The 115,343-nt window shown below is 44.8% G+C and carries 93 protein-coding genes, 6 tRNA genes, 2 other RNA genes, 1 riboswitch and 1 other annotated feature (2 of these 103 running past the window's edge); of the genes, 42 read left to right on the forward strand and 59 right to left on the reverse strand.

Features of this window, described 5'->3' with window-relative positions:
- Window positions 1-15, reverse strand: a sequence feature (23S ribosomal RNA rRNA prediction is too short) (it extends 254 nt beyond the left edge of the window).
- A 702-nt stretch (window positions 16-717) separates the two neighbouring features.
- From SALPA_RS00630 to SALPA_RS00640, 3 genes are all read right to left on the reverse strand, one after another.
- Window positions 718-1,116, reverse strand: a complete 399-nt coding sequence (locus tag SALPA_RS00630; protein WP_145088502.1) for a CBS domain-containing protein — start codon at window positions 1,114-1,116, stop codon at window positions 718-720.
- A gap of 403 nt (window positions 1,117-1,519) precedes the next feature.
- Window positions 1,520-3,700 (reverse strand): molybdate ABC transporter substrate-binding protein, encoded by a 2,181-nt coding sequence (gene modA / locus SALPA_RS00635; protein WP_222427790.1) that lies wholly within the window; start codon window positions 3,698-3,700, stop codon window positions 1,520-1,522.
- Between the two features lie 380 nt (window positions 3,701-4,080).
- Window positions 4,081-4,422 (reverse strand): MarR family winged helix-turn-helix transcriptional regulator, encoded by a 342-nt coding sequence (locus SALPA_RS00640; protein WP_222427791.1) that lies wholly within the window; start codon window positions 4,420-4,422, stop codon window positions 4,081-4,083.
- A 642-nt stretch (window positions 4,423-5,064) separates the two neighbouring features.
- Here SALPA_RS00640 and SALPA_RS30670 point away from each other — a divergent pair.
- From SALPA_RS30670 to SALPA_RS00650, 3 genes are all read left to right on the forward strand, one after another.
- Window positions 5,065-5,928 (forward strand): aldehyde ferredoxin oxidoreductase N-terminal domain-containing protein, encoded by an 864-nt coding sequence (locus tag SALPA_RS30670; protein WP_255450697.1) that lies wholly within the window; start codon window positions 5,065-5,067, stop codon window positions 5,926-5,928.
- Between the two features lie 31 nt (window positions 5,929-5,959).
- Window positions 5,960-6,790, forward strand: coding sequence for an aldehyde ferredoxin oxidoreductase C-terminal domain-containing protein (locus SALPA_RS30675; protein WP_255450698.1), 831 nt, complete (start codon window positions 5,960-5,962; stop codon window positions 6,788-6,790).
- A gap of 364 nt (window positions 6,791-7,154) precedes the next feature.
- A complete protein-coding gene (locus SALPA_RS00650) occupies window positions 7,155-7,823 on the forward strand; it encodes a GNAT family N-acetyltransferase (protein ID WP_145088506.1) in 669 nt (222 codons plus the stop codon).
- Between the two features lie 122 nt (window positions 7,824-7,945).
- Here the strand turns inward: SALPA_RS00650 and SALPA_RS00655 are convergent, their stop codons facing one another.
- The 10 genes from SALPA_RS00655 to SALPA_RS28100 form a co-directional block, all read right to left on the reverse strand.
- Window positions 7,946-22,690 (reverse strand): non-ribosomal peptide synthetase, encoded by a 14,745-nt coding sequence (locus SALPA_RS00655; RefSeq protein WP_186450836.1) that lies wholly within the window; start codon window positions 22,688-22,690, stop codon window positions 7,946-7,948.
- A 41-nt stretch (window positions 22,691-22,731) separates the two neighbouring features.
- The gene (locus SALPA_RS00660) at window positions 22,732-23,976 is read right to left on the reverse strand and encodes an MFS transporter (protein ID WP_145088510.1); all 1,245 of its coding nucleotides are present in this window, start codon (window positions 23,974-23,976) and stop codon (window positions 22,732-22,734) included.
- A gap of 538 nt (window positions 23,977-24,514) precedes the next feature.
- The gene (gene tsaA, locus SALPA_RS00665) at window positions 24,515-24,997 is read right to left on the reverse strand and encodes a tRNA (N6-threonylcarbamoyladenosine(37)-N6)-methyltransferase TrmO (protein ID WP_255450699.1); all 483 of its coding nucleotides are present in this window, start codon (window positions 24,995-24,997) and stop codon (window positions 24,515-24,517) included.
- 40 nt (window positions 24,998-25,037) lie between these two features.
- On the reverse strand, window positions 25,038-26,036 hold the full coding sequence (locus tag SALPA_RS00670; protein WP_255450700.1) for an ATP-binding cassette domain-containing protein: 999 nt from the start codon (window positions 26,034-26,036) through the stop codon (window positions 25,038-25,040).
- Window positions 26,037-26,075: 39 nt separating this feature from the next.
- Window positions 26,076-26,762: a GTP-binding protein gene (locus SALPA_RS00675; protein WP_145088514.1), complete on the reverse strand. Its 687-nt coding sequence runs from the start codon at window positions 26,760-26,762 to the stop codon at window positions 26,076-26,078.
- 146 nt (window positions 26,763-26,908) lie between these two features.
- On the reverse strand, window positions 26,909-27,853 hold the full coding sequence (locus SALPA_RS00680; protein ID WP_145088516.1) for an ABC transporter permease: 945 nt from the start codon (window positions 27,851-27,853) through the stop codon (window positions 26,909-26,911).
- A gap of 1 nt (window position 27,854) precedes the next feature.
- Window positions 27,855-28,919 carry an ABC transporter permease gene (locus SALPA_RS00685; protein WP_255450701.1) on the reverse strand — a complete coding sequence of 355 codons (1,065 nt, stop codon included), beginning with the start codon at window positions 28,917-28,919 and terminating at the stop codon, window positions 27,855-27,857.
- Window positions 28,916-30,439 (reverse strand): ABC transporter ATP-binding protein, encoded by a 1,524-nt coding sequence (locus SALPA_RS00690; protein WP_145088518.1) that lies wholly within the window; start codon window positions 30,437-30,439, stop codon window positions 28,916-28,918. Before SALPA_RS00690 ends, SALPA_RS00685 begins: the two co-directional genes overlap by 4 nt.
- A 202-nt stretch (window positions 30,440-30,641) precedes the next feature.
- Entirely contained in the window at window positions 30,642-31,742 is a 1,101-nt protein-coding gene (locus SALPA_RS00695; RefSeq protein WP_145088520.1) for a BMP family protein, read from the reverse strand.
- A gap of 264 nt (window positions 31,743-32,006) precedes the next feature.
- The gene (locus tag SALPA_RS28100) at window positions 32,007-32,168 is read right to left on the reverse strand and encodes a hypothetical protein (protein ID WP_186450837.1); all 162 of its coding nucleotides are present in this window, start codon (window positions 32,166-32,168) and stop codon (window positions 32,007-32,009) included.
- A 427-nt stretch (window positions 32,169-32,595) separates the two neighbouring features.
- Here SALPA_RS28100 and SALPA_RS00700 point away from each other — a divergent pair, with 427 nt between their 5' ends.
- A complete protein-coding gene (locus SALPA_RS00700; protein WP_145088522.1) occupies window positions 32,596-34,272 on the forward strand; it encodes an AarF/ABC1/UbiB kinase family protein in 1,677 nt (558 codons plus the stop codon).
- Between the two features lie 169 nt (window positions 34,273-34,441).
- On the opposite strand, the gene SALPA_RS00705 is transcribed toward SALPA_RS00700, so the two are convergent.
- Window positions 34,442-34,960, reverse strand: a complete 519-nt coding sequence (locus tag SALPA_RS00705; RefSeq protein WP_145088524.1) for a hypothetical protein — start codon at window positions 34,958-34,960, stop codon at window positions 34,442-34,444.
- A gap of 209 nt (window positions 34,961-35,169) precedes the next feature.
- Between SALPA_RS00705 and SALPA_RS00710 the strand changes: the two genes are divergently transcribed.
- The 3 genes from SALPA_RS00710 (at window position 35,170) to SALPA_RS00715 (ending at window position 37,282) form a co-directional block, all read left to right on the forward strand.
- The gene (locus tag SALPA_RS00710; protein ID WP_222427792.1) at window positions 35,170-35,568 is read left to right on the forward strand and encodes a hypothetical protein; all 399 of its coding nucleotides are present in this window, start codon (window positions 35,170-35,172) and stop codon (window positions 35,566-35,568) included.
- A 214-nt stretch (window positions 35,569-35,782) separates the two neighbouring features.
- Window positions 35,783-35,923 carry a hypothetical protein gene (locus SALPA_RS28105; protein ID WP_186450838.1) on the forward strand — a complete coding sequence of 47 codons (141 nt, stop codon included), beginning with the start codon at window positions 35,783-35,785 and terminating at the stop codon, window positions 35,921-35,923.
- Between the two features lie 288 nt (window positions 35,924-36,211).
- The gene (locus SALPA_RS00715) at window positions 36,212-37,282 is read left to right on the forward strand and encodes a cell wall-binding repeat-containing protein (RefSeq protein ID WP_222427793.1); all 1,071 of its coding nucleotides are present in this window, start codon (window positions 36,212-36,214) and stop codon (window positions 37,280-37,282) included.
- A 123-nt stretch (window positions 37,283-37,405) separates the two neighbouring features.
- On the opposite strand, the gene SALPA_RS00720 is transcribed toward SALPA_RS00715, so the two are convergent.
- Complete coding sequence (locus SALPA_RS00720; RefSeq protein ID WP_186450839.1) at window positions 37,406-37,924, reverse strand: NUDIX domain-containing protein; 519 nt, start codon at window positions 37,922-37,924, stop codon at window positions 37,406-37,408.
- Between the two features lie 413 nt (window positions 37,925-38,337).
- Here SALPA_RS00720 and cooS point away from each other — a divergent pair, with 413 nt between their 5' ends.
- Entirely contained in the window at window positions 38,338-40,464 is a 2,127-nt protein-coding gene (cooS, locus tag SALPA_RS00725; protein ID WP_145088529.1) for an anaerobic carbon-monoxide dehydrogenase catalytic subunit, read from the forward strand.
- 168 nt (window positions 40,465-40,632) lie between these two features.
- Here the strand turns inward: cooS and SALPA_RS00730 are convergent, their stop codons facing one another.
- The 3 genes from SALPA_RS00730 to SALPA_RS00740 form a co-directional block, all read right to left on the reverse strand.
- Complete coding sequence (locus SALPA_RS00730) at window positions 40,633-41,958, reverse strand: MFS transporter (protein ID WP_255450702.1); 1,326 nt, start codon at window positions 41,956-41,958, stop codon at window positions 40,633-40,635.
- 485 nt (window positions 41,959-42,443) lie between these two features.
- Window positions 42,444-45,587 carry an efflux RND transporter permease subunit gene (locus tag SALPA_RS00735; protein ID WP_145088531.1) on the reverse strand — a complete coding sequence of 1,048 codons (3,144 nt, stop codon included), beginning with the start codon at window positions 45,585-45,587 and terminating at the stop codon, window positions 42,444-42,446.
- Window positions 45,588-45,602: 15 nt separating this feature from the next.
- Entirely contained in the window at window positions 45,603-46,763 is a 1,161-nt protein-coding gene (locus SALPA_RS00740) for an efflux RND transporter periplasmic adaptor subunit (protein ID WP_145088533.1), read from the reverse strand.
- Between the two features lie 165 nt (window positions 46,764-46,928).
- On the opposite strand from SALPA_RS00740, the gene SALPA_RS00745 reads away from it, so the two are divergent.
- The 4 genes from SALPA_RS00745 (at window position 46,929) to SALPA_RS00760 (ending at window position 50,522) form a co-directional block, all read left to right on the forward strand.
- Window positions 46,929-47,759 carry a MerR family transcriptional regulator gene (locus SALPA_RS00745; protein ID WP_145088535.1) on the forward strand — a complete coding sequence of 277 codons (831 nt, stop codon included), beginning with the start codon at window positions 46,929-46,931 and terminating at the stop codon, window positions 47,757-47,759.
- Between the two features lie 72 nt (window positions 47,760-47,831).
- Window positions 47,832-48,452 carry a TetR/AcrR family transcriptional regulator gene (locus tag SALPA_RS00750; RefSeq protein ID WP_145088537.1) on the forward strand — a complete coding sequence of 207 codons (621 nt, stop codon included), beginning with the start codon at window positions 47,832-47,834 and terminating at the stop codon, window positions 48,450-48,452.
- 166 nt (window positions 48,453-48,618) lie between these two features.
- Window positions 48,619-49,101: an LptA/OstA family protein gene (locus SALPA_RS00755; protein WP_145088539.1), complete on the forward strand. Its 483-nt coding sequence runs from the start codon at window positions 48,619-48,621 to the stop codon at window positions 49,099-49,101.
- A gap of 53 nt (window positions 49,102-49,154) precedes the next feature.
- Window positions 49,155-50,522, forward strand: a complete 1,368-nt coding sequence (locus tag SALPA_RS00760; RefSeq protein WP_145088541.1) for a lipase family protein — start codon at window positions 49,155-49,157, stop codon at window positions 50,520-50,522.
- A 709-nt stretch (window positions 50,523-51,231) separates the two neighbouring features.
- Here the strand turns inward: SALPA_RS00760 and SALPA_RS00770 are convergent.
- Window positions 51,232-51,840, reverse strand: coding sequence for a TetR/AcrR family transcriptional regulator (locus SALPA_RS00770; RefSeq protein ID WP_145088543.1), 609 nt, complete (start codon window positions 51,838-51,840; stop codon window positions 51,232-51,234).
- Window positions 51,841-51,994: 154 nt separating this feature from the next.
- On the opposite strand from SALPA_RS00770, the gene SALPA_RS00775 reads away from it, so the two are divergent.
- The 3 genes from SALPA_RS00775 (at window position 51,995) to SALPA_RS00785 (ending at window position 55,595) form a co-directional block, all read left to right on the forward strand.
- Complete coding sequence (locus SALPA_RS00775; RefSeq protein WP_145088545.1) at window positions 51,995-53,383, forward strand: amidase; 1,389 nt, start codon at window positions 51,995-51,997, stop codon at window positions 53,381-53,383.
- Window positions 53,384-53,517: 134 nt separating this feature from the next.
- Window positions 53,518-54,276: an N-acyl homoserine lactonase AiiA gene (aiiA, locus tag SALPA_RS00780; protein WP_145088547.1), complete on the forward strand. Its 759-nt coding sequence runs from the start codon at window positions 53,518-53,520 to the stop codon at window positions 54,274-54,276.
- 14 nt (window positions 54,277-54,290) lie between these two features.
- Window positions 54,291-55,595, forward strand: a complete 1,305-nt coding sequence (locus SALPA_RS00785) for an MFS transporter (RefSeq protein ID WP_145088549.1) — start codon at window positions 54,291-54,293, stop codon at window positions 55,593-55,595.
- 188 nt (window positions 55,596-55,783) lie between these two features.
- Here the strand turns inward: SALPA_RS00785 and SALPA_RS00790 are convergent, their stop codons facing one another.
- On the reverse strand, window positions 55,784-55,990 hold the full coding sequence (locus tag SALPA_RS00790; protein WP_145088551.1) for a hypothetical protein: 207 nt from the start codon (window positions 55,988-55,990) through the stop codon (window positions 55,784-55,786).
- Between the two features lie 526 nt (window positions 55,991-56,516).
- Here SALPA_RS00790 and SALPA_RS00795 point away from each other — a divergent pair.
- From SALPA_RS00795 to SALPA_RS00835, 9 genes are all read left to right on the forward strand, one after another.
- Window positions 56,517-56,786 carry a helix-turn-helix domain-containing protein gene (locus SALPA_RS00795; RefSeq protein WP_145088553.1) on the forward strand — a complete coding sequence of 90 codons (270 nt, stop codon included), beginning with the start codon at window positions 56,517-56,519 and terminating at the stop codon, window positions 56,784-56,786.
- Between the two features lie 38 nt (window positions 56,787-56,824).
- A complete protein-coding gene (locus SALPA_RS32465; RefSeq protein ID WP_370516693.1) occupies window positions 56,825-57,133 on the forward strand; it encodes a DUF2867 domain-containing protein in 309 nt (102 codons plus the stop codon).
- A 237-nt stretch (window positions 57,134-57,370) separates the two neighbouring features.
- A complete protein-coding gene (locus SALPA_RS00805; RefSeq protein WP_145088555.1) occupies window positions 57,371-57,826 on the forward strand; it encodes a MarR family transcriptional regulator in 456 nt (151 codons plus the stop codon).
- Between the two features lie 193 nt (window positions 57,827-58,019).
- Complete coding sequence (locus SALPA_RS00810; RefSeq protein WP_145088557.1) at window positions 58,020-59,087, forward strand: HlyD family secretion protein; 1,068 nt, start codon at window positions 58,020-58,022, stop codon at window positions 59,085-59,087.
- A 25-nt stretch (window positions 59,088-59,112) separates the two neighbouring features.
- The gene (locus tag SALPA_RS00815; RefSeq protein WP_145088559.1) at window positions 59,113-60,663 is read left to right on the forward strand and encodes a DHA2 family efflux MFS transporter permease subunit; all 1,551 of its coding nucleotides are present in this window, start codon (window positions 59,113-59,115) and stop codon (window positions 60,661-60,663) included.
- Window positions 60,664-60,681: 18 nt separating this feature from the next.
- Window positions 60,682-61,008, forward strand: coding sequence for a hypothetical protein (locus tag SALPA_RS00820; RefSeq protein WP_145088561.1), 327 nt, complete (start codon window positions 60,682-60,684; stop codon window positions 61,006-61,008).
- A gap of 490 nt (window positions 61,009-61,498) precedes the next feature.
- Window positions 61,499-62,470 (forward strand): ATP-binding cassette domain-containing protein, encoded by a 972-nt coding sequence (locus SALPA_RS00825; protein ID WP_145088563.1) that lies wholly within the window; start codon window positions 61,499-61,501, stop codon window positions 62,468-62,470.
- Window positions 62,467-63,252: an ABC-2 family transporter protein gene (locus SALPA_RS00830; RefSeq protein WP_145088565.1), complete on the forward strand. Its 786-nt coding sequence runs from the start codon at window positions 62,467-62,469 to the stop codon at window positions 63,250-63,252. Before SALPA_RS00825 ends, SALPA_RS00830 begins: the two co-directional genes overlap by 4 nt.
- Window positions 63,249-64,046 (forward strand): ABC transporter permease, encoded by a 798-nt coding sequence (locus tag SALPA_RS00835; RefSeq protein WP_145088567.1) that lies wholly within the window; start codon window positions 63,249-63,251, stop codon window positions 64,044-64,046. The genes SALPA_RS00830 and SALPA_RS00835 overlap by 4 nt, the downstream gene beginning before the upstream one ends.
- Window positions 64,047-64,128: 82 nt before the next feature.
- Here the strand turns inward: SALPA_RS00835 and SALPA_RS00840 are convergent, their stop codons facing one another.
- Window positions 64,129-64,344, reverse strand: a complete 216-nt coding sequence (locus tag SALPA_RS00840; RefSeq protein ID WP_145088569.1) for a hypothetical protein — start codon at window positions 64,342-64,344, stop codon at window positions 64,129-64,131.
- Here SALPA_RS00840 and SALPA_RS32470 point away from each other — a divergent pair.
- On the forward strand, window positions 64,243-64,458 hold the full coding sequence (locus SALPA_RS32470) for a tyrosine-type recombinase/integrase (protein ID WP_145089751.1): 216 nt from the start codon (window positions 64,243-64,245) through the stop codon (window positions 64,456-64,458). The genes SALPA_RS00840 and SALPA_RS32470 overlap by 102 nt on opposite strands.
- Before the next feature lie 110 nt (window positions 64,459-64,568).
- On the opposite strand, the gene SALPA_RS00850 is transcribed toward SALPA_RS32470, so the two are convergent.
- From SALPA_RS00850 to SALPA_RS00880, 7 genes are all read right to left on the reverse strand, one after another.
- Window positions 64,569-64,645, reverse strand: a tRNA-Arg gene (locus tag SALPA_RS00850).
- 28 nt (window positions 64,646-64,673) lie between these two features.
- Window positions 64,674-65,003, reverse strand: an RNA gene (gene rnpB, locus SALPA_RS00855) — RNase P RNA component class B.
- A 42-nt stretch (window positions 65,004-65,045) separates the two neighbouring features.
- A non-coding RNA gene (ssrS, locus tag SALPA_RS00860) (6S RNA) lies at window positions 65,046-65,219 on the reverse strand.
- 2 nt (window positions 65,220-65,221) lie between these two features.
- A tRNA-Cys gene (locus tag SALPA_RS00865) sits at window positions 65,222-65,296 on the reverse strand.
- A 62-nt stretch (window positions 65,297-65,358) separates the two neighbouring features.
- Window positions 65,359-65,435, reverse strand: a tRNA-Pro gene (locus SALPA_RS00870).
- Window positions 65,436-65,445: 10 nt separating this feature from the next.
- Window positions 65,446-65,521, reverse strand: a tRNA-Trp gene (locus SALPA_RS00875).
- Between the two features lie 101 nt (window positions 65,522-65,622).
- Window positions 65,623-65,707: transfer RNA gene (locus SALPA_RS00880), tRNA-Leu, on the reverse strand.
- Window positions 65,708-65,856: 149 nt separating this feature from the next.
- Between SALPA_RS00880 and SALPA_RS00885 the strand changes: the two genes are divergently transcribed.
- Entirely contained in the window at window positions 65,857-66,525 is a 669-nt protein-coding gene (locus SALPA_RS00885; RefSeq protein WP_145088571.1) for a flavodoxin family protein, read from the forward strand.
- A gap of 15 nt (window positions 66,526-66,540) precedes the next feature.
- On the opposite strand, the gene SALPA_RS00890 is transcribed toward SALPA_RS00885, so the two are convergent.
- Both SALPA_RS00890 and SALPA_RS29395 read right to left on the reverse strand, forming a co-directional pair.
- Entirely contained in the window at window positions 66,541-67,176 is a 636-nt protein-coding gene (locus SALPA_RS00890; RefSeq protein ID WP_145088573.1) for a LysE family translocator, read from the reverse strand.
- A gap of 197 nt (window positions 67,177-67,373) precedes the next feature.
- On the reverse strand, window positions 67,374-67,601 hold the full coding sequence (locus SALPA_RS29395) for a hypothetical protein (protein WP_222427795.1): 228 nt from the start codon (window positions 67,599-67,601) through the stop codon (window positions 67,374-67,376).
- A gap of 81 nt (window positions 67,602-67,682) precedes the next feature.
- Between SALPA_RS29395 and SALPA_RS28110 the strand changes: the two genes are divergently transcribed.
- Window positions 67,683-67,829, forward strand: a complete 147-nt coding sequence (locus SALPA_RS28110; RefSeq protein WP_186450840.1) for a hypothetical protein — start codon at window positions 67,683-67,685, stop codon at window positions 67,827-67,829.
- A gap of 242 nt (window positions 67,830-68,071) precedes the next feature.
- On the opposite strand, the gene budA is transcribed toward SALPA_RS28110, so the two are convergent.
- The 3 genes from budA to SALPA_RS00905 all read right to left on the reverse strand — a co-directional run bounded on the left by budA (window position 68,072) and on the right by SALPA_RS00905 (window position 69,911).
- Window positions 68,072-68,827 carry an acetolactate decarboxylase gene (gene budA / locus SALPA_RS00895; protein WP_145088575.1) on the reverse strand — a complete coding sequence of 252 codons (756 nt, stop codon included), beginning with the start codon at window positions 68,825-68,827 and terminating at the stop codon, window positions 68,072-68,074.
- 179 nt (window positions 68,828-69,006) lie between these two features.
- Window positions 69,007-69,510: a peptide-methionine (S)-S-oxide reductase MsrA gene (gene msrA / locus SALPA_RS00900; RefSeq protein WP_145088577.1), complete on the reverse strand. Its 504-nt coding sequence runs from the start codon at window positions 69,508-69,510 to the stop codon at window positions 69,007-69,009.
- Window positions 69,511-69,635: 125 nt separating this feature from the next.
- Window positions 69,636-69,911, reverse strand: coding sequence for a hypothetical protein (locus tag SALPA_RS00905; RefSeq protein WP_145088579.1), 276 nt, complete (start codon window positions 69,909-69,911; stop codon window positions 69,636-69,638).
- A 279-nt stretch (window positions 69,912-70,190) separates the two neighbouring features.
- Here SALPA_RS00905 and SALPA_RS00910 point away from each other — a divergent pair, with 279 nt between their 5' ends.
- From SALPA_RS00910 to SALPA_RS00970, 13 genes are all read left to right on the forward strand, one after another.
- Complete coding sequence (locus SALPA_RS00910) at window positions 70,191-70,442, forward strand: hypothetical protein (RefSeq protein WP_145088581.1); 252 nt, start codon at window positions 70,191-70,193, stop codon at window positions 70,440-70,442.
- Window positions 70,443-70,466: 24 nt separating this feature from the next.
- Complete coding sequence (locus tag SALPA_RS00915; RefSeq protein WP_145088583.1) at window positions 70,467-71,402, forward strand: tripartite tricarboxylate transporter substrate binding protein; 936 nt, start codon at window positions 70,467-70,469, stop codon at window positions 71,400-71,402.
- Window positions 71,403-71,828: 426 nt separating this feature from the next.
- Window positions 71,829-73,652 carry a GGDEF domain-containing protein gene (locus SALPA_RS00920; RefSeq protein ID WP_222427796.1) on the forward strand — a complete coding sequence of 608 codons (1,824 nt, stop codon included), beginning with the start codon at window positions 71,829-71,831 and terminating at the stop codon, window positions 73,650-73,652.
- Between the two features lie 110 nt (window positions 73,653-73,762).
- Window positions 73,763-75,247, forward strand: a complete 1,485-nt coding sequence (locus tag SALPA_RS00925) for an alkaline phosphatase (protein WP_145088585.1) — start codon at window positions 73,763-73,765, stop codon at window positions 75,245-75,247.
- 83 nt (window positions 75,248-75,330) lie between these two features.
- A complete protein-coding gene (locus SALPA_RS00930) occupies window positions 75,331-76,443 on the forward strand; it encodes a YibE/F family protein (RefSeq protein ID WP_145088587.1) in 1,113 nt (370 codons plus the stop codon).
- Window positions 76,444-76,542: 99 nt separating this feature from the next.
- Complete coding sequence (locus tag SALPA_RS00935; RefSeq protein ID WP_145088589.1) at window positions 76,543-77,670, forward strand: glycosyltransferase; 1,128 nt, start codon at window positions 76,543-76,545, stop codon at window positions 77,668-77,670.
- Window positions 77,671-77,706: 36 nt separating this feature from the next.
- A complete protein-coding gene (locus tag SALPA_RS00940) occupies window positions 77,707-78,411 on the forward strand; it encodes a zinc dependent phospholipase C family protein (protein ID WP_145088591.1) in 705 nt (234 codons plus the stop codon).
- 195 nt (window positions 78,412-78,606) lie between these two features.
- Entirely contained in the window at window positions 78,607-78,813 is a 207-nt protein-coding gene (locus tag SALPA_RS00945; RefSeq protein WP_145088593.1) for a DUF1657 domain-containing protein, read from the forward strand.
- Between the two features lie 15 nt (window positions 78,814-78,828).
- Complete coding sequence (locus SALPA_RS00950) at window positions 78,829-79,689, forward strand: DUF421 domain-containing protein (protein WP_145088595.1); 861 nt, start codon at window positions 78,829-78,831, stop codon at window positions 79,687-79,689.
- Between the two features lie 13 nt (window positions 79,690-79,702).
- Window positions 79,703-80,182, forward strand: a complete 480-nt coding sequence (spoVAC, locus tag SALPA_RS00955; RefSeq protein ID WP_145088597.1) for a stage V sporulation protein AC — start codon at window positions 79,703-79,705, stop codon at window positions 80,180-80,182.
- Entirely contained in the window at window positions 80,183-81,184 is a 1,002-nt protein-coding gene (gene spoVAD, locus SALPA_RS00960) for a stage V sporulation protein AD (RefSeq protein WP_145088599.1), read from the forward strand. It begins immediately after the preceding gene.
- A gap of 14 nt (window positions 81,185-81,198) precedes the next feature.
- The gene (gene spoVAE / locus SALPA_RS00965; protein WP_021170884.1) at window positions 81,199-81,552 is read left to right on the forward strand and encodes a stage V sporulation protein AE; all 354 of its coding nucleotides are present in this window, start codon (window positions 81,199-81,201) and stop codon (window positions 81,550-81,552) included.
- Between the two features lie 14 nt (window positions 81,553-81,566).
- Window positions 81,567-81,773 (forward strand): DUF1657 domain-containing protein, encoded by a 207-nt coding sequence (locus SALPA_RS00970; protein WP_145088601.1) that lies wholly within the window; start codon window positions 81,567-81,569, stop codon window positions 81,771-81,773.
- A 170-nt stretch (window positions 81,774-81,943) separates the two neighbouring features.
- Here the strand turns inward: SALPA_RS00970 and SALPA_RS28115 are convergent, their stop codons facing one another.
- From SALPA_RS28115 to lexA, 17 genes are all read right to left on the reverse strand, one after another.
- The gene (locus SALPA_RS28115) at window positions 81,944-82,114 is read right to left on the reverse strand and encodes a hypothetical protein (protein WP_186450841.1); all 171 of its coding nucleotides are present in this window, start codon (window positions 82,112-82,114) and stop codon (window positions 81,944-81,946) included.
- Window positions 82,115-82,314: 200 nt separating this feature from the next.
- A complete protein-coding gene (locus SALPA_RS00975) occupies window positions 82,315-85,047 on the reverse strand; it encodes a molybdopterin-dependent aldehyde oxidoreductase (protein ID WP_145088603.1) in 2,733 nt (910 codons plus the stop codon).
- 188 nt (window positions 85,048-85,235) lie between these two features.
- Window positions 85,236-86,261, reverse strand: a complete 1,026-nt coding sequence (locus SALPA_RS00980; RefSeq protein ID WP_145088605.1) for a molybdopterin-binding protein — start codon at window positions 86,259-86,261, stop codon at window positions 85,236-85,238.
- A 166-nt stretch (window positions 86,262-86,427) separates the two neighbouring features.
- A complete protein-coding gene (locus tag SALPA_RS00985) occupies window positions 86,428-86,844 on the reverse strand; it encodes a hypothetical protein (RefSeq protein ID WP_145088608.1) in 417 nt (138 codons plus the stop codon).
- Window positions 86,845-86,882: 38 nt separating this feature from the next.
- Window positions 86,883-87,083, reverse strand: a complete 201-nt coding sequence (locus SALPA_RS00990; RefSeq protein WP_145088610.1) for a hypothetical protein — start codon at window positions 87,081-87,083, stop codon at window positions 86,883-86,885.
- Window positions 87,084-87,206: 123 nt separating this feature from the next.
- Window positions 87,207-88,427 (reverse strand): autotransporter strand-loop-strand O-heptosyltransferase, encoded by a 1,221-nt coding sequence (locus SALPA_RS00995; protein WP_145088612.1) that lies wholly within the window; start codon window positions 88,425-88,427, stop codon window positions 87,207-87,209.
- Between the two features lie 327 nt (window positions 88,428-88,754).
- Window positions 88,755-93,695 carry an AIDA repeat-containing protein gene (locus SALPA_RS01000; RefSeq protein WP_145088614.1) on the reverse strand — a complete coding sequence of 1,647 codons (4,941 nt, stop codon included), beginning with the start codon at window positions 93,693-93,695 and terminating at the stop codon, window positions 88,755-88,757.
- A 61-nt stretch (window positions 93,696-93,756) separates the two neighbouring features.
- Complete coding sequence (locus tag SALPA_RS01005) at window positions 93,757-94,431, reverse strand: energy transducer TonB (RefSeq protein ID WP_145088616.1); 675 nt, start codon at window positions 94,429-94,431, stop codon at window positions 93,757-93,759.
- A 95-nt stretch (window positions 94,432-94,526) separates the two neighbouring features.
- Complete coding sequence (locus tag SALPA_RS01010) at window positions 94,527-94,907, reverse strand: biopolymer transporter ExbD (protein ID WP_145088618.1); 381 nt, start codon at window positions 94,905-94,907, stop codon at window positions 94,527-94,529.
- The gene (exbB, locus tag SALPA_RS01015) at window positions 94,888-95,328 is read right to left on the reverse strand and encodes a TonB-system energizer ExbB (protein WP_145088620.1); all 441 of its coding nucleotides are present in this window, start codon (window positions 95,326-95,328) and stop codon (window positions 94,888-94,890) included. The genes SALPA_RS01010 and exbB overlap by 20 nt, the downstream gene beginning before the upstream one ends.
- Before the next feature lie 209 nt (window positions 95,329-95,537).
- Window positions 95,538-99,008, reverse strand: a complete 3,471-nt coding sequence (locus SALPA_RS01020) for a filamentous hemagglutinin N-terminal domain-containing protein (RefSeq protein WP_145088622.1) — start codon at window positions 99,006-99,008, stop codon at window positions 95,538-95,540.
- A gap of 104 nt (window positions 99,009-99,112) precedes the next feature.
- Window positions 99,113-100,843 (reverse strand): ShlB/FhaC/HecB family hemolysin secretion/activation protein, encoded by a 1,731-nt coding sequence (locus SALPA_RS01025; RefSeq protein ID WP_145088624.1) that lies wholly within the window; start codon window positions 100,841-100,843, stop codon window positions 99,113-99,115.
- A 426-nt stretch (window positions 100,844-101,269) separates the two neighbouring features.
- On the reverse strand, window positions 101,270-101,878 hold the full coding sequence (locus SALPA_RS01030) for a histidine phosphatase family protein (protein WP_145088626.1): 609 nt from the start codon (window positions 101,876-101,878) through the stop codon (window positions 101,270-101,272).
- Window positions 101,879-102,468: 590 nt separating this feature from the next.
- Window positions 102,469-103,380 carry an arginase gene (gene rocF / locus SALPA_RS01035; protein ID WP_145088628.1) on the reverse strand — a complete coding sequence of 304 codons (912 nt, stop codon included), beginning with the start codon at window positions 103,378-103,380 and terminating at the stop codon, window positions 102,469-102,471.
- Window positions 103,381-103,572: 192 nt separating this feature from the next.
- Entirely contained in the window at window positions 103,573-103,782 is a 210-nt protein-coding gene (locus tag SALPA_RS01040) for a hypothetical protein (protein ID WP_094606826.1), read from the reverse strand.
- Window positions 103,783-103,927: 145 nt separating this feature from the next.
- A complete protein-coding gene (locus tag SALPA_RS01045) occupies window positions 103,928-104,479 on the reverse strand; it encodes a flavoprotein (protein WP_145088629.1) in 552 nt (183 codons plus the stop codon).
- Between the two features lie 55 nt (window positions 104,480-104,534).
- Window positions 104,535-105,152, reverse strand: a complete 618-nt coding sequence (lexA, locus tag SALPA_RS01050) for a transcriptional repressor LexA (RefSeq protein ID WP_255450747.1) — start codon at window positions 105,150-105,152, stop codon at window positions 104,535-104,537.
- A 150-nt stretch (window positions 105,153-105,302) separates the two neighbouring features.
- On the opposite strand from lexA, the gene SALPA_RS01055 reads away from it, so the two are divergent.
- Entirely contained in the window at window positions 105,303-105,569 is a 267-nt protein-coding gene (locus SALPA_RS01055) for a LysM domain-containing protein (protein ID WP_145088633.1), read from the forward strand.
- A 68-nt stretch (window positions 105,570-105,637) separates the two neighbouring features.
- Here SALPA_RS01055 and SALPA_RS01060 read toward each other — a convergent pair whose 3' ends face one another.
- Window positions 105,638-106,189: a TetR/AcrR family transcriptional regulator gene (locus SALPA_RS01060; protein WP_255450707.1), complete on the reverse strand. Its 552-nt coding sequence runs from the start codon at window positions 106,187-106,189 to the stop codon at window positions 105,638-105,640.
- Between the two features lie 70 nt (window positions 106,190-106,259).
- Window positions 106,260-107,480, reverse strand: a complete 1,221-nt coding sequence (locus tag SALPA_RS01065; RefSeq protein ID WP_255450708.1) for an ABC transporter substrate-binding protein — start codon at window positions 107,478-107,480, stop codon at window positions 106,260-106,262.
- A 464-nt stretch (window positions 107,481-107,944) separates the two neighbouring features.
- Here SALPA_RS01065 and SALPA_RS01070 point away from each other — a divergent pair, with 464 nt between their 5' ends.
- Window positions 107,945-108,928, forward strand: coding sequence for a hypothetical protein (locus tag SALPA_RS01070; protein WP_145088639.1), 984 nt, complete (start codon window positions 107,945-107,947; stop codon window positions 108,926-108,928).
- Here SALPA_RS01070 and SALPA_RS01075 read toward each other — a convergent pair whose 3' ends face one another.
- The 7 genes from SALPA_RS01075 to SALPA_RS01105 form a co-directional block, all read right to left on the reverse strand.
- On the reverse strand, window positions 108,929-109,465 hold the full coding sequence (locus tag SALPA_RS01075; RefSeq protein ID WP_222427797.1) for a nucleoside-triphosphatase: 537 nt from the start codon (window positions 109,463-109,465) through the stop codon (window positions 108,929-108,931).
- Between the two features lie 122 nt (window positions 109,466-109,587).
- Window positions 109,588-110,046, reverse strand: coding sequence for a hypothetical protein (locus SALPA_RS01080; protein ID WP_222427798.1), 459 nt, complete (start codon window positions 110,044-110,046; stop codon window positions 109,588-109,590).
- Window positions 110,047-110,287: 241 nt separating this feature from the next.
- Window positions 110,288-110,362, reverse strand: a tRNA-Glu gene (locus tag SALPA_RS01085).
- Window positions 110,363-110,430: 68 nt separating this feature from the next.
- Window positions 110,431-111,903 carry a glutamate--tRNA ligase gene (gltX, locus tag SALPA_RS01090; RefSeq protein WP_145088641.1) on the reverse strand — a complete coding sequence of 491 codons (1,473 nt, stop codon included), beginning with the start codon at window positions 111,901-111,903 and terminating at the stop codon, window positions 110,431-110,433.
- Between the two features lie 118 nt (window positions 111,904-112,021).
- Window positions 112,022-113,296, reverse strand: coding sequence for an Nramp family divalent metal transporter (locus SALPA_RS01095; RefSeq protein WP_145088643.1), 1,275 nt, complete (start codon window positions 113,294-113,296; stop codon window positions 112,022-112,024).
- 2 nt (window positions 113,297-113,298) lie between these two features.
- Entirely contained in the window at window positions 113,299-114,585 is a 1,287-nt protein-coding gene (locus SALPA_RS01100; protein ID WP_186450842.1) for a magnesium transporter MgtE N-terminal domain-containing protein, read from the reverse strand.
- Window positions 114,586-114,759: 174 nt separating this feature from the next.
- Window positions 114,760-114,930: riboswitch (M-box (ykoK) riboswitch) on the reverse strand.
- 235 nt (window positions 114,931-115,165) lie between these two features.
- On the reverse strand, window positions 115,166-115,343 hold the final stretch of the coding sequence (locus SALPA_RS01105; protein WP_145088645.1) for a sensor domain-containing diguanylate cyclase. The gene runs 713 nt beyond the window's last position; 178 of the gene's 891 nt are visible here — the last part of the coding sequence; the start codon falls outside the window, past its right edge; it ends in the stop codon at window positions 115,166-115,168.

The raw sequence follows: 115,343 nt of genomic DNA on the forward strand, positions 1-115,343 counted from the left end.
CCCGTTCGACTTGCATGTGTTAGGCACGCCGCCAGCGTTCGTCCTGAGCCAGGATCAAACTCTCCATAAAAATTTTATGAAAAGCCAATTGGCTCTTTAAAGCTATTAAGAAATTGTTTTTGGTTTTGTATGTCGCAAGCGACATACAACCGCACATCTGGCTTTTTTGATGCATTACTTACATTGTTCAGTTTTCAGGGAACGTTTTGTCACAGACGTACCATGGACGGTACGCGTTGTCCGTAACCGATGTGCCATGTTTAACGGCAGAATATTATAATAGCATCTTCATTAGTTTATGTCAACACTATTTTTCTTTTACCAATTATTGCCGCCGCTCATAGCGACTTTTTATAGATTATCATGTCCTTCCGCTTATGTCAACTATAACTTTTTGGCTTTTTATAATTGTATCAAAAAGTACGGGTTTTTTAACGGAATACCGCTCGGCTTTTCTCCGGCGGAACGCTTTTTCCGGCAAAGGCCGGGGGTTACGGGAGAATACTTAAATGGCTTCCTATTATCGACTTTCCTATCTTGCCTAAAAGACGAACGAAAACACGGCCTATCAGTACTCTAGTGCCGTGTCTTCGCAAAATCAAAGATATTAAAGATATTTATGTATCACAGTCCCTATTTTTAGTTGATTATGACGAAAAAAGAACTTCTTAATTCGTATTCAATGTTTTTTGCCGTTGTTCAAACTTTTTTACAGCCCTACCGTAGTTTCGCATAGTACTCTATAATTTCCCTACGGCGAACAATTCCAATAAATACTCTACTGTCATCAACAACTGGAACGAAGTTTTGAGCAATAGCCAATGAGAGCAGATCTTGCATTTGAGCATCAATGTGTATCGGGTTATTGATCATTCTCATGGGGATCTCTTTAATAAGGATCCGATCAGTATCGGAAAATGTTAACCCTGGTGTATTCTTCATCTTCCACAGAAAATCACCTTCAGTAATGGTCCCAGCATATTTACCAAATTCATCAATAAGCGGAATAGCGGTATAACGATGATATTCCATTCTTTCGAGTGCTTGGCGCATAGTAGAATTTATGGACATATACACTACTTCGTTTTTGGGGATTAGAAAAAATGCACTATTCATACGCTCCTCCAATAGCGAAAAGTTACCTAAATTCGACTGAAGTGTAGGAAAACTTTCATGAACACTCATTCTTACGTCCAGTATACTTCCGTTAAAAGTTCATGTAAACAGGTAAGTTCTGAAAGCAATCCTTTTTAGTTATTTCATCAAAGAAATAATAATGGGCATTTTGCAGCAAAGCTCTTGTTATTCCCAATAATTTTATCTGGCCTATTGATATATTATTGCCATCAAGGGTAAGAGAGTCATTTTCAGAATAGTTAAACTTGGATATCACGCTGTCCAAGCCGGTTCCTTTTACTATAGAATCAAATTTACTTGTTTCGATTTCAGATTCAAATAACCAGAGCGTTTACTCTGATTCGATAGTTGATATGCCATTAGTCCCATGTAAATTGCCACTTTATGATCCACCGCAAATCGTAAAGCCATATTTCTTAAATATTTCTCGGGCCTGATATTCAGTAAGGAATTTAATAAACTCCTTACTTGCTTCAATATTATTACTGTCCTTCATTACTGCCACAGGATATACCACTGGCGAACATGACTCCAAGGGTGCCCGGTCAAGAATTTTCACCGCTTTGGATATTTGGGCATCAGTCTGATATACAATACCCACATCAATATTTTCTGTTTCAACGAAGGCCAAAACTTGCCGGACATCTTTAGCAATAATCAATTTTGCTTTTACGATTTCGAAAATCCCCAGTGACATTAGCAATTCCTGGGCGTATTTACCTGCCGGTACGCTTTCGGGATTACCAACAGCTATTTTTTTTACTTGGTCTTCGGTTAGCGTTTGAAAATTGCAGGAAATATCAGAATTTTTCGATGCAATCAGGACAATTCTGTTTTGCAGAAGTTCTATTCTCGTCTCATCAAGTAACATCTTTTTCTCCTGCAATTGGTTCATTTGGCTATGCGCTGCCGAAATAAAAACATCCGCCAGTGCTCCGTCTTCTATTTGTTGCTTCAGTTCACCCGAACCACCGAATCGAAGCAACAAACGTCGCTCCGGGTTGTTAGCAATATATGCTCGTTTTACTTTCAAGAGTGCATCCTTGACACTGGCTGCAGCATATACTTTCAGCGCTCCGAGCATGCGTGTAAATTCCACTACCACAACTGGATCAAACTGAATGCCAGCCCCCTTTTTCAATTCCGCCAATGCTGCTTCGGGTGCCATAGCCTTGCGATAGGGCCGGTCATTTGTCATGGCGTCGTATGCATCGGCAACAGCTAAGATGCGACACTCAATGGGTATGATTTCTCCCTTTATGCCTTGTGGATAGCCTGTACCATTCCACCATTCATGATGTTTTAGTATTCCGTTGGCTATATGAGCAAGATCCGGCGCTGCCATGGCAATCTGTTGCCCTATCTCGCAATGCCGCTGCATCTCATTTCTTTCCTCGTCAGTGAGTGTACCTGGTTTTAATAGTATTCGGTCAGCTATGCCAACTTTGCCGATATCATGAAACTCAGCTAATAGCTTTAGTTCATTTATACTCTCTTCAGATAGACCCAAGGACAAGGCCACTGGTTCCATCAGGTTTTTTACGCGTTCACAATGCCCTTGGGTAATGAAATCTTTTGTTCCAATCATCCGCATGATGGTATTGACGACAGATCGCTTAATACTTCTGCTTTGCTGCTGTTTCTCTTTATACATGTTTCGGTCTGCTTGTTCAATTAATTTACTGATATCTGTCGATAAATTATTACCGACAGCATAGCCAAGAGAAACGCTAAGCGGTAGTCCGGCATTCATCTCATTGTACTCCGCGATATTTTTGCGAATTCGCCGGCATGCGTTACTTACCGCGGAGTTCGAGCTTTTGAAAAGCAAAATAGCAAACTCATCTCCGCCGATTCTGGCCACTATATCTTCCTCATGAAAACTCTTCTTCAGTATCATCGCTACGACACTGAGCAGATTATCACCAGCATTATGACCCAGTGTATCGTTTACAATTTTCAGCCCGTCAATGTCACACATAATCAAACCAACTGGAACAGATTGCTTTCCCTTCACTCGCGTAGTTTCCCATGTAAAATAAGAACGATTATAGAGACCTGTCAGATTATCCCGCATGCCACTGTCTTTGAATACTCTTTCGCGCCGCCGCTGCTCGGTCATATCGAAAAAAGCAATCACATACCCGACGAGATTCTTAGCATCATTCATTATATGAGAAACCGAACCATAAACAGCGACTTCTTTACCATGCTTTGTGAAAAGAGATGTATTTTTACCAAATCTAATAACTGTATTTTTTTTGGTTCTGTCGCCTGTTGGAAACTCAACCTTGCCGGTGGTTGTATCAATTATTTCAAATAGTTCCATAACCGTTGTACCCAAAACTTCTGCTTCTAAATAACCCGTGAGGTTTTCTGCCGTACTGTTCATAAACAGTATCTTAGCGTTCAGGTCAGTGACCAATAATGCCTCACCAATACTTGACGGCACAAAACGAAGTACCTTATCCAGCTCATCAGGTTTTTTCTTGTATTGACAGCTTACTACATTAGACATATAGTTGCTCATAATATCTCCGTTTAAGTGAACTTGTTTCAGCACAACTGAAACATCGGTGGGTTTAGGTAGGGGAGTCTACCCCACCTGAACAAACGCCGCCTGCAGAGGCGGGAGTCTTAACTCGCCGCAAAAAATAAATAGTTAAATTCAAAAAGAGCCATCACGCAAAAAATTCTGCAGTATTGGCTAAAACGATCTTATCCGCGGGATTATTTCCCATTTTAGATAAAATTATATATTGTTATGTTAATACTGTCAATATTATCAATAATCATAAACAAACTAAAACGATAATAAATATTAACTATCTATGTTTTAGTTTGTTTATGTTGTTTTTGAATCTAAATCACTTCCAATCTTCCTGCCACTTACCGCTAAAGTAATCATTGTAAAAATGCTATTGTTTATAGCTATCGTCCTGACTAACATTGATCCAATCCTTTTTTAAGCTTATCTAACAAGGTAATAAGCAATTCTTTTTCATCAGTATCAAGCACAGACATGATCTTATGCACATACTGGTTATGGATAGGAACAAAGGTGTTCATGAGCATACTAGCCCGGTCTGTAAGGTAAAGTTGGAGAACCCTTTTATCAGCTGGATCACCTTTGCGAATCACCAGGCCTTCTTTTTCTAATCGATCAATGAGTCTGGTAACATTGGCTCGGGAAACCAGCAACTTTTTGCCTAATTCTGACTGTGTCAGCCCTTGCCCACCTGTCATGAATAGCTGAATTAGAGCATTAAACTTAGCCTTGGACAAACTATACCGGGCAAAGTGCATCTCCAATACATCATCTAAGCTATCCTGGAATTCGGTCAGTTCAATCAGCGTACGTATTGAAAAATAACGGTCCGAAATATCATTGTTAGTAATTTATGTCACCCCCCAAGGCTTAATTGTTAACATGCTAGCAATATTGTAAATGCATTAACAGTTTGAGTCAATAGCTATCAGAAAGCAGGGAGAATTATAGAAAAGTTGTCCAAATTTAGACGGACCGATAAAAAAATATACTAATTTTCTTAAAATTCTTTTTTTCTTGCAGGAATTTTAAGGATGGAAGCGAATATATTGTTTTAAGAGTTCCGAGTTGCTATCGCCAGCCAGGAGATAGTAAACAGGGCGCAAAAAGGAATTTTTGCACCTGCCATTATGCAAAGGAAGTCCGTATTACGGGCTTCCTTTTTTTGCTGTTTACATACTTTATCTTTTGCGGCGAGTTAAGACTCCCGCCGATGTTTCAGCTATGCTGAAACAAGTTCACTTCTTATTCTGGTGATGCCTTAGGGAGAAAATTTAAAGAAGAAGAGGTTCTAAAATGATTTATTAAAATATTTACTAAAATATTTTTAGCACCTCTTTTTTAATAATTAACATGGCAATTATGGAGGAGGTTTTTTTATGAGTAAATTTATCCGTGTAGACATGGCAACAAAGAATGTTGCTACCAGCGAGGTTCCTGAGAAGTACGACGGCATAGCAGGCCGTGCGCTTACTTCCAACTTCGTCGCCGACGAAGTGAAGCCAACCTGTCATCCACTGGGGAAAAACAACAAACTAATTTTTGCACCCGGCTATCTTACCGGTACCAACGCTGCCAATTCCGGCCGGCTTTCCTGTGGCGCTAAGAGCCCGTTAACCGGGGGTATCAAAGAAAGTAACACTGGCGGCACGTTTGGTCAAAAGATGGCCAAAATGGGCATTAAAGCAATTGTGTTTGAAGGAATTCCGGCAGAAGATAAGTATTACGTCGTCAAAATTACAATGAATGATGTGACCATTGAAGATGCCCCCGCTGAAACCATCGGCATGGGTAACTACGAAGCCATTAAAGTCCTGCAGGCAAAATACGGTGCTAAAGCCGGTGTGGCCATCATTGGTCCGGCCGGTGAAATGAAGCTTTTGGCAGCCAACATTTCCTTTGCCGATCCTGAAAGCAATATCCGCAGTGCCGGTCGCGGCGGCCTGGGCGCTGTCATGGGTTCCAAAAAGATAAAAGCGGTTGTTATTGATGATACTGGCGCTCCCGGTGTTCCCATTGCTAATCGCGAGGATTTCAAAAGTGCTGCCAAGCGATTTGCCAAAGCCCTTACAACTCATCCGGTCACCAGTCAGGGTATAACCAAATACGGTACCAACATTCTGGTCAACATTCTGAACGAAGCCGGCGGTCTGCCTACTGAAAATTTCCGCCGTGGCCGGAACGAATGGGCCAATGACATCGGCGGCGAAACTATGACTGCGACCATGAAGCCCGCGTGGTAAACCTAGCCACGGCTGCCATGCCGGTTGCATCATGCGTTGCTCCCAGCACTATGTTGACAAGCAAGGCAAATATATTACCAGCGGTTTTGAGTATGAGACTATTTGGGCTCTTGGCGCCAACGCCAAGATTAATGACCTTGACCTTATTGCCTATGCTGACCGTGAATGCGATGATGTTGGTGTAGATTCCATTGATATCACTGTTGCCATTGGTGTTTATATGGAAGGCGGTGTCATTCCCTGGGGCGATGGCAAGGCTGCCCTGGAANTGATTAAAGAAATTCGCAAGGGCACTCCCCAAGGCCGGATTCTCGGCTGTGGTGCAGCAACCGTAGGACGCGTCTATGGCGTTTCCAGGGTTCCTGTCGTCAAGGGCCAGGCAATTCCAGCGTACGACCCGCGTGCGGTTAAGGGTGTAGGTTTGACCTACGCTACCACTCCGATGGGCGCTGACCATACGTCCGGTTATGCGGTTGCTACCAATATCCTCAAGATCGGCGGCGATGTCGACCCGCTGAAAAAAGAGGGTAATATCGAACTGTCCCGCAACCTGCAAATTGCCACTGCCGCTGTTGACAGCACCGGTATGTGCCTGTTTGTTGCGTTCGCTATCCTGGACATTCCCGATGGTTTCCAGGCGTTGATTGATATGATTAATGCCCAGTATGGTCTGTCTCTTACCGCCGACGATGTTACTGAGCTCGGAAAATCTGTTCTCAAGGCTGAGCGCGGCTTCAACCATCGGGCCGGCTTTACCAATGCCGATGACCGTTTGCCGGAGTTCTTCGAGGAAGAATGTGCACCACATAACACTACCTGGGACTTTACAGACGAAGAAATCGACGAAGTATTCAATTTCTAGTCAGCTAAGAAAGACCGTAGTCACTGACTGTATTGCTAAAGGTTAAGTGACATGGAATGATATAGCTGTGGACAGTTTAACCAAACAAAGACGGGGCCGTGTTGAAACGTAAGAGTTTTAGCACGGCCCCTCCCACTTATTAAAAAACATATAGTTTTAGTACAAATAGTAACTGTATATAAACATAGCCTACAAAAACCTTTTTAAATTTCATATATTGTTTATTTTTGTCTAAATTGCACTACCTTCCTAATCAAAACCTATCCTATTTTGGTAAACTTTGCTATACTGAAAACAAGTTGAAATTTTCTTAACCAATACTATACGATCACCGTCGTGAACTGATTTTGAGGAGGTAAGTATCATGAGTAAAAGTACTCTAGACACTAATGAGCTTATAGAATATAAGTTGCTGACTTTTGCTGACACTGAGCAAACTGCTGCCTGTTTTAGCAAAATATTTATTTTTGAAGAGCCAATGACAAAAAGCCTGGGGTTGAGCCACCAGCAATTTCATTCTTTAGCCGAAGATTATTGCCAACTTGCAGCCGAGGATGGCTTGAGTTATATTTCGATTGAAAAAGCAACAGGTAACGTGATTGGTTTCGCAATTTGTGTTGATCTAAAATTTGATCCCGCACGTGCGAAAGCTGTTGATCCCGTAATTATGCAGCAAGTAATACCTTCGAGTGTGTTGCTTCAGGAATTGGGGAATCGCTTTATCCAAAAAATGGACTTCATTGCTGGAGATTGTCTGCATATGTTTTATACCGGAGTAGATTCCCAATTTAAGGCGCTGGGGATAGCAACTTGCTTAGCAGAAAAAGCTTTGGCAAATGCAGTTTCTAAAGGATATAAATATGCCCTCGCCGAGTGTACCAGCTTAAAATCAAAAAAAGTCCTGGAGAAATTAGGATTTCGGGAAGAAAATCGTATAGTCTATGGTGATCTAAACTGTGATGGCCCTAACCCTTTTGAAAATCTGGAGGGATATTGTGCGCTAATGGTGAAAGAACTAACAAAAGGCTGTTAAAGGCCTATGTAATCCTCATCTTGTATGGTTCAAGGTGGGGATTATTTTATGTTTACAAAGCAGGAGCCACAGTAGCGAGTTAGGAAAGAAAAGAGGAGGTAATACCTCCTCTTTTTCTTTCCTTAATACTCGGTATCAAAGAACCCTAATCCGTCTAATGCTTCAATTGCTTTCTTAATGTATACTTCTGAAGTCAGTGGCCATTTAAAGTTTAGTCTGTATAGAACCTCTGTTGTAAATTCGTTTGTTCTACCTAATCCATAGACTGGTTTTTCTGTGCTATTTTCTTGATATGCCAAAATTCCTGTAAGTGCGGGCATAAGTTTAGCCTCCTGCATCTTTTCCTTTAAGCATTCTGCAAACTCACGGTCACTTACAATATCGATCGCAAAGCCATACTCTTTCATTGCGTAGATAATATCCGACATATAGATAGCATGATTGTTACAGGGATGGAATACCGTATATTCCTTATTGGTTTGCGCCAGCTTTACAATGGCTTTTGCCGTACTATCAATTGGCGAAAACTCTTCCGCACCACCCATAAATGCTACCGGGAATTTCCCTAGCAGTTTAAAAGATTTTAAACTATTCATAAAGGAATTGCCCTGGAAGTTGATTTGGAATTCTCCGTCTGTATTTCTCGACATCAAATTGCCTACACGCATGATTTTGGCTTTCAATCCCTTATCTACTATTGCCTCTAACACACACCGTTCTGCCAAAAATTTACTATAGATATATTTATTGTCTAAGGTTTGTCCCAGATATAGCTGGGATTCTTTAATCTTACAATCCTTCATGGCCGCATCGCCTGTTCCGGAAACGCTGGTAGTGGAAACCTGGATTAACTGTGCCTTATTGTCCAGGCAATACTGGATTAGCTTTTGTACGCCGCCGACATTGACTTTTTCCAGTTCATCACCGGCCGCAAAATGTTTAACATTCGCCGCGCAGTTTATTACTGTATCGACTGTTACTTGGCTTGCTGCCAATTCGGTAATATCGCCTTCTACGGTAAAGATCCGTTTTCCAAACAGTTCAGCATACTCATTGTCAAAGTAGTATACTAGCCGGACTTTCAGCCTGGTATCAGAGGCAATATTATCTTTGGAACGAATGAGACAATACACTTTGCCGGGATAGTTTTCCAGGAATTCTTTCAGGATATGAATTCCTAAAAATCCGGTAGCGCCGGCTAAGAGGATATCACCGATTGGCGTCTCGGTTATTTCGCTTAAGGTATTTTTGGCGAGAAGTTTATCAATAGCACTATAGTCATAGGCACTCACGTCGGTAGTTACCGCTTCTTCTACGTTGTTGGTTAAAAACTCGGCAAGTTTTTGCGGCGTTTGATGTTTAAAGACATTGGCATAGGTTATTCCAATATCGAGTGCCATTGCTTTAACTACTACATTCATGGCTTGCAGGGAAGTGCCCCCAAGGTCAAAGAAGCTGTCTGTAATGCCTACTTTGTCAAGTGTTAGCGTTTCCGCAAAAATATGGCAAAGCTGCTCTTCCACTTCGTTCGTAGGCGCAACATATTCATTGTAGTTCTTGATTTCCGGCGTTGGCAGGGCTTTTACATCCATTTTTCCATTGGGTGTAACTGGCATCTTGTCTAGCTGGGTAAAGGTGGTAGGCACCATGTAGGCGGTAAGCTGCCGCTTTAAGTACTCGCGTAAATCACTTATGTCTATTTTGTCTTTCGCGGTGAAATAGGCGCAAAGATAATCTGCATTTTGCAGCTGTTTGATCGTAACTACACTTGCCGTTATGCCTGCATATTCATTCATGCGGGATTCAATTTCGCCTAGCTCGATCCGAAGCCCTCTCAGCTTAATCTGATCATCCATTCTGCCCATAATATCAATTTCGCCAGCAGCCGTCCATTTGGCATAGTCACCAGATTTATAGACTCGTTCGCCCTTAAACTGGATAAACTTTTCGTCAGTCAGGTCTTGGCGGTTTAAATATCCTCTGCCTACCCCTTTTCCACCAATGAGTAATTCGCCAACTACGCCGATTGGCAGTACATTCAACTCTTTATCGACAACATACAGCGCAACATTAGACAGTGCTTTGCCGATTGTTATTTCTTCATTTTCAAGTTCTTTCGCATTTGTCGCTATCGTGGTTTCGGTCGGTCCATAGGTATTATAGATTAGCGCCGCCGTATATTTTCTCAGCGCAGTAAAGAAGTTTACCGGAAATTTTTCGCCGCCGCAGATAATTAATTTAATTTTACCAAGCGCCTTAGCAAAAGCCCCTGCTTCAATATACTGCATTATCCGTGAGGGAGTTGTCGACATCACATCAACACCGTTTTCCGTAATAAACTCAGCTAACAGCATGGGGTTATTGGCTCGATCTTCGTCGGCAAAAACCAGGGTTAAGCCATTGGCGAGTGTTACTAAGGCTTCTTCCAGGAATACATCAAAGGCGACGGTAGTGACTGATAGCATTGTCGAACAAGTGGTTACTATCTTGTTAATATAGAAGTTAGATTTTAGCGGCAATACATAATTTACAATATTGCGATGTTCGATCATTACGCCTTTGGGTTTGCCGGTTGAGCCTGAGGTATAGATGATATAGCACAGATTCTTTGCAGTTGCTTCGGTTTGGGGATTAGCTTCATTCTTATTTTGCAATAATTCATCAACAACTAAGCCATTGCTAAACTGATGTGTTGCCTGCTTACTTTCCGTTGTGATTATATATTGGGCTTCACTGTCTTCCAGCACATGTTTGATTCGGTCTGCCGGGTATTCGGGATCAACCGGAATAAAGGCACCGCCTGATTTGATTATGCCGAATATCGTGCAAATAAGCCTGCTGTCGCGTGGCAATAAAAAGGCGACTTTGTCTTCTGGTTTGATTCCTTTGGCGATTAATGCATTTGCTATTTTGTTTGCCGCCGTATTCAACGCGGCATAGGATAAGGTTTTGTCAATTGCGATAAGTGCTGGTTTCTCGTCATTTGCGGCTGCCGCTTTCTCAAATAGTTCTTGCAGGGTTTGGTCGGCATAGTCCTCGCTTGCAGGAATAAAGCTTGCCAGCAATTGTCGCTGCTTTTCATTTACAAGGGAAATATCTTTGCATAACAGCTGGGGATTTTTGGCGATTTGTTGGGCAAATTCAGCCAAGGCACTGCTTAGGGTCGCAATATACGCCTTAGTATACAGACTTTCATCATACTCAATAACAAGCTGATACTCCTCATTTTTCAGGCTTACATCAATTGCTAAGGGGAATTTCACTTTGTTCAGCGCCAGGATCTCTGTTTCCAAGGCTTGTCCTTCGAGGATAGCAGTATCAAACAGACCGCCCTGATAAGCATAGTTAATCTGTGGTACGATTTTATGTTTTTCGACCATTTTGGTAAAGGGATAGATTTCATTTGCCAGGGTTGCATACATGTTTTCTTGCACGGCCTTAACGCAAGCTGCCACTGTTTCCCCAGGATTAATCTGAACAACTACCGGCAGGGTTTTTACGAACATCCCCATAATGCCATTTAGCTTATTTTCGCTTCTGCCGCTGGAAATCGTGGTTATCGCTATTCTTTCTTCTCTGGTATAACGGGTTAGGGTATTGCAGAGTGCTGCCAGGAATACGCTGCTTGGCGTTACAGCATTTTCTTTGCAGAAGTTTGTTATGCCCTGTCCGGGAATATTGGTGACAACAAGTTCAGCTTGACCTTCCCCCTCTCCCTTTGCTACTTTGGGAAGTTCAGTCATGCTGTCACTTAGCATATGATCGAAGAATTTTTCTGCAGCAAGATATGTTTCGCTTTCTGCCAGTTGTTCTTCTTCAAGAGCATATTCAAAGGCAGTATAGCTTTCCTGCTGAAGTTCTGCACCGTTATAGGCTGTTACTAAATCGGCGGTAAACACCCCTAAGGCACTGCCGTCAAAGATGATATGGTGAATATCTACAAATAAATAAGTGTAGTTTTCTGTATAGTAAATGGCGATGCGGTAGAGCGGCCCGGCAAAGAGGTCAAAGGGCTGAACAAAGGCTGCCTTGATGCTCTCTATTTCTGCTTGGCTTACTTTTGCTACGCGAATGGCTACTGGTTTGTCATCTTGTCTTAGTTGTACAACTTGCCCGTCTTTGGTTCCCAGGCAGGTTTTCAGGTAAGGGTGGGCTTCTATCACTTTTTCAGCAGCGGCTTGCAGCTTATTGGGATCTACTTTATTGGAGAATTTGATTACTTCGGGAATGTTGTATTGCAGTGCTGCCCGGTCTTTTTCCCATTCGTAGTAAAGGCCGCGTTGGTTCTCTGTGAGTGGATAGCATTCTCTTTTGGCAAAAGCTGCTATTGTTTCTGCTTGGGCGGTAGTTTGGAGGATTGCTGCCAGCTTTTCGATGGTTTTGTTTTGGAGGATATCATTTGTCTTGATGTTGAGGTTGAATTGCTGATAGATGGCAACTGACATCTTTATTGCCAACATGGAGGTCATGCCTACATGGAATAGATCATCGGTAATGCCAAAGTCTTCTGTTCCTAACAGGTTGGCTACCAGGTCAAATAGCTGCTGCTGACTTTCCGTTTGTGGCAGTACCCGCTCTTGACGTTCAATCACCGGATCAGGCAAAGCTCTGCGATTTACTTTACCGTTTGAAGTAAGCGGCAGTTGAGCTAGCTCAGTAAAGGCAGTCGGAATCATGAAGGTTGTAAGTTTCGCGGCCAGTTGTTCTTTTAGTTTTTCTACATCAATGTTGCTTTCCGCTGTATAGTAGCCGCAAAGGTGCTGTGTGCCGCCAATTTCTTTAACGACAACAGCGCAGCTTGTTATGCCCTCATAAGTTAGGATTTGACTTTCAATTTCGCCTAATTCAATTCTCAAACCGCGTAGTTTTACTTGTCCGTCCATTCTCCCCAGGTATTCAATTTCACCATCCTTGGTCCATCGTACCAGATCGCCTGTTCGATAAATACGTTTCCCCTGCCACATAATAAACTTTTCCCGGGTTATGTCTTCACGGTTTAAATAGCCTCTACCAACACCAGCCCCACCAATGCACAGTTCACCGGCAGTTCCGATGGGAAGCAGTTGCAGATTGGTATCCAGCACATAGAGCTGATAGTTAGCCAGTGGCTTGCCAATAATTGCACTATTGTAATCATTCTTGATTTCATAGCTTGTTGTAAAAAGCGTACATTCTGTCGGCCCATAGACATTATAAAAATCATAGGCTGGTTTTTTGATCGGCAATAACTTTTCCCCACCCACAAGGAGTGCCCGTAATGACGTATTATCAAATTCTTCAACAAACTGTCTGCCAAGCTGGGTAGTCATAAAGGCTATGGAAAGTTGATTTTCTTCAAAGTATTGATTAAGTTTGATAAAATCCAGTCGCATTGCTGTTGGGATGATATAGGTCGCTGCTCCACAGGTGATATAGGGATAGATATCCAGCATATGGGCATCAAAGCCAAAGTTTGCATAGCCTGCTGCTCGATCATTTTCAGTTACGCGGTAATACGCTTGAAACCAATTGCAATAATTGGCCAGGTTATGATTTTCAAGTATGCAACCCTTGGGAGTTCCTGTAGACCCTGATGTGTAGAGTATGACAAACATATCCTTAGGCACGGGAAGCGTCAGGGTTATACTTTCGTCAACCTCGATTGTGGCAATATCTGCAGTTGTTATTACCGTTCCGCTAAATTGAGGAAGATGTTCTGCTACTCTATTTTGCTCAGATAGTATCAGTTGAACACCGGCATCTTGGATCATGAACTCCAGTCTGTCGGTTGGAAAGGAATAGTCTAGCGGCATATAGGCTCCGCCGGCTTTTATGATGGCCAGTGGATAAATAACCATATATTCACTGCGATCAATAAGTACACCTACAATTTGTTCCGCGCCGACACCTACTGTTTTGAGTTTTTTGGCGAGCTTATCGGTTATTTCATCAAGTTCTTGGTAGGTATATTGCTTTTGCTCATAGACTACGGCGATATTATTGGGCACTCGTCGTACTTGCTGCTTAAACATTTCAACGATACTGCCACATGGACTGCGGTATTCGGTATCGGTCTGGTTAAAGCATTCCAATGTTTTTAGTTGTTCGTCACTTATAATAGCAATGTCTTTGCATAATATGGTTGGATTTTCTGTTAATACAGCAGCCATTCCCGCCAGAATTTGTTCAATTTCCGCATTACCATATGTATTGGTATGATAGGTAATCCCGATTGTCAGGCTTTCCTGAAGATAGGCTATAACCGAAATACCATAGTTGGTTTGTTCGCGGACCGCCTCAGGTATAAAATCAATAGCAGCTTGCTGTATTTTGGGTTCGGCGATGTGGTAATTCTCAAATGCCATGATTGTCCTGATCAAACTACTGCCAGCATCACTTAATTGCTGGACTTCAGAGAGCGCACAGGTGTCATAGCGGGTGCTTTCGATGGCCTGCTGCTGCAGTTTTTGCAGCAGACTGCCAAGGGTTTCCTCCTTGTCTGTTTGCACACGTACCGGAATGGTATTGATAAAGAGACCGACCATTTCCTCTGCCCCGGCAATGCCTGTATTTCTGCCAGATACTACTTTCCCGAATACGACATCCCCGGTATTGGTATATTTTTGCAGCACCAAGCCCCAGGCTGCCTCGACTGCGGTGTTGATAGTCACATCATAGTGACTGCAAACAGTTTGTATTTGTTCGGTAATTTCTTTGCTGAACTGGTAGGTTACTGTACTTTCCTGTTCCTCGCCGCCAGTAGGAATACCCAATGGGTGAATCGCTGCGTCAGTAGAGTAGCCGCAAAGGAGATTTTTCCAATAGGTATGGGCCGCTTCCTTATTCTGAGCGAGAAGGCTTCTTACATGGTCCTCATAGCGTGTTCTTGTTGGTTGCCCAACTGCAATATATTCCTGACCGGCATAGAGAGTGTTACAGATATTCATAAAATCGTTCATGACAAGGGAAAGACACCAGCCATCAATAATGATATGATGTGTGCTCCAGATCAGACAATAATTGTCTGCGGATATTTTTACTATGGTTACTCGCAGTAGTGGATCTTCCTGCAGATCAAAGCCGCGCTGAATATCCTGTTGTTTAAGCATTTCCAGCTGTTCTGACGTATCACTAGCACCACTTATGTCCACCTGACTTACTTCAAAAGCTCTTCCCTTGAGAATAGCCTGGCGAGATTCACTCAGACCTTTGTAAAGAATAGCGGTCCGGAGTACTTCATGTATTTGTCCCAAGTGGTAGAGTGCTTTTTGTAATAAAGCTACAGATAATGGCTTAGTCAAACGAAAAATGTTTTGCAAAAAGTAGCTGGTAGACTCTGGTTCAGCCAGGCGGTGAAACAGCATTCCCTCTTGCATAGGGGTTAGTGGATAGATGCACTCTATTTCCCAGCCTTTGGCTTTCGTCTGCTGCAATAAGGCTTCGAATTCGGTATCATTCCAGACTATTTCGCCTAAATCGGCAGCCGTTATCTCAATATTTTCATGGGAAACACAATGGGCTATCAGCAGCTTTAGTTCTTGGGCGAAAGCGTCCCCTAGCTGCGTTATCATGGCATCCTTGTATTTTGTTCGGTCATAGCCGATATCCATCAATAGCTGCTTATCTTTCACTAAACCATTTAAGGCAATGGGCGAACCAAAGGTGTTGCCTTCATAGACAGCCTGCCCCTGCGGTGCTTGGTTATTTACAGCAAACAAGGCCCCTGTATGTTCTTCAGATAATTCCCCTAAGTAGTTAAAGGAGATATCTGGCTGAAGCTGTTGGTCTAATGCGGTCTCACCGATATATTGGAGAATACCGTAACCGATACCGTGGTTTGGCACACGTCGCAGTGTTTCTTTTACGCGACGTATATCACTCCTTATATCGAAACCGATATCAGTAAGAACGATAGGATATACGCTGGTGAACCAGCCTACTGTCCGGTCAATTGGCAGATGTTCACCAATAGGTTCTCTGCCGTGACCTTCCAGATTAATGCTTACCGTTGTTTGCCCTGTAACCTTATGCACTGCTCTCCCGAGAGCGCAGAGCAGTAAGTCGTTGACTTCGGTATGATAGGCTATGGAGGCGGTGGAAACTAAGGCACGAGTTTGCTCTTCGTCTATCGCCACACTTACATTTCCCAAACCTGTCTCCCCGGAGCAAGCAGCAGGAATACGCCCGGCAGAAAAACTATCCTGTACCTTCTTCCAGTAGGGAATTTCCTGTTTGATCGCATAGCTTGTGCGATAACGTCCGATGGCCTCACTCCACATTTTGAAGGATACGGTTTTAGGAGGAAGCGCAATTTGCTCGCTTCGCATGACTTGTCTGTACGCGGTATTTATATCTTCGATGAGGATACGCCAGGATACTCCGTCCACTACCAGATGATGGATGACAATAAATAGCATATCGATAGACGGTGTACGGAAGAGTCCGGCCTGCAGCATGGGACCACTGGTCAAATCAAACCCAGCTTGCATGTTATTGCAGGCTACTTCCATAGCACTTTGCCACCGGTTATCTTCTTGATACTCATAGGTAGTCAGACTGTAGAGTTGTTCGCTTTCGACCGGACGAATCTCTTGTCGACCAGCCGAACGATAAACAGCCCGCAGCATGTCATGGTGTGCTGTCAAGGCATGTAACGATTGACCTAGTACGGTTTCGTCTACGCGCTGGGCTGATTCCAGCATTATAGATTGGTTGAAATGGTGGGGACGAGGCAAGTTTTGCGCAAAGAAATAGGCTTGAATGAAGGTTAACGGAGCTTCGCCTGCGACGGCTTGCTGATCAATAGTTGGCGTCGTACCTTGACAGGCGGCTGTTTCACTAATAGCACGAATGGTTTTTCCCTGCATCACTATTGGCACTGTTACAAAAACGCCTTGCTCACGAAGTTTGGACACCATCCGTATGGCCTTGATAGAATCTCCACCTAAAGCAAAGAAGCTGTCATCAATCCCAATCTTCTCTATGCCTAGTATCATTTCAAATACGCTGGCAAGAATGGCTTCTGTTTCATTGTGAGGAGCTACATACGTGGCGCTGCCGTGTATCTCAGGTAAAGGCAGCGCCTTCCTATCCACTTTACCGTTAGGTGTCAGCGGCAAACTATCTAATTGCATTAGGAAAGACGGCACCATATACCCAGTCAAGCTTGCGGCCAGATGTTCTTTTAGTTCTTCCGTATTAACCGTTTTGTTCGTTGTGAAGTAGCCGCACAAATGCTGGACTTTGCCAATTTCTTTAATTTCAGCTACGCTCGCTGTGATTCCGGCAAATTTAGCCATTGCATTTTCTACTTCTCCTAGCTCAATACGGAAACCTCTCAGTTTTACTTGATTATCAATTCTCCCTACATATTCAAGCTCACCATTTTCATTCCAACAAACCAAGTCGCCGGTACGGTACAGCTTGGCATTTTCTTCGCAGGTCTTAAACGGATTGTCGATGAACTTTTCTTTCGTTAGCTCTTCTCTGTTCCAATAACCGAGTGCTAATTGACTACCTGACATGCATAATTCTCCGGCTACTCCTATCGGCATTAGGTTATTGTTTTTATCAACCACATACGCCCAGGAGTTTGCGACAGGCTTGCCGATTGGTATGTTGCCACTATCTTTCTCTTGGTCTACCACATGATAGCTGGAGCAAATAGTAAACTCTGTTGGTCCATAGCCATTTACCATTTTTATATTTGTTTTTTTCACTTGTTTGAGCTTTTCGCCGCCCATGATTATATATCGCAGCGACAAATCAAATTGATTGAGTAATTCCATGCCAAACTGTGTACTAAAGGTACCGCCGGTAATGTGATTGGCATGAAAGTATTGATGTAAGCCATGCATATTTTGCCGCAGTTCTTCGCTGATGATATGCAATTGGCCGCCAACGCTAAGTGCTGTAAATAAATCTTCCACTGAAGCATCAAAGCTAAAGCTGCTGTGACAACAGAGGTTATCTTTTGCTGTTAATTGGTAATCTCTTGTCCGCCATGCTAAAAATGCCGCTAACGATTTATGCCTGATCATAACTCCCTTGGGCTTCCCGGTTGAGCCTGATGTATAAATCATGTAGGCTAGATTTTCTGTAGTTGGCACTGTAAGCTGGATGTCTTGGTTGCTTGCTGTGGCAAAATCAAATTCATCAATAAAGATGACATTGTCTACCTGCATACCTTTTTGCTGATAGATGCTCCTTTCAGTAATTAACACTTTGGCTTTGCTGTCCTCAAGCATATACTCGATTCTTTCTTGCGGATACTCATTGTCTAGTGGTACATAGGCCCCGCCTGCTTTCATGGTTCCGATAACACTTACCATGAACTCTTTACGCCTTGGCAGCATGATGCCTACAAAGGTATTTGCCGTTACGCCTAAGCGTACAAGTTCTTTGGCAAGACAGTCAGTATAACCATCTGTTTGTCCGTAGGTAAAACTGCTCTGTTCATCAACCAACGCAATATTGCTTGCATTTTTTTCAACCTGCTTTTTAAATAAGTCAAGGAAGGTAGCCTGCCTGTCATAAGCTACACTTCGACCTCGAAAATCGTTTAACAGTTTCTGCTCAGTTTCTTTAGAGATGATTGCCAGTTTGCCGCAGCTCTGTTCGGGATTTTCTGCGATTTGATTGACGCATTCAGCTATCGCACTGCTTAGTCCCTCAATATATGCCTTTGTATATAGGCTGCCGTCATAGTCAATAGACAGTTCATACTCATCATTTTTCAGGCCTACAACTATAGATACTGGGAATTTAGCTTTATTAAGTGCTAAGCCTTCTGGTTCCAAGGGTTGACCGGCAAGTTCAACGGTGTCGAGCACACCGCCCTGATATACATAGTTAATCTGTGGTACAATTTTATGTTTTTCGACCATTTTAGTAAAAGGATACAGTTCATTGGCCAGGGTTGTAAACGTATTCTCTTGTATTGCCTTAACACAAGCTACCGCTGTTTCCCCAGGATTAATCTGAACAACTACCGGCAGGGTTCTTACGAACATTCCCATAATGCCAATTAGTTTACTTTCGTTTCTGCCACTGGAAATTGTGGTTATGGCTATTCGTTCTTCTCTTGTATAACGGGTTAGGGTATTGCAGAGTGCTGCCAGAAATAAATTACTTGGCGTTACGGCATGTTCTTTACAAAATTCCATTAGCTTTTGGCCTGGAACATTGACGACAACGACTTCAGCTTGCCCGGTGCCTTCTCCTTTGCTTGTTTGGGGAAGTTCGGTCATGTTCCCGCTTAGCTTGTTATCAAAAAATTTTTCGGCTACAAGATATTTTTCACTTCCTGCCAGCTGTTCTTCTTCGAGGGCATATTCAAAGGCAGTGTAGCTTTCCTGTTGAAGTTCTGCGCCGTTATAGGCTGTTACTAAGTCAGTGGTGAACACCCCTATTGCACTGCCGTCAACGATGATATGGTGGATATCCATAAATAAATAAGTGTAGTTTTCTGTATAGTAAATGGCAATGCGGTAGAGCGGCCCGGCAAAGAGGTCAAAGGGCTGAACAAAGGCTGCTTTGATGCTCTCTATTTCTGCTTCGCTTGCTTTTGCTACGCGAATGGCTACTGGCTGGCCATCTTGTCTTAGTTGTACAACTTGCCCTTCTTGGGTTCCCAGGCAGGTTTTCAGGTAGGGGTGGGCTTCTATCACTTTTTCAACAGCGGTTTGCAGCTTATGGGGATCTACTTTATTGGAGAATTTGATTACCTCGGGAATATTGTATTGCAATGCTGCCCGTTCTTTTTCCCATTCGTAGTAAAGGCCGCGCTGATTTTCCGTGAGTGGATAGAATTCTCTTTTGGCAAAAACTGCTGCTTCTGCTTGGACAGTAGTTTGGAGGATTGCTGCCAGCTTTTCGATGGTTTTGTTGTTAATAATGTCGATTGTTTTTATATTGCTATTGAATTGCTGGTAGATTGCGGTTGACATCTTTATTGCCAACATAGAAGTCATTCCTACATGGAATAGATCATCGGTAATGCCGAAGTCGTCGGTCCCTAACAGATTGGCTACTAGGTTAAATAGTTGCTGCTGACTTTCCGTTTGCGGCAGTACTCGCTCTTGACGTTCGATGACTGGAGTTGGCAGGGCTTTTTTATCTACCTTGCCGTTTGGTGTCAGGGGAATTTTATCAAGCTGCATAAAGGCAGTTGGCACCATATATTCAGCAAGGCTTTGACTCAGATGCTCTCGTAATTGATTTATGTCAATTTCCATATTGGCAGTGAAATAACCGCACAAATGCTGGACTTTGCCAATTTCTTTAACCTCAGCAACACCTTCGGTAATTCCGTCAAAGGTTGTCATGGCACTTTCTATTTCCCCAAGCTCAATCCGGAAGCCTCTAAGCTTAACTTGATTGTCCATTCTGCCTAGGTATATAAGCTCACCCTGTTCATTCCAACAGGCTAGGTCGCCGGTACGGTACAGCTTGGCATTTTTTCCACAGGTCTGAAATGGATTATCGATAAACTTTTCGTTTGTTAGGTCTGGCCGGCCTAAATAGCCTCTGGCAATTTGCGGTCCTGCCAAGCAAAGTTCCCCTGGTACGCCCAGCGGCTGTAAGGCATCTGCTTGATCCAGAATATAAGCCCACGAATTGGCAACCGGTTTCCCAATCGGAATATTATCCAGCTGTTGTTGCACCAGATAATAAGTCGCGCAGACCGTAAACTCGGTAGGGCCGTATTCATTGATTAATTGATAGCCGCGTGGCTTATAACTACGCAGCTTTTCCCCACCGACAATCATATATTTCAAAATACTATTGTCACAGCTGGCCATAAAGGTTTCGGCAAACTGAGTTGGCAGACCAATAAAGGTTACCTTTTTTTCGACAATATACTTATTCAGACCTGTAATATCTTGCAGCAGCTCTTCCGGGATAATGAGAACAGCTCCCCCTTCAATCAGAAACGGGAAAATCTGTTTTACAGAGGCATCAAAGCTGGTGTTAAAGTACAAGGCTGAAATATCATCTGGCGTTGTTTGATACTGGCTGTTATGCCAAATACACAGATGAATCAGATTAGCATGACTAATCATTACCCCTTTGGGGTTGCCTGTTGAACCTGAGGTATAAATGATATAGGCCAGGTCTGAAGGTCTATTAACTTTTGCCAGATTCTGAACCGGATAATCAAATAACCCGGGCATCCCCATATCAATAAAGGTACCCTGAAACCCAACCGTTTTTGCCTTAAACTGCTCTACTCCCAGCAAAACAGGAATCTTGCTGTCGGCAATCATGTATTGAATTCTTCCATCAGGATAGTCGGCTGAAATCGGCAGATAAGCCCCCCCTGCTTTCATGATTGCCAAGGTGCCAATAACAAAATCGGCAGTCCGGGGGACCATAATCCCAACTACGGTATCAGGTACAACACCAAGATTTTGCAAACGGGCAGCTAAACTATCAGTTACCTTGTCCAGCTCAGCATAGGTCAAGCTTTGCTGGAAATCCAGTACCGCAATATTTTCAGGAGTTTTGTCCACTTGTTCCTGAAATAACTCAATAAAGGTTTTGTCCGGAACAGGTAGCTGCGCCTTGTTAAATTCCACTAAGAGCTGCTGTTTTTCTGCTTCAGGCATAATTTCCAGCTGGAATAGTTGTTTCTGCGGGTTATCCAATAGATCTTGGATTAACGCCAGCAAACCAGCAAATAATCGCTCGATAGCAGCCGCATTAAATAAATCATTGCGATAATCAAGAGCTATCTCTAACGGCGAACCTTTCGGAAGTTGATTAGGATTAATCACCATATTTAGTAGGGCTGGGTCAGCTCCCTGATACCATTCCTTGGTAACAAATTTATCAGCTTTGGCATTGGGTATTTGCACCACATTGATATTGAGCAGGCCATCAGGTGTTTGTCCCCTCGCGCGCAAGTCCTGTGCAAGCAAGTTGTAGGGATACTGCTGATGAGCCATATCTTCCATTAACTGACAATGAACAAGACTCAGTAAATCGGCAAATGTACTCTCACCATCAACCGCTATGCGCAGAGGTATTGTGCTTACATACATACCAATGGTATTAAGTTCTTTTCTATTCACCCGATTAAAATAAGCTGTACCGATAATAATATCATTGCTGCGGTAGACCCGGGCCAAGTACATATAGAGTACAGACATCATAAACCGAAATAAGGTAGTCTCCTGTTCGCGGCAAAATTGATCGATTTTATTTTGCAGCTCTTCCGCTACACCAAAAATCCGGCGTGTGGCAGCAATACCAGTTTTTGTTGAAGAAAATTGCATAGTAAGCGGCTCCGGAAGATTGTCAAGTCGTTGCAGCCAATATTCACGGTCTTGCGTGCATTGCTGGGAAACCAAATACTCTTCTTCCCGTGCAAAATAATCGGTAAATGAAGGCTTAGCTATCGCTTCTATATCCCTTCCGCTTTCCAGTTTTTCATAATATTCTACAATTTGCTTATTCAAGATGGAAAACGAGAACCCATCACTAATTACATGGTGCAGTTTAATATAAAATCCATAGCTTTCTTCCGAATATTTTACCAAGGCAAAATAAGCTAAAGGTGCATCCAGTAAGGCCAAGGGGGTCTGTGACTGTTTTTTAAACCACTCAGACAAACCAGGGCCTTGGATTACATCCAGGTCAATTTCCTGGTATTCTGCTACATACTGCTGCACACCACTGTCGCTCTGAATAAGCCGGATACGCAAGGCTTCATTATGCTGAATGGCCAGATTGATGGCTTTCGTAAGCAATTCCAGGTTAATATTACTTTTTTTCAGTAGCATGCTCGCGCAAATATTAGCGAAACTTGTTTCAGGCAACATCATTTCCGTAGACCAAATCCGCTGTTGCGGATGGCTAAGCGGATAACAAACAGGCTTCTTCATAAAATTCCTCCCCCAAATATTTCGTTTTATATCTTTTACAGTCATTCGTGAGTGTCTTCTGCTACCTGCGGTATGAATAAAAAAGCTACCGACGTGATCATTAGGGTTATACCATTAACCGCAATAACCCACGGAAGCAAAAAATACTGTAAAAGCAAACCATTACATACATAAGCCAGCGGCACAAGCGCGAAACTAGCCGCACCGGCAAGAGCAAAAAACCTTCCTTTTATTGTATTAGGAATAATTTGCTGGAATGTTGCCTGCAGCGTAGTATTAACCAAGCCCATCGCAATGCCGGAAATAAAAAGAGCACCGGTAATTGCCAACCCGTTGGGGACCCAAGCCATTACTAAAGCCATAGCCCCCATGGTTAGCACGCTCAAGAAAATTTTCGGATAAATACTCCCCTGATTCAGCCTGGGGAAACAACTTAGTATAAGTGTGGCGATTACTGTTCCTAAGGCCATGGCTCCTTCCATGGCGGCCACCCAGCCAACAGAGTACTGTAGCAGAAATTTAACGATCATAGGAATAAACAATAGTAACGGAGCCGCAAAAAAATTAATGATACAAAGGATCAGTGCCAAAATGCCGATGGCAGGCTTCTTCACTAAGTAAGCAATAATTTCACCCATCTTTCCCTGCTGACTTTCCGCCCGCGAACTGGTAGAGGATTCTAAATTGGTACGAATAGCCCAGATAAAGCAAAAAGAAAGCAGGAAAGTCAATCCATTTCCCACAAAAGCTCCCAACATTCCAATAGCCGCTAAAACAATTCCGCCGACTGCAGCTCCTAAAACATTAGATAATCCTAAAATAGAAGAGTCAATTGCCACAGCCTCCGGTAGCCTTTTGGTATCAGTCAGCAGTCCCAGGGAACTGCCGGCAGCGGCTTCAAACAGAGGAACAAAAGCGGCAATCGCAAAGCAGCAAAAATATAAAAAGGGCAAGCTAAATTCTTCTCGATAAAAAAAATAAGAAAGCAGTGCTAAAATGCTAAACCGAACGGCATCCGCGGCCATCATACAATGTTTTTTATTCAATTTATCAGCCAAGGTTCCCATCCACGGGGCAAACACCACCACTCCTACTACATTGCTGGCCATCAGTAAAGCCAGGTGGAGCTTACTGTTTTCCCCGCCATACGAAACCACCCACCAGGCAAGTGCAATAGTAAAAAATTTATCCCCGATAGCGGAAATAATTCGGCCCAGAAAAAGCATACGAAAGTCCCTGAATAAAACCAGAGGGTGTTGAGAAATAATTCCGTTTTTTTCTACCATTGATTACTCCTTCCCATGCTGCACACAGTTAATGAATCGTATTGCCTTTTGCTGACATATGGACTGGCAATGGCTGGTACAACAAACCCGAGGTGTCCCGCGGATTTATATTAAACTGAAACTGCCGGTCATTTGCCTCCCACCATAATACATCTCATACAAAATCTACAAGGTATTTTACCTTTAAATTCCATACTTTTGCAAAAAAACCTTTAATTTTCGTACTTTTCTCTCATTTCAAGTCTTACATCGAGCATTTTATGATCGGGATTGTTTGTTCTAGACTTATTTTACCATAATGCTTTTCAGAGAAATTTAAAGATTTTTTAAAGAAATTGCGATACTAAGTCCACATTTTCAATAATCCCATCCACGATACTGATTAAGAAATCTTAATAATATTGGTATTTCTTTAGTATAAATAGACATAAAAAAAAAAGCATCTGCGTGAATAGATGCTAGAGTTGCCTGCTTCGGACGGCTTTAGGCTTCGCTTAGTTGCGCAAGATCATCAGGCGAATGCAGGCCTTATATATACTTATTTTGCAAATCTCCCATCATCTCTTGTTGTCGCAAGCTTATGCATATTCTGTTCAAACCAGCCGGCTTTTACATCTTGCCGGGCATCAAATTCTGCTACATAAGGCTTTATATCCAAAAGAGGAGTTCCATCTACAATATCTACATCTCTGATACAAAGTTTATTGCCTTCAACCTTGGTAAGACGCACTACTGAAAAACCAATGGAGTTTGGCCTTCCCGGTGATCGCGTAGCAAAGATGCCATGCAGTTCATCGCCCAGAAATGGCTTAACTAATAAACCAGACTCCTTTACCAGATGCAGGTGATAAAGAAGGATCAGATGTGAAAATTCTTCAATATCTTTCAAGCCCTCCCAATAACCGGGATATACTTCAATGATACCTTCCACATCCCGCGCTGCCGTTGGTTGAATAGGCGTTCCTCTTGGCTCTTTAAACGGCGACTGAATGACGCCAATTGGTTTATAATAAATCATCATTCACCTCTACATCCTCTTGAACTTGGCGGCACAGACGGAGTTAACAAATTGTCACTCCCGGTTCCGCCGGTATTAGATCAATGCACCCCCCGTTACGCAATATATCCCGGATTGCGGATAGTTGACGATCCAATTTCTCCAGCAAGACCAAATTATGGCGTTCTTGCTCTGAAGTCACAATGACTTTCTTAATTCCACCGTTTTTAATCACCAGCCGCTTATCGCCCATTAAGGCCAAAATCGGATCGTGAGTAGCCATCAATACAATTTTTTGTCTGTCAACCAACAGCCGAATCGCGTTTTGGCGGTCAATTCCGGCATTCTCAATTTCATCAATCAGGATAATCGGTGATTTGCTCAAATAGGCCGCATCCGCAATCATCAGGGAACGGGATTGACCGCCGCTTAATGAGGTAACCGGCGTACCTGGCAAGAACTTCTCGCCAGCTAATTCGTTGGCTTTCGCAATAATGTTAGCGCAAATTTCCGCCGCATTTTCCACCATTCGGCTTTCGGCATGCATCTGAACAAATTCCTCAACCGTCAAATCCATAATGAAGTTCATATTCTGCGAAAGTTGAGCAACCAGCTTATGTTCGATGGAAAAGCGGCGTTTGCCATCCGGAATCTGATTATTGATCAGTATCTTTCGTTTTGTCGGCGTATCCCGTTGAGCAATCCATTCAATATCTGCCAGCAAACAACTCTTCCCCGAACCGGTTGGTCCCACGATGCAAATAACTTCACCGGCATTAATTGTTACTGCTATATTTTCACTCTGACCGTCTTTGTCTTGTCCGCCAACAATAGTAACAGACTGGACTGCCTCCTCCGCAACCTGCAGTTGCTGCATTTGAGTCATAAAAGCGACAAATTGTTCGATAAGAACCTGCTGATCCATCCCTAAATCCTGGGAAGTTTCTTCGTCCATACTTGAAAAATAATTACAAACCCGGTCAAACGGTTTAACCGGCAATGGTAAGGCTTGAAAAAAATCAGCCGCATACGGATAGGCAGTAAACAATTCTTGCATCGTCATAGAAGACAGCTTTTCCCACACTTAAACCCCAGTCCCTTCTCAGTCTAACTCCATTTTTTTTACATTACCCATTTGGAAGTCCTCGCCAATACGAACCTGCCCCAAACAGTACGAACAAGTGGCTGCCGGCATGGAAAACCGCAGTTGACTGCCAATAAGACTTTCAAACTCCGCGGCGTTACAAAATAATTCTTTGGCTTCCTGAGCTCCTTGCCCGGTAATGCCATTGAGATGAACAATTACTGCCCGGGGATTGGCCTGTTTGACGCGAAAAGCAAAGACCTCCCGTTCCCCCTGCGAGACGATGTCCCCTTTGGTAATCACAACAATATCAGCCAGTTTTAGCATTGGCCCAATTTTCCGCGGGGTCTCAACACCACTCAAATTATCAATCACACATACCGCCAGCGCCCCGCGGATATGCGGTGAACAACGGTTGCATAGTCCGGCGCTCTCACTGATTAACATCGCAAAGCCTTTCCGGTTTGCCCACGCTACACAATCTTCAATATTGCTGACGAAAAAATGGTCTGGGCAAATATTGCCTGACAGTCCAGTCTTGGCAACTATACCCTTTTTTTGATAAAATTCCTGATCTTTAGTCGATAAGCAATCAAATTTGACAACCGCCACTTTCATTTTGTCATGCTGCAAGACTTCAGCAATCTTGGCAATCACTGCCGTTTTCCCTGCAGAAGGCGGACCGGATACTGTAATTAACTGCATAATTTCACCGCCGTTACATATTCTGTATTTTTAAATACAATATCACAAAATAAAACATAAAACAACATAATTGTCTGCTTACACTATATCAGGCTATTTATGTTTGTTTTAATTCGTTTACGTTTTTATTTTTGGAACCACAATCACTAACGTTTTCCCTGCTCAAAGGGCTCCCCGGATGCACGCGGCGGTTGTGTTGTTTTCGAAAATAAAACAAGTACAAGCAACGTAACAATATACGGGAATGTTTTAAGTACTAAGCCCGGTATATGCGCCAAAGCCGGAATAGCCTGTGCAGATGTCGCTATCGTGCTGGCAAAACCAAAAAAAAAGGTTGCCCCTAAAATACCAAGCGGTTTCCATTGTCCGAAAATCAGTGCCGCCAAAGCTAAAAAACCTAAACCGAATACCGTGCCACTAAACTCACCTGAATAGGTTGTCAGGACAATGGCACCACCCAGCCCGGCACATGCGCCTGATATGATGACCGCTATATAACGTACCAACTGAACATTAACCCCTGCCGAATCAACGGCCTGCGGATGTTCCCCACAAGCTCTAAGACGCAGTCCGAAAACAGTCTTATATAAGACAAAATAAGCAGCTGTCAATATAAGCAGCGTGAGCCAGGTTGTCGCATAAGTATTGACAAATAACAAATTTCCGACCAGCGGCACATCACTAAGTACCGGTATATCAAACCGGGTAAACGGGCTAATCTGGATGTTGCCGCTGCCTGTCATATTGCGGGCGATAAACACGGTAAGCGCACCGGCAATCATATTGATAGCCGTTCCACTGATTACCTGATTAGCATGTAAACTAATACTGGCAAACGCATGCAACAGGGAAAATAGCGCACCTGCCAGCACCGCCGCTAACAGCCCCAGCCAGAGAGCCTGACTATGCATAACCGGCTGCAAAACTGAGATTGTGATCGCTGCGGCAAAAGAGCCGATAACCATTAAGCCCTCCAGCCCAATATTAACCACCCCACTGCGCTCAGAATACAGACCACCAATCGCAGTAATAAGCAAAGGAATGGCAAACGCAATTGCATAAGGTGAAATCTGCTGCAAAACCTGCCACACATTAAGCCCCTCCTTTTTGCCTGTTTAGAAGCTTGTCAATACCTTTTTCAATAAGTACACTTGTGGCCGCAAAATAGATAATTGTGGCAATAATAGTGTCGGCAATTTCCGGCGGTATGCTGGTCATAGCATTCATAAAGCCTTTACCGGAATATAACAAGCCGAAAAATAACGCAGCTCCCAGGACTCCCCACGGCGAATTAGCCCCCAATAAAGCTACTGCAATACCGTCAATTCCTTGTGACGGCAATATCCCAATTTGAAGGTTGGTAGCATAACCACAGTATAGTGTCATACCGCCCAATCCGGCCAGAGCCCCGGCAATCACCATCGAAAGAATAATACTGCGGCCAGCATTAATACCTGCGTATTCCGCTGCATAGCGATTAAATCCCACAGCCTTTAATTCAAACCCGAGTGTTGTTCGTTGCAATATGAATACACTAAGCAGCACGGCGGCAATGGCCAAAAAGATCCCCAGGTTAATATACGACCCGTCAAATAACTGTGAAAGCCAATCAGTACGTAGTGAAGCGGCTACCGGGATATTCCGGGATTCTGTTTCAAACGAGCCCTTGAAGTAGGCTGGCACAAGATAGTATACCAGCCAGTAGGCTATCCAGTTAAGCATTATCGTAGAAACCACTTCATGAACATTAAACCTGGCTTTAAACCAGCCTGGTATTGCCCCCCATAAACCGCCGCATACCATTGCCGTCAATACCATGGCAGTTAGCAGCAGCGGCTTGGGTATATCCACTGTCAACCCCACAGCAATAGCACAAAAGCCACCGATTAACATCTGACCGGCCGCCCCAATATTAAAAAGACCGGTTTTAAACCCGAAAGCTACTGATAACCCGGTAAAAATCAAGGGCACAGCTGTTGCTATTGTGTTCCCGACCCGTTCCAAACTCATTAACCCGCCACGAAATAAAAACTCATAGCCAGTTACCGGATCATGGCCGGCTAAAAACATAAAAACGGCTCCGGCCAGCAGGCCTAATAGAATGGTCATCAATAAAATGAGAGCCTCTTTTTGACTTTGACAATTTATTTTTGTCAATAGTCTGCCTCCTTTCGAATACCGGCCATCATCATACCGAGGTCATTTTCATTTGTGGCATCAGCCTGGACCAACCCAATCAATTCGCCCTGACTAAGAACCGCAATACGATCGGAAAGATTCAAAATCTCCTCCAGTTCCAAGGATACCAACAGCACCGCATAGCCGGCATCCCGCTGTGCAATTAACCGTTTATGAATATACTCAATCGAGCCAACATCAAGACCTCTTGTCGGCTGTACGGCAATCAGTACCTTAGGATTTAGACTTAATTCCCTGCCAATGATGGCTTTCTGCTGATTACCGCCTGACAATAGCCTGGCGATCGTAACAGAACCTTGTGCGGCACGAACATCAAAATACTGCATAATCTCTTTAGCGTAATGCCGCACAGCAGGGCGGTTTAGCACATAGTTTTGGGAAAACGGCGGCCGGTCATATACCTCAAGCACCAGATTATCTTCCAGGCTATAGTCAAGCACCAGGCCCCGTTTCTGGCGGTCTTCCGGCACATGTGCCAATCCGGCATCAATCCGCTCTTTAATTGGTAAGGAAGAAATATCATTGCCTTGTAATAGAATCTGGCCTGTCTGAATCTTTCTAAGACCGGTTATAGCATCGACTAGTTCTGCCTGCCCGTTGCCGTCTATACCGGCAATACCGAGAATTTCGCCGGCATGTACACAAAAAGATATTTTTTTAACGGCCGGCCTCTTGCTCTGGTTAAGTACTGTCAATTCCTTGATTTCCAGTAGAATTTCCCCTGGAGAGTACCCCGCTTTTTCCACTTTTAAAAAAACCGGCCGCCCGACCATCATCTCCGCCATCTCTTCTTTACTGCATGCAGCTACATCTACAGTACCAATGCATCGTCCCCGTCTTATCACTGTACAACGGTCAGCTACCGCTTTAATTTCTTTTAGCTTGTGAGTAATGAGAATAATAGCCTTTCCCTCTGCGGCAAGGTTTTTCATAATCTCAATAAGGTCGGCAATTTCTTGTGGCGTAAGAACAGCTGTCGGTTCATCAAAAATCAGGATTTCTGCAGCACGATACAACATTTTTAAAATTTCTACCCGTTGCTGCATGCCTACGGAAATATCCTCAATTTTTGCATCCGGATCAACATTCAGCCCATAACGCTCCGATAACTCTTTTATCCGCCGGCTTGCAGACCGGGTGTTGACAATGCCAAACCGGCTAGGCTCAATCCCCAAAATAATGTTTTCCGTAACGGTAAAGTTGTGAACTAATTGAAAATGCTGATGAACCATGCCAATTCCCAAATCAATGGCAACGTTCGGATTACTAATCCGGACTTCCTGCCCCCGCAGCCGTATTCTGCCACTATCTGGCTGATACAGTCCGAACAGAATATTCATTAACGTGGATTTACCTGCGCCATTTTCCCCCAATAATGCATGGATTTCACCTTGCCGAACAGTTAATGTAATAGTATCATTGGCGACAATCCCTGCAAACTCTTTGCGGATGCCCAGCATTTCTACAACATACTCCACACCCTGACAACCTCCAATCCCGCGAAATAGCTGTTCCTTCTTGCTGATATTTAATCCCCCAAAAATGATTATTTCTTAAGATAAAAAGTAGGTCCGGATAAGAGAGCTGCTCGTACAGCTGAGCTCTCTCCCCAATCCGGACCTATTCTTGCCCAGTACATTCAGGTGAATTTGGGTTATCAGCAGCTATTACGGCATAACTTTAACGCAATAACCCGTCACCTTTATCAGCAACCGTTACTTTACCTGCTTTCATACTATCAACAATTTCTTTAATCTTACTTGTAACCTCTTCCTTGAGATTTGGGTTCTTAGCAGGAAGGCCAATACCATCATTTTTTACATTAAAAGTAAGTATCTTGCCGCCGGGGAAATCGCCCTCCTTTACACTTTTAACCATATCATAAGCTGCCTGATTAACGCACTTCATCGCCGAAGTCAAAATAACTGATTTTGTCTTGTTTTCATCATAATAACCTTGTGCATATTGATCTACATCGACGCCAATAACCCAAACTGGTTGTCCGCCTTTTGTCCGTGCTACCGCTTCATTAATTACTCCAATACCGACACTGCCGGCTGCGGCAAAGATGACATTGACGCCTCGGTCATACATTTGCGCAGCCAGTTGCTGACCTGCCGCAACATCATGAAAAGTGCCCTGATAAATGAAGTTTTCGGTTTTCAGGCTAATTTGAGTCCCCAAATTGGCATTAGCGTATTTTATACCTTGTTGAAAACCCCAATTGAAACGCTGCACAGATGGAAACTCCATGCCGCCAATAAAACCAAATTCACTGGTCTTACTCTGTAAAGCAGCCGCAACACCTGCCAGGAAACCGGATTCATGTTCGGCGAAGTTAATAGCTACTGTATTCGGCCCAACCTTAACTTTACTGTAATCGTTGCCTGGATGGGGAACTCCATCCAAAATTACGAATTTGGTATCCTGATACTTTTCTTGCGCTGCATAAATCGAATTTTCAAACTTAAATCCGGGGGTAAAGATTAGCCTGTAGCCCGCATCATGGAAATTGGCAATCTCTTTATCATAATCGGCTGTTGTCGTACCGGATGGTCGCAAATATTTGGGCTTAAAATTGAAATCCGTTCCTGCCTTGACAAGGCCTTCCCATGTTGCCTGATTAAATGACCTATCATCAATTGTGCCGGCATCTGTACTCATCCCCACCAGGAGACTCCCTGCAGTCGAAGCTTTAGTCTCTTGTGTACCGGAACAACCAACAAACAAAATTGACAAACCAAAAATCAATAAAAATAACAACAGCCTTCTACTGTACATGTCTTATTTCCCCCTTATATCTGCCAGTTATAAATATTTTCTCCATCCGCACAATGTATCCTGCTAGGCTGGCTACATTTCCCATAAAAGTTTCACCATCACTTTCGCCGTCACAGGTATTAATCTACCCAAACGTCCAACACTGCCGCTTGATGTGAATTTTTAAAGTGAACTTATTTCAGCATAGCTGAAACAAGTTCACTCAACAATATTAAATATATCTCATTTTCATTTCTACCTTCCTTCAACTTTATTGAAGAAAAATTATCTTTCTATGCTCTGATCTACAAGTTCCTGAGCCATCCGGGCATATTCATCATCAGACACATTACTGTTGACAATACAGTTCAGCCATAAAACCGAGCTGAATATACCAACTATCATCACAGCGACAATACCACCGAACAGCTTTTTCATAACAATCACCCTTTCCTTCTTGCAAAATTACATTCATCTTTATCCATAGAGCTTATCACCTGGAGTCGACTCAAAGTCAATAGCTTTTTTGTCAGGTTTTAGTTTTTATACGCTAAAAGCGATTTAAAAAACCGCGAAAGTACTAGCTTCAGTACCTTCACGGCTTATTATTCCCTTGTAAATCCAATCGCAACTATTTGTTAGTATAAAAACCATTCCCTCAAATTTTTAAATCTATTTTCTCGTATTTTAAAGTAGAGTATACGATATATAATATGTTTTTTTGGAAAATGATAATTTCTTAAATCGAAAATTCGCACTAGAACCGGCCTTGCTAAATAAGGATTTTTCTAATAGAATCTATCTCATAAGAAACAATAATTATTACTCTCTAACTACTTTACTCCCTGAAATATAATTTGAATAGGAGAATTTTATGTTTAGTAAACAGCTGCGTCATATAAATCGATACCGTCAAATTGCTACTGTTTTAGCAAACCAAGGGTTTGGCTATCTTATCGAAGAAATGGACTTCATCAAAAAAATTCCCTATCATGAACGGTTACGGATAAAACCATTTGCAGTAAACTCAATTGACCTTGGTGAAAGAATTCGGATAGTCTTGCAGGAACTAGGTCCTACCTACATAAAATTAGGCCAAATCGCCAGTACTAGACCAGATATTTTACCGAGTGAAATTATTGTTCACTTAGAAAAATTGCAAGATGAAGTGTCTGCTATTCCCTTTGAACAAGTTCAAAATTTAATTAAAGAAGAACTGCGTGCTGACATTGAGGAGATATTTCTCGAATTTGATTCTCAACCGTTAGCAGCAGCTTCTATCGGACAAGTTCATGTAGCAACTTTAGAATCAGGACAAAAAGTAGCAGTAAAAGTTCAACGTCCCGGCATTGCTGCCGATATTGAGACAGACCTGGAAATTCTATTTGAAATTGCTGTTGCAGCTCAAAATCGCTTTCAATGGGCAAAGCAATACCAGATTGCCGATATGGTTGATGAATTTGCTAAATCTCTTCGTAGAGAACTTGACTACACCATAGAAGCACGTAATACTGACAAAATTTCTATTCAATTAAAAGATCAGACAGACTTTTATATTCCTACTATCTATTGGGATTATTCTACTAAAAGAATTCTTACCACAGAATTTATCCAAGGCATAAAAGTAAACCAAAGTGATCTACTTTTACAGCAAGGATATAATCTTTCATTGATAGCTAATCGTTTTGCTAAAGGAATTTTCCATCAGATATTTATCGAAGGATTTTTCCATGGAGACCCGCATCCCGGAAATATAATCGTACTGCCAAAAGAAGTGATTGGTTTTTTAGATTTTGGTATGGTAGGAAGATTGGGCTCCGAGATGAAAAATAGTTTATCTTCATTACTGCTAGGACTTAAACGTAATAACACAGACGATTTGATGAAAGCTATTCTTAGAATAGGAATTGTTTCACCTGAGGTAAACCTGCGGCAATTACGAGATGATGTTGAACTTTTTAAAGATACATATTATGGACTGCCTTTGAGTAAAATCAGTATTGGTAAGGCAATTACCAACTTTTTCAGAATTGCTCAAAAACATAGCATACGAGTCCCGTCCGATCTGGTATTAGTCGGCAAGGCATTACTCACTGTAGAAGGTGTTGTAAAAAAACTTGACCCAGCTTTAAGTCTTATTGATATTGTGGAACCTTTTGGTGAAAAATTGTTGCTGGAAAGAATGCATCCTAGAACGATTGCCGAGTCAGTATGGAAAACAGCAACTGACTTTGGCGATTTCTTTAATGATATTCCTAGAAATGCAAAGGAATTAAGCAGAGTTATAAATCACGGACGTTTACATTTGGACGTATCCTTTTCTGAAACAGAGCTCTTTTTAAAACACCTTGCTCAAATTAGTAATCGAATATCGGTAAGCATAATGCTATTAGCTTTTAGCATTTTAATGGGTAGCATTATAATTAGTTTTTCCCTAATGGGACAAGCCTCTCTTTTATGGAACTTTCCTATTGTTGAAATTGGTTTTTTTATTGCCATACTTATGTTTGTATGGGTACTATATGGGATAATACGTTCGGGCAAACTTTAGAAAATATACCAATATCATTCTACTTCTCACGTAATATTCAGAGAAAAATCCAGTGATAGAAAAAATGAGCCGGCTGAAGTGTCAGTAACTTAGCTGGCTCATTTTTTTTTGCAGTTAGTGATTTAGTTGGAAATAACCTTGCCTCATTAAATTACTTTTTTAATGAACGTTAAGAACCATGAATTGTCTGAAGGACCTGAGCGACCTCATTACCAACCATGTCTGATAGCGTATCCACTACTGATGCAGCTTCAGTTCCATCCGGACGAGTAACTGATTTATCCACAATATAAGCGTTATCGGCTGTAGAATAAGCCTTTAAATCGAGAGCTACATCCAGTGGCCGAACAGATACCAAAACAATATAATTCACATGGCGATCATTCCCGTATTTAGCCAATTCTTCGAGGGTAGCATCGGCTGCGCTATTGACGTTACAGCGGTTAAGATCCCGTAACACCTCATTTCCAGACTGTACTTCACTTCCTAAAAGCAAGACGTTTATCTTAAATCGAATTACTTCGTTCAGCGCCTTATTTAGGATATCAACTCCCGGAATATAGTGACCGGACGTGTCGATAAATAGAGCGACAGCTGCAGTCGCATTACTATCGGCAGCAGCAGCAGGACTGGTAGTTGAACTTATGATAACCAGTGCCAATAGAAAAGCCATCAAAACTTTTTTCATTAGATTATCACCTCATTTGGTTAAATATTGTATTATCTTTCGGACTATTACATCATAGCGCAAAGTTGACAAATATACAAAATAATTTAGAGCAATTCCCCCATTTGACATTTTTAAAAAACATTGACAATAAAACGTTAATATATTAACATTTTATTGTTAGTATGTTAACATTCAAGAGATTATACGTACTGAAAGGAAGGATAATCATGATTTGTACTAAATGTAACAGTGAAATCCCCGAGGGAGAACAATGTCTGCATCACGGTAAAATGCTCTGTGAGGATTGTTATCTTGAAATGTTGGAACCCCCACGTACGTGTGATGTTGCCGCCGTATATGGTGCTAAATTGGCCCGTAAAATGGCGGGACAAGAAGGAAGCGACGGATTAACTGAACTGCAAAAAAACATCTACAATTACATTAAAGAAGCGGGTTCGGTTACTGCCGAGCAAATTATGAACAAATTTAATTTATCTAAGTTACAGCTGGAAAGAAACTTTGCCGTATTAAGACATTGTGAACTTGTCCATGGTTTTATTGAAAATGGTAAAAAAATGATTAAAGTTTGGGGAGAAGATACTCTGGGTAAAATGAATATTGATTGAAGAAGAAAAGGCAATGGCACTAATCGGCTTGTAGTCAATATCATGGTACTGCGTCATCTGGAGGTGATTTTTCGCCTTTGTACTGGCCGTCCCGGAATGCGGTCCCAGGTTATTAGATCAGTTTATTTCCAGGAAATAAATTCCAGATGTACATTCTTTTTTTCCAGCTATTTAAGAGCCGTATATGGACACAATAATTATCGGAGGTGATACTATGAAAAACAAAAGCCAAAATAACGAACAGTGCCGTAACGAAAGGGATCAAAAGAGCCTTGAATTCGCACGTGAGTTAGCTAACGTAGAACAATGCCGTAATGAAAAAGATTGTGGTGGCGGCTGCGGTGGCAAACGGTAATATTTTTGATAGATCACTCCAACCTAGCAACTCTTCCTCTGAACAGCGGCTACGGTCGCTGTTCTATATTGCATTTATATCCTGAAATGATTACATGAAATGTTAATCAAACTTACATGAATGTAATGACACATCATAGACTTCCCCTTTTTCAAAATCTCTTTACTTATTTATAAGCAATTATAAATCAATCACTTCACCTCTAGCATAAAATATATACTAAAATAACATACCCAATATCAACTATGTCAGAAAGAGGTGAAATTCAGGATGGTACCCCTAAATACAGTGGACACAACACGTATTCCTTATGATACGGCAATTGAGTTGTCGGTTGCTGTATCCCGCATGCAGTGGCCTAAGCCTGCTATGAACTCAGCCCCCAAGGTAATAATACTAGTACCTGCTAAGCAGTTTCCTTATGCCTTTGCTGCTGCTAGTTTGGTGCATGACCCCATTATGGGAAATATATTGTTTACGCCTCTAGACGAACTTGCAGCCCTTACCCGTGAAGAAATTGAACGTCTGGACCCTCCAGGCACTGACTCTGCTCCCCCAATCATTGCAATTGGCCCGTTTGAGGTACAAGTCATTCGCGAAATTGAGAGTATGGGTTATGATGTGTTGCACATTATGGGAAAAAGCATCTTTACTAGCGCTGTCAAAGTAGCTAAATTGCGGGAACAAATACCACCCGAATCACCAGATGGCCCTATAAGCTTGTTTGTCGTGTCTGCCGATAACCCTTACGAAAGTGTATTAGCTACCTACTATTCAACACATTCCGGGGTGCCCATTCTGTTTACACATAAAGACCGTCTCCCTCGCTCAACAGCTACAGCCTTACAGGATATGGCTGAGAAAAACGTTTACATTATTGGCGGCAGGCAGGCAGTGTCAGATAGTGTTTTCCGGGAAATCAGCACTATCGTAGAACCGCCAGTGCAGCGCATAGCAGGCGTTGATCCCTTTGAAACGTCGGTTGCATTCTCTCAATACCATGACCCTGTTACAAACCTTGGTTGGAACAGGAATCACAAGGGCTTAGGCGATGCCTTCACGTTCGCTAACTTGAATTGCTGGGATCTGATTGTAGCTGCGTCAAGCTTTGCTCATCAGGGAAAACATACTCCGCTTCTGCTTATCAAAGATGATTTAACTCCCCCGGCAATATTAAATTACTTACACAACCTTAAACCACCTTTACGTATGCCGCCTATGCCGCCGTTTATGCACGGGTTTATTCTTGGTACTCGAAGGATTATTAATCATACTACCCAAGCAACTATTGAGGAAGCACTTAAAATTGATGAACAATCAGATAGTAGCCACGAGGAAATAGGTTCATCCGCAGAATAAAGATAGGTATCTAATAGGAAAAAACCTTTGCGCTTGCAAAGGTTTTTTCCTATTAATGATAACGTTTTGGTGAACTGGACAAAACGTTAAGCTAGTTTGGCGATAGATTTAATATCCTTTAGCTTAACCATGCGCAATTTTCGGTAATAAATCAAGTTGACTTTGATAATTACTGCCTAATAGCCTTTTTTCAAGACGGTTTATAAATATTAATTGTTCTCGCTCTATTTTCCTATTTGCTTCTGCTATCGAAAAGAAGTCGATCTTATCAATTTCGGGAAATAGACAAACCTGACCCGATTGGGGAGGCCATTCTAACTGGAACGCATTACTTTGCACTGGCTTAGATACATCCCAATCTCCCTCAAATGCCCAAATATGTAGAATTCTTTTATACTTTCCCGGAGCGCTACCAAGATAGATTGAATAAGTTAAATCCGGATCGATACCAGTTTCTTCAACAAACTCCCGCACTGCACCTTCAACAATTGTTTCACCAATCTCAAGATTCCCCTTGGGAATCCCCCAATACCGGTCATCTTTATTTTCAAAATATGGTCCACCCGGATGCGCTAACAGCAACTCTAATCGTCCAGTATTTAGCCGGTACAACAGTAAGCCAGCGCTTACGTTATGGTGCACTAAATTCACTCCCCTCTAACCTGTATCGCACTAAGATAAGACTGGGCTTGTGCCAAGTCTTTTAGGACGCCGGCACAAGTCTTAGTCGTTCTATCCAGAGAAAGTTATTCTTCCCATCTGAATAACAAAAGTCTATTAATATAGTACCATGTGGGTATGAGAGTCGCGTTAATTCAATATTAATTTTTGATTAATTTGAATGAAAGATATCTATCTGTATTATCACAGGCCTTCCTACGTTACGCTATTCTTGGCAGTGAACTTGCTATACAATTACCTCCACCAGCAATGCTAAAATGTACATACTCGGAATATTGTGCTGGAAAAAGCCCCTTACTCTTCCATACTTATAAATAAATTTTCCTCTAAGGTAACAAACTAACGTTAGAAACCTAAAGGAGGGTATATACCAGATGTCTAATGAAACCTTAATTAAAAGCCAAGATACTACCAACCGCGGAGACGTTGAATCAGTTCTCAATAAAGGTGACGCCAGTGGTACAAATAATCCGGACCAACATTTTGATATTCACAAAAACGCGAAAAAATACTACGACATTGAAAAAGCACCTTCCTCTATGCCTGAAGTGCATAAATGGCAGCGCGAACATATTAAGGTTCACGACCAGAGCAAAGATGGGTTTCCACTCAATATTATCATTGACCCAGCTATGCGCGAAATGTATCAGCACGTACACGCCCAAGGTTTAACCAATGTATTTGACCGTTTTGAGCAGCAAGAAAAAATCCGCTGCAGCTTCTGTTCTTCTGGTTTATCCTGCCAACTATGCGCCAACGGCCCCTGCCGCATTAGTCCCAAAGCGCCTCGTGGCAACTGTGGTGTTGATGCTGACGTTATGGTATCCAGAAACTTTGTCTATCGTCATGTCACCATCGGTACATCCGCAAATATATTCCACGCCCAGCAAGCCGCCCGGACCCTGAAAGCAGCTGCCGAAAAACCAGATAGCGGCCTAAAAATCCGCGACAAGCAAAAACTTTTGAAATATGCTGAAATGGCAGGTTTAAACAGCCATGAGGATACTAATAAAGTAGCTATTAATTTTGCTAATTGGGTGCTTGCAGATATGGGTAAACCCTACTGGGAAGAATCAGCTATGGTTCAGGCCTTTGCCCCACCCAAGCGTCAAGAGTTGTGGCGCAAACTTGGTATTTACCCCGGTGGTGGCTTCAGTGAAATCGGATTAGCCCAAACCAAATGCATGACCAACCTTAACGCCGACCCTGTAGATTTTTTGCTAACGTCTGTCCGTCTGGGGATAATCAATGAATATCAGGGTCTCTTTGCACTTGATATTCTGCAAGAGATCCTTATGGGAACGCAAAAAATTCGCGCTGCTAAGCAGAATATGGGGCTTCTTAAACAAGATATGGTTAATATTATCACCAACGGCCATATGCCATTGACGGCCCACATAGTTATTGAACTAGCTTCTACGCCGGAATGGCAGGAAAAAGCCAAAAAAGCAGGTGCCAGTGGCATGCAGATACTGGGGCATGTCTGTGAAGGTCAACAGTTGCTAAATTACAAGGATACTGGAGAAATGAGCGCCTATGGCGGTCAGGAAGGCGAATGGTTATCTGAGGAATACCTGTTTGCCACAGGTGCAGTTGATCTCTTTATGTTTGATTACAACTGTACCATTCCAACTTTACCGCTCTACGCAGAACGCTTTGGCACTAAAATGGTTAGCACCCATGAGGTTATTCGTATGCCTGGCACTGAAGTTGTCGAGTTTAAGCCTGAGGAAATGAAAAAGCAGGCCGAAAAGATTCTCGAAATGGCAATAGAATCCTATGCCAAGCGTAAAGCCGAAAACCGGGAGGTATACATCCCGCCCCATATATCTGAAGGTTGTGTAATTGGTTTTAGCACCGAGTCAGTGAAAGAAGCACTTGGCGGTACCTGGAAACCACTCATTGATGCAATTGCCGCAGGTAAAATACGCGGTATCGCAACCATTGTTGGCTGCACTACCGCCCGCTATGGTCAAGGCGGCAGTAATATCTTCCGCATTGCCAAAGGCTTAATCGAAAAAGACATACTAGTATTGTCAGGCGGTTGTACTTCTGCAGTCATGCAATATTCCGGGTTAACCAATCCACAAGCTGCCGAAGAATGCGGCCCAGGCCTCAAAGAAATCTGCAAAGCACTGGGTATCCCACCGGTTCTTTCCTACGGGGCTTGTGTCGACATTGGAAAGATGACCCAAACGGCTAAAGAACTTGCCGATGCTCTAGATGTTGACACCAATAAATTGCCACTTGTCATCGGCGCTCCCGAGTATCTTGAACAAAAAGCTGTTGCTGATGCTTGCACAGCTATCGCACTCGGCTGGTTGGTGCATGTAGCTCCCGTACCGTCAGTTACTGGCAGTGATCTTGTAGTCAAGACATTGACCGAAACGACTGAAACCCTGGGACTTGGCAAACTCACAGTAGAAACTAATGCTGATAAGACTGTACAAATATACATTGACCATATTGAGAAAAAACGCAAAGAATTAGGGTTGCACTAAGTGCAACGCAGTTCAACTACACGCTTCTGGCTTTTACATTGATAACCGGGCAATCCCCCAAATGGGATTGCCCGGTCTTTTGTTCACAAATGTTTATCTTTTGCGGCGAGTTAAGGCTCCCGCCGATGTTTCAGCTATGCTGAAACAAGTTCACAAGACTTCATAAGGCTATTCACTCTTACCGGATCTTAGCGATTCAGCAGCAGCTTCTTTTTTGGGGATTGCCAGTACAGAAATAGTGCCCAGAATCGCGAACGAAGCTAAGAAATACATACCAGCGTTGGTCGAACCTGTTGCGTCTTTCAGGAAGCCGACCATATAAGGCCCAAAGAACCCACCTAAATTGCCGAACGAGTTAATAATCGCAATACCGACAGCGGCGGTAGCTTCCGACAGATACAGATTCGGCAATGTCCAGAATGTGCCAACAAACGAGTAGATGGCGGCCTGACTTATGCACAGCAGCAACATTGAAACCATCAGATTATCTGTCATGGTTAAACTAATCAAGCTAAAAAAGGCTATTCCTATTGGTAAAGCAGTATGATACCGGCGCTCTTGTGCGGCATCCGAACGTTTAGCGACATAAACCATAGCAATTATAGCAAATATATAGGGAATAGTGGATATCAGACCAATATTTGACAAACTCATAGCTTTGGACAGATTTTTCAATATCTGCGGCATCCACATTCCAAGACCATAGAGAGCAAGTACATAGCACAGGTAACAGAAAGCTAAGTGCCACACCCGGCCATTCTTAAATACTTCCCATTTATTAGCAACTTTGACCTTTAATTGTTTGGCCACATGCTCGCGTTCCAGTTCTGCAATAAGCCACTGTTTTTCCTCAGCATTCAAGAACTTTGCCTGGTCAGGTCTGTCCACCATAACAAAGAGTGTAACAATACCGAGGATGATGGCAGGCAATCCTTCCAAGATAAACATCCAGCGCCAACCAGCCAGCCCCATCCAAACCACGTTTTCCATAATCCACGACGATATTGGACCAACGACGATATTCGCCAATGCCATCCCGCACATAAACAGGGACATAGTTTTGGCAAAATGCTTTGTCGGGAACCAAAACGTAAAATATAAGACAATACAAGGATAAAAACCAGCTTCAGCGGCGCCGAGCAACGCCCGCAGGATTGCAACCTGGGTAACATTTTGGGCAAATGCCAGGACAACCGTTACTAGTCCCCAACTGACAAGAATCCTGGCAATCCATTTCCTAGCACCTACTTTATGCATAATAACGTTACTAGGAACTTCGAAAAAGAAATATGTTATAAAAAAGATACCAGCCAACATACCAAACGTACTAGCGCCAATCCCCAAATCCTTATTCATTTGCAAAGCAGCAAAACCAATATTGACCCGGTCTAACATAGCTACAATATACAAAAGCATAACATACGGCACCAGTTTCCACCGTATTTTATTCATTAGCTGATTCTCGCGTTCTTCAGTAAAATTTATAGTTGCCAAGTAACTACACCTCCATAAAAACTTTCAACTACTACTCATTCTCTTTGGCAGCATGGACTCTAACATAACTGTCACCGCTCCTTTTTTAACCAACCTCCTTCCCGCAAACTTTTCTATTAAGCAAGACTTGCATCGATGGAATATAAACTCACAGATACTAAGTCCAAGCTTTACTCAATTACTAAATTAACTTTTGTAGCACGACATTAAAGAAATTGCAGCTTTTGACTACTTCTGTTTGATATTGTCAAACAGTGTTTTTATTTGTCTTTAATCATACTTTATCCTAACTAACAGTTGCTTGTCAATGTGAATATTTTTAAATATTCACATTTATAATAATTTTGGCAATAATTAACGATATTTTCGGACACCGCCCAAGTAAAAATTCGCCTAAACCATAGTTGGTTTAGGCGAATGCAAAGTGCAATTCGAAGATATGTGTTTTTTATGTTAAATCGAACTTATCCTACTCAAGCCTGTAGTTATGCTGAATAGGCTTCTTTTTTCTTTTTCTTCCAATGTAATTTAGCCACAATCCATTCCACAACCACAAACAATACCGGGATGAGAAAGATGCCAAAAGCCGTAGCAATCGTCATACCGCCAACAACCGCAGTGCCCATCGCCTTTCTTGCGCCAGCACCAGCACCGCTAGCCATCGCCAGCGGCAAACACCCAATAATAAAAGCGAATGAAGTCATCAGAATCGGTCGCAGACGCAATGCCGCAGCTTCGATAGCAGCTTTAACCGGGTCCATCCCCTTATCCACCCTGACTTTAGCAAATTCGACGATCAAAATGGCATTTTTAGCGGCTAAACCGATTAGCATAATCACTCCAATCTGCATATAAACACTGTTTTGCAGATTCATAGCAAACTGAGACAATAATGCCCCGAAAATGCCTGTTGGTACGGAAAGCATGACAGCATAAGGAACACTCCAGCTCTCATACAGCGCCGCCAGGCATAAAAAGACGAATACCAGGGCTAGCATCAATATTTGCATGGTTGTACTGCCTGCCTTCTTCTCCTCCCGGCTTTGCCCTGACCATTCCACGCTAAAACCGGAAGGCAGCGTTTCTTTAGCCAATTTTTCCATGGCAGCGAGAGACTGCCCGGAACTATAGCCTGCCCCTACAGAGCCGTTGATCTGAATGCTGCGCGCCGCATTGAAACGCGAAATAATGGACGGTCCTGTAGTTAGCTTAGGCTTTAATAAGGTATCTAGCGGAATCATAGAACCATTCGAAGAGCGGACATAGATAAAACGCGTCATATCCGCTTCATTGCGAAACATTGTATCTGCTTGCATAACCACTTTATAGGTACGGTTAAACATGTTGAAATCATTCACCTGGGAACCGCCGAAATTGACTTGCAGCGCTGTAAATACATCGTTTAACGCAATACCAAGATTTTTTACCTTTTCCCGGTCAACTTCGAACTCATAGCCGGGAGAATCACTTTTATACGTAGAGTATACTGCAGTCACTTCCGGCAGTTGGTTGGCAGCAAGCACAAATTTCTTTGTAATCGCATCCAGTTCTTCCTTACTATGGCCGGACATATCCTGCAATACCATAGTAAAACCGCCGACCATACCCAGACCTGGCAAAGAAGGAATGTTAAAGGCCATAATAGATGCTTCCGGAAACAGGCCCGTTTTGCTATAAACCTGAGTAATGAGGGAATCAATCTGGGTAGCGGGATCCTTTCGCTTACTCCACGGTTCGAGTCCAACAAAGAGGACGGAAGCGTTGGGTTTTACACCATTTGACAACATATCATAACCGTCAACTGAAATAACCTGATTGACACCTGGCAGTACTTTGATTTCTTCAACCAGCCGTCCGGTCACTGCCTGCGTTCTGTTCATACTCGCACCGTCCGGCAGATTAACAACCGTTGCAAAAAAGCCCTGATCTTCATCCGGTACAAACGTCGTCGGGACAATTTTGTATAAGTACACTGTTCCCACTAAGATGATCAATAAGAAAATACAACAATATTTTGCCTTGGAGATTAATGATTTCACCGTTTCACTATAAGCGCTGGTGGTTCGGTCAAACCAGTCATTAAAATTGCCAAAGAATCGACCTAAAACACTGCTTTTTACCTGTTCTTTATGTGGTTCTAATAACAAAGCACACAGTGCCGGGGTCAGCGACAAGGCGACTACCGCAGATAAAGCCATCGACACCGCAATCGTCAAGGCAAACTGGCGGTAGAGAACGCCCACCATGCCGCCGATGAAAGCAACCGGAATAAATACGGCGGCCAATACAAAAGCAATGGCAATAACCGGCCCCGATACTTCGTCCATTGCTCGTTTTGTGGCCTCCACAGGTGTCAGTTTACTATAGCGAATGTGATGCTCGACTGCTTCAATAACGACGATAGCATCATCGACAACCAAGCCGATTGCCAACACCATTGCAAACAGCGTTAATGTATTGATTGAAAAACCAAGAACAACAAAGGCACCAAACGTACCAATTAATGATACGGGGACGGCAAGCATCGGGATCAGGGTCGCCCGCCAGCTTTGCAGAAAAATAAATACAATGATCATAACGAGAGCCATCGCTTCAAGGAAGGTTTTAACTACCTCTGTCACAGATTCTGAAATATAATCCGTATTATCAAAAACAGACAGGTATTTCATATCCGGTGGAAAATTCACTGCCGCCGCTGCCACGGCCTGTTTTACACCTTGGATGGTATTCATTGCGTTGGCATCGCTGGTCAGTTGAATACCAGCCGCAACCGCATTGGCCCCATCCTGTTTTGTTGTATAATTCAATTCTTTCCCGGCATTCTCGATCCGCGCAATATCTTTCAGATAAATAAAGGAGCCGTTCGGCTGGGCCTTCACAATGATATTTTCAAAGTCGGCGATACTCGTTAAACGCCCCCGGACTTTAGCAGTATACTGAAACTCTTGTTTTTTAGGTACAGGCATAGCGCCGATTGTACCGGCCGGCGCCTGAACATTCTGTTCCTTGACGGCCTCAATTACGTCAGCAACCGTTAACCCCAGTTCTGCCATGCGATCCGGATTGATCCAGATGCGCCGGGAAAACTCCGCCCCAAAGACCATGACATCGCCGACGCCATTGACCCGCTTAATAGCATCCTTTAAATAAACATTGAAGTAATTAGTTAAAAATGTATTATCATAAGTACCTTTGGGTGAAAAGAAGCTCAGCATCGTAGCCATATCAGACGATGCTTTTTTGGTGGTAATACCAGCCGCGGTTACCTCTGTCGGCAAATTGGCATTGGCCTGTGCAACACTGTTCTGTACCTTAACGGCAGCGATATCCCCATCGACTCCGAGATCAAAGACAACTTCCAGACTGTACGTACCCGAATCATCAGAATTTGAACTCATATAGTTCATACCCTGTACACCGTTAATCTGCTCTTCCAAAACCTGGGCTACCGTCTGATTGACTACTTCGGCGTTCGCCCCGGTATATGTTGCCGATACCGATACAGTTGGCGGCTGGATCTGTGGATACTGGGCGATGGGAAGGCTCAGTCCGGCAATCGTTCCCGCTATTACTATCATAATCGCAATAACAATCGCAAAAATTGGACGCTCTATAAAAAATCTTGCCACAATTGTTCACACCTCCTATGAGTTAACCGATAACTCCAACTCTTCCGGAGTAACGATTGTCACATCAAGCGCCACTCCTTCCTTAACCTTTGTCAGTCCTTCTACAACCACGGTATCATTTACTGTCAATCCTTCTTTTACCAGATAATAACTGCCCACCTTTTCCCCCAGAATTACCGGACGGGGCTCCGCTTGATTCTCAGCATTGACAATCATGACAAGCGATTTATCCAAAACCTGCTGTACAGCCCGCTGTGGAACCAGCACCGCATCTTTTATTGGCACGCCAGCGATTTTAACTCTAGCAAACATGCCTGGGATTAAAATCTCATCTGGATTGGCAAAAGAAGCTTTTAACGTCAGAGTTCCGCTATTATTGGCCAAGCTTCTGTCCGCCTGTGTTACTTTTCCCTTTAACGGATACACTTCACCATTACTTAATGTAATCATGACATCCTCGCCCCAGCCGTGGCTAGCAATATTGTTTTGCGAAACCTGCCGCAAGCTAAGGTATTCATTTTCACTCATACTAAATTGTACAAACACCGGATCAAGAGTGCCTACCGTGACTAGCGTGGTACCCCCTGCCTGTACATAAGTTCCCACGCCGACATCATTTACATCAATGCGTCCGTCTACTGGCGAAACAACCAAAGTACTGTTTAGATCATCCTGAGCTTTTTTAATTAGTGCCTGGTAAGAAGCCACGACAGCTTCATTTTGGCGTTCGGTCGCTTTCTGAGTAGTCAAACGCTGTTCCGGAATGGCTGCCGCATTCAGCAGGCTTTGGTATCGCTCTGTATCAATCCGTGAATTTTCCCAATTAGCCTCGGCTTGTACCAGTTGCGCTTGAGCAGAAAGCAATGTGCTTTCATATTGAATGCTGTCGATGCGAAACAATGGTTGACCCTTTTTAACGATGTCACCGCCGGAAACCATTTTTTCGACAATATTGCCTGACACGCGCGCCTGAATTTTCACTTCATTTTTTCCCTGTACCTGTCCTGCATATTCACTGGCTTTCGTTACATCCTGCTGGATAACCTTTACGGCTTTAACCGGCACTGCTGTTTCCTGCACCGTCATCTTCGTGCCGCCACATCCTGTAATGATCAAACAAATCAGTATAGCACTCAATCCTACACAGTAATTCTTCCTGAACTTTGCTGAAAACACAATTTTCCAACCTCCCTATTTGTTACTGATATTGCAGCATTGCTTTGCTGCACACCAAATTATATCGGCAAGCAGCCTAACAGACTCCTAAAATTGACAATTTTGGAGCTATTAAACTATAATAGACTATACAGTAACTGTATAGTCAAGAGGAGATTTTACATCATGTATGATTTTTTACAAAAAAAATTTACTACCGGGCAATTTGCTGCTCTGTACGGCATTAACAAGCGCACCTTGATGTATTATGACAGCATTGATTTATTTAAACCGGCTATCGTGGAAAAAAACGGCTATCGCTATTATACCTATGGACAAGGCTGTCTTTTCGACGTGATTCAACTGCTGCGCAAACTCCGTCTTCCATTGGAAGAGATCAAAAAACATCTGACACATTGCACTCCACAAAAGACACGAACATTGCTGTATAATCAAAATCACATTCTGGAGCAAGAAATTGCCGAGCTTATGTGGCTGCAAAAGGTTGTACAGAATAAGCTTCGCAGCATGGAAGCAAACCTGGATATGGATTATTCTAAAATCGAAATTATTGAATCTAAAGCGCGAGCAATCGTAGTCAGCGAACCGGCTTTCGAAGTATCCATGGAACAATCAATGAAAGTTATGCTGAAATTTATGCATGACTGCTATCATACCCGGACCTATAATGGATACCCCCTTGGCTATATGATGGATGCTGAAAAAGTGCAACAGGGAAATTTCAGCCAATTGACCAATTGCTTTTACCATATTGATGAGAATAACAGCGAAGCTATGAATCGGACGTATAAGCCTGCCGGCCGTTACCTTGTTGGTTATTACAGAGGGCCTTGGACGGAGATGGACCCAGCCTTTCAACAACTTGTAGACTATGCAAATAATCACAGTCTTACCTTCATTGGACACGCCTATCTGGAAAGTATCCTGGATGATACTACGGCAGCCGTTGAAGATCCCTACTATTGCGAAGCTAAAATTTCAATTTTATTGAAGTGACCATATTTATCCTTGACATTATTTTTCAGCTACTTTATAATTTGAACATAATTCAAATTATTGAGGTGTACTATGGCCAGACCACCGCAAGATCCCCAAATTCGCATCAACGAAATCTTAGATACTGCCGATCAGCTATTTTTTACCAGAGGCTACCATGCAACCACCATCAGCGACATTGCCAAAAAAATGGGTGTAGCACAGGGAACGCTTTATTACTATTTTAAATCAAAGGAACAAGTATTAGAAACTCTTCTGGATCGACACGCCGCTTTCCTGATCTCAGAAATTAAAAATATATATTGTCTTACCACCACTCCTGCGGAAAAAATAGCCTTAGTAATTTCCGTCGCATTACATAGAGCCAATTATAAAAACGGATTGCTGCTCAATATGCTATATGATGCTCAGAATTTGCAACTTAAAGAGAAATTATTTCACCAACTCGAGCTGGCGCTCTCTCCCTGGCTGTTAAAAATCATAGAAGAAGGAATCGCCAATCAGGATTTTTTCGTGCCTTACCCGCCGACCGCCGTAGATTATATTCTAGTCATCGCGGACTTTTTAAGTAAAGCACTCTATCAAAAGACTTCTGACGAGATTTTGACTTCTCGTTTAACAATGGCAGAAGCTCTTATTGAAAAAGCATTAGGCGCACAGGAAAAAACCATTCATATCACGCCAACCGGATAAACTAAAACATAATCCCGGAAAAAATTCCGCCATACCCAATTGGGATGAGCGTTTTTTAGGACAGTTAATTGAATAAAGTCAACTAACTATTAACTCTAGCTCAATGCAAAACTAATCAGCAGCGTAAATTTATTAATCATCACCATCAATCTGGAGGTCATATAATATGAAACGTAACGCGCTAATACTCTTTATTTTATTTTCCTATCTTTTAGCCTGCTCTGCAGTCCCAGTTGCTGCCAAACCTATCATCACGGCCGATACCACCTATTATGATGCAGATACCGGACTCTATCTATTAAAAGGCAATGTACGCGTTGAAGTTGGCAGCCGCGTAATAACAGCCGGTCAGGCCAAAGTCAGCCTCAGTTCGATGGAGGTCTGGGGCTCAGACGGCATCACCCTTACCCAGGATAGCATTTATCTTACCGCCGACAGCGTTTACGTCTACGGTACCCAGCACAAAGCGGTACTTAGCGGCGGTGTGACTTTATCGCAGCCCGATATCACCATCACCGCTGATACAGCAGACTACAACTGGCGCACCAAACTCGGAACATTTACCGGCAATGTACAGGTCACGCAAGGCCCTGACACATGGTCCGCGGATTCTGTAACCTACAATACTAAAACCGGTACGCTGGAGTAGTCCGACTAGGGCTATCCACCTTAAGACAAACGAGAGCTGCGAGGTGATATGAATTGAAACGGTTCTTACTGCTATGCCTTATTACGTGCCTGCTGGCCTACTTTCCGGTCACAGCCTCTGCCGGAGTGAAAGAAGATTATGAAGAAGCCTATACGCTCTACCTTACCGCCGCTGCCAGCGCGGCGGCCTACAGCGGCCGGATCGGCGAGTTAGCCAATCGCTATCTGGAACAGGACGGCTGGCAAATTGATCATTACATTCAGTCCCAGGGCCATACCGGCGCCCGCTACCTGATTGCTCAAAAAGAAGGTGTCCCCTACTATCTGGTAGCCATTGTCGGCACGGAAAACGATAGGGATATTAAAACCAATCTCAAGTTTGATAAAGTATATTTTGCTGGCAGCAATGAGGAAGAATGCGCTGTCAATGCCTCTAAGAAAGATGTTCCCGGCACTGAACCTAAGGTTCACAAAGGATTTAATCAATTTGTACAAGCCGGCCTATCAGCTGTCTTACGCAATCCCCGGCAGGTTAGTCTCTCGCTTCCCGACTTACTCTTATCTGACCCAACCCGCAAATTATACTTAACCGGTCACAGTCTCGGCGGCGCAGCCGCCACTTTGGCCGGGGCCAGACTGCTTAGCGTAGGCGTTAACCCGGAGCAGTTGAAAGTCATTACCTTCGGTGCGCCTGCCGTAGGCAATGCTGCGTTTGCCGCTAAATTCGGCCCAAACCTCCAGTTGGTACGGATCGTCAATTCCGGCGATGCGGTACCTGGAGTCTTGCAAACCCTGGTTGGCGGCTATCAGCAGTTTGGCCGGGAAATTAAATGGTACCCACCCGCTACAGTGGAAGATGGTCATCAATTGATCGGCTACATAGATTCTGCAATAAAAAACTATTATGACAAACGCCGTCTGGCTATTGCGGACGGAATACAGCTACCTATCCCGTCCGTTGACAAACAAATAAATCCCGGACGCGTCTATATCGCCCAGCTCGTCAGTAACCTTCCTGCTGGTTTGACAGAAGACTTTTTATACATGCAGGAAGCGTTACTGGATGAATACCAACAGGCATTGCCGGACCATGTCACAGCTGCTACTCAGGCAGACTGGCGGGAGCCAGCCAGTACCGCTGGCTGCCGGTGGGCCATTGTCTCCGATGTAAGTGCCATGCGGATAAAACAAGAAGAGAACAACACCTACCGCATTACACTAACACAAACTGTCTATGATGTTACAACCGGTACCGTCGCCGCCACTGCCACTTTTTCAACTGCAACCTATAACCTGACTCCCCTGGAAGCCTTCATTCATACGTTTAAAGGTATGAAAGCTCATTTGGAAGATCGGTTTGTTTACAAAAACGAAATGATCTCCCCTGATCATTTCACGGCCTTATCGAAAAGCCTTTTATAAAAATGCCTGCAAGGCTTTTATACCCTCCACATGCGCTTTGCTTCATCGTTACTTACTATGAGGAATCTTTTGGACCTTCCCTACCCACAGGTAATTCGTACAATACAACAATCATGGGAAAATTATCATCCAAAGCCAATCCACAGACAATACAATACATTCCCAAACCGGGAATCCGCCAAATGCGCAATATTGTTTAGCCCAGCAAAACAGGGTCCAAATCCTTGAAACTCAAAGATTTGGATCCTGTTTTTAGTTGGCTTGAGATAATCCTTACTCTTTTAATATTCTCATTGCATAAGCAATAAATTTTCGTACCGCCGGTGAAGCTGCCTTTATAGACGGAATGGCGATTCCCAACGTAATACTTTGCAAAGACGCTATATGATATTCTCGATGGTGCAGCTGTTGGAACAAGGTTTATCGGCAAGCAGCAGGCATCTCAAGATTAAAAAGGAGAGCACAATGAATTTCTTTATTTTGAAGAGACCGTCCCAATAGTAAAATTGCAATCTGAAAATTGGGGAATGCATAATCAAAAAAAACCGCAAGCCTATGCACCTATATTGTTGTACAGCTTGCGTTTTCTTATAAGAATAAAGCTTACCATGGATTGTTACTTTTGAGCAGCCGCGCGGGATTGCCCTTCCCCATGAATTTCAATCGTGGCCCACAGCTTGGATGGCAGAGCCAATTATCTTTTTGTATATTATTTCTTTAATCCTTCAATGAAAATTCGCCGTAATCCCTGTAGAATTCTTTCAGTCCCAAAGCTTTGATCCTGTGCATGAAAATCAGTGTTTTGGAGTGCAGACAGTAAGACTTCAACAGTATATAAAACGTCCGTCTCTGCTGCTATTTCCTCCTCTTGGATAGCTTCATTCAATAAATTTCTACAGGTGTCACGCATCCATTTAAATAACGGCGATTGCAGCGGACGATATCCGGGTGTAGCTCGGTTAATTGCACAAAGCCAGGGAGACTTGGTCTCCAAGAAAGCAACAAATATAACAATTACCCGATAGAAACGCTCCAAAGAAGAACCATCAGTAGCTTGGACCAGATATGCTTTTACTTCATCAAATAATGGCTGACACTCTTCGCGCACAATATCCATACAAACATCGCCTTTTTCCTTATACCGGCGATATAAACTTGCTTGCCCAACTTCAGCCATTTTCGCAATCTGATGCATGTTGACGTTTTCAACGCCATGTTCGCTAAAGAGTGCTTTGGCTGATTCCAAAATTCGCCGTCGCAATAATTCGTCCTTTGGATTTTTCGAATATTCTTGTTCTTGTGTTTTAACTTTATTCATTATATCCCGCCTTCTTTGGAATGAAAAAATATATAGATTATCTATTGACATGCGGACAATTTGTCCGCTATAATTTACTCAGGACAAATTGTCCGCATTAAAATTATAGCAAATTTCTCATACAAAAGCAATTTGATTCGAGGAGGCAGTGCAGATGAAAGAATTAGATTCCCAGCTTTCCTTCGCCACGATCTATGATTTGGCGAAAATGATCCAGACACGCGAATTGTCCCCAGTTGACCTTACTGCGCTCGCACTTGAGCGCAGTAAGCGGCTAAACCCAAAGTTGAACGCATTCGTTACCCAAACAGCCGATCTTGCGATACAACAGGCAAATCAGGCAGAAAAAGAAATTATACAGGGACAATATAAGAGCCCCCTGCACGGTATACCGATCGTGCATAAAGACCTTTACTACACCAAAGGCATCCGGACAACAGCTGGTTCTAAAATACTGAAAGACTTCGTCCCCGATTACGACGCGACTGTCGTAGTCAAATTGCGTGAGGCCGGAGCTGTGCTACTCGGTAAAGTTCAAACACACGAGTTCGCTGCAGGCATGACGACAAGCAGCGAACACTTTGGCCCTTGCCGCAATCCATGGAACCTTGACCTGGTTCCCGGAGGATCAAGCGGCGGTTCAGGAGCCGCCGTGGCCGCAGGACTAGCTTATTTGGCTACAGGGTCAGATACAGGCGGATCAATCCGCATTCCGGCCGCCTGCTGCGGAGTTGTCGGGATGAAACCGACCTATGGCCGGGTTAGCCGCTACGGTATCATTGAAATGGCATGGTCGCTCGACCACGCCGGCCCTTTGACCCGTAGCGTAATGGATGCCTCTTTGTGTCTGGATATAATGTCTGGTCGCGATCCGAAGGACAAAGAGACGGTTGACCTCCCAGTTCCCGGGATTCGGGTATATCCGAATGAACTGAAGGGTATACGTATTGGTCTGCCAATGCAACATTATTACGAAAATTTGGACCCTGATGTAGAAACTATTATGCAAGCGGCAATAAATAAACTCCGTGAACTTGGAGCAAACATCGTCGAAGTCGATCTACCATTAATTAAGCAGGTTCAAAGTGCCGCCATGGACATCATGATGGGTGAAATGTTTGCAGTCCATAAGCGTTGGTTTGAAACGTGTCCTAATGATTATGGTTCTGATGTACGGATGTTTCTCGATAGCGGCAGCCAACTCCAGTTATCCGCTTATCTGCAGGCGCAACGGACTCGTCAAACATTTGTGGACGACTTTCTTAACGCATTATCCGGAGTCGATGTACTGCTTACACCAGCAACACCGCTGACTGCACCACGCGCCGACAATTACGAGGATGCGCTCCGGTTGACAAACTTTACTGCGCAGACCAATCTGACAGGCATGCCCAGCCTATCAATGCCTTGTGGCTTTTCTCCCTCCGGGATGCCTGTTAATATGCAATTGATCGGCCGGCCTTTTGACGAAGCAACCGTACTCGGTATCAGCTATGTTTATGAATTAAACACCGACTGGCATACAAGGCACCCTGATTTGTAGTCTGAATAAACTCCGTGGAAAGACATAAACCTGCATGATTCTGTAAGGCGGCTAACAAAAGCTGCGTCGACTTGTTTAAAACAGCTTTTTACTAAAAATAAATAAATAATCTTAAAAACGAAGGGTGATGACCTATGACAGTGAAAAAAATGTATTTGTTACCTGCCGGTTCCTGTTATCTCGATCAATCCTTAGTCAATCAAAACCTTGAATCCGGCAAATTATTAGAAATGCCGGTGTGGTCTTTCCTGTTAGAAACAAGTGACGGTCCCCTGTTAATTGATACCGGCATGCCTGATAGCTTTGTCGATAATCCTGATTATTACAAAGGCACTCGCAGGGAAGGACGCTGTGTCCCCAAGATGAGGGAAAAGGATAGAATTGTAACTATTCTAAAACGTGTTGGTTACCAGCCTGATGATATACAGACAGTTATTAGCTCTCACTTACACCTGGATCATGCAGGCGGAAATGGCCATTTCCGCAATACGCCAATTATCATTCAGCGTGCGGAGTATGATGCTGTCATGAAAAATTCAGATTACTCACCGCCGGAGTGCAGGCTTCCTGATTTAAAATACCAAATCATTGAAGGCGACTATGAAGTTGCACCCGGAATTAAAATTCTATCTACACCAGGCCACTCTCCAGGGCATCAATCTGTACTTGTAACAACCATACAGTCGGGACCTATATTACTGACAATTGATGCCGCCTACAACAAAAATATATTTGAAAATAATATACCGTTTTTATCATTTGATTTTGCCCAGGCTTCAAAATCAAATCAACGTCTGCATGAAATAGTTCAAGAAGTCCGACCTTCCAGCATTTTCTTCGGTCATGATAAATCGCAAATAGAAAACTTGCGTACATTCCCCGAATTCTTCTAAGGTAAATCGTTCTTATGGACAGTACATCTATCTCTTTGATCAAAAGTGACCGCAAACTAATTGGCATACTTTGCTTGCTTTTCTTATTTGGAAATATGAATATAACAATGTTCAATTTGGCAATACCATCAATTGCCGCGTCCTTTACACTCACTTCTTCGCAGGTGAGCTGGGTAATGGTCGGCTATAGTATTTTGATGGCAATTGGAGCCGGAACGTATGGAAAATTAACAGAGTCGTATTCTATTCGGCATTTGTATGTCATTGGATTATTTCTTTTTGCCATCGGCTCTATTGTTGGCTTTTTGACAACTTCCTACTGGCAGGTAATCGGCGGCAGACTATTACAGGCAGCAGGCGCGTCAGCCATTTCCCCTCTTTCCTATGCACTTGCAACCGTATATTTTGGTCCGGGAAATAGAGGGCAAGCTCTTGGCGCGCTGTCCGCCTCCATTGCTTTTGCATCCGGTTTCGGACCTGTGTTTGGCGGATTTATCGAGCAATACGCCGGCTGGCATGCCTTGTTTCTGGTATCCGGTTCAAGCTTTTTGGTTGTCCCTCTAATCCTCAAGTATGTTCCAGACCTGGAACACACCCGAGGGTCCTTCGATATTTTCGGAGCAGTTCTGTTTTCGGCAGGATTGGCATGTCTACTGTTAGGCGTAACGATGAATTGGCTATACCTTTTTATCGGCGCTGCACTTCTTGCAGGGTTTGCTATTCATATCCCAAAAACACCCCAGCCTTTTATTCAAGCATCATTCCTAAGAAATGCTCCTTTCCTGCGTATCTTGTGGATAGGCTTTCTTACTTTTGTATGTAACACTGGATTATTCTTTCTACTGCCGTTAGTAATGAAGCACACCTTTCACTTGCCGTCGAGTACAATTGGCCTACTTATATTGCCAGGTGCCGCTGCTGCTGCCATTCTCGGATTTTCTATTGGCCGCTGGACTGATCATTATGGGAGTTCATGGATTCTTAAAATTTCCCAATACTCCCTTATCGGCGGATTTATTCTTCTGGGTCTGTTTGTCAACCTGCCACCATGGGTCGATGCCCTTGTAGTCATTATTCTTATGCTTGCGTTTAATGGCCTTTTGACTGCCAGTGGAAATTTAGTGTCAACAACGCTGTCCGCATCAGAACTTGGTATAGGCATGGGTATTTTTACACTATTTTATCTTCTGGGCGGAGCCTTCGGCCCTGCGTTAGCCGGACGGCTAATCGACTTGAATATTCCTTTTTCCATCATTTATTATATCTTTGCTATGCTAGGAGTTTTATCTTACTGCTTAATCCCAAAAACAAAAAGCTAAAGAAATATAAAAAGAAAGCGCTTTATTGTGAAAAACATTGAGATTTACCAGTTTCACGTGCAAAATATAATTCCGAAAATTTACATGTAATTTTAAAATTCATCATTTATCGCTCTTTTCCTTCACCTTTCAGCCGATTAACAACATGTTTTTATAATTAACCATTTTTGCGCAAAAGGCCACCGGCATCACCGGCAGCCTCCCTGCAAGAACTGTACAACCATCCCAATAGCCATCAGCCCGCTAACCAGCACCACCAGCCAGAACACCGGCAGCAACAAACTGTGATCGGCACAATACCGGATGCTCGGCCGGTCATCCCGCTCCAGCGCGTTCCAGTAACAAATCCACAGCGCGGCCTCTACCCGCCATCGTCTCACCAAATAGTCCCACATACTACGCACCTCCCGCTCATCGTCAGCGGCTCCCCGCCGCCGTCACTCTCAGAAAGAGCGCGGGAGTAAAAATTTCTGACGACGGTAAAATTCTGGCGCGGCACACCGTGTCACCCACAGGGGCGCAGCGAAAGCGGAGCAGGCGCAGCCTTGACCGGTGTGATACTATGAGAAAACCGGCGGCGGGGTAACTCAGTCATACGCCTTTCGTAGCTCATGGTAAGCCGTCTGACCTGACTGCCAACAATATATCAGAACAGGTTCTACTCGGCAGCCGATAAATGTTATGCAATACCCACATCTTTTACCGCAGGTATGATTTTCTCTCGACCGGTTGCATATTTTACAATCTGTGGCTATAATATAAGAAAAGGACTGACGTGTTGCAAGCACGCCAGCCCCATAGGTTGTCTAACCGGAAACGGTTAGCCTCGGTTTTGATTATTAGGAAATAACCGCAGTCCTTGGCTATGAAGAGAACCCCTTTTGTTAGACAAAAACAAGTCTACTAAAAGGGGTTTTTTCTATGCCTAAAAAGATGTACAATACGGAATTAAAATTAGAGATTGTTCAAAAATATCTACAAGGAAGTGTCGGTGTAAAACAGCTCGCCGAAAAATATCATATTGGTTCAAAGGCAGATATACAAAAATGGGTTGCTGCTTATCGGGAAAACGGTATTTCCGGATTATGTACAACCCATGGAACTTATACTGGTGATTTTAAGATTTCTGTCGTAGAATATATGCATAACAAGGGAGCGACCCTTTTGATTTATCATCGCTTTCATGGATAGTTCTCCTGAAACGCATTAGAGACATCTTAGTCAAAAGGTTGGGTCTCCAAATAGATGAGGGTATACCGACGAATAGAACAAGCAGTTATAGTCCAGGTTCTAAGGTTTTATTATTTGCGTTTACGGTCTTGAAGCGAACTGTAAATGAAATTGTGATGGAAAAAAACGATAAGCATCTCAATTATAGACTTTCAATATTTTTGGCTCAAAACGATTCGAAAGTTTATGTGATAACAATCATAAAATATCATAATTTAGGAGGACGAAGCTATTTTGGGCTAATAAAGCCTTTTCACCAACTTATTGTCTATTCTTTAGTCAAAAAGAATTTAAGTTTAACAACCTGAGAGGAATATTGGGTTCTGATGTTTTCTCACTAAGACGGCTGGCTGCACGCCCGCATTGCCGTCCTGCGCGGCGTAGAGGGCAATATGGCCGTCTCGCGCCGCCCAGTGGGGCCTGCTGACGCTCAACGACTCTTAATTAGGCTTTCTCAATAAATTGAAATTACTCCTTGCGCTTATGGTTTACCTGGTATACAATAATAAAAGGTTACATTTTTCCAGCTAAGGAGGGCTAAATGAATGGGTAGTCAAAGTGAAACCATCATTGACATCATGACTCGCATTATCAATAAAGCCTCATCACTTATGACAGAACCCCGCCATTTTGGAACAGATGATATCTTGTACGCCTCCGAAATTCACATGCTGGATGTCATCGGCAGGAACCCGGGAATTAACGTTACAGAACTTGCTGATAAGTTAGGGATAACCAAGGGAGCCATTCCTAAAATTATCCGCAAACTCCTTGATAAAGACTTGATTTGCCGTTATCAGACCAAAGACAATAAAAAAATGGTCCTGTTTGAACTCACTGCTAAAGGCTGTACTGCTTTTCAGCATCATATTGAATGGCATCAAAAATTCGATAGCGGCATCATGCAAAAACTTGATTCGCTAGATAAAACAGAACTTCTTTTTTTAAGTAATATTATGTCCGATATCGAAAAATACGTTGATAAAATAAAGCAGGTGTAATAAAAATTTGCCATTATGTTTACCAAGTAAACATAATGGTTATGTACGCCTTTGTAATTGGTACTGACACAAGTAAAAACAAATTATGTGCAGGCACTCTATGATTACCATGCCAGCAAAGCACAATTGGACAAAGCCCTGGGGGGACATGTCCAGTAACTGTCTTTCATTACGCGCTAAGGAGTGATAAGCCATGCCGGAAACACAAAGATCAGAAAAACGGAAACGCATTATTGTAACAGGAATGTTGCTTCTGCTCGTCGGCCTCGCCGGTGGCGGATGGTGGTGGTATCAATCCACAAAAGTGGTTAGTACCGACGACGCCAGGATCAGCGGCACGATTGTCAGCGTGAGTTCAAAAATCCCCGGCCGCATAGCCGAAGTCCTGGTCAAGGAAGGCGCGACAGTGACGACCGGACAGCTTCTGGCCAGAATTGACGGGCGCGACGCAAGCGTTCAAAAAAGCCAGGCTGAAGCGGCGCTGGCCGCGGCAAAAGCCGGCTACGATGCCCTGGTGTCGGGATCCCGCCCCCAGGAAATCGACCAAGCGCGGGCCGAACTGGAGAAGGCGCACGCCGCCACAGCGCAATCTCTGGCTTCTTTGCAAAATGCCGAAAAAACCTATCAGCGAATGAACCAATTGTATGCGGACGGAGTCATAAGCGCCAGCCAAATGGATAATGCCGAAGCCGCCTATTTGATGGCGAAAGAAGGCTGGCGAGCAGCCGGCAAAGCCGCCGACAGCGCAATGCATAATTTGGCCCTGGTCGTGTCCGGCTCCCGCGAGGAAGATATCCGCACCGCAGCAGCCCTGGTCAAACAAGGCGAGGCGAATTTGGCGGCGGCTCAGCTCACGGTGGAGTATACTGACATCTTATCGCCGGTGGATGGCGTAGTCGCCTTAAAAGCCGTCAACACCGGGGAAGTGGTTACCGCCGGCCAGACATTATTTTCCGTTGTTGACAGCAACGATCTTTGGCTGAACGCCCGGATTGAAGAAACTAAAATCGGCAAGATTAAACCAGGTCAAAAAGTGAACTACACCATTGATGGCTATGCGGGCCGTAGGTTTACCGGCCAAGTCTATGAGGTTGGCATCGCGACGAATTCCACCTTCGCCCTGGTCCCCACGGAAAACACCTCCGGCAATTTTACTAAAGTAACCCAGCATATTCCAATCAAGATCACCTTGCCGGCAAACAGCAGCGGTATCATTTTTCGTCCCGGCATGCAGGCGCTGATTGCCATTCACCTGCAATAAGAGAAAATAGAAAGGAATATAATGGATGATGATTCCGCGATTGGCAATAGACAATGAGCGTTACAAATGGGCCGCTCTCGGTGTTACGTTGATCGGCGGCTTTATGAGCACCCTGGATACAAGTATCATCAACGTCGCCGTCCCCAAAATGATGGCCGCTTTTGCGGTGGGAACGGAAGACGCGCAGTGGATATTGACTGCTTACATGCTGACCATGGGTGTTCTTCAGCCAGCCAGCGGCTACTTGTGCAATTCCTTCGGCACCCGCCGGATGTACTTGCTGAGTTTGTTTATTTTTACGGTCGGCTCTCTGCTCTGCAGTCTGGCCTGGAGCGACAGCAGCATGATTGTATTTCGGATTGTGCAGGCCCTGGGCGGGGGATTAATTCTCCCCGTCGGCATGTCCATCGTCCTGCAGAATTTTTCTCCCGCCGAACGCAACCTTGCCATGGGAATATGGGGTATTTGCGTGGCCGTCGCCCCGGCAATCGGCCCGACGCTGGGCGGATACCTGATTGACGAATGGAGTTGGCACTATATCTTTACAATTAACCTTCCCATCGGCATCCTTGGTTATCTGCTGGCTGCACTGACCCTAAAAGAAAGCCGCACTGCCCCGGACCTCAAATTTGATTTTGCCGGTTTTATTTTCTGCGCAACCGGCCTGTTTTGCCTGCTGCTGGCGTTAAGCAAAGGCGTGGACAAAGGCTGGGATTCCTTCTACATCATCAGTCTTTTATACACCGCTTTTGCCACCTTAACCCTGTTTGTGCTGATTGAACTGAACACGGATGCTCCCCTGCTCGACTTATCCCTGTTTCGCGACTGGAACTTTATGCTGGGCAATATCTTTAGCTTCATCAATTACACTATATTATTGGGAAGTTTATTTCTGATCCCACTCTTTTTTCAAAACATACTCAACTATACGGCCATGCAGACCGGCCTGTTGCTGCTGCCGGCCGGTTTGATCAGCGGGGCGCTGATGCCGGTCGCCGCCAAAGTTGCCGATAAAATCGGGACAAAGCCTGTGGTCATTTTCGCCTCCTTATGCGCCATGGCCGGGACATTCCCTTTGATGTACCTTGATCTTGACACCAGTCCTGCCTATGTCCTTTTTATCCAGCTATTCCGCGGCATCTTCGTCGGCTGCTCGATTATCACCGTCACTGTCTTGAGCATGAGCAGGGTACCCCGTGAAAAAATCAGCCAGGCTTCCGCGATCAATAATACCATCCGCCAGGTCAGCGGCTCTTTTGGCATCGCCGTATTATCGACCGTGCTGCAAAATCGTCAGATTTACCACCTGGATACCATTGCTTCCCATATCAATATCACCTCAAAGGCAACCGTCGATCTGCTTGCCTATGGAAAACAGCTGTTTATGCGGCAAGGCAGCACCGAAGCCTTGGCCCAGCAACAGGCACTGGTTCTGATTAACGGGCTGGTGAAAAAACAAATGACTGTATTTTCCTTCGATGACGCTTTCTGGGTCTTAGGGATATTTGCCGTATTCTGTCTGCTGGTGTCCCTGCTGTTAAAAGCAGCGCCAATAACGAAAACTAAGACCGATTAATCCTTTTTAGGCTTGCGAATGTGGTCCATCGAACCTAGAAATCGAAAACAACCTGGTGCAATTGATTATATTTCCCCATCAGGCCACTTTTGTGTCTACGGGGCGGGACGGGCGAGGCCGCGGCAGGAAACAAACGGCGGTTACCGCTTGGTCAGGCGAGTGGCGGCAGTTGGCCCGGTGGAGCGGTTGGTTGCTACCGTTCTTTGTTTTCATCCCCGACGGTCGGCAAGCCGTCCGGTTGGGTCGGCCGGTGGTGTTTCGGCCGGTCTGGCCGGAGTGTCCTGCCGGGGCCCCGCGCAGCGTGCGGGGCCAGCCGCTGGTGGCAATTATTTTTTCATCCTATAGCGGTGGTGTCTTAACCATTTACAAACCTGCGGTTTCATGCTATGCTAAAATCATCTTATCTGCGAAGGAGCTGTATGAATGATTGCTCGGTCTGTAACGGTGCTATTCAACTAAATAGTTGAATAGGCTGCTTAAACAGACAGGGGTTCCCCCTGTCTGTTTAAGTTTGCCTGTTCCGTAAGTTGCCGGCATTGCCGCCGGTGCTTTCGGGCTGTCCTACAGACTGCTTCCATCAATCAACGAATACGGCCGGGAGAACACGGAAAATCCGTGCTTTATTTTAGTGCCGAAAGCCAGGTGTAACAGGTCTGTCCTGTTATGCTTTTTTATTTTATCGCCAAGGGTTTATGATGCCCGCAGAAGCATGTCGCTCTTGCCCAAGAGAGGCAGTCCGTCTTCTGCGGGCATTTTTTCGTCAATTGTGCTTTTCCGCCACTGTCGGACGACAGGCGGAAAGGCAACATCGTTACAGAAACGGAGATGACCGGAATTGAATAGTATTACAGTCAATAAGTTGAGTAAAGAATATCGGTATTTTGAAAAAGCCGCCGGCTTAAGAGGCTCCATCCAGTCGCTGTTTAGGCGGCAAACCAAGGTAAGGCAGGCTTTGTCGGACTTTTCCTGCACCATCGGTGAAGGCGAATTTGTCGGCCTGATGGGGCCGAACGGCGCCGGCAAAACGACGCTTATCAAGCTGCTGACCGGGATTATTCAGCCAACCGGCGGGCAGGTGACGGTAAACGGCTTTTGCCCCGCCAAAGGCGAAGCCACTTTTAAGAAAAGCTTCGCTTTGGTGATGGGGCAGAAATCACAGCTATGGTGGGATTTGCCGGCCAGCGACAGCCTGTTGCTGACTAAGGCCATCTATGCGATACCCGACAGACAGTACCGGGAGGCGCTCGCCTATTTTACCGGCTTGTTTGCCGTGGAAAATATCCTGTCCATTCCTGTGCGCAAGCTGTCGCTGGGAGAGCGGATGAAGCTGGAGCTGATCGCCGCCCTGCTGCATTCACCCCGGCTGCTGCTCCTGGATGAGCCGACCATCGGCCTGGATGCCGTTGCTCAGCGGCAAATCAGGGACATGCTCAAAACCGCCGGCCGGGAGCGGGGCGTCACCCTGCTCCTAACCTCCCATTACACCGAGGATTTGCTGGAGCTGACCAAGCGCTGCATTGTGCTGCGCAGTGGGCGAAAAATCTATGACGGCGATTTGCAGCAATTATTAGCCAGGCACAGTCTGGCCAGCACCATTACGGTTGCCTTCTCCGCCGCGAAAAAGCTCCCCGCGCTGGCCGGAGCGGAAATTCTGCAGCAAAGCGAGTATGCCGCTGTCATCCGCACCCCCAAGCAGCAGGTCGAAAATTGCCTGCAACAGGTGCTGGCTTTGTCTGACATCGCGGACATCAAAATTGTCGATGAGGATGCGACACTATTAGTGGAAAGGGTGTATCAGGGCGTATGAAAAAATATAGCTTCATCATCAGCAGTGAATGGAAAAATTCTCTGGCCTACCGCGGCGACACCTGGCTGACAGCCATTTTCAGCGTGTTCACTGTTGTCCTGGCCTACCTGTTGTGGAGCGCCGTGTTTGGCGGCGCGGACACACTGAACGGTTTTACCCTGCAGCAGATGACCACCTATTATCTGCTGGCCGGCATGCTCGCCCCGCTGACCCAGAGTGACGGGCTGTTGCAGGATTTTGCCGCTGAAATCAGGGGTGGCGGCTATGCCAAGTATCTGGTCAAGCCGTTGTCACCGCTCGGCTATTTCCTGGCCGCCGGCTTGGCCAGGGCATTCTTGCCGCTGCTGGCGTCAATCGCCGTACTGTCCGTTGCCCGTTTAGGATTTGCGGACGCCTTCGCGGTCATTCAGCCGGTCCATGTCCTCCAGGCGCTGCCAGTTATTCTGCTGGGGTCGCTGTTCAGCATGCTGACCGGGCACCTCATCGCAATGACCACCTTTACCTTGACTGACGTCGAGTTTATTTTCGTGCTGCAGAATGTGATTAAGGCCTTTCTGGCCGGCGCCGTCATTCCTCTGAATATGGTCTTTGGCGACAGCCTGCCCCTGTGGTCGCCCTTCTCTTATCTCACGTATTATCCGGTGCTGTTATGCCTGGGCAAGGCGGCAATACCGCCGCTTACCGCCGCTGGCGTGCTGGCCGGCTGGGTGCTGGCGGCGCTGGCGCTTTGCCTGGCGCTGCAAAAACGGGCTCCCAGACGCTTTGAGGGGGTGGGCTTATGAGCAGGCAGACCGTTCATACTCTGAAAGTCATCGCCACCCTGGCCAAGCTGCAGATCAGCACCGCCATGATGTACCGCGTCAGCTTCTGGGGCGCCTTCCTGGTCGATTTGACCGTATTTTCCATCCAGCTATTATTTTTCGGCGTACTGGCGCAAAACGGCGGCATCGGCGACTGGAACCTCCACCACCTGACGGTGTTTACCGGTGCCTTTATTGCCCTTGACGGACTGTATATGGGCACCTACTTCTTCGGCGTCATCGCGCTGCCCGATAAAATCCGCACGGGCGCGCTGGATTTGGCCCTGGTCAAACCGGTCAACGCGCTGCTGTATACCAGCTTCGGCCATGTCAATCCGGGCGCGCTGGCGCTGTCCGCCGCCGGGCTGGGGATTGCCGCCTTTGGCGGAGCCGGACTCGGCGTCCTGTCCGTTGGCAATGGACTGCGGTTTATCATCGTGCTCCTCTTTATGTACCTGCTGATGTATGCATTAATGGTGTGCCTGCGCACGGCGTCCTTCTGGCTGACCAGGGTGAATGCCTTTCAGCAAATGGAGAGTGCCCTGGTCGAGTTTTCGTTCCGACTGCCGGCGCCCGCTATTCACGGGGCCTGGAAACTGCTGTTGTATGTCCTCCTGCCCTATGGACTGATGGCCAATATGCCCGCCCAGGCGCTGTTTTCCCCTTTTGGCCTGCAGGAATGGCTGTTGTGCGCCGGCGTTACCGCCTTTTTTCTGGGGCTGGCGCTCTGCTTGTGGCACGTGGGCCTGAAGCGCTATGACAGCGCCAGCAGCTAACGGCCTCTTACGCTAGACAAGGCTGTACGTTGATTGACGTACAGCCTTGTCTAGGTGCGCTAACCAGCTACCTGCCGGGTCCTCAATATTCCGGGCCAGGTTCAGCCGCCCGGCGTCTTAACCGGCGGAGCCGCCGCCAGCGCTTCCTGCTCGCGGATGCAGCTTTCTTCCTCCGGCTCCACCGGCCGGCCTTGCTATCACCTTTCATAAACTCCGGCATGACCATGCCAGCCGACTCTCGGAAAACGGTGTCAGCATCAAGGACGCCCAGTACCGACTCGGTCACAGCACGACTCAAATGCTTCTCAATGTCTACACCCACAGGATATCCGGCGGCCAGGAAAAAATCGCCTTATGGCTCAATTCTTCCTTTCCGGCTGCCCCGACCGACCATGAAACACCACTACAATGAAAATGTACAAAAAGCAATTCGGCCGCGTTGTTGTCACGGTTGTTGTCAAATTGCTATAAAAACGACAAAAAAGGCTTTACGAAAGTATCGTAAAACCCTTGAAATATCTATGGCGACCCCGGCAGGATTCGAACCTGCGGCCTTTTGATTCGTAGTCAAACGCTCTATCCAGCTGAGCTACGGAGTCTTTTTTATTATTACAGCCTTCATTTAAAAACCGTAAGCCAGTTTCTGTTTTAGGAAATTATTTATCTAACGCAGGAACTGCGTTCTTCCTTTTGGTTTGATTCCCTTCAGGAAGTTCCCCTACCAAAATTTGGGTTTCTGCCTCGTGGAGTTTACCACTTTTCACTAGACTGTCGCCAGTCTACTCATTCTCTGTGCACTTTAGGGCTACTTTCGGCTGCATGAGTCGATTTTGCCGTCGTCAGAGCTTAGCTCTGCCCCAGCTTGCGCCGGGCACGAACACTACAACCATCTCAGGTTGTGGCAGTCTGGACTTTCCTCAACACTGCAATAAAGCAATGCCGCAATTTCCCGTATTTAAAGAAGGCTGGAATTTTCAGTAACTTATTGGTATTAATTATTGGTTGCCCAAAATGTCGTCTCTTTGTATGTCCAAACCTGCATCTAGCAGGTGGGTATCCTAAGATATGTTTTTGACCTCCACTCTAAGGTGGCTCGACAGCCGCATACCATTGAATTCCCTATATAGTAAAGTAGGTTGGACATAGCTAAGATAACATGCATTCCAGACATTTTTTGGAGGCGACACCCAGATTTGAACTAGGGGATCAAGGTCTTGCTAACCTTAGCCTTACCACTTGGCCATATCGCCATCATTTCGGATTTATTATTATATCAGATCACTTTAATTATGTCAATTAAGAAAACAGTCTCTGGTCGGAGCGGCAGGATTCGAACCTGCGACCCCCTGGTCCCAAGCCAGGTACTCTACCAAACTGAGCCACGCCCCGAAATACTTTATGGCAGGGGCAGAAGGACTTGAACCCTCAACCAACGGTTTTGGAGACCGCTACTCTACCAATTGAGCTATACCCCTAGATACATATATATAGGATGTTCTTCGCTACGCTCAGAACTAAGCGATTCACTCATATTCTCTCTTCGCTTACAGCGCGCGATAATATGGTTCTCTGCTTATGGTGCGGGAGACAGGAATTGAACCTGCACGCCTCGCGGCGCTAGATCCTAAGTCTAGTGCGTCTGCCAGTTCCGCCACTCCCGCGTCCCAGAATCAATACTATACCAGCTGATTCGATTATTGTCAACTGTGATTACAACAATTTTCATTTTAGAAAAAAAAGCATGTTTAATCTTAACCCCTAAAAGTATATAATATTCATAGAAATGTTTAGTATTGCGGGAGGTATCATAATGAATATTTTAGCTATTAATGGCAGCCCTAGGAAAAGTCGAAACACAGTCACTCTGCTGAATAAAGCGCTGGAAGGAGCAGCTTCACAGGGAGCTACAACGGAACTTATCCATTTGTATGACCTCTGTTATAAGGGTTGCATCAGTTGTTTTGCATGTAAACTAATAGGCGGAAAAAGCTACGGGAAATGTGCTTACCAGGATGAGCTGACCCCGGTCCTTGAAAAGATAGAACATGCGGATGCCGTTATCCTAGGTTCACCTATTTATTTCGGAAATGTCACTGGAGAATTGAGATCGCTCATGGAACGTATGGCCTTTCAGTACCTGGTATACGATGAAAATCACTCGTCACTTGTCCTTAAGAAAAAACCAATAGGGTTTATTTATACAATGAATATCAAAGAAGATATGCTACAGGATTGGGGATATGATCGTCTTTTTCTGACAAACGAAAAGACATTTGCCAGAATTTTTGGAGCCTCGGAATCGTTGATTGTTACCGATACCTATCAATTTAGTGATTACTCCAAATATATCACTTCAGCTTTTGATGAAACTGCCAAAGCGAAACGCCATCAAGACATATTCCCGCAAGACTGTGAAAAAGCCTTCGAAATGGGAGTTAGATTTGCAACAAAACCTATTTCAGAGCTTTCCAGGAGCTAATGCTGTTAAGCCTACTTATCTCTGATCTGTTACGATTAACCTGATACCTATTCCTACAAATATTGTTCCTGTTAACCAGCGAAAATATTGATATACATTTTGTTTAACGATCAGCCATTGTCTTATGAGGCTTGAAGCTTGCGCATATATACTAAGTACTATCAATCCTAATATGAAGAAGATCACTCCATATAGCAGCATCGTATAAGCAGCATAATCACTACTAGAATCAATAAATTGAGGAAAAAAACTCACAAAGAAGATGGCTGTCTTCGGGTTTAACGCTGCCGTAAGAAATCCCTTGACAAATAAATCCCGATTCGTTTTATCCGCTTGTATTTCACTACTGTCAACTACCTTGTCATTCTTGCGAATGATTTGAATTCCAGTATATAACATATATAATGCACCGCAAATTTTAACAACACCGTATGCTGTTGCCGATGTTTGCAGGATCACCGTTAGGCCTAATACTGCAGCTATCGCGTACAAAAGATCACCTAAGCTTGCTCCGCAAGCGGAAATCATAGCTGCTTTTTTACCCTGTGTTATTCCGCGTGTAATCACGTACAAGGTATTGGGTCCAGGCATTATCACCAGAATAAACGATGCCATTACAAACAACAAGAGACTATGCAAGTCTATATTCATCAATCTACCTCCAACATTCACAGGCTACTACTTTATATTATAGAAGCCTTTATTACCAAAAGCTATGAAAATACCCATCACTTACTTTTTCAGTAAATGATATAGTCCCACAATCGTTTTATCAAATTAAGATATAGCGTAAATGGAATCCCATCCTTACTTATATACACAGTAGACAATACCTTAAGATTATGAAACTAAGGAATTGCATGTGCTCTCAGCCCATAAGATGCAAATAGAACTATTATTCCTGCAATCACCCGCCCTGCAGGATGCGCGTACTTTTTTTCGGTATCATACAAAGCAGACGCTATTGCAATAATCACCAAAACAGCATACGCTTCCATCTGCTTACTTACCAAACCGAAAATACAAGCAATCGCAAAGGTTATGCTCCAGGCTGGAATTCTTATTTTGTAAGACACCCATGAAAGTATTATCAGCTAGCTATATTTACCAGTTATTATAATTCTTCATATGGGCATAATACTTCTGGAGGTGATACTATGAAAAACGAAAGCCGTAACAAAAATAACGAACAGTGCCGTAATGAGAGGAACCAAAAGAACCTTGAGTTCGCCCGTGAGTTATCTAACGTAGAAGATCGCCGTAATGAGAAAGATTGCGGTGGTGGCTGCGGTGGCAAACGGTAACGTTCTTAAATAGTTTAATCTCCCGTCTTCTCATTTCCCTTCCCCTCTAACGGCGGCTACTGTCGCCGTTTTTTAGTTGGTAGGAATAGAGTCTTACTTTCCCAAATGAGGAGATGGATGCTCCTATGTAATAAAAAAACACGGCGCCTGCGTCCGTGCTTACAATTGCCACATGCCAAAGGATAATTCCTAGGCATGTGGCAATTGTATGTAAATATACCTTGCTATATTTTATATCCTGATTAAGATTTATAACTATCAGGTTTCTCTAAAGGCTTGGTCGGATATGGAGAAAATTCAATATGCATTTTTGGTATCTCATCAAGACCGATTTTGGCATCAGTTATAACAAGGTTTAGCACATGTCCGCCTTTTTGAGCATCGTCAGAAAGAAAATGCAGATGATAACCGGCGGCATTGGTATTACCCATATATGCTGGCAGCCAAAAGCCTACTAATCGGCCTGATACATTAGCGTATTCAAAAACGCTCTGTTCGCTAACTGCAGCTGAAAGCAGTGGATAGGGCGGCTCATAGGGGCCAACACTGCGCACTTTGATGGATTTGAAAGTCCCTTTAATAATAATTGCATAAGGTAAATCATTACGTTTGCGAAGTTGGTCAAGTTCCTTCTTCAGTAAATCCAGGCTAAGCTCCGTAGCTTCAATCGTTTTCGTTATATCGGCAGAAAAATATTTTACTGCGTAAAACGGAGTTTGAACATTATCATTTTCAACAGTGACCTTACCATCCCTCGCCGCCTTATAAACTTTTCCATCTAATACAATCATTTCGCCATCAAGGCCGGCAAAAGTTCCTAATCCCATAGTTCCCTGTTGCTTTATTTTTCCAACAGTGGCTACGCCATCATAATTTCCAGCGAGAAGCGCCTCAATTGTCGCTCCTTGATAGATGGTTTCTTTATCTACCGCAGGATTGGCCAAAGCCAGCGAACTGCCTAATACAATAAAGCATAACATTAAAATTATTTTTTTCATCGACACAAGCCCTCCACCAATTTAGTATCTTCCACTTGTTAAAGCCTGCAGGTACTGTACTCCTTTCTACCTTATAACGTTAATTATACCATTATATTCTAACTATTTACACTGTCAAAATCCTTTTTTCTCCATATACACACTAACCAATTCTCATTTCCTGGCTCTATCCAATGCCATCAAACCTTATTACGTTCGTCTGGTTTCGCCAAGCCTAGGTTAATATGGCAGTACCCTCCCGGGGTCTTTTCCAGATATCTTTGATGATATTCCTCTGCCGGGAAAAAGCGTCCCACCGCTTCAACTTCTACTACAATTGGCTCAGGATAATGCGGTTGCATTTTATTTATAAAATTGCTGATTACTGCCTTGTCTTCCGCCTCTGCGTAGTACGCACCTGTCCGATACTGTGTACCTTGATCAGGCCCTTGGCGATTTAGCGTAGTCGGATCAATAATCCGAAAAAAATGTTCTAATAATTTCGGTAAGGACAAGCTCCTTTCATCATAAGTAACTTCACAGACCTCAGTATAGCCTGTGGTTCCTGTGCATACCTGCTGATATGTGGGCCGGTCTGTAGTGCCTTGTCCATAGCCTACTTTTGTATTTAGAACCCCATTGAGTTGCATAAAGTAAGCTTCCACGCCCCAGAAACAACCTCCTGCAAGCCATATCTTCTTCATAACGAGCAGCCCTCCTAATTGAATGAAGTTCACTTTATCTTTTATGCTTCCCTATTTTTAATAAACTACTTACCATCGTGCTAAACGTTCCATGGCGCAGAGAGGAATTATTGGGAAATTTTATTTTATGGTGTCTCACTCTTAATAGCATCTATTTGTTTTTGCATTTCCTGGATCTGTTTTTTGATTTCTAAACTATCCTTATTTTCATTTTTCTTCTCTTGCAAGGAACTGAGATATTCTCCTTGCGAAGCTATAACTAAGATAATGCAACCGATTCCAACAATAAAATTTCCAAGAACATTTTGCTCGTCAGGTGTTTTATCATGAGCTATAACTGTTCCCAAAACCGCGGAAATTAGCCCAAGCTCATTTGCTCCGATATCTTTAAATTCAGACACTATGTTTTCACCTCAGTTTAAATATATGATAAGAAATAGTACTTATTCGATTCGTCTACTAGAGCATCTCTTATTACTCTGAACTACGCCAATACCTTCCTATACGGATTTGCGAGTTAATAGCATATTCATAGTCCTACTTGTATCAATTAGACAACTAAAACTGACTTACCTGGCTCTGGTAGAAAACAGAATTAGTAAATATTGACACAAAATAGAATAAAATGGTAAAATATAGATGAATTTAAGCGTACCAAATTAAAACGGGAGTCAAGATGAGTGTGGATTTACTGGCGCGGGCATGGCAAAGTCAGCGATAAATTTTATTGGTCAGCCACTTGTTGTTACGAATACATCAGGCGGGGCGGCTACTATCGCTGGAGTGAGCTTGCCGAGGCCAATGCGGATGGCTATACTATTGGTATTTTGGACCGCAAGCTTTTAGTCAAGTGGATGGCCGATAATGCTCGATTTACGAAAATCGTAAAAGATACTGGAATTGCCAGGCGTATAGCGACGCATAAGAACTGAATAAGATTTGGAGGCTATTTAACTATGGAAGAAAAGTCGATATGTATTTCTGAAGTACCCTTCAAGCCAATTACAATAATTGTGCCTACTACTGCCGGTGGAAGCCCAGATTTGACGGTACGGCTTATGGAGAAAGCGGCAATCAAACATCTTGGACAACCACTGATTGTCGCGAATATACCTGGTAAGGAAGCCACTGTGGATAAGAATAAGCTAGCTGATACCAATCCGGATGGCTACACTATCAGCGCAATTGCTACCGATATCGCTTTGCAGCCGCTCTATGGCTCGGTAGAATATTATTATTCGACAATGCTGGAACCACTTGCCCAGATTAGTTCTTTGCCGGTAGTAGCAGCGGTCCTGGCAGAAAATCCGTGGCAAAATATTAATGAATTAGTGAATTTCGCCAAAGAACATTCTGGGGAAATAAACTATGGCCACACGGGCATAGGCACGCCAAATCATGTTGTAGGCGAATTGTTTGCAAAAGAGGCAGGAATTACTATTACTCCGGTTCCATTTAATGAAGGATCAGAAGCAATTCAGGCTCTAGTTGACGGGCATATACAACTTGTGTTTACCGACCTTTCTCAAGTAAAGCACCTTGTAGAAAGCGGGAAAACCAAAGTGTTGTCCATTGCGACAGAACAACGTCTGGCTGATCCTCTGTTCAAGGCTGTGCCGACTTTTAAGGAACAGGATCTAGCTGTAGTATTTAGTCTTTGGCTTGGAGTTGGAGCCCCGAAAGGGCTGTCGAAAGATGTGAAAGAGAAATTAGTCGAAAGAATTAAGCTAATCGCTCATGATGAGGTTATTAAAAAAGATTTGGGGAATCTTGGGATAACTATTGAATACCTCGGATCACAAGAGTTTGATGAAAAGTGGAATAGTGAAACTGAGCACCTTCCAAAAGCAGTAAAAGAAACTGAAATTGCCGAACTTATAGCCGCGAAGTGAACGTGTTTCAGCATAGCTGAAACATGGGCAGAATTTATGTATAATATCTAAATAGCCTAATAGCTTAAATGGTGGCCATTTCGTGTGGTCACCATTTTAAGCTATTTTTATCAAAAAGTTATTATAAGTTGTTTTAATTTCTCAGGTTACCGCTAGATAGGATAATTGGAGGTATAACCTATTTGTTAAGATTGTGTAAAGCTACCGTTAAGCTTTGGCAAAGCATCTTTCACCCGCCGCGCAAATTATGTTACTATCAAACCAAAAACTAGGAGTGGGCAACTATGAAGATACTTTGGCAAGCAATACTCACCTACTACACTACCTAACAGGAATTGCTAACCATTGCTCACCTCGTACCCGTATCATACTCTCTACTATTATTCGTAAATTTGGGCTATGAATTGTATTTTCGGAGGAATTATCTTGACTACATTTGCTTCTTATCGTACCAAAGTCCTTCATCTATATAAAACCGCAAATAAACAAACAAGTGAGATGAAGAGTTTCATGGAATTAAAGAATATTCTCGAACAAAGCGATATCCGGATAGTATTTCAGCCGGTAGTATCCTTAACAAATGCAGAAATCATCGGCTATGAAGCATTAAGCAGAGGTCCTAAAAACTCCATGCTGGAGCGGCCTGATGCCCTTTTTTCAACAGCGGCAAAATATGATCTTGTCTGGGAATTAGAGTATTTATGCCGTCGGGCAACCTTGGAAAAAGCAAAAGACCTTGCTCCTTCTAAGATGGTTTTTATAAATGTAGATCCCAAAATCATCAATGACCCTCGCTTTCAAAAAGGACAAACACAGGATATGCTCTGCCAATTTCAGGCTAACACCGGTAATATTATTTTTGAAATCACGGAAAAAACGGCGATTGATGATTACAAAGGCTTCTGCTGTATTCTGGACAATTATACAAGTCAAGGCTATAAAATAGCCATCGATGATACCGGCTCAGGGTACTCAGGCCTTAGAACCCTAGCCGAGATCCGCCCTAATTTTATAAAGGTAGATATGGAATTAGTGCGCGATATTGACAAAGATAACCTCAAACAAGCCATGCTAAAGGCGTTATACGACTTCTCTGTAAGCACAAATAGCAAAATTATTGCCGAGGGAATTGAAACACAGGATGAATTAGCTGCTTTAATCAGTATTGGTATTCCGTACGGGCAGGGTTTTTTGTTGCAAAAACCACTACCGGAATTCAGTGAGATTCCCGGCTCAATTAAACAAATCATCGTAGAACTAAATAAGCGCAAAAAACGCGAGCTTTATCATACTTCCATGACGCTGCCGGTCGGAGAAATCGCCCAGCAGGAGCAAGCTTTCCCCTCTTCAACAGTCGGTAATGTAGCACTTGATTATTTTAGCCAACACCCTGCCTGCCAGGGAATTACCATTGTTGATAATGAGCGTCCAGTCGGGCTGCTGATGAAAAGTAAATTTTTAGCTAACCTGGCTACACAATATGGTATTGCGCTCTATATGAATAGATCGATTCGCGCCCATATGGATAAAAATCCGCTAATTGTCGCTTATGATACGCCAATAGAGGTGGTTTCAAAATCAGCTTTATCACGCAAAGACGATGATATCTATGACTATATAATAATAACCAAGCAAGACAAATACTTTGGTACTGTCACTATAAAAAAAATCCTGGAAAAAACCACACAATTAGAACTTAACCGCGCAAAACATGCGAACCCGCTGACAGGATTACCCGGCAACTTAATTATTGAAGGAGAATTAGATAAACTCCTTAAGGAAAATTCGGGCAACTATGCCGTATTGTATTTTGACCTGGATAATTTTAAGGCCTACAATGACGTCTATGGGTTTGAACGCGGCGATAAAGTGATCTGCTTTACCGCCGAAGTCATACAACAGGATTTACATAGCTATTACAATAGAGAATCCTTTCTGGGACATATCGGCGGTGATGATTTCATTGCTATAACCCGCGGTAATGATGTCACAGAGCTATGTGAGCGCATAATTTCTGATTTTAATCGTCATATTGTAGAATACTATAACCACGAAGACTGTAATAGAGGCTATATATGCACCAAAAACAGGCATGGTATACATGAAGACTTTCCTATTATGTCTTTGTCTATCGCAGTTGTTACTGACAAACAGAGGAATTATGCAAATATCCTCGAAATAGTAGAAACCGCAAGCCAACTGAAGAAGCAATGCAAACTTAATTGGCAAAGTTGTTATTGTATCAAATAAAGCTACTCTCTTATCGGTGTTAACAAAGACTTAACAGTAAATTAACCAAAACTATCCAGCAGCTACTTATAATGGACATGTACATAATCAAATTCAAAGGAGGTAACAAAATGAACAGGAAAATCAAATGGTTTAGCTTGTCTGCTGTAATTATTGCTCTAATTGCTGTTATGCTTGTATCTGCTTTCCCGCAGCAGCAGACAGCTAGCGCCGGTGTCAGCAATGGGTACACCGGCAAGCAGGCCAAGTATGTATTCTTCTTTATTGGTGACGGCATGGGCATGCCGCAAATAAATGCTGCTGAAATTTTTAAAGGTACGCTCGAAAGCGATAATAAGATGCACAAAGGCAAGCTCGGTTTTACCGCATTCCCGCATCAGGGTATGCAGACCACGCATTCGAACAACACCTTTATCACCGAATCAGCAGCAGCCGGAACAGCTTTAGCTACCGGACAAAAAACCAACAACGACATTCTTGGCATGGATGCCACAAAAACTGTAAAGCTTAAAACCATGGCTGAACTGGCCAAAGAAAAGGGTATGAAGGTCGGCATTGTATCCAATGTATCCATTGACCATGCTACACCGGGCGCATTCTACGCCCATGAGCCTACCCGCAAGAACTATTATGAAATTGGCCTGGCACTGGCTAACAGTGGCTTCGATTATTTTGCCGGGGGTGGTCTATTAGCCCCTACCGGTCCCAAAAAAGATAAAACAAGTGTATTTGAGATTGCAAAAAATAATGGCTATAAACTGGTTACTACGCAAGCAGAATTTAACAACCTGAGCAAACAGGACGGCAAGGTATTCGCCATTGCTCCAGAACTGGCTGCTGAAGCCGCAATGCCTTATGATATTGACCGCAATCCCAACCAAGTTACCTTGGCTGATTTTACCAAAAAAGGTATCGAGCTGTTGGACAACTCTCAGGGCTTCTTTATGATGGTAGAAGGCGGCAAAATTGACTGGTCCTGTCATGCCAATGATGCGGCAACAACGGTTCGCGATGTACTTGCCTTTGATGACGCAATTAACGAGGCTCTCAAATTCTATGCCAAACATCCTAATGAAACGCTCATTATCGTGACTGGCGACCATGAAACCGGTGGTATGACAATTGGTTTTGCCGGTACAGACTATGAAACCTTTTTCAGCAAAATCGATAAACAAGCCACTTCCTTTGAAGCCTTTGACAAAAAAATCAAAACCTATCGGGCAACCGTCGATGCACAGTATGCCAGCCTGAATGACTGGCTGCCTATTCTTGCGGACGAGTTCGGTTTGACTGATTTGACAGAATATGATAAAACCCGCCTGAGCGCTGCCTTGGCTGCCAGCATGGTTGATCCGAAAAAGCGGGTCAAAGATCCCAACACTGCTTTGCTCTATGGTACCTATGAACCATTTAGTGTTACAATTACCCACATACTCAACCAAAAGGCCGGTATCGGCTGGACGACTTACGCCCATACCGGTGTAGCTATACCCGTATTTGCACAAGGCATTGGCGGCGAACTATTCCAGGGCTACTATGATAATACCGATATCGCCAAAAAAACCATGAACATTATGGGTGTAAAACAACAATAAAAAAACTGCAGTAAACCTTTAGGCCAACCGGGCGGAGTATCCCCGCCCGGTTGGCCTAAACTAGGTAAGAAAGGATGCCTGTTATGCCTTATTCCCGGAATACAGATAAACCCTTTGTGCTCGTTATCGCAATACTCTGTATCCTATTGTATTTCCTGCCAACCGGGTTTCCGACACAAGACGACGATTATATTCGCAGTAAAGCCAGGGTAACTGCGGTCGATAACCAAGCCATACATCAGCGTGGCGTTGTCCAGACCGGAGTGCAAGCGGTAACCTTGCAGGTTGTGGGAGGTGAGTTTGCCGGTCAGGAAATCCAGGCCACCAATACACTGTTTGGAAAGCTGGAATTGGACAAAGTGTTTCAGCCTGGTGATACCGCCTTAGTCGTTATCAAGGGACAAGACGGCCGGATTATCGCGGCTAATTTAATTGATCACTATCGGGTTGATAAGGAAATGCTCCTGTTTGGTCTATTTATACTTGTGCTGTTTTGGTTTGCCCGCTGGACTGGCGTAAAAGCCGTACTTTCCTTTGTTTTTACCATCCTGGTTTTATGGAAGGTACTCTGGCCGCTGTTTCTGAAAGGCTGGGACCCCATTATTCTTTCATTACTAGTTATTTGTGTTATTGTCGGCTGTGTTACTTTTTTGGTAACAGGGCTTGGCCGTACCGGCTTAGTTTCTTTTCTGGGAACCATGTGCGGTGCAATTGCCGCTTGTTTGCTGGCTATTTTGTTTGGCCAACTATTTAAAGTGCATGGCGCGGTTATTCCGTTTGCCGAAACCTTACTGCATGTTGGGTTTAGTCATCTTGATCTTACTAAAATTTTCCTAGCCGGGATCTTTGTGGCCTCTTCAGGAGCCATGATGGATGTTGCGGTTGATATTGCAGTAGCCGTTACTGAGCTTGTTGATAAAAATCCATCAATCACCCGCAAAGCGGCAGTTGCATCTGGCATGAATGTTGGCCGGGCAGTTGTCGGTACAATGACAACAACCTTATTACTGGCATACTCTGGTTCTTTTACCGCCCTTATGATGGTATTTATGGCTCAGGGTACGCCGGTAATTAATATATTGAACCTGACCTATATCGCCGCAGAGATCCTCCATACCCTTGTTGGTAGTTTTGGTGTTGTACTTGTTGCACCCTTTACAGCATGGCTGGCTGGATGGCTGCTGATTAGACAGTAATGCACTTTTAACTAAACGATAACATACATTTAACAGCATCTCTCATTCAATTTGTTACAATGCTTCTAGAGCCTTACTTTAATCTAAGGGGTGAGTGCTATGAGTAAGAAAATATTGCTCGTGTCCGCTTCGATCGGTTCTGGTCATATCCAGGCAGCAAATGCTGTTCGGGATGAACTTAACCGTATCTCTCCGGCCACAAATGTCGCAGTCGTCGATTTTCTGGACCAGGAAATCTCCTTGGGGCATCTCATTAAAGAAACCTATCTAAAAATGCTCGACGTTCTTCCCAATGCCTATGATTTTCTCTACCGCAAGTCCCAGAAATCTCAACCTGGTACTAGTGTAAAGAATGTAACAGCACTTATTATGAAAAGGAAAATGGTAAAATTACTTTATGAGTATCACCCTGATATGTTAGTCTTTACGCATCCTTTTCCCTGCTGTGCCGCCGCTTACTTACGCCGTACCGGTCAGCTTTCCCTACCGATGGCTGCAGTCATGACTGACTTCTCCTTTCATCCTATGTGGCTGCACAAAGAAATTAATGCCTATTTTGTGGCCAATAATGAAATTCAACATGCCCTTCATGACAATGGGATTGCAAAAGACCGGATTTTTATAACCGGCATCCCTATCTCTCCTAAATTTACCCAAACTCCCCCGAACAATCGTACGAAAGACAGGAGTCTCCCTGTCATACTGATTATGGGGGGCGGCCTTGGCTTGGGAGCAATCGAAGAGGCCGTTATTAGTCTGCAATCTACAAAAACACAAGTAAAAATCATTGTTGTCGCCGGAAATAATGCTAAGCTGAGAGACAGGTTGTTAACCCTAAGAAACACGTCCTGCAACCCACTCACGGTCATGGGCTATACCGAGCGAATCAATGAGCTTATGGCAAATGCCTCGCTGCTTATTACTAAGCCTGGTGCTCTTACCTGCAGCGAAGCACTAGCCCAGGAACTCCCGTTGCTACTACTTAGTCCCCTACCGGGACAAGAAGAGGATAACGCAAACTTCCTAACCCAGCAAGGAGTTGCCCTTCGTATTTCACCTGCTCGAACACTTGCCAGTCTAGTTGATGAGCTATTATCTAAGCCGCATATCCTAGATGATATGCGTTCAAAAGCCCACGACCTGAGCAAACCAGCCGCAGCGAACCACATTGCATTGTGTCTGTCTGCCAGCATACACAATCGTACTGCCATATTCCCTGCAAGCTAGTGTCTCTTTAGGAAAAAAGTATCTAAGGAGAGAGTTATGATTACTACATTAAAAACTGTACCTACAGATGCTTGCCTTCACTTTATGCTAGCGGTAGTATCCCCCTTTCAAGGTTTCTTGGATAAACCAGGGCTAACCCATGAATTTTGCAACCAGCAAGCCCTTGCTATCATCAAGAACGATGGCCTCTGGCAATGTTCGAACTTTCTATCAAACTACATTGTCGAACTTAACTTAGGTGTGTACTGGGCGGATAAGGACTGGAAGAACGTCCACCACTATTTTGAACCTTGTTCAGGCAAAGGATTATGGCACTCCACACATGCTATCGAAAACTTTGAATTATATTATCAGTTGGCACTCTGTTCGGCAAAAAAGTATGACTTAAAAAAAGCCACATTTTTCTTAGGCGCCTCCGCCCATATACTCCAGGATTTATGTGTCCCTCACCACGCAAGAGCAAAGCTGTTTAATGGTCACAAGCAATATGAAGGCTGGGTGCAGGCGAATTATGATAAGTACGCTGTACTAACTGAGGGGTTATACTGCCAGGGACTTGAGTCTCTCATCACCAATAATGCCTGTGTCGCTGCCGAATTTTTTGATTGGGTCCGCTGCGAAGATGATATAGTCCATTACGACAAGGCGACAGAAGTTCTTCTTCCTCTGGCCCAGCGTACGACTGCAGGCTTATTTCACGCTTTTACCACAGAAATACATGACTTTTGGCAATTCGCATGAGCAGCCTCACTCCCTTAAATATATATTTATAGCTTGTACTCCCCTGTACATAAAATCCCCCTGGCATAAGTTGCCAGGGGGATTTTATTATTCACAGAAATTAATACAGCATAATTTCCTTCCATAAATTTCAAGAATCTCTTTGAATGTAAAGTCGGAAATACAATAATAATAAGGTAAATGGAGGTAATATAAATGACAGTTGCTTCTCAGGTCAAACAAACGCTAGCTACTTTAAAAGGCAGTCAAGGTACATTACGGTTATATGCGTCGCAGACCCGGAATGAAGAAACCAAGCTAGTTTACAAAGAAGCTTTGGAAACTACCGGAACAATTATCAATGACCTTGAAAGAAGAATGCAGAATTTAGAATATCAAGAGCCACAATACAAAGGGAACTAGTCAGGAGATTGAGCAATGCAGACATGGATACAGATAGTATTTAGTTCAGTTTCATTATTTTTTGCGCTACTGCTCTTGATCAGGCTGCTGGGAAAAAGAAATATCGCTCGCATGACACCCTTTAGATTCGTAAGCTATATCGTAGCAGCAGTAATTGCCGCATTACTATCCCTAAATTTAATTGCCAATCCCGCCTTCGGATTTATTGCTCTTGGTGTTTGGGTACTATTTCCAGTAGCATTGGATTATCTGTCCCTAAAAAGCAAATGGGTTCATGACATTGTTAATGGCAAGGAAACTGTACTAATTAAGCATGGAAAAATCATGGAAGAGAATCTTCTGCAAACAAGGCTGACAGGTGAGGAATTGCTGCGAGAGCTCCGCTTTAAAAATGCCTTTACTCTAGCTGATGTAGAATTTGCAGTAATGGAAGATACCGGAGATATAAATGTTTTTTTGAAATCTGACAAAACACCAGTATCCGCCCACGATTTAGGGATAAAAGTGGCTCCCCTGGCAGAACCGCAGACAGTTATACTTGATGGCAACATTATCAGTGAACCTCTGGCTTCTTTGGGATTTAACACCGAATGGCTAGGTATTCAGTTAGAAACCAGCGGAGTATCGCTAGATAATGTGTTTATCGGGCAGGTAGACTCGTCTGGTGATTTATACCTAGATCTGTTTGACGACTCTGTACAATTACCACAGCCAAAGGTTAAGGAAATGCTATATGCAAACTTCGAAAAAGTCCAGGCTGATCTCACGACCTTTGCGCTAGAGACAAAAAATGAAGCAGCTAAGCAAATGTATTCAACGCATGCAGCAGCGTTACAACAACTTTTGGAAAAGCTTAGGCCATATTTATTGCGTTAGAAGGTGAATTGCATTGTCAAGCAGTAAACGCAAAAATCTAACCCCTGTACAGCAGCAATACCAGGACTTTGCCCGCGCAAGGGAACCGCAGCGTCCACTCGTAATTAACTGTATCCGCGCCTTTATTGTAGGCGGCATTATCTGTACAATAGGTCAGGGAATACAGTTGTTTTTCAGTACCTATTTTAACTTTGACGAGAAGACAGCAGGCGATCCCACTGTTGCGATTCTGATTTTGATTTCAGTAATTCTTACAAGCCTTGGATTATATGATCATATTGCCCAATGGGGCGGTGCTGGCAGTGCCGTTCCGGTTACAGGGTTTGCCAATACAATTACCTCAGCTTCTCTTGACCACAAAAGTGAGGGGTTTGTATTAGGCGTCGGCGGAAATATGTTTAAAATCGCCGGACCAGTTATTGTATTTGGTGTCTTTTCCGCTTTTATTGTTGCGATTGTAAAAGTAATCATTACGTCGTTAGGTGGAATGTAAATGCTGCAGGGTCATCAAACATGGGTTTTCAAATCAAAACCAACCATTATTGGTTCTGCTGCAATCGGCGGACCATTTGAAGCACAGGGTAATCTGGCAGACGATTTTGACCTGCTTCATGGTGATATTTGGCTTGGGCAGGACAGTTACGAACAAGCAGAAAAAAAATTTTTGGAACAAGCTTGTGAAACTGCAATTAAAAAAGCGGGACTAAAAAAAGAGGACGTCCAGTTCTTTCTCAGTGGTGATTTAATTAACCAGATTATGCCCAGCAGCTTTACCGCCCGTACCCTTGCCGTTCCTTATTTAGGTATCTATGGAGCTTGCTCTAGTTCCATGGAAGGCCTTTCCTTAGCCTCGCTGATCATCGATAGTGGGTTCGCACAGAATGCCCTTGTTGGTACATCCAGCCATAACGCCGCCTCTGAGAAACAATACCGATATCCTACCGAGTACGGCGCACAGAAGCCTCCTACAGCCCAATGGACTGTTACAGGGGCAGGGGCGGCAGTTGTTGCCAAACAAGGAACAGGTCCACGGGTTGCAGCGTCTACGATTGGCCGGGTAGTCGACATGGGACTTTCCGACCCGTTTAATATGGGAGCAGCCATGGCTCCGGCTGCCGTTGACACCATTGAAGCTCACTTCAGGGATTTGAACATTTGCCCAACATACTATGACCTCATTACGACTGGCGACTTAGGCAAAGTAGGCCACCGTATTGCCGGAGATTTGCTTACAAAGCATGGACTTAGCATCCCTGTAGAAAAGTTGACCGACTGCGGTATTTTAATGTACAAGGAAGATCAGCCAGTTTTCGCAGGCGCCAGTGGCTGCGCCTGCGTTGCTACAACTACCTTTGGGCATCTTTTAAATCGCATGCGCCGCGGGGAGCTGAACCGGATTCTGGTTATAGCCACAGGCGCTTTGCTCTCCCCCATGTCGTACCAGCAAAAAGAAACCATACCGTGTGTGGCCCACGCAGTAGCAATAGAAATGTAAAACGGGAGGCTTATGTGGAAAAGTTTGTTTTGGCGTTTATCGTTGGCGGAACGATATGTGTAATTGGACAACTCCTTATGGATGGACTGAAACTAACGCCTGCACATACAATGGTTGCTTTAGTAGTGTCTGGCGCTGTTTTAGGCGGCTTTGGCCTATATGACGATTTAATTAAATTTGCCGGTGCAGGAGCTTCTGTTCCTATCAGCAGCTTTGGCAATCAATTGGTAAAGGGTGCCCTCCAGGAAGCAGAAAAAACCGGCCTTGTCGGCGTATTGACAGGTATTTTTAAAATCACCAGTGCCGGCATTTCAGCGGCAATTATTTTTGGATTTTTGGCGTCTTTACTATGTAAACCGAAAGGATAAAGGAGGTGAGGTAAATGACCGTAGGTACGCAAATGACACAAGCCATTGCAACTGTTCAAAATGCAGCCGCCACTATGAAGACATTCTCATTAGAGACTCAGGATCAGCAGGCAAAGCAAACCTTCGAACAGTTAGCAACTACTCTTGACAATGCTGTTGATACATTAAAGCAAAGACAAAAGCAGGTTGAGCAGCAAGAACCACAATACAAACAACAGTAACGAGATACATTGACAGTAAAAGAAGTGAGTCTGTACCAGTTTAGAGTACAGACTCACTTTTGTATATAGCGCAGCCCACCAAGTGTTCCTCTAGTTTCATGTGCCCTTTTGCTTCAAATTACATTGTTTGTAATTTGAAAAATTATAGGAAAAAGAAAAGAGCTGTCGCCCTATTTACTAGTCGTTATATTGGAGGCAGGAGGAGTATTAGAATACATTGTCATTTCAGTTAATGCAGTCATTTCCGGTGAAGCTCCACCTATTGATGAGCAATCAGTACCGTGAACATCATAGGGAACATGATAGTTAGCATGGTCTATTTTTTGTTTGTTTTTTTTCATGTCTGGTTCCTCCCCTTCTTTTATATTGGTCGTTAATAGTCGACCAATGTTAGTATCAGAAATAGTTGATCGACTTATCCGAGGAAGTTTTTGTCCCGAAAGACAGGTGAACCAGTTTTTATTTACCCAATTTGTTTCGCATCAGAATCGAAGAAAGGGCGGTTCAGAAAATCGCCCTTGGAAATATTATTATATTACAACTATTTTTTAGCTGCTAAAGCTGCCTTAATTTTTTCAGGTAATGCAGGTACAGAATAAACACGAGCACCGCATGCATTGTAGATAGCGTTAAGGATAGCTGGATGTGGAGCAGTCAGTGGGCCTTCGCCTACACCGGCAGAGCCGTACGGTCCATTTTCCCGCGGAGTAATATTGTAAATGAGTTCCATTTCATCCGGAACATCATCAATCATCGGCAGACCACAACCCGCCAAACTAGTGTGTTTCTTGAGGTCATCGAAGTCCTCGGTAAGAGCAAGTCCGATACCTTGCGCTAGAGCGCCATAGATTTGGCCGTCGCAGGTTGTCTTGTTGGTAAGCGTACCAATATCATTAACGGTTGTAAATCTAACCACTTTAGCCTTAAAGGTCTTCATATCAACTTCAACTTCAGGCATAAATACTGCGTACATGTAAATACAGAACGGGTCACCTTGACAAGTTTCAGGACTGCAGTCGGTACACATGGATGCTGCCCAAGAACCATCATAGTGAAGCGGAATGTTTTCGGCTACCATTTCCGCATAGGTGCGGAAAGTGCCGTCTGATTTTCTCATAGCGTTGACTAGCATTTCGGCAGCAACCCTTGTGGCGTTACCAGTCATTACATTTTGACGGCTACCGCCGGAAGGACCGCTGGCAGGAGTAAAGGCCATATCATTCATGACAAGCTTGATTTGGTCAGGTGTGATGCCTAGCTGACGGAGAGTTTCATGAGCATGAGTCAAAGTAGCAAGATCTGCGCCTTGACCATGGTCTTGCCATGAGTTACCGATGGTTACAGTGCCGTCTTCGTTGAGTTCTGCCCACGCATGTGAGCCGTCAGGACCATCAAGGCCGCAACCATAGACACCGAGTGCCAGACCAACGCCACGTTTCTTTTCAGGGGTTGAGAGTTCTTTACAACGCTGTTTGGCTTCTTCATATAACGGACGGAGTTTGTCGAACATTTCTTCGAAGCAGAATACTTCCGGTACTTGGCCAGTAGGAGTATTAGAGCCAGGACGGTAAATATTCTTATAGCGAAGATCAAATGGATCCATGCCAAGTTTTTCAGCCAATTCGTCTATGCAGATTTCTGAAGATAAGAACGCTTTCGGCGAGCCGTAAGCACGGAAGGCTGAGCCCCAAGCATGGTTTGTGCACACAGTATAGCCTTTACCACGAATGTTAGGGATATTATAACCAGCGCCAGTAAACTGACCTTGGCGCACGGTATTGAGGTCACCGAATTCGCTGTACGGCCCATGGTCGAGCCACCATGCGGTTTCCATTGCCAGCAGTTTACCTGTTTTATCTGCAGCAAGCTTAGTCTTCACAAGAGCAGGCGAACGTTTACCGGTATAGGTAATTTGTTGGTACATATTAAATACAAGGGAAACAGGCTTGCAGTCGCAAGCGAGGCAGGCAACGCCCAGCAATGCTTCGTTGGTCGGACTGAATTTGTAACCGAAAGTTGCGCCAGTCGGATTGGCAACAAGACGTAATTTTTCTGGTTCAATGCCGATACCAGCGACGATCATGGCATGATGCAGATGTAGTGCGATACTCTTGGAGTGAATGGTCAGACGGCCTTCCTCATCCATATATGCGCTTCCGCAGTCAGGCTCCAGTGGCAGATGCGGTTGACGGCTGCAGTAAGTCTCAACTTCTGCTGTGACAACATCAGCGCGATCCATAATAGGTTTGGTCTCTTCGCCTTTCACAACGCCTTGTTCATAGTAGATGTTAGGAGTACCAGGGTGAATTTCAATAGCTTCTGGCGCCATAGCAGCCCACCCGCTCATGTAAGCCGGCAGTATTTCAAGATCAACCTTAACGGCCTTGGCTGCCGCTCTGGCATGTTCTTCGGTATCAGCGGCAACTATGGCAACAGCGTCACCGAATTGGAATATTTTTTCATCGCACAGGATAGGACGATCCCAGCCATCCCCCTTATTGCTCGGGAAGGTAATAAGACCGGTAATACGGTTTTTACCCTTGACATCTTTGTGGGTAACAACTTTATAAACGCCAGGCATTTTTTCAGCCGCAGACGTATCAATACCTTTAATATTGGCATGCGAAACTTCGGCCTGTACTAAAGCCAGCCGTAACGTTCCTTCAGGCATTTGGAGCGCAACATCGGCACCGAAATCCCATGTACCAGTAACTTTTTGGAGAGCTGATGGGCGAATATAAGTAGTGCCATATATCTTGTTGCCCACAGGTTTGTATATCAAGTCTTCTTTGCGTATTTCGCCGCGAATTACTTGAGCGGCAGCCATTACAGCATCGACTAACGGTTTGTAGCCAGTACAACGGCAGGCATTTTTGTGTTTCTGGAACCAAGCCCGTACATCTTCTCTAGTAGGATTAGTATTTTCATCTAACAGCACTTTTGCTGATAAGATAAATCCAGGACTGCAAAATCCGCATTGTGCACAGCCATAAGCCATCCAGGCAACTTGCAGTGGATGCAGATTATCCGGAGTGCCAATCCCCTCAATTGTTGTAATGCAAGCTTCATCAGGCACTTTCTTCATTTTTAACACGCAAGACAATACTACACGACCATCCATAATAATTGAACAGGCTCCACATTGTGCTTGCTTACAGCCAACCTTGCAACCTGTCAGCATTAACTGTCCGCGGAGCACTTCAGCCAAGGAATGATCTGGATCAACAATCAATGTTCTGGCAACACCATTGATCTTCAGTATTTTCTTCTGCATTTTGTTCTCTCCTTTAACTTCTTTCTTCCGGACTTACAATTAAAGTTCTGTCTAGACCATTACTATTTAAAATCTTTTTTAGCATGCTTTGTCCTCCTTTTGGCTATCGAGTCCTTAACGACTTATTTAGTTTTTTCCAACATTGGTTGCCCTATACACGATATAGATAAAGTAAGATTGTTCATCACCTAACTGCCTTTACCAAAAGTGCAATGAGGGTATTGGCACAGATCACAATTGAGACAGTATCCCCCATGCGCCAGGTGAGTAATGTCTTTCCGGGTAATTGCTTCTCCTGCTAAAATACGAGGAACAAGCAAATCAAATATTGTTGTTTTGTGATACATCACGCAACCGGGTAAACCTAATACTGGAATATCGCCGATACGGGCAAGCATAAACATCGACCCCGGAAGTACTGGTGCTCCGTAAGAAATGACATAGCCACCGGCCTCTTTAATTCCCGCCGGGGTTACGTCATCCGGATCAACCGACATCCCGCCGGTGGTTATAATCATTTCGGCCCCTTCTTTGATTAACGTTCGGATGGACTCAGAAATCATCGTAACATTATCATCAGAAAAGATCTGCCGCAAAATTTGACTGCCTAATTCCGTTATTTTTCTCTGTATAACCGGGCCAAACTGATCTTGTATGCGCCCATGATAAACCTCGCTGCCGGTGGTAACGACTCCTACCTTTAGCGATCTTAGCGGCTTGATCTCCACGATTGGAAAAAATGCCTCACCTATTTTTTCCACATTACGTATTTTGTCAGTATTAATTACCAGCGGAACAACCCGGCTGCCGGCAACAGCATCTCCGGAGCCAACCATCTGATTTGAATGTATGGTAGCCAGCACTATTTCATCAATGTCGTTAATTTTTTCTAATGCACTGGTATTAATTTTTAACAGACCCGCCATTTTCGCTCTAAGTTCAACCTTGCCTTCCTCTGGCTCTGTCAAGGTAATACCTTGGCCGGCAGCGGCTTTAGCGATTCTAATTGCCGCGTCATTTTCATGTAAGGCATTCTCATTTACTTCCCAGACATATAGGTGCTCTTTCCCTAAATTCAGTAGTTTAGGTATGTCCTCGCGCTTTACTACATGACCTTTTTTGAATGCCCGGCCTTTTGGCTTGCCGGGAACGATCTCTGTAATGTCATGACATAATATCATACCTTCCGCTTCGTATACTGATACGGCTTTCATCCGCTCAACTCCTTATATTATGAAAGTACCTGGCATAAGCTGTACTATATTTATAGATAAAAAGGCAAAGTGCAACAACTGGCACTTTACACAATGGTTATAATTCTCAATTGAGATGTTATTTATGCTGATTCATGTATGCCACATAAAGCGCTTGTTTTTCATGCTAATCAACGGGTAACGATACATTTATGTATTTATACAAGCAAAAGAGAACTAGCCTGTATCCAAGCCAGTTCTCTTTCGTAAAGAAGAAATTAGAATCGTCGTCCTCGCTGCCAGAACCGTTATCTTCCACATGATACTCAACTCCATCAGCTTGCACTGATTGGATGTTGGCTGAATAGTTGCCCGAACCGGCAGGAGCAATAGGGTCGTCAACTGACGATTGCCATAGGTCAGCCGGATTCAACCGATCCGTCAGATTCGGAGGAGTATTGTCCCCAGTTCGGCGGTCCTGATTGCTAGTGCCGGTCTGAGTGTCTGCTTGCTCGGTGGTTTGCTGAGCCGCAGCAGCCTGTTGCGTGGCAGCTTCCACGGTAGCCTGTTTCGTCGCTTCCGCAGCAGTCTGGGCGGCGGCCAAGTCGCCCCCTCAGGTCTTTTTACGACAGCCCGGCAAAATCAGTCGGCGACAAATCTCACGGCGATCACCATATCGAGGTCATTGTCAAACGACGGCTTCTCAAACGGCGCACTGACCCGCGCCGCTTTCAGCGGGCTCGCGTCCAGGGCGCTTTTTCTCACCCGTAGCGAGTTTTCCTGGATATCTCCCACCGCGGTGATGGTAAAGGCGATGACCGGACTGCCTTTTTTCCGATACATTCCAGATGGCCCTGGATTTGTTTTGTCACTCTCGCGACGTACTGCCGCAGGATGGCTATGCCGTGGGATCATTATTGGCCCGGAGCAGGTATCAGCCGATAGGACACAAATGCCCCGCTTATTTTACTCCTTTTTGGGGTTGAAGTTATGATCGCGGATTAACTGATCCACAACGCTGTTAACATAGCTAGCGTTGATGAAACGGGTGCATTCAAATTGTCTGTCGGTGTTTTTGTGCCGCGGGCACCAGGAGAAGTCGGTATGCTCAAACTCGATGGTGCTGTCGTTCCAGCAGCCATTACAAACATGGTAATTGATAATGCGGTATGGTGTGTAAAATTCATCGCTAGGCAGGCTGAAGCCGCTGATCATAGCCACCGGCTTGCCAACCGCCCAGGCCAACCAGGACAGGCCGCTGGAGAGACCGATGAAAAAGTCGGCATGATAGAGAAGATCGACCCGCTGTGATAGCGGTAACGTCCCGGTAAAATCCTCAGCACCATGAGGGATGGTGTTCCAACGGCTGCCGGCGCCGTGGCAATTTTCCCTGTCAATGCACAGTACGCGATAACCTTTGCTCTTGAGATGTTTAATAACCTCTAGCCAACCGTTGCCGTTGTTCCAATATTTGGCCTGGCTGCTGGACTGGGTGGCAATACAAACATAGGGCTCTGCAATGGTTCTTTCCAAGTTGTGTGGCAAAATCCTAGGGCGAAGCTCTTCCACCGGCAAACCGAGCAGGTAGGGAATGGTTTTCTGCAGCCCGACGATGCGCCAGTCCACCGGCTGGTGCACACGGTCATCACAAGGAAAGAATATGCCCATGTAATAAGAAGCGTAAACTTCGGGGGGACGCTCGTCAGGACTTATGAAGTTTAGTTCCGGGTAAGCGGGGCGAAACAGATCGGCCAGTTCGGGGGCCATGGCGCAGTAAACCTCGCAATCATGTTTGTATTTAAAGGCCTGGGCATAAGGAAACCAGGCAATGATGTCGCCCAGAGTGCCAACCGGATATTTGATGAGAACTTTTTTTCCTGACAAGTTCATGTCATGGCGTAGTATCAGTTTATCGTCCAGGTAGATTTCCAGGCCAAAATTGACGTAATATTTTTTGGTGCTGGTAACCAAAACATTATCTGCGCTAGTATCATAGAGGGTGACAAAGGTATCGCGGTCGGTGATTTTGACGCGCCAGTTGCCTGACGGGACTTGGACGCGAGCTCCGTAATTAAAGTCGAACTCTAATCCGCTAACGTCAGTTTTGCAAGTGAGCGGACCGGCGTCAAAGACTACGTAGGGTTTCTTGGCTGGCTGGGAGGGTGTTCCTTCTTGCGTTTGGTTCATGAATAGTTCTTCTCTCCTTTTATCAAGCACTAGATTTATTCAACTCAATAATGTTATTGCGAGACCTTTTTTCTGATCATTTTAAAAAAACCGGTGGAGAATGAAAAGATGATAGTGCGAAAATTACTATTTGTGCCGCAAGCGAAGCGGCACAAGGGAGGCGTTTATGTTATTCATGCAAAACAAGAGACTGTAACAGCTAGTTATTCTGTTACGGTCTCCTGCGTTGTTATAGAGTTGTATGGGGATTCTCTGCGTCTAAACCTTTTATTGGAGCTGCGAAATGCCGGTTATACTCCGGCCACTTTGCGTCTCAACTCTGTTGAACTAAAAACCCCATCTGACTCCCAGATTAACCCGCCAGGGGGTTTTCACTTTCTCGCCGGTAGTGCGGCTTATTTCCATGTAGCTATTGGTATTGTCTTTCAACTGCCTGGTCAGTCCCAAGGCAAACTCCAGCCAATTTTGTTTCAGATCTTGCTCCAATGTGACCGCGCCCAAATTGTTGGTCGACATGGTAACCCTGGACTTGGCGCTTAATTCCCGGAAAATCGAGGCTTTGGCATATAAATTGCTATTGCCAAGACTTCTGCCTGCCGACAGACCCAGGCGGCCAATGACGGAGTTCATGGCGTCGTGGTTGACGCTGGTGCTGTCGCTGGTCGTATAGTTGGCCGAACTGATGCGCCCGAGTATAACCTCGGCCTGCGGTTCGACATACCAGCCGCCGGGGAGCGCTTTGCGGTAGCCGTATTCAGCCGACGCACTGGTACCCCAGTTATGGTAGCTGCCGCTGACTTTTGTCTGCGCGGAATTGTTGAGGTAGCTGTCATAGCTGGTATTCAGGCGTCCTTGTTTGACAACCAGGTCGAGGTAATGCCCCTTGTCGCCCAGCCAGGTGGCGTAAGCTCCTACACTCAGGCTGGTAGAGTCGCCTTCGCCACGGGAGAGGGTGTTGTTGGCGTCAGTGAACCCTACGGTGTAGCCGGCGTGCCAGGTGCGCCCGCTCATTTGGACGACCTTGTCATGACCATACTGGAAACTGGTGTATTTCTGGGTGGCGCGGCGGTCTTCCAGGCCGGTCATTTCATGTTCGCCTTTATAGATACGGACCCAGTCGCCAGGGTTGACGTCTTTGTTTCTGAGCTCGCCCATACGGCTGTTCAGACAGTTGTTTTCCCACCGCCAGAGCATGAGATTGCCGGCTGCCATACCGGAGGCGGTGTACGCTGTTTCACTGGAGCCGTTTTGGGTCAGTCCGGTGATTGACCAGTTGGTACCCTGCGCGTCGGCTTCGAGCGTGGGAGTATAACGGTAAGCGCCGTATTCGGTGGAAACTGCTGTAAAGGTTGTCCCATCCGCCACGTGGGCAAAGGAGGCGGAAACGCCGTTGATGCTGCTGCCGGTGTCATAGAGCGGGTCGTAGGCTACCTGCAGGGTATGCTGGGCCGTGCCGCTGGTAATGGCAATCTGGTCGGCCTGGCTGTTGGCCAGGTCGGTATTAATGATAAAGCTGGCCGCGCCGGAAAGACTGTTGATGGTCAGGCTGTGCCCGACCGTTTTATCAAGGGCAGCGCCCTTTTGCAGGCTGGCAACGGTATTGCTTGTGAGATTGAAGGTGCCGCCGTTGACAACCGCTTGGTCGATGATATAACTGCCGAGGCCCCGCAATTGGACGGTAGCGTCATCCAGCACGGTTTGGCCGGAAAGAACCGCGCCGTTTGACATTAATACTATGCGGCCACCGCTGGTGGCAGTCGTATCGGTCACGATAGCGCCACTATATACATACTGAGCGCCGCCATTGACGGTAGTGTCGCTGGCGCTGCCGCCTCTGTATACAGTCTGATTACCGTCACTGTTGATAATTGTATCGTCAGCGCTGCCGCCGTTGTTTACATACTGCACCCCGCCGCTGTTGACGACGGTGCCGCCGGCGCTGCCGCCGCTGTTCACATATTGGGTGCCGTCACTGTTGATGATAGTTTCACTGGCGCTGCCGCCGTTGAACACCTCCTGAATACCCGCGCTGTTGACGACGGTATTGCTGGTATTGCCGCCGCTGTTCACATACTGAATACCGACGTTAACGGTCGTGTCGCCGGCGCTGCCGAACACCTGCTGAATACCGCCGGAAGATACTGTCGTAGAGCCGGCAATGCCGCCGCTGTACACAATCTCCACCCCGCCGTTATTGACGGTCGTGCCGCTGGCGCTGCCGTACACATACTGCACCCCGCCGCCATTGACGGTGGTATTGATTGCGCTGTGGCCGTTTCTGTTTAGAACAGTCAAAGTGCCGCCGCTGTTTAAAGTGATGTTCTGGGCAGTACCGTGGATAATACTGACATCCGGGTCGGTTGTTGTCAGCGTGGCTCCCGTATCGGCAACTAACCCATAGCCTTCCGCCAGGTTTGTATCGAGGGAGCTGCCGCCGTCGGAAATATTAAGGCTGCCGCCGGAAGACACTGTCGTATCGTTGGCGGCGCCGCCGGAGGAAATGGTAAGTTTGCCGCCGGAAGATACTATCGTATCGTTGGCGCTGTGGCTGTTTAGAACAGTCAGATTACCTCCGCTGTATAAAGTAATGTTCTGGGCAGTGCCGCTTCTAATATAGACATTCGGGTCGGTTGCTGTCAGCGTGGCTCCCGTATTGGCAATTAACGCATAGCCTTCCGCCAGGGTGGCATTGGTGACGCTGCCGCCGGATATAATGTTAAGTGTGCCGCCGGAAGATACTGTCGTATAGCTGGCGCTGCCGCCGTTGGAAACAGTCTGAGTACCGCCGCTGTTGATGGTCGTGTCAATGGCGCTGGCACGGTTAACCACAATCTGAGTACCGCCGTTGAGGACGGTATTGACCGCACTGCCGCCGCTGGACACACGCATCGTACCGCCGTTGATGGTCGTGTCAATGGCGCTGTGGGAGGCAGCCACATTCAGAGCGCCGCCGTCGTTTAAAGTAATGCCCTGGGCAGTGCCGCTGCTAATATAGACATTCGAGTCGGTTGTTGTCAGCGTGGCGTTCGTAGTGGCACTCAGAATATAGCCTTCATTCAAGGTTGCACTGGTGACGCTGCCTTTGGAAACAATATTAAGTGTGCCACCGGAAGATACTGTCGTATAGCTGGCGCTGCCGCTGTTAGCCACAGTCTGAATGCCGGTGGCATTAACGGTCGTGCTGGTGGCGCTGGCGCCGGCGGCCACAGTTTGAGTGCCGCTGTTAATGACGGTATTGACCGCGCTGCCGCTCACAGTCATAGTACCACCCTTATTAATAGTCGTGTTGCTGGCGCTGTGGCCGCTAGACACAGTCAGAGCGCCGCCGCTGTTTAAAGTAATGTTCTGGGCAATGCCGCCGCTGATATAGACATTCGGGTCGGTTGTTGTCAGCGTGGCTCCCGTAGTGCCGCTTAAGATATAGCCGTCATTCAGCGTTGTATCAAGGGCGCTGGCGTTGCCGATAAGGGTAAGCCGGCCTCCGCCATTGACGACGGTATCGGCGGCGCTGCCGCCGCTGGACACAGTCAGAGTGCCGCTGCTGTTGATTGTTGTATTGACGGCGGTATGGCCGGTCAGAACAGCCAGAGCGCCTGCAGTCAGAATACCGCTGTTTAAAGTAATGTTCTGGGCAATGCCGCCGCTGATATAGGCATTCGGGTCGGTTGTTGTCAGCGTGGCTCCCGTAGTGCCGCTCACCAGAATATAGCCGGCATTCAGAGTTGTATCAATGGCACTGGCGCCGGCAAGAATGGTAAGTTTGCCGCCGGAAGATACTGTCGTATCGGTGGCAGTGCCGGACACAGTCAGAGCTCCGCCGCTGTTGACAGTGGTATTGACCGCGCTGTCGCCGCTTAGGACAGTCAGAGCGCCAGTGTCGCTGTTTAAAGTAATGTTCTGGGCAACGCTGCCGCTGATATAGACATTCGGGTCGGTTGTTGTCAGCGTGGCTCCGGTAGTGCCACTCCGCAGAACATAGCCTGCATTCAGGGTTGCATCGGTTACGCTGCCGCCGGAGGAAATGATAAGTATGCCGCCGGAATTCACTGTCGCAGAGCTGGCGCTGCCGTCGCTCTTCACATACAGAAAACCGGAGCTATTGATGACGGTATTGACCGCGCTGTCGCCGCTTAGAACAGTCAGAGCGCCGCCGCCGTATAAAGTAATGTTCTGGGCAGTGCCGCCGCTGATATAGACATTCGGGTCGGTTGTTGTCAGCGTGGCTCCCGTATCGGCAACTAACCCATAGCCTTCCGCCAGGTTTGTATCGAGGGAGCTGCCGCCGGAGGCAATATTAAGGCTGCCGGCGGAATTCACTGTTGTATAGCTGGCGCTGCCGCCACTGTTCACAATCTGCGAACTGCCACTATTGATGGTCGTGCCGCTGGCGCTGCCGTCGCTGCACACAATCTGCTTACCGCCGCTGCCGACGATCGTGTCGTAGGCGATGCCACCGCTGTTCACAGACTGACTGGCATAAAATGCGTCGAGAATTGTGCCGTAGGCGACGCCGCCGTTGTTTACATTCTGAATACCGCCGCCGGGGTTGGCGACGAGGGTGATGGTGGTATAGTTCGTGCTGCCGCCATCGTTTACAGTTTGGGTACCGCCGCTGATGGTGGTATTGACGGCTGTGCCACCGCTGTTGACATTCTGAATACCGTAGTCGCTAATGATGGTACCGGAGGCGATGCCGCCGTTTATATATTGGGTAGTGCCGATACCTCTGATGATGGTATTGGACACAAAGCCGCCGCCGTTGACATACTGGATGCCTCTAAGGTTGATGACAGTATCGGTCGCACTGCCGCCGCTGTTTACGTTTTGAACACCGCCGCCGTTGATGGTGGTATAGTTCGTGCTGCCGCCATCATTTACAGTTTGGGTACCGCCGCTGCTGACGATGGTACCGGACGCGCTGCCGCCGCTGTTGACATTCTGAGTGCCGCCGCTGTTGACAGTGTCGCCATAGGCGGGAGTATTATCGTTGGCCGGTTCTACATCTTTCGTTTCCCCGGCATTAATTGTTTGCGCATAGGCGGTGCTGAAGAACAAGCGGTTCAGCAACTGGCCGGTGCCGTTGAAGCTGGTGACCAGGTTCCGGCCCATTTCGCCCTGCAGGGGCGCAGGCAGGGCGGCGGCCGGCGACGCCGCCGTTAAAGCAACGATTGGCATGACGTTGCTGAAAGCGTTGACCAATGCCATAGCCACCGCCAGGCTTTTTTGCCGGTTTTGCTTTTGCAGTTGTTTTTTGATTTTTTTTGACACTGCTTATTTCACTCCTTTTCTTGGCCTGAAGTTATAACCGTCCGACCTCAATCGGCGCACTTTAGAACCTTTCGACATTAAATGATACGGCAATAGCGATATCAATTTCTTTGGGAGGTTCTTCAAACGGCGCGCTGACCTGAGCCGACTCTAAGGCGCTGGAGTCTAAGACAGCATAGCCGCTGCTTTTTTGCACCCGTAAAGAATTTCCTTTGATGTCGCCTGCTGAAGTAATGGTAAAGGCGATCGTCGCAGTGCCTTTCATCCCGTTTCCCCTGGCTTCTTGGGGATACGTCAGATTGCCCCGGACCTTTCTTGCTACCCTGGCCATGTACTGTTGGAGACTGTCTTCCGTCACCGGACTGATGGTTTGTTGTTTTTGCTCTGTTGCCTCGTCCGCCGTATGGGGCGCCGCCAAAACCGGTTTGAAAGGCGCCTCTTCCACTTTTTCTACCAGCACCGGACTTTTTACGGTTTGATAGTTAGCCGGTGCCGGCGTCGGTGCCGGCGTCGGCGCCGGCAGAACCTTGTTCACTGGCTGCGGCTCTGCCACTCTCTCGTGTTTCTCTTCCAGTTGACGGTTGGCAACCATCCCAAAAACCTCAATCCTGAGCCGTTCTGCTCTGTTTGGCTGCGCCTCCGCCGCGTGCAGGGTGGTCAAAAACAGCGGAGAAATCAGGCTTACATGCAGCAGTAAAGAAATTGCGAGCCAGTGGAAAAGATTAAGTTTTCCCAACCAATGCACCCTCACATCATCCTCGTATAACGTATTTACGGTGTTATGCTACATCATGTATCATTACACCGCATAAGCCTTGTTGTGCCGAATGGTTAACTGTGGCCCTTAGTCTGCACCGCGACCTTCTGAAAACTCATTTGTTTCAAAAGGTCGACCACATCAATAAAATATTGCAGGGTGACGTCCTTATCCGCCCGGATGACGAAACTGGTTTCCCGGCCCAAAGGCTGGAGGTTCGCCTTGAGGGAGTCCAGCGTGACCGCTTTCCCATCGAAATAAATGGTTCCGGTCTTTTCTATCTCTATTGCTACAGCCTGATCCGCCTGCGCGACACTTTGGGAAGCCTGCGGCAGATTGACCGGGATTCTGCCGCTGGCAATAAAGCTGGAGGTAACCAGGACGATGGTCAAGAGCACCAGCATGATGTCCACGAAGGGGATAACGTTCATATTTTCAAACGGCTTTTCGTCCATTGGCAATCTCCCATTCCAGCATTAGTACCCTGACTTTCCGCAACAGCGCATTGTACAGCACTACCGCCACCAGCGCCACTATCAGCCCTACTGCGGTTGCTTTCAGCGCCAGGGCCAGTCCGGTCATAATCTTGCCGGTGTCCATGGCGACATCGGTTCCCATGTTGTAGAAGGTCAACATAATGCCCAGTACGGTGCCCAGCAGCCCCACATAGGGAGCATTCGCCCCTACCGAAGCGACGAGGAACAGTCTCCGGGTTAGTATCAGTTCTAAGGATTTGATATCCTGAAAGTCCGTAATGTTCAGATTCCGGTAAAAAACGTAGCGTTCCAGCGATATGGCCACCACGGCTATACTCAGAACCAGTAAAATCCCGATAATACCGTAATCAATTACATTAGGCAGCACTTTTGCAAGCATATTGATTTCTCCATTCTTTTTTTGTTTTCCTCAGTTTTATCGTGGCAATCCCCTTTTGTCATCCTGAGCCTAAGCGTTAGCAAAGGAGCTCTTTTGACTGGTTTGAGATTGTTTGCTGTGCTCAGGATGACAGATGCGGTACACAATTTCATTCCAATGTCAACAACTTAGCGATTAACTGCTTGTTATTCTTGAGGTGTGAACATTGATTATTTTTTACCTTTGGAGTCGTCGTCCTCATTGTTAGGTTCGGCGTCTTCCAACTGATATTCGACTCCATCCGCCTGCACGGCTGTGATGTCGGCCGAATAACTGCTTGCGTCGCCCGACGACACTTGCCACAGGTTGTCCGGATTCGACCGATCCTCTGCCGTTTTCAACGTATGGCCCTCAGTTTGGCCGGACTGCTCGCTGATGCCGGCCTGCGCTATCGCGATTGCTTGTTCTTGCGAAGCGTACATGCCGGCATTCGCTTGTTCCGCCGTGGCTTGGTTGGCCAGATTTGTAGCTTCAGACCGCGCCTCGGCGGCCTGCTGCGCTTGTTGTGTATTCGATGACAACGGCCCCTGCGTGGACGATGGCCCGGTATCGGTAGTGCTGGTCAGACCGGTCATACTGCCCTTGCCGATACCGCCGTAAGCGCCTGAAGTCGCGGAACTGTAAGTATTCCCTTCCATGGTGGCGGCAGCGGAAACGTTCCCTGCGAAGGCACCGGTGTTAGTGACTGTATTGACTGCACTGCTGACAGCCAGTAGCGAGCCGAAGGAGGAGGAATTGGTGATGCTGCCACCTGCCAGGGTTCCAACAAAGCCGCCTATGCCGGCTGCGCCGTCGTTCAGGCCGCTTGCCCAGCTAATGACCTTCCCCTGACTGAGGACCACATTTCCGGTCGCATAGGAGTTGTCAATAGTGCCGCCGCTGTTTGTTCCGACAAACCCGCCCACAGCGGAAAAGGAGGCATATTGGGAATTGGGGTTTGTCCCCACGTTCACGTTCCCTGTGGCCCCGGAGTTGAAGATGGAGCCGCTGTTTGATCCGGCGAACCCGCCTGCATTATTATTTGTAGCAGCGTCTTGATATGACGTTACGTTTCCTAAGGAGACGGAGTTCTGGATGACAGCGGTGGTTCCAGAATTACTCCCGACTAGGCCGCCGACATTACTCGAATTGTTCGTATCCACGTCCACATTGGCGTAGCCTCCGTAGATGACGCCGCTGTTGATGCCGACCAGGCCGCCGACGCCAGGAGCGATCGAGTAACCTCCGAGTGAGTTCGTAGGGTTGGTAACGATTATGCTGCCGGTTGCTGCAACATTGATGATTTTGCTGTAGTTATACCCGGCGATGGCACCGATGTAGCCCCGGTCGGAGGTAATATTTACATTGGTCAGGCTGAGGTCGCGGATGACGCCGTAATTAGTACCTACCAAGGCAAGGTAAAAGCTGCTGCTGTCTATGGTCAGATTGGCGATATTGTTCCCCAGCCCCTCCAAGACGGCTCCAGAAGAAAATTTGCTTATCAGAGAATCGGTTAAGGCCGTGTCCGGAGCAATCAGGTTTGACGCCAGCGCATAGAACCCGACGCCGCCATTCTTGTTGATGACGCTTATATCGTGAGGGTTGGCCGAGCCGTCGGCCAGGGTCGGGGAAGCGATGCTGGTGATGAGCGTGTATTGATTGCCGTTGATGGTCAGAGGATTGGCGGCGGTATTGCCGCTGAAATCAATCCGGCCGACGTAGGTCCCGGTCTTTTTGTCGAAGAGGGGGCTAAGCCCGCCCAGGGGCGTTCCGTATTTGGAAGTCGGATTGCCCTTGGCGTCCGTACTCGTATCAATGTCGTCATTGTAGTTCATGACGAGACTTCCTTGGTTAGCGGCGGTCATTACGGCGTTGAGGTTGACGAATTTGCCGGCGTTGAGCGTCAGGGTACCGGCCGACCAGTTGACCGTATCGTTAACGTTGATGTTATTGCCGGTGAACGACCACGCCCCGTCGTTAGTCCAGCTTTGCGGCGCGTTGAAATTGATATTGCCGGTGGCATTGGCGGTGAGCGTATTCACCTGCAGGGACGAGGGCGAGTTGATGTTGATGTCCAGCAGCGCGTTCAGCGCTAACCCGGAGGAGGCGCCGCTGCCGGTAATAGGCGCGTTGACATTGATCTTGTTGGTGGCATTGAGGGTCAACGTTGTGTTGGCCGACCAGTTCACTGTATCGTTGACGTTGATGCTGCCGTCGTAGCCGCGGCCACCGGTTGAGAGGATCAGCACATTGTTGGAGCCGAGTTGGCTGCCGAGCTCAACGCCGGTAATGTCGCCGCCTACCGCCGAGATGGTGAAGCCGTCCGGGTCAAGCAGCCAGGTGCCTGTTTTCCCGTTAGCAGCCACGGTGGTGATGAGGGCGTTGTTGCCAATCTTCAGTTTCTTGCCGCTGGTCTCAATGAAGCCACCGTCACCGCTGCTTGTGCCGCCTTTGGCGCTGGCTGTCCCGTTAAAGGAAGTGGCGCCGTCGGACCAGACTACGATTGTGCCGCCGTCGCCTGCGGTGATGGCGTCGGCGTTAATGGTGACGTTGTTGGCGACCGTAGTAGTGGCGGCATTTTGTTCCGGACCCCGGCCCTGCTTGTTGCCGCCGAGGAGAACCGTACCGCCGCCGTTAGCGCCGGACACGTCGATCGCCGTTCCGGCCGCCAGGGTGAGGTCATTGCCCAAAACCTTGACCGTGCCGCCGGTTTGCCCGGCGTCTTTGCCGGAAGCGTCCAGCACGCCGCTGTTGACAACCGCGCCGACGCTGCCGCCGTCAAGCGTGATGATCCCGTTGGAATTTCCAATGCTTTGCGCCTCAATTACGCCGGTGTTTTTGAGTACTGAGCCGGCCAGGTCGCTGGCTGCTCTGGCGGTCATAACCACCTGCCCGCCGTTGGCCTGAATAAGCTTGTGGTTCTCGGCCAGGGCATCCAGGGCTTCTTGCGTTACGGCCAGGCTATACAGTCCGTCGCCGTGAAAGTCAAGGGTGGCGGCACTGCCGGCCCCCAGCGCAACCGTGCCCTGGTTGGCAACGATTACCCCTTGGTTGGAAACCTGGGCGCCTAAAAGAGCTACATAGCCGCCGCTCACTGCTGTAATCGAGCCCTGGTTAATGACCGAACCGCCATTTCCGGTAAAATCATACTTTCCTTTTTGAAAATCGGCGTCGGAAATAGATAACGTGGAAGCCACAATCCCGCCGACATTTACCGACGAGCCAGGCGCGAATAAAATCCCGTTGGTATTAATCAAAAACACTTGGCCATTGGCATTCAGCTTGCCGTAGATGCTGGAGGCGTTATTGCCCACCACCCGGTTTAAAGCGATAGAGCTTGCTCCGGGCTGCAGAAAGTTGACCGTCTCATTGGCGCCAATGTTGAAGCTCTGCCAGTCAATGCTCAGTTTGTTGGTGGTCTGGGTGATATTGGTGATATTGCCGCTTTGGCTGATGCTGCCGGCCCCGGCGGTAATCTGGCCGCCGTCCAGGCTGGCATAGGCCGGCAGGGTCATAGCCGATAGCAGCAGGGTGGCTGCCGCCACCGGCGGCAGTATAATCTTGGCCAGGGCTTGCAGCGAACTCCGGCCCGGGTTTAGTGACCGGGCTGCTGATTGCCCTTGTTGCTGACGGTCCCACTCGCGTCGCCATTTTCGTTTCATAGATGATCACTCCTTTAATTTGCTTGCTGGTAGAAGAAGCCCCACCCCGAGGCTGTTGAGCTTTCCTCCCGTTCTCCCTCCTTTGTCATTACCATTCTGTTAGGTTAGAAATACCGTGCGCCGACCAACCACCAGCGGCCGTGTTTGTCGCTTTCCGTAGTGGCCTGGCTGGAGGATAGCTTCCACGCGTAATCGACCCGAAGGTTGTATTTTTGCCACTTGTTTAGTATTAAACCCAGCCCCGCGCCGCTGAGCGTCCGGGAGGGAGAGCTGTCTTTCCAGTTGTTTTTACTGCCGCCGACATGGCCGCTGTCAATAAACGCTGCCAGTTGGAATTTGGGCGTAGGCAGGTCATAGCGCAGTTCTCCGGTTAGTATATAGCCCTCATCGCCGTAAGCTTCGCCCTGGGGATAGGCTCGTACGCCATTGGCTCCCCCGAGATAGAGCTGCTCCGAAGAATCAAGGTTCTTGTTGGCCAACTGGCCTTTGATCGACAGATATAAATTCAACCGGTCTTTCAAATGCTGGTAGCGGCTGGCAGTAACGTTTACTTTAGTGTAATGTCCTGCAGTCTGCGCTCCTTTGGCGTCGGTAACCTCCCAGTTGTTTCCGTAAATATCCTCTTTGCCGGTAAAATTGAGCCGACCGCTCACCAGGCTTAGCTCGAAATTGTTTATGCCGCGGCTGTCCCGGCTGATACCGTTAAGGCCCAAGGTAACAAAATCGGTTTTCCGCCGGTTGGAGGAGTTGAACAAGTCAATATCGTCAACAAGCCGGCGCGTAGCTACGCCAATCTGTCCATAAAGATCATAATTGCGGGAACGGACGAACGGGTACTGGCCATAAACGCCATAGGTTTCGGATTTGCCGTTGGCCGAAAGGAGAGCATACTCCTCTTTAAGAGTGTAGTTAAGGCGCGAATAATGCACCCCCAGCCGCCAACCCTGGCTGCCGGCCGGGAGCAGGTAATTTAGGCTGAGATTGCTCATGCCGTTGCCGGTATAACTGCCGCCAATGCTCAGCACGTCCCCCTGGCCGGTGGCATTATTGAAGTTGATGTCCAGGTTGCTCTGTTCGGAACCGGTGTAACGGTTGCCGTAGTTGTTCGCCAATAAAGTCGCAGTCACTGTGTTGGCATCCTTGATATCGACAACAAGTTCAGTGGTGCCGTCCTCCTTGCCCGGAGTCAGAACAGATTGAACTTTGATTCCGCCAATATTGTTTAGAAGGAGCAACACGCGTTCCAGTTCGTCTCGTTTCACATAATCCCCAGCCTTGATGCCGCTTAAAAATTTGGCGGCAGCCGCATTGGACAGCCTGGAGTGGTTCCGGATATCAATCCCGCTGTACTTTCCAGGCATTACAGCTATTTCCACTATGCCGTCCCTTATTTCCTGAACCGGAATATAGGCGATGGCCACCACAAAGCCCTGGTTGCGGAAATACTGGGCAATGCGGCCGGCGACCTCTTTCTGTTCATCCAGGGTAAGTTCTTTGCCCACCGCGTCTTTAACCAGTGCCTGCAGCTTGTCCTCACTGTAGATGCTCTGGCCGGTGATATGAAAACCGCGGACTTTAATCCTGGGGCCTGCTGCTGGCTTGGGCGCCTCTTGCTGCTGTTCGTTCACCGTTTGCTGTTCATTCACTTCGATGCTGACGTTGTTTTTCGGCTGGGTGGGAAGTTGCTTTTGTTTTACACTGTCGGCTACCTGGCCGGCGATTTGACCGGTATTGGGAGCAGCGGCCAAAGCCGGCAAAGTTGTTCCGATGGTCAGCGCTAAAACGGGAAGCAGGCAGCATATCCTGCTGCGCAGTAATGATCTGTTTCGTTGCATAATCTCATCCTTTCCGCGTTAATAAAGCCTATAATAATTGCGAATAATCTGTTTTCATTAAAAACAACCCTCCTAATTTTGTTTTACCGAGTCTGTATCCCCCCTTTCAATTGGTCATAAATGGTTACCTCTCCACATCCAAAGTAGATTTTTTGGTATGTAAGTTAGCTAATAAATCTGCCTAGTGAAAAAAGGTAAATTGTACACTTGCTGTCTGTTTTGAAAATTAAAAAAGGCATATCGATTAACCGAAGCCAAAGCTTCAGTGTAATCGATATGCCTTTTTTTACTCAACTAACCACACTTACTTCACAGCTAGCTGATACCGCAGTCTAAAATTATCTAACACAGGAAACAAAATGCAATGCGATTATTATAATATAATAACCATTTAGAAATTAACCAAGGCTAACGTGTTCTATCGACTCATTTACCAACATGATTTATTAATTCCACCCTAAATCTGGAATTGGTACATTTAATTATATTTAAGCAAACATGCCTCTGACTTATTCGAAACAAATATTTAACCGGAGCTCCCAGTATATAGCATAAAAGTAGCCGATTGACATCATTGTGACCTGTGATGAGAATATTCCCCGTAGAGCTTCTCAAAATATCATGAAAAGCGGATACCACTCGCCTACTGCAATCAATATAACTTTCACCTCCGGGCACACAATAGTAGCTCAAATCTGTGCCCCGTTCCCTAAAAGCTTCGGGATAATTTTTAGCAATCTCAGTGATCGTCCTACCTTCCCATTTGCCGAAATTAATTTCCCGCAGCTTTTTATGAGAGATAACAGCAATCGCCTTGGGTGAAGCTATAATTTCAGCAGTTTGTCTTGACCGGGAAAGGTCACTGCAATGTACCGAACTAATATCCACATCCCCAAGTCTCCTGCACAAGTTCCGCGCTTGATTAATACCCTCTTCGTTCAACGGTACATCGATTTGCCCAATGTACCGTCGTTGATCGTCACCCAACTGAATTTTCCCGGGGCGTACTAAATACACTAGCCTATTTGCTTTCATTCTTGTCATCCACTCTCTGTATTGTTTAACCCGAGAGAACCTCATACAAAATAACAATGCAATTGCCGATATACCAGTTCATATTACCACTTTAGATCACAGGCAAACAAAAAGTTGCCAGGGCCATAGAAAAGCTGCTTGGCAACACAAAAATACTCGCGTAACCAGAACTTCAAGCAACAAACCTAATTAGCGACATTGCTTGTGTATATACTGTCACTTAAATAAATAAAATAGTAATTAATGTCAACCTAACTAAAATAATAATACATAAATAATCATAAATCAACAAAATTATTATATTTATTAATTTTATGATTGTTTATGTATAATATATTTATTGGTGAAATAAAACCCTAATACTAATAAGAGGTCGTCCCAAAAGATTAAAACTTTGAGACGACTGTTAATTTGCAGAATATGCCGGAAATCAAGTAAACATAAACCGTTCCAATTTGCTATAATGTATTGCACATTATTACATCAACGGAGGCGGATTACGCAATAATAAAAAACACTGCCGAACCTTACACATATTTATGATTGTGCCGCTGCCTGATACAGCGAATGTGCCGTCAATAGGATTGGCTCTACAAAACCCTTTCCCCTAATAACGACCCCATCAGGTCTACCGCCACTTTAGCAGTCTGATTCCTATTATCTAATATGGTGTTCACTTCCACGAACTCGGCGCTGGTAACAATATTAGCTGCAGAAATAAGTTCCATGGCTAAATGGCTTTCACGGTATGTTAATCCGCCAAGTACCGGTGTACCAACACCCGGTGCGTGCAAGGGGTCGATGACATCCATATCAAAACTCACGTGAACACCATCAGTGCCATCAGTTGCAATCTTAATGGCCGCTTCCATCACCTTAGCCATACCCATTATGTCGATATCATGCATGGTGTATACGATAACACCAAGTTCTTTAAGTAGTATTTTCTCCCCTGGGTCCAAATCCCGAATACCAATCATTACAAACTTCTCCGGGTCAAGTTTTGCAGCCCGGCCTCCGACTCCGGTCAACCGCTCATGACCATGGCCCAAACACACCGCCACCGGCATTCCGTGAATATTACCGGACGGCGAAGTTGCAGCAGTATTAATATCGCCGTGGGCGTCGAACCATAGAACACCCAACTTCTTTTTATGCTGGAGCACACCGGAGATAGTACCAATAGCAATGCTATGGTCACCGCCGAGAATCAGGGGAAAACGTGATTTTGCCATTTCCTCAGCTACCATGCGGCAAAGCTCAGTGTTAACTCTTTCAATTTCGTCCAGATATTTTAGACTCGTTCCGTCCATATAGCAGGAGTCTGGCCTATTAGCCACAATATCTCCCTTGTCGTCAATTTCATAACCGAGTGCCTGGAGTTTTTCACCCACCTTTGCATACCGGATAGCACTAGGCCCCATATCTACGCCCCGGCGATCCGCACCTAGATCTAATGGTACTCCGATAATTGAAATGCGACTATTAATAGTTGGATTCATAGGAAGAACCCCCTTAACCGTATACCTTATCATCTTACTCATAATGAAGTGTAGTCTCGGATAAAGCTTCGGTTCGGCAAATTGGTAACCAAAACTAGGTTACTGATTTTCCCTTAATTTAATACCTGATTAAATAATAATACCCCATAGGGTAAGCCTGTTACGGCTCTCTATGGGGTATTATCACTGTTTCTACAATATTTCATTGGAAGTAATCTGTACTGAAAAGTCACCTTTACTTGTATGCTTAATGACACCCTTCTTACCAGCACCATCATCAACCGTAATAGCTTGCAGGTTGTGAGTCATCATAAAGTTAAGCACATCCTGTTTTACGAAGGCTTCCCAACTCACCTTCTTTGAATTAGCTTGTTCTGCATTTCCTACTACATCTTCTGTCATAATTAACCGCTCCCTTTTCTTCATCCTAAAACGAGTTGTTATCTTAGTACGCGAGTCAAGACTCCCGCCTCTACAGGCGGCGTTAATTCAGGTGGAGTAGACTCTCCACCTGAATCCCCAATGTTTCAGCTATGCTGAAACAAGTTCACTTAGCTTTCGCAAGCAATATTCCGGTTACTTCCTGAATAATAAATTCGATATCTGCAAGCATACTATACAATGTTCTACCACTAGGCATAGTTTTCTCCTGCTGAATAAACCGGCACCCGTCCTCCCGCAAAGTTTGAATGTTTCTTTGTACTACCGGTTTTTCGTACATTTTGGGATTCATGTGAGGAGCAAAAACGGTGACTGCCTCTGTTGACAGGATAGTCGTAGACAGCATGTCGTCCGCTATACCGTTAGCCGCTTTTCCAATAATGTTTGCAGTTGCAGGAGCAATTAATAATAAATCTGCCTTATCTGCAAGCTTTTTGTGCCCCGTATTCCACGAAACCGGATCTGCAAATTGATCCAGGACAACCGGATTGCCAGAGGCATTGCGGAAGGTCAATGGCGCAATAAATTTCGTGGCGCTATTTGTCATAATTACATCTACATTAGCGTGCAGTGCGACCAGTTTGCTTACAATATCAGCCGCCTTATATGCCGGACTGCATCCGGTCACCGCAACTATAATATTTTTCCCTTTAAGCATTTTATCTATCTCTTTTCTATATTTATATTTCTACCATCATACCAAATATAGGTATCTATATACTTCTAAACAAACCAATTACTTTGCCTGCAATAGACACATTCTCTGCATATATGGGTTCCATTGAATCGTTCTCTGGTTGTAGCCGAATGCGTCTTTCTTCTTTGAAAAAACGTTTTACAGTAGCCTCTTCATTATCTATCAAAGCCACTACAATTTCGCCGTTACAAGCATTGCTTTGTTGCCGGACAAGCAAGTAATCTCCGTCTAAGATACCAGCGTTGATCATACTATCACCTTTAACTGCTAACATAAACACATTATCTTCACTACCGATTAATTCTGCAGGTAGAGGGTATGTTTCTTCCACGTTTTCAACGGCAAGTATCGGCTGACCGGCGGTAACTACGCCAACAAGCGGAACTGGGATAACCGTCTTGTGTCTCCAAGGTGCTTCATCAAGTACGTCAATTGCGCGCGGTTTAGTAGGATCACGTTTTATATAACCTAATGATTCCAATTTAGTCAGATAGGCATGTACTGTGGAACTGCTGCTAAGTCCGACTGCTTCGCCTATCTCCCGAACAGACGGAGGATAACCTTTAGCCCGAAGGTTTTCTTTTATATAATCCAATATTTCTTTTTGCCTTTTGTTTAGTGAATCGACGGTCACTTTTACCACCTCAAGATAATTGTACCATAAAACGGCAGAAAAGAGAACGTTAGTTCGAAAAATTTTATCGAACATACTTGCGGAGAACATATGTGCTATGTTATAATAACAGCAACCAAACATACGTTCAATTAAAGAGGTGTTTATATTATGAGAAAGACAATATTGGTACTGTCACTAGTTCTTGTTATATTGGCTCTTACACCGTTGGCTATTTCTCGTGCTTTTGTTGAACCCACTATATATGAGACGATCTACGTAAAACCAGGAGATACAGTTTGGCAAATTGCTGCTAAATACATGACAGATAAAGATGATGTTAGGGAAGTCGTTTTTGAGATTAGGCGGATAAATAAATTAGATAACAACGCGAAGGTTTATCCCGGACAAGCTTTGAAAGTGCCTGTTAAATCTTGAATGATATCACTTTAACTATAAGATATATACATACCAGAAAACACGGCTGCGATGGCCGTGTTTTCTATTTACTTTGGTATATTTCGGGGGAGTAAACCATATCCGACAATATCCGCCATTGCAGCTAAGGCATCTGCATGCGTCATATTGCTTTCCTCAAGAAACCGGAAATTAAATAAATCATTCATTGCACTAGTAACAATTTGCCTGAGTACAACTACATTGATAGGGCGAAGCAAGTTATTTTCTATGTTTGAGATAATAAAAGATGTCAAGTGATTTAGTTGCTTCTGGCGAAACTCTGATACCAATTGCCATTCATCAGGATAATAATGGCAAAGGTTATCATAAAGACTATGATTGTTAATGGCTCCAAACACTTTTGGTGAAATTTTAAGCAAAGCCTGAATTTTCTCTGCAACGGATAATGCAGGGTTGCTGTAAATCTCCTGTTCCTGTTCCTGAATATCCTGAATAGCGGTAGTTAAGATATCATGTACAAGTTGATTTTTAGAGGTAAAGTGCTCGTATAAGGAAGTTTTGCTGAGACTAAGACGTCTGGCCAGATCGCTCATTGTAAATTTTACACCTCGGGTTTTCATCTCCTCCGCTGCGGCCATGAGAATACGCTTTCGCAAAATAAGATCACCTCAATTAGTTTGTACTCAAATGACAAAAACATTAACTGCTTCATGACGTCCCGCCACTCCTTGAAGCCAGGAAACGATCATTTAACTCTTCTTGCAGCCTTTCAATTCCACAGCTGCGGATATAATCCCACCCCACCCATTTAAAGCTGGCGTTCACCGGCAAACTTCTACCGCCTTGCAGATGCGCCGATGGAAAGAATGCCTCATCGAAAATGCGGGCTGCTTGCGGTCCAGTTAGATAGTCAACCAGCTCTTTTAGCTCTACCGCTTTGCTAGCTTTGACTAAAAGTGATACCGGATAAACAATCGCTCCATCCGCCGGCCAGATAACCTCAATGTCCTTGCGTCCATTAAGTGTCTCGGCAAAAAAGCGCGGCATGATATATATCGGCGGCAATCCGTTGTTCGAACTGCTTAATTCTTTTACCATCTGGGCCGGGTGTAACCCATAGCGTACCGCTCGGGCCAGCCCTTTGATACCATCGTTGCCATAGTCCTTATAATAATAAAGTTGCAAAGCATCGCAGAAAATGTCCCCGTGACCACGCATCACAACTTGATTTTCAAATACAGGATCCAATAGGTCACCCCAAGTGCGCGGAACTGGCAAACTGCCCAACCGTTTTTTTTCAATGACCATGACCAACGCATTCACTGCCAATATAAAAAAATGACACTGCGGATCAAGTAGCTGAGCCGAAAGAAAGCGCGGATTAGCCTGTTGACCGGTTGCCTGTAGAAAAATCCCGGTTTTGACAAATCGCTCGACAAATTTATCATGCAAAAATTCATAACCTGTTGTCAGAATAATGTCCGGAATTTCATCTGGGTCTTCAAAATAGGGAATGTACTCTTCATAGTGAATATACTTGTTGGCCGAAGTATCAATATTATAATGTAAATCTACTCCTTTCTCGCACCGCAGGTGATTCAGCACTAATTGAAGTTCTCCCTGTAAAGGAACTTTCAGCGGACAAGGCAAGAGTGCAAGTAAATTAAGGCATTTTCCGTTTTCCACTACAGATGACGACAGTTTAGAATATTGCCTAACTTCATAAATTTTTTCCTCGAGTAGTTTAATGAAAACGTCGGCATTCAACTTTTTACTTTTTAAGGCAGTCTTCAGTTTTAGTACCGTTCCCAACTCCCTCTGAAATTCCTTATCAGCAAACTGGGGAAACCCATTCGTGATAAAAACTTCGCGAGTCTCAGGATACATCTCAAGGATTTGAGAAATTGTCAGGTCTAGCTCAATCAACATCACCACTCACCCTCCAGATCGTTATTACTTGCCCGCTAACGCATAAGAAAAGACTTGGCTTGTGTCAAGCCGACAGAAGCCTTAGTCATTCAATCCAGGGAAAGATAACCTTTCCATTTAGATAAAAAAAATCAACTGAAAAAAGCATCGCTTTCATTCCAGTTGATACTACACTGTACCAAAGTACTTTCCTTAAAATTATCTATAGGATATCCTTGCATTCATATTACAACCAAACCGAATTCACGTCAATGCTAGCATCAATTTAACTTCCTTGCTTATTTTTATTTGTTTATGTTTGTATAAAAATAACTATTGATGACAGCAGCTTATTACTATATAATTATTACCATAATTAATTTTAGTTTTGTTTTGTTTTATTAGTTCTAGTTTGGTGTCACAATGAAGTGCCGGCCGGATGAATATTCATTCGCGCCGGCACTACTATTAGGAGGCGATTATTCATGACGGTCAGTGGTTCGGCAATATCGTTATTTAATTCCCCAAAAGCAGATAGTGGTTTTCAAGTTCTCTTGGTCGATGCTTATTCACAGTCACTTTTATTTCAGAAAAGGAAGCTAAATAACCTACAGGCAAATGTTTCAAGTGTCCAAAGCACGGTGGATTTAAACAGAAACATAAGTCCATTCACCGTCAACCCCGAACAAGAACTTACAGATATGCACAACCAGCTTATAACTATCTGCCTTCATAACCCAAATTTAAATGACTTTCATCTTCATAGCAAACTCCGTAAAACTAACCCCACTTTGACAATGGATACTCTGTATCGATTAAAGCAAGAGTGTGGTTTAAGTAATCGTGAGGCGATCTGCAACATTTTGTTAAATCGGATATTTCTAGGCTGTAATAACGAATTAAATGCTACCCAACTAAAATTCATCTATAAGATGCATCCTGAATTGCATGACCGCGATGTACGTCCAAGCCGCCCTGGCGAACTTATTGTTTACAAATGTCTTTTCGGAAAAAGGTTGGCGAAAAAGGGAAGCTTATATGTCCATATATTTATAGACATGTTTAACGGCTGGAGTTTTGCCAGAATTAGCTCAAACCGTTTATTAAAAGAAGGAATTAGAATACTTCAAAAACATATTGAGCCAATTTATAGCAAAAATGGTTTTTACATTAACAACATTCTTCAAGCAATGCCAACTTATCGTAACAAACAAAACACCATGCCACTTGCAAACCAAAATGGGTTAACCGCTAAAATTCAATGGGAAATAAGTACGCGTCAATTCGGACTAATCAAACACTTTCAGCGTCAACTTGTAATAAGCAATTTTTTTGAAAATTATCGAGAAGAACTATCTTCTTTTCGTATGCTCATTGCCTTTTCAAACCTAATCAAAAGATATAATGCAGAATTCAATTTTTGCCAACAACGTCCTATGCTGCGATCTACTACAATTAAACCATTATAACTAGCTAAAATCTATAGCAAAAGCAAGTTTCCGGACTAGTATTTGGGGCAAAGCATCACGGTTTTCCCTGGTAACGGCGATGAGCTTCACTTGGGGATGATTTCTGACTCGATCAATCCAACCTTTGCTTGCCTGTTTTATGACGCCAAAAACCGGTGTATTGCCATCAAGAGTATCAACAACTTCCTTTTGAAAAGCAAGCGCTTCCCATTCCAAGCTGCCACATTCATCCATCAAAATCAACTTTGAGCTGGTTCTGGCAGACCTGATCAGTTCAACGCCATAATTGTCAAATTTCTTCGTTAACGTCTGAGGGGGATTGCCTTCGGAAAAACGCACAACAACATTTTCTGCCCCAAAACGCTTTGGTTCAGGGGCAGAATTCATATACAGCAGTTTGTTTGGCAATTCCCTGTCCGGACCGTAGTACGTTTTAAAACCACCAGGAATTATCTTCAATTGGGCAAGGGTTTTAGCAATTACCGTGCTTTTCCCGACTTGTATTTCACCCGTCAGAAATATATGCATTTTATTCATAGACCCCTTTGACTCCGAATACAACGAGTCAGCACACCCCCGCTTTTTACGGTAGAGCACTGATACGACTAATGTTACCACGCCTTAGTAAGACGTGCAATATGCAGCCAGAGCAATCTAATTCAATAATTCAAAGTTTTCTTTTGGCCATCAAGATAATCACAGATAGAACGAAATTCTTTTATGTCGGTGATTTTTTTTAAGTCCCGGAGATCAAAAATAATGTCTGTATGTTTATGTTTTATTAACTCCATATCATATAATTCACATTCAATAAATCCTGCTCTCCAACTATGAATATATGGTAGGAAGTCATCCCAATTGCGCTCGAAATATTTTACCTTGGCAAAACATAATTGGTATATATAAAAAATAATCCTTATAACCGAGGATTTTTTTGCGAATTTGTGGCTAAAAAATATTTTTTGGGGATATTTTCCCTTGGGCCTTTCCCAATATAAATCAGAATTACAATGAAGATCGTATTTGATGAGCACTTTTCGTTTTTCGTCATCTAACTCTTCCATTACTATTTGATTTCTGACGTCATCACATTGTACCTTTAACTTTTGGTAATCCACCTGTGAACCTCCCCACTAGTAACTCAAGCTTGACAGTGCATTCATGATAATCAAATCAACCAATACTATCCCGTCTATAAATTCGCAAATTGTTTAATAGAATCCTCTTATGTATTAATATATTTTTCAACTTATATCGATATACTTTATATTCAAATTACTATCTTCAGCTAGAATTTCTTAAACAAATAAAAAATTCCTAGCCAATTGTCACAATTAGCTAGGAATTGCTAAATTCATTTGGTAGCCCTAAGGGGAATTGAACCCCTGTCTCCGCCTTGAGAGGGCAGCGTCTTAACCTCTTGACCATAGGGCCATAGAAAATATCTCTAATACATATTGATTTTACATCTTTATAGTGCATTTTGCAAGAGCTACTTCCAATTATTTAGCTTGTTTGCCAACAAAACTTATGGCTCGCTTTAGCCTCATCAGGCAACAAGCTTTGCCCAAAAGTGCCATTACGTCGAATAATCCCGGACTCACCGTTCTTCCTGTCAATGCAAGTCTGGTAGGATGAATGATCTCGCCAGACTTTATACCCAGTTCCTCGACCAGCTGTTTATAAGCCGCCTCCGTATGCATAACATCAAAAATTTTAATCTGTTCCAAACGCTCCAACGCCTTACACAAGAGTTTTCCCACTTCGGGGGAGGAAAAGTATTTGCGCTGACCCTTTTCATCATACTCAGTGACATCCCCAAAATAATAGTCTACCGACTCAGTCAATTCAACCAGCGTTTTAACTCTATCTTGCATGACACCGACAACAGCCCGGATAAAATTATACTGCTCCACTGATTGTTCTTCTGTAATCAACCCTTTTCGTAGAAAGAAAGGAATCGCCTCGTGAGTAATATCGTCAAGATTCATACTGCTTAGATACTGACCGTTAATCCAGGTAAGTTTTTTTGTATCGTAAATTGCCGCATTCTTTGAAACCTTATCTAAATGGAATTTTTCCATGGTCTCTTTAGGCGTAAAGATTTCCTGCTCGCCTCCTGGTGACCAGCCCAAGAGAGTCAAGTAATTAACGATCGCGGGTGCCAAGAACCCTTGCTCACGAAATTCTTCTACTGAGGTTGCCCCATGACGTTTACTGAGTTTACTTCTATCAGGAGCAAGAATCATTGCCACGTGGGCAAATTGAACTGTCTCATATCCCAGTGCTTTATAAAGCAGCACTTGTTTCGGAGTATTGGAAAGATGCTCTTCCGCCCGAATTACATGGCTGATAGCCATCGCATGATCATCAATAACACAGGCGAAATTGTAGGCTGGCATACCATTCGACTTCAGGATGACAAGGTCGTCAAATTGATCGAGGGAAAAATTCACTTCTCCGTGAACCAAATCTTGGATTTTTACCTGTCCGCTATCTGGAATTTGCAGCCTAATTACCGCTTTTTCCCCTGCTTCAATCCTTTTTTGAGCTATAGAGAGCGGAAGATCGCGACACTTGCCATTATATCTAAATGCCTCGCCGGCTTGCCGCTGACTTTCTCTGACATGTTCCAACTCCGTGGTTGTGCAGAAACAGTAATATGCCTTACCTTCCTCAACCAGCCTTTGTGCCTCTCGTCGATATAAATCTAATCGCTCCGACTGATAATATGGTCCGCAAGGACCGCCTATTTCCGGTCCTTCATCCCAATCTATCCCCAGCCATTTCAGGCTGGCCAAAATCTGCGAAACAGAATCCTTCTTCAGTCGCTGTGTATCCGTATCCTCAATTCTAAGAACAAACTGTCCCTGACACTGCCGGGCAAAAAACCAATTAAACAATGCTGTCCTTGCTCCACCAATATGCAGATAACCTGTCGGACTTGGAGCAAACCTTACTCTTACTGTATTCAAAACGCAGGCCCCCCGATATATATGTAAATTTTATTATAGCACATTGAATCGAAAAAGTAATTTTTTACAGTTCTACGTATATCGGAGAGTAGTTACCTTCTTAATTAATATCTTGGTATTACATTCTTACGAAATTCATTACCGATTCCAACAAGTCTGGTACTGCTGTAGCAACTAACAAAAGTACGGTTAGTAAAATCAACACAACGGTAAAAACCCAGGCAACCACATTGTATAGGCGTGAATTTGAATAATCCCCCATTATATTCTTATCACTTGCGATTAAAACCATAAAGATTAAGATAGGCGGTAATAATACGCCGTTTACCACCTGCGAGGTAAGCATAACATGATAAAGTGACAATCCAGGCAACAGTACTAAAGCGGCGCCGATAGCGATTAGTGCTGTATATAATCCGAAAAATACCGGAGCTTCTTCATACGACTTACTGATACCATGTTCAAAACCAAATGCTTCGCAGATAGCATAGGCGGTGCTAAGAGGCAAAATAAACGCCGCAAGCATGGAAGCGCCAAATAAACCGAAAGCAAAAAGCATGCTCGCGTATCTTCCGGCTAGTGGTTCCAAGGCAAGTGCTGCATCTTTTACCGTTTCGATTGATATATTGTTAACATACAATGTTGCTGCTGTAGCCACGATGATAAAGAATGCAACAAATCCAGTGAAGAAAGAGCCGATGAATACATCCCAGCGAGTATAGGCGTAATCTTTTGCCATTATCCCTTTATCTACGATCGAAGCCTGAACATAAAATTGTCCCCAGGGTGTAATTGTTGTTCCAATTACGCCAATCGCCATGAAAAGGAATTCGGCATTCCAGGAGAAAGATGGTGTTACCGAGGCAACTATTACTTCCTGCCAAGGCGGGTTAACAATTACACCTGACAATACATAACTAAAAAAAGTTACGCACAAAGCAAGGAAAATTTTTTCAATTCGATCATAGCTTCCCATAACTACCAGCCACCAGACTACTCCTGCAGTTAAAGGGACCGATACAAATTTGTTCACACCAAATATTTCAAAGCTTGTGGCAATGCCCGAAAACTCTGAGGCGGTTGTGCCTATATTAGCAATAAGCAGTACAACCATTGCAAAAAGTGTCCATCGTACACCAAATTGTTCACGAATTAAATCTGCAAGCCCTTTACCGGTGACAGCTCCAGTACGAGCGGAAATCTCCTGCGCAATAGCCAAACAAACAGTAGCAACAAACATAGTAAATAAAAGTGTATAACCATATTTTGCTCCTGCGGCCGCGTAGGTAGCAACACCGCCTGCGTCGTTATCAGCAAAAGCGGTCACAATACCTGGCCCCATAACAGCTAAAAAAATGCTAATACGCCCGCGAATACCTTTAACCAATTTCACTATCACCACCTCCAGAGCCGCCTGTTGACAATGTACCCAGAGCTTACATCCCCTCTGCCGCGCTCAGGGATCAATATTTCTAATACATCGTCAACAGTTATAATTCCGAGCATTGTACTTTGTTCGTCAACTACGGGAACGGCCAGTAACCCGTACTTGTGTATAATGTCTGCCACCTTGCGATGACTATCATCATGCCGTATATAGATCACTTTTTCATGCATAATATGGCCTAAATTAGCCTGTGGCGATGCAAGAATAAGTTCACGTAACGAAAGCGCTCCCAGTAACGTTTCGTTATCATTAAGAACATAAATATAATAAATCGTCTCAGCAGTAGGTGCCAGCTCGCGTATTTTCTCAATTGCTGCTTCGGCTGTAATATTGGCGGACAATCCGATATACTCGGTAGTCATTAAAGCTCCTGCCGTGTCATCAGGATAATTCATCAATTCCTGAACTTCCTCAGCATCATCAGATTCCATTAAACTGAGTAATTCTTGTGATTTTTCGTCCGGAAGCTCACCTAATATATCGGCAGCTTCATCAGGCGGCATATCCTCCAAAAGATCTGAAGCTTGCTCCTGGTCCATCTGGGTGATAATTTCGATCTGCGTATCCAGGTCCATTTCCGCCAGTGCCTCAATGGCCTGCCGAGAGTCTAAATTTTTAATAAAGCTAGCCCTGCTGTTATAATCTAGCTGCTCGATAATGTCCGCAATATCGGCGGGATGTAACTGACTGAACTGCTCTTTGTCACGGCTAAGCTGCAGGCTGGATGTCCGGTTTTCCAATGGTTTAATAAACTGCCAGCCAATAAAATTGTGCGCCATGTTTTTAACCAAAAACTCTAAACCGAGACGCCTAAATAGTCCTCGTAAACCAATATCTACAGCCACTAATACTAAGTCCCGTTGATTCTCATGCGCTACCCATGTTAGGGTTATGTCGTTGACCCGAACCAGTTTCGATCCTTTAAAATCAATAATCTGCTTATCAAGCAGCCATTTGCGGACATAGATTTCATCATCTTGCAGCGGAATCATTACATGGGGTGCAAATTCACCGGCAAGTTGTATATGCTTGCTGCTCACTTCTGATACAAACTTTATGGGAACCAATCCCTGGGTATTTCGCCCATACTTGATTCCAGTTACTCGCGGTGCGGCGCTGTCCCATTTTACTACCATATCTTTTACCTTACCTATGTGCTGTCCAGCCGCGTCAAGAATTGGTTTGCCCATGAGTTGACTGAAATAAAATTCACCGATAATCGCTGCCATAGTCATACCATTACCTCCTATATACATAGGTCCGGCCTATCAATTTTACTTTAAACGACAGGCAGAACGTTTGCTCGTTGCAACACCACCTCCTTGGATATCAGAGTATGCATAAAACAAAGTAGACCTTCTCCTGTTTTGAAGAAGGCCTATCATTAGTCAATGAATAGCAATGTTTGCGACCTCCTCTACTCGTTTAGTTTTAGCACTGCATAACGTAGAGCTGGATTCTTACTCAGCCACATTAAGTAAAACCTTAATTCGGTAGTACCTGTTAACCCATTGGCGTCTCTCGACGTTTCCGGGTAGTGGCATTTTTTTATGCAGGAGCCTCACCTAACAGAGAATTGTTTAGTTTAGTGTATGATTTAACAGGCATGAATGTCAATACCAGCAGTGAAATTTAACATATTGTTAAATTTACAATGGTTTTTGCCATATTTTTAGCCCCAGCCATTGCACCAGTACTATTCATGAATATTATAGCCAATATCACAATAATGATAAAGTCTTTCTTTTAGTCTCTTCAACTAAAAGAAAAACCAGTCAAGGTACTATCAAACTACCTCAACCAGCTCATCGTAAACTACACATTATCCACAGTCTTAATACAGTTCTTGCCCGAGCGTTTCGCTAAGTATAGCCCTTGGTCGGCACGCTGGATAAAGTCTTTAACTGAATCATTCCTTTGAAAATAACTTACACCGCCACTCACAGTAACAGAGACTGAATTACTTCCAGCTACATTACTATTGATTGTCTTG

Origin of the sequence: Sporomusa sp. KB1 (assembly GCF_007830295.1) — a bacterium.
Classification (GTDB): Bacteria; Bacillota; Negativicutes; order Sporomusales; family Sporomusaceae; genus Sporomusa.

Coding starts and splice junctions, on each gene's coding strand:
- SALPA_RS00630 (WP_145088502.1), bottom strand. CDS start 1,116: ATGAATAGTGCATTTTTTCTAATCCCCAAAAACGAAGTAGTGTATATG.
- SALPA_RS30670 (WP_255450697.1), top strand. CDS start 5,065: ATGAGTAAATTTATCCGTGTAGACATGGCAACAAAGAATGTTGCTACC.
- SALPA_RS00650 (WP_145088506.1), top strand. CDS start 7,155: ATGAGTAAAAGTACTCTAGACACTAATGAGCTTATAGAATATAAGTTG.
- SALPA_RS00655 (WP_186450836.1), bottom strand. CDS start 22,690: ATGAAGAAGCCTGTTTGTTATCCGCTTAGCCATCCGCAACAGCGGATT.
- SALPA_RS00660 (WP_145088510.1), bottom strand. CDS start 23,976: ATGGTAGAAAAAAACGGAATTATTTCTCAACACCCTCTGGTTTTATTC.
- tsaA (WP_255450699.1), bottom strand. CDS start 24,997: ATGATGATTTATTATAAACCAATTGGCGTCATTCAGTCGCCGTTTAAA.
- SALPA_RS00670 (WP_255450700.1), bottom strand. CDS start 26,036: ATGACGATGCAAGAATTGTTTACTGCCTATCCGTATGCGGCTGATTTT.
- SALPA_RS00675 (WP_145088514.1), bottom strand. CDS start 26,762: ATGCAGTTAATTACAGTATCCGGTCCGCCTTCTGCAGGGAAAACGGCA.
- SALPA_RS00695 (WP_145088520.1), bottom strand. CDS start 31,742: ATGTACAGTAGAAGGCTGTTGTTATTTTTATTGATTTTTGGTTTGTCA.
- SALPA_RS00700 (WP_145088522.1), top strand. CDS start 32,596: ATGTTTAGTAAACAGCTGCGTCATATAAATCGATACCGTCAAATTGCT.
- SALPA_RS00705 (WP_145088524.1), bottom strand. CDS start 34,960: ATGAAAAAAGTTTTGATGGCTTTTCTATTGGCACTGGTTATCATAAGT.
- SALPA_RS00710 (WP_222427792.1), top strand. CDS start 35,170: ATGATTTGTACTAAATGTAACAGTGAAATCCCCGAGGGAGAACAATGT.
- SALPA_RS28105 (WP_186450838.1), top strand. CDS start 35,783: ATGAAAAACAAAAGCCAAAATAACGAACAGTGCCGTAACGAAAGGGAT.
- cooS (WP_145088529.1), top strand. CDS start 38,338: ATGTCTAATGAAACCTTAATTAAAAGCCAAGATACTACCAACCGCGGA.
- SALPA_RS00745 (WP_145088535.1), top strand. CDS start 46,929: ATGTATGATTTTTTACAAAAAAAATTTACTACCGGGCAATTTGCTGCT.
- SALPA_RS00750 (WP_145088537.1), top strand. CDS start 47,832: ATGGCCAGACCACCGCAAGATCCCCAAATTCGCATCAACGAAATCTTA.
- SALPA_RS00755 (WP_145088539.1), top strand. CDS start 48,619: ATGAAACGTAACGCGCTAATACTCTTTATTTTATTTTCCTATCTTTTA.
- SALPA_RS00770 (WP_145088543.1), bottom strand. CDS start 51,840: ATGAATAAAGTTAAAACACAAGAACAAGAATATTCGAAAAATCCAAAG.
- SALPA_RS00775 (WP_145088545.1), top strand. CDS start 51,995: ATGAAAGAATTAGATTCCCAGCTTTCCTTCGCCACGATCTATGATTTG.
- aiiA (WP_145088547.1), top strand. CDS start 53,518: ATGACAGTGAAAAAAATGTATTTGTTACCTGCCGGTTCCTGTTATCTC.
- SALPA_RS00785 (WP_145088549.1), top strand. CDS start 54,291: ATGGACAGTACATCTATCTCTTTGATCAAAAGTGACCGCAAACTAATT.
- SALPA_RS00790 (WP_145088551.1), bottom strand. CDS start 55,990: ATGTGGGACTATTTGGTGAGACGATGGCGGGTAGAGGCCGCGCTGTGG.
- SALPA_RS00795 (WP_145088553.1), top strand. CDS start 56,517: ATGCCTAAAAAGATGTACAATACGGAATTAAAATTAGAGATTGTTCAA.
- SALPA_RS00805 (WP_145088555.1), top strand. CDS start 57,371: ATGGGTAGTCAAAGTGAAACCATCATTGACATCATGACTCGCATTATC.
- SALPA_RS00810 (WP_145088557.1), top strand. CDS start 58,020: ATGCCGGAAACACAAAGATCAGAAAAACGGAAACGCATTATTGTAACA.
- SALPA_RS00815 (WP_145088559.1), top strand. CDS start 59,113: ATGATGATTCCGCGATTGGCAATAGACAATGAGCGTTACAAATGGGCC.
- SALPA_RS00820 (WP_145088561.1), top strand. CDS start 60,682: ATGTGGTCCATCGAACCTAGAAATCGAAAACAACCTGGTGCAATTGAT.
- SALPA_RS00830 (WP_145088565.1), top strand. CDS start 62,467: ATGAAAAAATATAGCTTCATCATCAGCAGTGAATGGAAAAATTCTCTG.
- SALPA_RS00835 (WP_145088567.1), top strand. CDS start 63,249: ATGAGCAGGCAGACCGTTCATACTCTGAAAGTCATCGCCACCCTGGCC.
- SALPA_RS00885 (WP_145088571.1), top strand. CDS start 65,857: ATGAATATTTTAGCTATTAATGGCAGCCCTAGGAAAAGTCGAAACACA.
- SALPA_RS00890 (WP_145088573.1), bottom strand. CDS start 67,176: ATGAATATAGACTTGCATAGTCTCTTGTTGTTTGTAATGGCATCGTTT.
- SALPA_RS28110 (WP_186450840.1), top strand. CDS start 67,683: ATGAAAAACGAAAGCCGTAACAAAAATAACGAACAGTGCCGTAATGAG.
- budA (WP_145088575.1), bottom strand. CDS start 68,827: ATGAAAAAAATAATTTTAATGTTATGCTTTATTGTATTAGGCAGTTCG.
- msrA (WP_145088577.1), bottom strand. CDS start 69,510: ATGAAGAAGATATGGCTTGCAGGAGGTTGTTTCTGGGGCGTGGAAGCT.
- SALPA_RS00915 (WP_145088583.1), top strand. CDS start 70,467: ATGGAAGAAAAGTCGATATGTATTTCTGAAGTACCCTTCAAGCCAATT.
- SALPA_RS00925 (WP_145088585.1), top strand. CDS start 73,763: ATGAACAGGAAAATCAAATGGTTTAGCTTGTCTGCTGTAATTATTGCT.
- SALPA_RS00930 (WP_145088587.1), top strand. CDS start 75,331: ATGCCTTATTCCCGGAATACAGATAAACCCTTTGTGCTCGTTATCGCA.
- SALPA_RS00935 (WP_145088589.1), top strand. CDS start 76,543: ATGAGTAAGAAAATATTGCTCGTGTCCGCTTCGATCGGTTCTGGTCAT.
- SALPA_RS00940 (WP_145088591.1), top strand. CDS start 77,707: ATGATTACTACATTAAAAACTGTACCTACAGATGCTTGCCTTCACTTT.
- SALPA_RS00945 (WP_145088593.1), top strand. CDS start 78,607: ATGACAGTTGCTTCTCAGGTCAAACAAACGCTAGCTACTTTAAAAGGC.
- SALPA_RS00950 (WP_145088595.1), top strand. CDS start 78,829: ATGCAGACATGGATACAGATAGTATTTAGTTCAGTTTCATTATTTTTT.
- spoVAD (WP_145088599.1), top strand. CDS start 80,183: ATGCTGCAGGGTCATCAAACATGGGTTTTCAAATCAAAACCAACCATT.
- SALPA_RS00970 (WP_145088601.1), top strand. CDS start 81,567: ATGACCGTAGGTACGCAAATGACACAAGCCATTGCAACTGTTCAAAAT.
- SALPA_RS28115 (WP_186450841.1), bottom strand. CDS start 82,114: ATGAAAAAAAACAAACAAAAAATAGACCATGCTAACTATCATGTTCCC.
- SALPA_RS00975 (WP_145088603.1), bottom strand. CDS start 85,047: ATGCAGAAGAAAATACTGAAGATCAATGGTGTTGCCAGAACATTGATT.
- SALPA_RS00980 (WP_145088605.1), bottom strand. CDS start 86,261: ATGAAAGCCGTATCAGTATACGAAGCGGAAGGTATGATATTATGTCAT.
- SALPA_RS00990 (WP_145088610.1), bottom strand. CDS start 87,083: ATGTATCGGAAAAAAGGCAGTCCGGTCATCGCCTTTACCATCACCGCG.
- SALPA_RS00995 (WP_145088612.1), bottom strand. CDS start 88,427: ATGAACCAAACGCAAGAAGGAACACCCTCCCAGCCAGCCAAGAAACCC.
- SALPA_RS01010 (WP_145088618.1), bottom strand. CDS start 94,907: ATGGACGAAAAGCCGTTTGAAAATATGAACGTTATCCCCTTCGTGGAC.
- exbB (WP_145088620.1), bottom strand. CDS start 95,328: ATGCTTGCAAAAGTGCTGCCTAATGTAATTGATTACGGTATTATCGGG.
- SALPA_RS01020 (WP_145088622.1), bottom strand. CDS start 99,008: ATGAAACGAAAATGGCGACGCGAGTGGGACCGTCAGCAACAAGGGCAA.
- SALPA_RS01025 (WP_145088624.1), bottom strand. CDS start 100,843: ATGCAACGAAACAGATCATTACTGCGCAGCAGGATATGCTGCCTGCTT.
- SALPA_RS01030 (WP_145088626.1), bottom strand. CDS start 101,878: ATGAAAGCAAATAGGCTAGTGTATTTAGTACGCCCCGGGAAAATTCAG.
- rocF (WP_145088628.1), bottom strand. CDS start 103,380: ATGAATCCAACTATTAATAGTCGCATTTCAATTATCGGAGTACCATTA.
- SALPA_RS01040 (WP_094606826.1), bottom strand. CDS start 103,782: ATGACAGAAGATGTAGTAGGAAATGCAGAACAAGCTAATTCAAAGAAG.
- SALPA_RS01045 (WP_145088629.1), bottom strand. CDS start 104,479: ATGCTTAAAGGGAAAAATATTATAGTTGCGGTGACCGGATGCAGTCCG.
- SALPA_RS01055 (WP_145088633.1), top strand. CDS start 105,303: ATGAGAAAGACAATATTGGTACTGTCACTAGTTCTTGTTATATTGGCT.
- SALPA_RS01060 (WP_255450707.1), bottom strand. CDS start 106,189: ATGGCCGCAGCGGAGGAGATGAAAACCCGAGGTGTAAAATTTACAATG.
- SALPA_RS01065 (WP_255450708.1), bottom strand. CDS start 107,480: ATGTTGATTGAGCTAGACCTGACAATTTCTCAAATCCTTGAGATGTAT.
- SALPA_RS01070 (WP_145088639.1), top strand. CDS start 107,945: ATGACGGTCAGTGGTTCGGCAATATCGTTATTTAATTCCCCAAAAGCA.
- SALPA_RS01075 (WP_222427797.1), bottom strand. CDS start 109,465: ATGAATAAAATGCATATATTTCTGACGGGTGAAATACAAGTCGGGAAA.
- SALPA_RS01100 (WP_186450842.1), bottom strand. CDS start 114,585: ATGACTATGGCAGCGATTATCGGTGAATTTTATTTCAGTCAACTCATG.